The sequence below is a fragment of the Sulfitobacter sp. SBS6 genome (genome assembly GCF_048285585.1).
Taxonomy (GTDB): Bacteria; Pseudomonadota; Alphaproteobacteria; order Rhodobacterales; family Rhodobacteraceae; genus Sulfitobacter; species Sulfitobacter pontiacus.
The window spans coordinates 113048-225528 of record NZ_JBLWBA010000005.1; the positions used below are offsets into that span (position 1 = coordinate 113048).

Sequence of the window (112481 nt, forward strand, 5' to 3'; positions counted from 1 at the left end):
CTATTTCGACCCCATGATCCGCAAATGACGGATGTTTGGTGGAGTCGCCGGGTACCGCCCCCGGGTCCGAACCGCTTATTACATGCGCGTTTATACCCATAGTCCCGAAGGACACCCCAGATATAAGGGGCGTGATTAGCTTTGCAAGGGGAAAGCTTTGAAAACGAAAGGTGACCCGCGGGCTATCGGGCCGCGTCACTCTGTTTGCTGCGGCGGGCAAAGACGGTGCGGGCGAGGGCCTGGGTCTCTTCCTCAAGCAGGGTCAGCCCTTGGGCGGCGGCACCGGCGTCGCGGGCGGCGATCGCCGTGGCGATGTCACGATGGCGCGCGACGATGGCGTCGCGGGACCATGCGGTGAAGGTGATCATGTTCATCAGCGGCTGCATCGCTTCGACCGCACCGGCGAGTTGATAGGACAGCACCGGATTGCACGCGCCATCGACCAGCGCGCGGTGAAATGCGACATCAGCCGCGCAAAAGCCCGCGTCCGACAGATCGGGGGCAGATTGCGCGGCAAGCGCGTTTTGCATCGCGTCCAGATGATGATCCTGCCTGCGTGCCGCCGACAGGGGGGCGCAGGCGCGCTCTAGCGCGAAGCGGGCCTCGCAGGCGGTCTCGAAGCTCACGTCGTTCATCGACAAAAGCAGGGTAGAGGTGGTGATCTGCTGCGCTTGGGCGGCTTCAAAGCTGATGCGATTGACGAAAGCGCCGCCCGTTGCCCCCCGTTGGGTACGGATCAGTGATTGTGCCGCCAACCGCTTGAGCGCCTCGCGCACCGTCGCGCGCGAGACGTTGAATTGCGCCGACAGCTCCGCCTCGGAGGGGAGGCGTTCGTCTACAATCAGCACACCCTTGATGATGGCATCACGGATGTTCGCGGCAATATGGCTGGACAGATCAGAGGCGGTTTCTGGCGTGGAATTCATATGTCTTACATTTATGGTTTGGAAAAACTTTAATTGTCTGACATTAATTTTGCAAGATGTGAGTCGGCGGGCACCCCCACTGGCGCGCAGCTTGAACCCATGGAACCGAGGGGCCAGCCCCTCGGGCTCCCCGGAGTTTACTGGCAAAATGAAGCGGGCCCTGAACGGCGGTCCGAGACAGGAGAAATGATGTTTGATGCGTTGATGGTGAATAAGGATGAGGACACCGGCAAGACCCATGCCGAGGTTACCCAGATCGACCTTGACCGTTTGCCCGAGGGGGATGTGACCGTTGCTGTCGAATATTCGACCGTGAACTACAAGGACGGGCTGTGCATCGGACCGGGTGGCGGCTTGGTACGCAAGTATCCCCATATTCCGGGTATCGATTTCGCAGGCACCGTGGAGGCATCGGACGATGATCGCTACAAACCCGGCGATAAGGTCGTGCTGACCGGCTGGCGTGTGGGCGAGGCGCATTGGGGCGGCTATGCGCAAAAGGCGCGTGTGAAGGCCGACTGGCTGGTGCCGCTGCCCGAGGGGCTGGATACCCGCCAAGCCATGGCCGTGGGCACGGCGGGCTTTACCGCGATGCTGTCTGTCATGGCGCTGGAGGATCACGGGATGGTGCCAGGCAACGGGCCGGTGCTGGTGACGGGTGCCGCCGGTGGCGTGGGGTCCGTCGCGGTCGCCATCCTTGCTGCATTGGGTCACGAGGTCGCCGGTGTGACGGGCCGCCCGGATACGGCGGATTATCTGAAATCGCTCGGTGCCACGCAGATCGTCGCGCGGGAAGAGCTGAACGAAACCGTTAAACGTCCGCTGGAATCCGAAACCTGGGCCGGTTGTATTGATGCCGTCGGCGGCGAGATGCTGGCGCGGGTCCTGGGGCAGATGAAATACGGCGGTTCGGTCGCAGCTGTCGGGCTTGCGGGCGGGGCAGGGTTGCCGGCCACGGTGATCCCCTTCCTGCTGCGCGGTGTGAACCTGCTGGGGATCGATTCCGTCATGCAACCCTATGACAACCGTCTGCGCGCATGGCAGCGGATCGGGAAAGACCTGCCGCTGTCCAAGCTTGAGGATATGGTCGTGCCTGCAACGCTGAGCGATCTGCCCAAGCTGGGGGCAGACATCCTGAACGGTCAGGTGCGGGGTCGTGTTGTGGTTGATGTGAACGGCTAAACCACCGGCGCTACGGCTACGATTTGTCTGGCGGCGGCCCCTTGGGGTCGCCGTTTGGCGTATTTAGGGACTGGTACGGCCTTGACCTTGCGAGGGCAGCACTAGCTTTGCATCACCTTAACGCAAAGTGTGACATGTCCGACAAAAGCCCCATCCTTCTTTGGTATCGCCGCGATCTGCGGCTTAGCGATCATCCGGCCCTATCTGCCGCTGCAAACGCGGGGCGGCCCGTGATACCCGTCTTTATCAAGGACAAAAGTGTCGACGCCCTTGGCGCGGCACCGAAATGGCGTCTGGGGTTGGGGATCGGGGCGCTGGCGGACAGTCTTGAGGGGGTGTCGAGCAGGCTGATCTTGCGTGAAGGCGATGCACTTGAGGTATTACAGGCTCTGATCAAGGAGACGGGCGCGGGTGCCGTCTATTGGTCGCGGCTTTATGATCCGGACAGCGTGCAACGCGACAGCAAGATCAAAGAGACCCTGTGTAACGACGGGATAGAGCCGAAATCCTTTGGGGGGCACGTCATGTTCGAACCCTGGACGGTCAAGACCAAGGCGGGCGACTGCTATAAGGTCTACACGCCGTTCTGGAACAACGTCAAATCCCGCGATGTTGAGCCCCCGCTGGCCGCGCCTTCAGACCTGCCCGCGCCGGAAAGCTGGCCCGACAGTGATGCGCTGGACGGGTGGGGCTTGGGGGCTGCGATGGACCGTGGTGCCGATGTGGTGCGCCGGTTTGTCTGTCTGGGCGAAAAAGCCGCGCAGTCGCGGCTGGGGGCCTTCATGGCGCATGGGGTGGCCGACTATAAGCAGAGCCGTGACATTCCCGGCACCGATGGCACGTCGAACCTGTCCGAGAACCTGTCGCTGGGTGAGATCACCCCGCATCAATGCTGGCACGCCGCACAGCGCGCGCTGCACGACGGCAAACAGGGGGCGGAGACCTTTCTGAAAGAGCTGGTGTGGCGCGAGTTTGCCTATCACTTAATGCATCACACGCCACGGATGCTGACCGATAACTGGCGCGAGGAATGGGATGCCTTCCCCTGGAACGAGGATGAACGCCGTGCCGAGGTAAAAGCCTGGAAGCAGGGTCGCACGGGCGAACCCTTTGTCGATGCCGCTATGCGCGAGCTCTATGTCACCGGCCGCATGCATAACCGGGGCCGCATGATCGTCGCGAGCTATCTGACGAAACATCTGATGTGTCACTGGCGCATCGGGCAGAAGTGGTTTGAACATTGCCTGATCGACTGGGACCCCGCGAGCAATGCGATGGGGTGGCAATGGGCGGCGGGGTCGGGGCCGGATGCGTCTCCGTATTTCCGCGTGTTCAACCCCGAGACACAGCTGGATAAATTTGATAAGAATAGAGACTACGCCAGTCGCTGGATCGCCGAAGGGCGCGCCAATCCGCATAAGGACGCGCTTGCATTCTTTGATGTGATCCCGCGCAGTTGGCCCTTGTCGGCGGATGATGATTATCCCGAAAAGATCATCGCGCTGGACGAAGGGCGCGAACGGGCCCTTGAAACCTATAAGGGGCGAAACTTTTAACCTTTATGAAACGTGGATCTCCCACGTAACACCCATAAACCAATAAGATACGCGTCCAAGCGCATACAGGAGAGCGAATGATTTTGACCAGCACCGAGGGGCAGACTGCCCTTCCACGATATTTCTCGCGTGTTTTTGCGATGGCGCAGGAAATGCAAAACGGGCAGGTCGACTTTGTTTTGCCCGACGGGCGGTGCTTTCGCGCAACCGGAAAGAACCCGCTGCCCATTGCGGAAATCCGTATCCATAACAATGACTTGTTCGCGCGTCTTATCAGGGAGGGTGATCTTGGTTTCAGCGATGCCTACCTTGACGAATGGTGGAGCACACCGGACCTGCAGGCCTTTATGGACGTGGCCCATGCGAATGAGGATATCTACGATTCATTCCCCGGCATGGGGTTGATCCGCAAATTTGAATCCCTGCGCTTCTGGTTGCAGCGCAACAGCAAGAAGCAAGCGCGTAAGAACATCAGCTATCACTATGATTTGGGGAATGATTTCTACAAATTGTGGCTTGATGACACGATGACCTATTCAAGCGCGCTTTTCGAGGACGGCTTTCAACAATCGCTAGAGGCGGCGCAGACTGCGAAATATGCCTCTATGGTGGATCAGATGGGGGTCTCGGCTGGGGACCATGTGCTGGAAATCGGCTGCGGCTGGGGCGGTTTCGCTGAATATGCAGCGAAGGAACGCGGGCTCAAGGTGACGTGCCTCACGATCAGCAAAGAGCAGTTTAACTACGCCAAAGAACGTATTGAAAACGCGGGCTTGGCAGATGTTGTTGAATTCAAACTTCAAGATTACCGTGACGAGCGTGGCACCTACGATGGTATTGCCAGCATCGAGATGTTCGAAGCCGTTGGGGAACAGTATTGGCCGTCGTATTTCAATACGTTGCACGCCTGTCTTAAACCTGGATGTCAAGCGACCTTGCAAATCATCACCGTGCCGGATCGTCGCTGGAAGGTTTACAAGCGAGGCGTTGATTTCATTCAGAAATATATCTTTCCGGGGGGTATGCTGCCAAGCCCTACGGTGTTGAAGCAACAGGTTGAGAATGCCGGACTAGCCGTTGAAAAGTCTATCGAATTTGGAAAAAGTTATGACGTCACGCTGCGCCGCTGGCATACGACTTTCAATGAGAAGTGGGAAGAGATCGCGCGCATGGGCTTTGACGAACGCTTCAAGCGGATGTGGGATTTCTACCTCACCTCTTGCGCGTCTACCTTTGACAGCGGCAATTGCGATGTGACACAGATTACCGTGAAGCGTCCGGCCTGAGGGCGCATTGCTTGTAGTCTAAGGAAATCCCGATGCCGACCGCTGCCCGCCTGACAGCCGCTTTCTGCCTGGCGCTGATGGGCTTTGCCCTTTCGCGCATGATCATGCCCCTGATGCCTGAATCCACCCAGTTCGGGTATTTCATTCCCACCAATATTGCCCTCGGGCTCGCGGTCGGGTGGCGGGTCATGGGGGCACGTGCGGGCGGTGGCGTTTCCGAAGGGATCACCATCGGGCTGACCGGTGCCGTGGTTCTGGTGTTCTGGGGGCTGTTCATCCAGGCAGGCCGCGAGATGATCGAGAACGCGATGATGCACCGCTATGGCGGTGTCGGAGAGGCGCTGGTGGGCATGATTGGTATCGGTGCCGAATACTTCCTGATTATGGCAACGGTGCCGATCATCGCGGTCGTGTTGATTGGCGGTGCCGTCAGTGGCGTGATCACAAACCTTATCGACAGCAAGTTCCCTTAAGCCGATGACAGATCTTTTCCTCTATGGGTCGTTGCGGCATGTGCCGCTGCTTGAAATTGTGATGGCGCGCGCGGCGGACCGGCTTGACATCTCGCCGGACCGTTTGCCGGATCACATCGCTTTGTCCGTGGTCGAGGGGCCGTTCCCCTGCATCGTGCCGGCACCGGGCCAATCTGCCGAAGGGGTGTTGCTGCGCGGGCTGGGGCAGAACGATCTGGACCGCTTGAATTTCTACGAGGGCAGCTTTGCCTACGACCTGCAAGAAATCACGTTGGAAAGCGGCGAAAAGGCTTTGGGCTATTTCGCGCGGCCCGATCAATGGACGACACGTGACCCGTGGTCGCTGACGCAGTGGCAGGCAGACTGGGGTGCGCTCAGCTGCTTTGCCGCGCGCGAGGTGATGGATTATTTCGGCGTCTATACTGCCGACCGCGTGGCGCAGATGTTCCCGATGATCCGGTCACGGGCAGCGGCGCAGGTGAATGCGCTTCGGTCGAAACACGGGGCAGGGACGCTGGACGGCAAGGTCCGGATCGACCGGATTGACCGCGCCTATACCAATTATTTCGCGCTGAACGAATATCACCTCGCGCACGAGCGTTTCGACGGCACGATGACCGATGTGCTGGAGCGTGCGGTCTTCGTGGCGACCGATGCCGCGTTGGTGCTGCCCTATGATCCGGTGCGGGATCGGGTGATGCTGGTAGAGCAGCTGCGCATGGGGCCGGTGGCGCGGGGGGATCGCGCGCAGTGGCAGCTTGAACCCATCGCGGGCCGTGTTGATCCGGGCGAAAGCCCCGAAGACGCCGCGCACCGCGAAGCGCAGGAAGAAGCGGGTCTGACCCTGCGCAAGCTTGAAAAAATCGCGGAAGTCTATGCCTCTCCGGGGGATTCTACGGAATTTTTCTATATCTATCTGGGCCTTGCCGATTTGCCCGATGATAGCACCGGCGTGAACGGGCTTGAGGCCGAAAACGAGGATATCCGGTCCCATCTCATCGGCTTTGATGCGCTGATGACCATGGTGGACCAGCTTGAAGCTGCCAATGCGCCGCTGGTGATTGCCGCTTACTGGCTTGCGCGGCATCGGGAACGCTTGAGGTTGGAAGCGCCCGCCGCTACACCGGATGTAACTTGATTTAGGAGCATCCCATGCACGTCGCATCTGATCTGGCGCAGGCCATTGGCAACACCCCTCTTATTCGTCTGCGCAAGGCGAGCGAGGAAACCGGCTGCGAGATATACGGCAAGGCAGAATTCATGAACCCCGGCCAGTCGGTCAAGGACCGTGCCGCGCTGTTCATCATTCAGGATGCCATCGCCAAGGGCACGCTGAAACCCGGCGGCACGATTGTCGAAGGCACGGCAGGGAACACCGGTATCGGGCTGGCACTTGTCGGCGCATCGATGGGGTTCAAAACCGTGATCGTCATTCCTGAAACGCAAAGTCAGGAAAAGAAAGACATGCTGCGCCTTGCCGGGGCCGAACTGGTGCAGGTGCCCGCGGCACCCTACCGCAACCCCAACAACTTTGTGCGCTACTCGGAACGGCTCGCCAATGAACTGGCGCGCACCACGAACGAAGGTGTGATCTGGGCCAACCAGTTCGACAACGTCGCCAACCGTCAGGCGCATATCGAAACCACCGGCCCCGAGATCTGGGAGCAGACCGGCGGCAAGGTGGACGGATTCTGCTGTGCGGTGGGATCTGGCGGCACACTGGCCGGTATCGGCATGGCGTTGCAGCCCAAAGGCGTGAAAATCGCGATTGCCGACCCGGACGGGGCCGCGCTGCATAACTATTACACCAAGGGCGAACTGGTCGCCGAAGGCGGATCAATCGCTGAAGGTATCGGTCAGGTCCGCATTACCAAGAACCTCGAAGGGTTCACGCCCGATTTCAGTTACAACGTCTCGGACGCAGAGGCGCTGCCCTATGTCTTTGACCTGCTGCAACACGAAGGGCTTTGCCTTGGGGCGTCGTCGGGTGTGAACGTCGCCGGTGCGGTGCGTCTGGCCAAGGATATGGGGCCGGGGCATACAATCGTGACGATCCTGTGCGACTTTGGCACGCGCTATCAGTCGAAACTGTTCAACCCCGACTTCCTGCGCGAAAAGGATCTGCCCGTGCCCGCTTGGCTGGACCGCGCCCCACAATCCATTCCCGGCGTCTTCGAAGACCAATGATCGCGACGCTCAGGGGGCTTCTGGCCTGCGGTCTTCTGGCGCTTTGCCTGACGACCGCGGCTTTCGCGCAGACCGACGTCGAAGAAACGGCGGAGCAATGGGATAGTGTTGCGGTCAAGGCGGAACAATCGGTTGAAGAGGCCGACACACCGACTTCCGAACTCGACAGCCTGCGCGGGCGTATCGTCAACTACCGGTCCGAGTTCGAGGCCGCGCGCACGCTGAACGCTGAACGTATCGCTGCGCTGCGCGACCAGCTTGCCGCCTTGGGCACAGCGCCCGAGGGCGAAAATGCCGAACCCGAAGCGCCAGAGGTGGCCAAGACCCGCGCCGACATCAACCAGCAGCTGAACACCCTGCTGGCGCCCGTTCAGATCGCAGAGCGCGAGTTTCTGCGCGCAGACGGGCTGGTGCGCGAGATCGACAAGATCATTCGCGAACGCCAGACCGAACGGCTGTTACGCACCACGCCTTCGCCGCTGAACCCCGTCTATTGGGGGCCCGCGCTGGTCGAGATGCAGGATGCCTTTGCCGCTTTCTGGCAGGAAAGTGCTGAACAGGATACGGACAGCGCGCTGAATACGTTGGAAAACAACCTGCCGACCGTTTTCTTCGCAGGTATTGCCGGCTTGCTCTTGCTGTTCCGCGGCCGTGTCTGGGCGATGAAGATTGCGCATACCCTGCGCGTGCATCAGGCGCGCGGCATGGGGATCTGGCGCTTTGTCGTCTCCCTGTTGCGCATCCTGTTCCCGCTGGTGGGGCTTTACCTGCTGACCATCGCGGCACGGCAATCGGGTTTTCTGGGCACACGCGCGACACAGGTCGTTGAATTGCTGCCGCTGATTGGCCTGCTTATCTTCGGGTTCCGCTGGGTGTCCGAACGGGTCTTTGCCCGCGAAGAAGACGAAGCGCTTTTGCCGCTGTCTGCACAGCAACGTAAATCCGCACGGCTCTACGTGAACGCGATCACCTTCGTGATGATCCTGTCTATCGTGGCGCTGACGGTGCTTGAAATCGGCAACCCCAGCTTGGCGACACGCGCGGTGGTGCAATTCCCGCTGGCGGTGCTGACCAGCCTCGCGCTGTTCCAGATCGGTCGTATCCTGCGCAGCTACCGTGAACCCGAAGAGGATACGCCAGACGCGGATGGCATGACCAAAGCATCGTCCCATGCGCGGGTTGTACGCGGTGCCGGGCTGGGGGCTATTGCGGTCTCTGTGGTGGCACCGCTGCTGTATGCCTTTGGCTATCAAGATCTGTCGGATGCGATCCTGCGCCCCTATGTGACGACACTGGCTGTGCTGGGGCTAGTCATGGCGCTGCAACGCTTTTCTGCGGATGTCTATGGCGCGATCACGGGGCAGGGCATTGCCGCACGCGAAGCGCTGATGCCACTGTTCTTCGGTCTGATCTTGCTGTTACTGGCGATGCCCGTGCTTGCGCTGGTCTGGGGCGCACGGGTCGCTGACCTGACCGAGTTATGGGCCGCATTCTCGCGCGGGTTCACCATCGGGGAAAGCCAGATCTCGCCGTCGAACCTGCTGGCCTTCGCGGTTATCTTTGCGATCGGTTATCTGCTCACGCGGCTGCTGCAAGGGGCGCTGCGCAGCAATGTCCTGCCCAAGACCAAGATCGACATCGGCGGGCAGAACGCGCTGCTGTCGGGGCTGGGCTATGTCGGGATCTTTCTTGCGGCGCTGGCCGCGATCACGGGGGCAGGCATTGACCTTAGCTCTCTTGCCATCGTTGCCGGTGCGCTGTCGGTTGGTATCGGTTTCGGTCTGCAGAACATCGTGAGCAACTTCGTCTCGGGGATCATCCTGCTGATCGAACGCCCCATTTCCGAAGGCGACTGGATCGAGGTCGGTGGCAAGTCCGGCTATGTGCGCGATATTTCGGTACGGTCCACGCGGATCGAAACCTTTGACCGCACCGACGTCATTGTCCCGAACGCCGATCTTGTCAGCGGTACGGTAACCAACTTTACCCGTGGCAATACCGTGGGGCGGGTCATTATCTCGGTCGGGGTGGCCTATGGCACCGATACCCGCCGTGTCGAGGCGATCCTGCGCGAGATCGCGGAGGACCAGCCGCTGGTGCTTGCGAACCCCGCGCCGAATGTGCTGCTGGTGCGTTTCGGGGCCGACGCGCTGGAGTTCGAGATCCGTGCCTTCCTGCGGGACGTGAATTGGATGATGTCGGTCAAAAGCGATATCAACCACGCCATCGTCGAACGCTTTGCCGCCGAAAACATCGAGGTGCCCTTTCCCCAGCGGGACGTATGGCTGCGCACCCGCGCCGGCGAAAAACCCTCTAAGCAGGATGGAGAGGACAGTTGAACGAGCCGATCTACCTCACCGACGCCTATGCCCGCGACAGTGCCGCCAAAGTCATCGCCATCACCGACGAGGGCGGGATCGTGCTGGACCGGACGGTGTTCTATCCCACAGGCGGCGGGCAACCGGGGGACAGCGGTTGGCTGAACTGGGACAAGCAGCGCATGCCGATCGCGACAACGGTCAAGGGGCTGGACGGGTCCATCATTCTGGTTCCGGCCGAGCCCGAGGAAATCCCCCAGCCGGGCACCCATGTCACGCAGAAGCTGGATTGGGACCGCCGGCACCGGCATATGCGGGTGCACAGCCTGCTGCATCTGTTGTCCGTGGTCGTGCCGTTCCCCGTGGTGGGGGGGCAAATCTCGGCCACGCATGGGCGGCTCGACTTTGACCTTGCCGATGCGCCAGAGGATCGCGACGGCATCGAGGACGCGCTGGCGTCCTATATCGCGCAGGATTTGCCGATCACGGATCACTGGATTACCCAAGCGGAATTGCAAGCCGCGCCTGAGTTGGTCAAGACGTTATCCGTCGCACCACCGGTCACGGCGGCCAACGTACGTCTGGTGCAAATCGGAGAGAGTGACGCATGGATCGACCTGCAGCCTTGCGGTGGTACCCACGTTGCCCGCACCGGAGAGATTGGCGCGGTACGCCTTGGCAAGATTGAGAAAAAGGGGCGTGGCACCCGTCGGATCTACGTCCATCTCGACAGCTGAACGGCGCATTGAAATCTTGTTGAATTTCGCGCGTTTTACCCCTTGCACCCCGCCTGCAGGTCACGTTAAACACCCCCTCAATGGACAGGTGGCCGAGTGGTCGAAGGCGCACGCCTGGAAAGTGTGTAGGCGGGAGACCGTCTCCAGGGTTCGAATCCCTGTCTGTCCGCCATATCCCCCTTACGATATATTCCGCCTGTACGGTGATCGGTTCCGACGCCCCGAACGGGTCGCCAGATGCCCGTTGGTTCGGGCGGGTCGATGACGGGTTACCTGAGCCTTTTCGCGGTCGCCTTTCTTGCAGCGACGATTCTACCGATGCAATCCGAAGCGTTGCTGGTCGGGCTAATGATCCATGGTCAGCACGGGGTTCTGGGGTTGCTGGCGGTTGCCACGGTGGGCAATGTCTTGGGGTCGGTGGTGAATTGGGGGCTGGGGCATGCGGTGCTGCGGTTCCAGCACAAGCGCTGGTTTCCTGCGTCCCCGTCGCAAATGGCGCGGGCCGAGATGTGGTACGCGCGCTATGGTCGCTGGTCGCTGCTGGTCAGCTGGTTTCCGGTTGTCGGCGATGCGCTGACTGTCACCGCAGGGGTGCTAAGAGAGCCGCTGTGGTCCTTCGTCGCAATCGTCGGCATCGGCAAGGCATTGCGCTATGGCGTGCTGGCTTGGGTAACGCTCGTGTGGATCGGCTGAGCGAAAGAGATCGAATAGCGCGTCGTCTTAAAACGAAAAAAGCGCCCGAGGGCGCTTTGTTTCCGTGGTCGTGCTCTGGTGCTTAGCCGCCCCAGTTACGCACCTGACCGCAATCCATATGCACGAAGTTAGAGCCGGAATAGCGACCGACGCCGCCACCGTTACAGGCAATCGCCGCACGTGCCATCTGGTTCACCGAACGCGATGCCAGACGCAGATCAGCCGCCTGACCACGCATATGGAGGGAGTTCTTGGCCACACCGCGCGATCTGGAACGCAGCATCGCGTTGGTCTGCGGGCTGCGGTAGCCGGATAGAAGCATATAGGGCTCGGACACATCCAGAAGGTTATGCGACGCGGCCATGATGTCCACGGTGCGCAGGTCCATCGACTTGACGCCATCTGTACGCCAGTCACGCATGAAATAGTTCAGCTCGGATACGGCATCTTTGATGTAGTTGCCTTCGATCCAATAGATCATGTCGATGCGTTCGCCGGTCCGGCCGGAATACATCTTGATGCGACGAATATCGCCGGCCCCACGCAAAAATCCTGCTGCGTTTGCGAAGGTCGGTGCCGCTGCCACGGCCGTCGCTGCGAATGCGCCCAATACGGAGCGCCGGGTCATGCCCGAAGTGCTCTTACCAGTCATTGATTGTATGTCCCGTCTTCTGCCTTTGGTTCCATGATGTTACACGGAGTTTTCCATCGATCCCCAGATGCAACAATTTATGGCATAGCGCGATTCTTGAACCAAGTGCTGAATCGAAAAGGTTCCATCCATCAACAAATTTAGGCGAATTTTTGCGCAACCCTTAGTTGGTTGTTCATTTTTGCCACAGGGGCGATGCCGATAAGCATCAATTTATCCTTAGTTTTCAGTTCACGGGCATTGTTATTGGACAAGAGCATAGGGTTCCCTGCCTATCTAGGAAATCCAAAGCTCACCGATTTCGGGGGAATCAATGACTCGTATTTTAAGCATTCAATCGCGGAAATTTCGCCGCATGGCCGGTTTTCTGGGGGCTGCTGCCACAGCTCTGACACTCTTTACCGCGCCGCAACCCGCTTTTGCGCAGGTGACCGCGTTCAAACAGGCCGTTGCCGAAGCCGCCGCGCGGGATGAGGATATCGCCGCCTACTACCGGACCCACGGCTATGCACCGATCTGGACCGAAGCGACAGAGACACAGCGCGCCCGACGTGCCGCTCTTATGTCAGCGATCCGCGCGGCTGATTTGCACGGGCTGCCCGTCGCACGCTATGACCCTCAAGGGCTGATGGAAAAGCTCAAAAACGCGCAGACCCCGCGGGATCGCGGGCTGGCCGAGGTCGAGATGACGCGCGTTTTCCTGCAATACGCCCGTGATCTGCAAACCGGTGTGCTGGTGCCGTCGCGCATTGATCCGTCCATCGTGCGCGAAGTGCCATACCGCGACCGCCAGACCTATATCACCGATTTCATTTCTTCCGATCCCACGCCGTTCCTGCGTAATCTGCGCCCGCGGACGATGGAGTATAACGCCCTGATGCGTGAAAAGCTGCGGATGGAGCATTTGCTGACCCAAGGCGGTTGGGGCCCCGCGGTGCCTGCATCCTCGCTCAAGCCCGGGGCGCAAGGCACGCAAGTGGTCGCGCTGCGCAACCGGTTGATGTCGATGGGGTATCTGAAGCGGTCCAACGTGATGACCTATGACGCCACTTTGCAAGAGGCGGTGCGCAGCTTTCAAAAAGATCACGGGCTGAATGAGGACGGCGTCGCTGGCTCCGGCACCATGGCCGAGATCAACAAGAGCGTCGAGACGCGGCTGCAATCCGTCATCGTCGCAATGGAGCGTGAACGCTGGTTGAACAAGGAACGCGGCGCACGTCACGTGCTGGTCAATATCCCCGCCTTCACCGCGTCCGTTGTCGACAACGGGCAGGTCACCTTCGAGACACGCTCGGTCGTGGGGGCGAACCAATCGGACCGTCTGACGCCTGAATTCTCGGATGTGATGGAATATATCGTCATCAACCCGACGTGGACGGTGCCGCGGTCGATCGTGACCAAGGAATATCTGCCGTCGATGCAGCGCAACCCCAATGCAGCGGGTCATATTGATCTGATCGATAATCGTGGCCGGATCATCAGCCGTGGGTCGGTGAACTTTAGCCGCTATACAGCGCGTACCTTCCCATATGGCATGCGCCAAAAGCCGGGACGGACAAATGCGCTTGGGTTGGTGAAGTTCATTTTCCCCAACAAATACAACATTTACCTGCACGACACGCCCTCCAAGAGCCTGTTTGACCGCGACGTTCGTGCCTTTAGCCACGGCTGCGTGCGGCTCGCCGATCCGTTTGATTTCGCCTATACGCTGCTGGCCCCGCAAGCGGCTGATCCTGTCGCCTATTTCAAACGGCAACTGGCCACAGGCCGCGAGACTTTCGTCCATCTGGATACCGAAGTGCCGGTCCACATCATCTACCGCACCGCCTTCACCACACCGCGCGGCCATACGCAGTATCGCGCCGATATCTATGGTCGCGACGGCCGTATCTGGGATGCGCTGAGCAAGGCGGGGGTGGCATTGGGCGCGGTTCAGGGTTAACTCGTCCCTGATAAGGGGAGACCGCACATGACCTACACCATCCAACAGATCGCCGACGCGCTTGGCTTGCCAGCGGTCGGCGATACCTCCATTTCGATTGCCAAACTGGCAGAGCCGGCAGACGCGGGCCCCGACGATCTCGCGCTCGCCATGAGCCCCAAATACGCACAGTCGCTGTCTGACGGATCGGCCCGCGCGGCCATGCTCTGGCCCGATGCCGATTGGCAAGAGATGGGGTTGAAGGCCGCCATCCTGCCGGACCGTCCGCGCTTTGCCATGTCGGGACTGACCCGCATGATGGATCCGGGGCAGGGGTTCGGGACTGGCATCCACCCCTCCGCCGTTATTGATGAGACTGCCGAACTGGCCGAGGACGTCTCTGTCGGGCCACTGGCGATTGTGGCGGCGGGCGCGAAAATCGGCGCTGGTTCTGTCATCGGGCCGCAGTGCTACATTGGGACAGACGCGGTTCTGGGTAAGAACGCCTATCTGCGCGATCACGTCAGCATCGGCGCGCGGGTGCGCATCGGCGATGATTTCATCGCGCAGCCGGGCGCGCGGATCGGCGGCGACGGGTTTTCTTTCGTGACGGCTGAGCCCAGCACGGTGGAACAGACCCGCAAGACCCTTGGTGATCGCGGCGACACAAAAGCGCAACAATGGACCCGTATTCACACCCTTGGAAGTGTGACCATCGGGAACGACGTGGAATGCGGTATGAACTGCACGGTTGACAGCGGCACCATTCGCAACACCGCGATTGGCGACGGCAGCAAGCTCGATAACCTCGTGCATCTGGGGCATAACGTCGTGGTCGGCAAAAACTGTCTGCTGTGCGGGCAGGTCGGTATCGCCGGTTCCGTGACCATCGGCGACAACGTCGTGCTGGGGGGGCAGGTGGGCGTCAGCGACAATATCACCATCGGCGACGGGGTGATCGCGGGCGGCGGCACCAAGATCCTGTCCAACGCGCCCGCGGGCCGGTCGTTGCTGGGCTATCCCGCGACAGAGATGGGCAAGCAGATTGAAGGCTACAAAGCGCTGCGCCGTTTGCCGCGCTTGCTTCGCGATGTGGCGGCGTTAAAATCCCAGATGGGCACCTCCAAAGACAGTGAGACAAGCTAGGGCCGAGGCATGGCCCGCTCTGACGGAGACTTAGGATGAACATCAAAGATCAGGTCATCAGCATTATCGCCGATCAAGCGTTTCTGACGCCATCGGATGTCACCATGAACAGCACGCTCGAAAGCCTTGGCATCGACAGCATGGGCATCGTCGAAAGCATCTTCGCGATTGAAGAGACATTTGACGTATCGGTGCCGTTCAACGCGAACCAGCCGGACGCCACCGGGTTCGATATCTCTAGCGTGGCCAGCATTGTCGCAGGGGTGGAACGGCTGCGCGCCGAGCAGGCCTGACGCGTGAAACGTGTCGTGATTACGGGGGCGGGCACGGTCAATCCGCTGGGATTGAACGTGCCCGATACGCTTGCGGCCATGCGCAACGGGGTGTGTGGAATCGGGCCGCTTGATTTCCGCGACGTGGATCGGCTGTCGATCAAGATCGGCGGTCAGGTCCATGGGTTTGACGGCGAAAGCCAGTATAACCGCCAGAAGATCGCGCTTTATGACCGGTTCACCCAGTTCACCCTTGCCGCCGCGGCGGAGGCGATCCGCCAATCGGGGCTTGAGTTCAAGGGAGAGCTCTCGGCGAAATCCGGCGTGGTGCTTGGCACTGCGGGCGGCGGGGTCAGCACATGGGACGATAACTACCGTGCGGTCTATGCCGAAGGGAAGAACCGCGTGCATCCCTTTGTGGTGCCGCGCCTGATGAACAACGCCGCCGCCAGCCATGTGAGCATGGAGCATCACCTCAAGGGGCCATCCTTCACCGTTTCCACCGCCTGCGCGTCCTCGAACCACGCGATGGCGCAGGCGTTTTCGATGATCCGCAGCGGGATGGCACCGGCGATGGTCACGGGCGGCTCGGAATCCATGATGTGCTTTGGCGGGGTCAAGGCGTGGGAAGGGCTGCGCGTGATGTCTCGCGACGCCTGCCGCCCGTTCTCGGCCAATCGCAATGGGATGGTGCAGGGCGAAGGCGCAGGCATTTTCGTGTTCGAGGAATATGACCACGCCCGCGCCCGCGGGGCTGATATCCTGTGCGAAGTATCGGGCTTTGCCATGTCCTCTGACGCGTCGGACATTGTGATGCCGTCCAAGGCGGGTGCCGCCCGCGCGATCAAAGGCGCGTTGGGCGACGCCCGGATCAACCCGGAGGAGGTGGGTTATATCAATGCTCATGGCACGGGCACGGCAGCCAATGATAAAACCGAATGTGCGGCGGTGGCGGATGTGTTCGGCACCCATGCAGACAGGCTGATGATCAGCTCGACCAAATCGATGCATGGGCATCTGATCGGCGGCACCGGCGCGGTAGAGCTTTTGGCCTGCATCATGGCCCTGCGCGACGGGGTGATCGCCCCCACCATCGGCTACGAAGAGCCCGACCCCGACTGCGCCTTGGATGTGGTGCCCAATGTGGCCCGCGATGCGCGGGTCACGGTGGCGCTGTCCAACGCCTTTGCCTTTGGCGGCATGAACGCGGTACTGGCGCTGCGCGCGATCTGACGGCTGCGGTCACCGCCCATGAAAAAAGCCGCCCACGTCAAACGGGGCGGCTTTGTTGTCTCAACGGCCCGAGGGCCAAGCATCTGCTTACCGGTCTTCAACAACCGAGGATTTGTCGAAGCTTGCGGTGAACCCGTCCAGCGACAGCGACAGTTCGACCTTCTGGTCGGGCGCTAGCGCGGGCACGATGGTGATCACGGCCTCTTTCCCGCGTTTGAACGCGGCGACATCGGCTTCGGTCAGGCCCATGCGGACGTAGCAACCAACGGGGTTACAGAAAGCGAAAGGATAGCGGCGCGCTTTGCCACCATCGACGGTCAGCGTCAGCTGCGAGGGCAGGGCTGTTTCCAATGGCACAACCACAGTGGCACCGGCTGTCGCCTTGCCGCCCGCTGGCAGGCGGAACAGCGAGAATTCGGCGACAGGCGCGCCTTGGCCATCATCCATCAGCTGGTACATCTGACAGGGGTCGACCTCTTCTTCGGTCTTGATGCAGCGCATCTCCCAGGCACCGATCACCTCTTTGGTGTAGGGCTTGCCCAGGGTCGGCTCCCCGTCGGCATCTTCACCAAGGCTCAGCTGCGACTGTACGTCGGTGCTGCTGCCGGTGGTGGTGTTTTCTTCCGTCGCGGGTGCCGCTTCAGCGGTCGGCTCCGCCGTTTCCGGGGCGTCTGTTGCTGCGGGTGTTTCCGTGGCTGCAGTCTGTGCGTAACCGGAAACGGGCATAGTCAGAGCCATCGCCGCGCAGAGAGGGAGAAGTGTGATATACTTTTTCATGCTCGTTCCAAATCAGTTAAATTCGACGCCATCTACCATGCGCCAATGCCAATGTCAGGACGATAGCGCTGAAACCATCGTGATTTAAGGCAAAATTTTGCCTATTTCATCAGGTTTTCAGGGGGGGGAGAGGCCGGACGCGGGGGGCTGAAATAGAAAAAAGGACGCCATGCGTCCTTTTCCCTGTTCTTCGTTCTCCCCATCGGACTTGGCCGACTTATTGAAAGCACGTTACGAAAGCATTCGGGCACCGTCAACATAAAATATCACAGCGGTTTCAAGCGCGTAAAACGGACCTCAAACGTAAAAAGGGCCGCACCCGAAGGCGCGGCCAAGTCTGACAGGGAGGAAGTGCCGCCAGCACGAAAAGGACATCACGACCGGCGACAAAATCACTATGGTGTGAAAAGGTTAACTTTGTATGCTCGCTCTGCACTTTGGCTGCAGGTTATTGGCCCAAAAGGAATTAAATACGTGACAAATGATATCTTCATCGGCGGCGGTGGCGAAGACTACGCGACGAAGCAGTTTCTCAACATCGGCTATGCCAACCGCCATGGATTGGTTGCCGGGGCCACAGGCACAGGCAAAACCGTCACGCTGCAAATCCTGGCCGAAGGTTTTTCCGCCGCAGGGGTTCCGGTGTTTCTGTCCGACGTCAAAGGCGATCTGTCGGGGCTGGCGCAGGCAGGGTCTGCCAGCCACAAGCTGCACACCCCCTTTTCAGAGCGCGCCCAGACCATCGGCTTTGACGATTTCGACTACAGCGCCTTTCCGGTCACCTTCTGGGATATGTTCGGCAAACAGGGGCATCCGGTGCGGACGACAATCTCGGAAATGGGGCCCTTGCTGCTGGCGCAGCTTCTCGATCTGACGGAGGCCCAGGAAGGTATCCTCAACATCGCCTTCCGCGTTGCTGACGAAGACGGGCTTCCGCTGCTGGACCTCAAGGATCTGCAGGCGCTGCTGGTCTGGATCGGGGAAAACGCTTCGACCCTGGCACTGCGCTACGGCAATGTGTCGTCGGCCTCGGTCGGCGCGATCCAGCGGCGCTTGCTGGTGCTGGAAAACCAAGGCGCGGCTGATCTCTTTGGGGAACCCGCGCTGGCCCTGACCGACCTGATGCGCACAGACACGGACGGGCGCGGTTTTATCAATATCCTCGCGGCCGACCAGCTGATGCAGTCGCCCAAGCTCTACGCGACCTTCCTGCTGTGGTTGCTGTCAGAACTCTTCGAGGAACTACCAGAGGTCGGCGACCCCGATAAACCCAAACTGGTGTTCTTCTTCGACGAGGCGCATCTGCTGTTTGATGACGCCCCCAAAGCGTTGGTCGACAAGGTTGAACAGGTGGCGCGGCTGATCCGCTCCAAGGGCGTGGGCGTGTATTTCATCACACAGAACCCCGCAGACGTGCCCGAAGATATCCTTGGCCAATTGGGCAACCGCATCCAGCACGCCTTGCGCGCCTTCACCGCGCGTGATCGCAAGGCGCTGCGCCTTGCCGCCGAAACCTACCGCGAGAACCCGCGTTTTGAAACCGAAGACGCGATCCGCGATGTGGGCGTGGGCGAGGCGGTGACCTCCATGCTGCAGAAAAAAGGGATCCCCGGCATCGTGGAACGCACCCTGATCCGGCCACCATCCTCGCAGCTTGGTCCGATCGATCCGGCCACCCGCGCGGCCCTGATGGCGCAAAGCCCGATGGCGGGGAAATACGACACCCGCCTTGATCGCGCCTCCGCGTTCGAGATGCTGGCCAAACGCGCCGAAGACGCCGCGAAAGAGGCAGCACAGGCCGAGGAACAAGCCGAGGCCGAAGACACATCCCCCGCCTTGCGCGAATTCAACGCAGCGCGGCGCTATGCGGGCAAACGGGTCACGCGCTCGACCTCGAAACGCACGACCAAAAGCGACGACAGCTTTGGCGGTGCCATCGCGAGTGTGGTGATCAAGGAGTTGAAAGGCACAACCGGCCGGCGCATCGTGCGCGGAATCTTGGGCGGGTTGTTCAAAGGACGCTGAACGCGCTTCCAAATGGTCCTAAATCCTCGCCGAAGGCTGGCCTTATCCCGCGAGGGATAAGGCCTTTTCTTTTACTTCTCGGGGATCAACCCGCGCGGGCTGAACCGCAATACCAGCAGCAAGACCGCCCCCATCGTCATCAACCGCATATGCGCAGCGGACTCGATCAGGTGGTCTTTCAGCCAATAGCCGTCGGACATGCCCGCGGTGACCAATTGCATCAGCCACAGCCCCATGGGTTCAACCATCACCCAAAGGTACCACATCAGAAAGCCCCCCAGCACGGCCCCCAGATTGTTGCCGGACCCGCCAACGATCACCATGACCCAGATCAGGAAGGTGAAGCGCAGCGGCTGGTAGGATCCGGGCGTCAACTGGCTGTCCAGCGTGGTCATCATCGCGCCGGCAATCCCGCAGATGGCAGAGCCGAGGATGAACACCTGCAGGTGCCGTGCGGTCACGTCTTTGCCCATGGCTTCGGCCGCGACCTCATTGTCGCGGATCGCGCGCAGCATGCGGCCCCAGGGCGAATTCAGCGCCCGCTGGCTGAGCCACATCAGCACCAAGAGCACCACGGCGAACAGACACACATACAGGAATTTCACCCAAAGCGTCGATGCCTCTACCGGGTTCAGTCCGAAGCCGGCCGCCTGTTCGACAAATCCCGCGTTATTTTGCAGGTCGATCTCATAGGGGACGGGGCGCGGGATGCCGATGACGTTCTTGACGCCCCGCGACAGCCAGTCCTCGTTCTTGAGCACGGCGATGATGATCTCGGCGATGCCCAGGGTCGCGATCGCTAGGTAATCAGACCGCAGCCCAAGCGCGGTTTTCCCGATCAGCCAGGCCGCGCCGGCTGCAAACAGCCCGCCCACGGGCCAGGCGATGATCACCGGCAGGCCAAGCCCGCCAAGATAGCCGGTGGTCGCGGGGTTCACGGCCTCGACCGCGCTTACAGACGGGTCGAGCAGGGCGCGGAAGATAAAGAACCCCGCCACCAGCGCCACCAGAACAACCAGCGTGCGCAGCCATCCCTTGGCCATGCGTTTCATCACCTGAACCGCCAGAATGATCGTCGCGGCCCCCATCAGCAGGGCAGTGAGGATCCCCCAGCCCCCCGCGGACCATGCGCCTTGCGTGGGGGGCATGCCGATCAGCACAGCGGCCAGACCGCCAAGGGCGACAAACCCCATGATGCCCACGTTGAACAGCCCCGCAAAGCCCCATTGCAGGTTCACGCCAAGCGCCATGATGCTGGAGATCAGCCCCATCGCAATGATCAGCAGCGCCGCGTTCCAGCTTTGCGCAAACCCGGTCAGTACGATCAGCAGCGCGACAATGGCGAAAAGAGCGGTGTTTTTCAGTGTCTCGTTCATACCGATTGCCCCTTGAACAGACCTGTGGGTTTGAACAGCAGCACGATCAACAAGATCACGAAGCTGACGGCGAATTTATAGTCGGTGGACAAAAGCTGCACCAAGCCGTCGGGGGCCATCCCCTCGGGTGCGAGGTAGCCAAAGACCTTTTTCCACGCGTAGGTGATCGTCACCTCGGAGAAGGCGATAACAAAGCCCCCCGCGATGGCCCCGATCGGGCTGCCAAGACCGCCCACGATGGCGGCGGCAAAGATCGGCAGCAGCAGTTGGAAATAGGTGAAGGGTTTAAAGGACTTGTCCAAGCCGTATAGCACGCCTGCGGTGGTCGCCAGACAGGCCACAATGATCCAAGTGATCATGACCACGCGTTCAGGGTTGATACCCGACAGCAGCGCCAGATCCTCGTTGTCAGAGTAGGCGCGCATGGATTTGCCCGAGCGTGTCTTGTTCAGGAACCAGAACAATGCGGCAACCACGATGACAGCCGTCACCACGGTCAGCCCTTGGGTTGTTTTGATCGCCAGACCTTCCTCAAGCCCCGTCATCTCTTTGAAGTCACGGGCCGAGATGATGAAGCGTTCGCCATCCAGAAACCGTTGATCCTCTGCGCCGATGATAAAGCGGGTGATGCCGTTATAGACGAATGTCACCCCCAGCGAGACGATGACAAAGATCACCGGCTTGGCCTTCTTTTCGCGGTAGAAACTATAGACCAGCTTGTCCGTGCCAAGCAGCAGCCCGATGGTGATGATGATCGCGAATGGCAGCGCCAGCAAGGCAGTCGGCAGGACTCCCAGGCTCAGCCCCAGCGACTGGAAACCCCAGGTGATCAGCACGGCGGACATCGCGCCAAGCGCCATCGTGTCGCCATGGGCAAAGTTCGAGAACCGCAAGATGCCATAGACCAGCGTCACCCCAAGCGCACCAAGCGCCAGCTGCGACCCGTAGGCGATGCCCGGAACCAGCACATAGTTGGCCAAGGCGATGAAAGCGTTGAGTAAATCCATTATTTGCATGTCCCTAGATAGCTGATGACAATCGGCCCATCAGCGAAATGCACGGTATAACGGGAGGCCCCGTCGGCGGCGATGCTCAGCAGGTGGCGGGCATCAAACCCACCCCCCGTCAGGGACAGCGCCTTGACCTGTTTCGTGCCGGTCATGTCGACGGTTTCGGCGTCGCTGACCATTTGTGATTGAACCGTCAGCGCATCGGCAGAGGCGCCGCCTGCGTTGCCGGTGATGTCGGGGGTGAACTCTGTCTCGGTGCAGGGTTCGTTCTCCACACATTCCCACGTAAAGCGGCAGGCGATCGCAATCGTCTGCTGGAAGGGCTCTGTGGGGGCCGTAGCCGCTGCGGCGGTCGGGGCTGTTGCAGCGGTCGTGGCAACGCTGTCCTGCGCCAAGGCTGGCGCCGTGGTTGCCAATAGGGCCATCGGAAGGGTCCATCGCATCGCTTAACCCCCCAGAAAGGACTTGCGAACTTCAGGGTCTTCCAAAAGCTCTTTGCCCGTGCCGGTAAAGGCATTGGCCCCTTGCACCAGAACATAGCCCTTATCCGCAATCTCCAGCGCTTGGCGGGCGTTCTGTTCCACCATCAGGATCGGAATACCGGTCCGCGCGACCTCGATGATGCGGTCGAACAGTTCGTCCATCACGATGGGGGATACACCAGCGGTGGGTTCGTCCAGCATCAGCACCTTCGGCTGCGTCATCAGCGCGCGGCCCACAGCGACCTGCTGGCGTTGCCCGCCCGACAGTTCGCCCGCGGCCTGATAGCGCTTTTCCTTGAGGATCGGAAAAAGGTCATAGACCTGCGCCATCGTATCACGGAAATCATCGCGGCGGATGAACGCCCCCATCTCGAGGTTTTCTTCCACCGTCATCGAGGTAAAGATGTTCGAGGTCTGCGGCACGAACCCCATGCCCTTGGCCACACGGTCTTGCGGCGACAGCGCGGTGATGTCTTCGCCGTCCAGCCGGACATGGCCCTGGCGCACGTCGAGCATGCCAAAGACGGCCTTCATCGCCGTGGATTTGCCCGCGCCATTGGGGCCGACGATGACGGCGATCTCACCCTTTTCGACGGCGATGGTGCAGCCGTGCAGGATATCAGGGCCCTTGCCATAACCGCCCGTCATCGTGTCGCCGATCAGGAAGGGGCCCCCCGGCGCGGGGTGGCTTTTGCCGCCCCCTTTGACCGGCTGCGCGGTGCCTTGCCCTTTGGGGTTCGCGATCGACAGGTCCTTATTGCCCCGGTCGCCGTATGGGTTGCTCATGTCGTTCTCTTTCATTCGGTGTCCAGGGCTGCCGCAGGGATGGGCGCGGCGCAGGATATCTCATCCGCACATGTGTCGCGCAGCATCATGGCCACCTCAAAGGACATCTTGTCCATTTCATCCAAAGGCATTGTGTCGGTGGTATCGAGATACAGCATAATCCGCGCTGATCCGACATCCGACAACATGACCGCGCTCATGGTGCGGTCGCCTTCGATCTCGTCATATTGCAGGTGGCGCAGGGTCGTGCCCATCGGGGTATCGATCCGGTCGACCTTCAGCACCTCGGGGGCAGGGCCGCCATCCGCCGCGATCCAGGCGCTATAGGTCTCGTATTGCTCTTCCAGCGTCGAGGTGCCGTCGGCGATGTCGTACCCGGGCCATTCTTGGGTGAAGTTCAGGATCACCTCGCCCAGATAGCGGGTGGAGCCGTCGCCGACCGTGTCCCAGGTTGCTTCTTCCCACGGGGTGCCCCGATCGCACATCCAGACCTGCGCCGACAGCTGCGCACAGGCCGCAGCGGCCTGCGGCAGGGCAAATCCCGCGCAGAGCGTCAATGCGGTGGCCATCCGTCTCATGCAGACACGGCCTTGTTCTTGAGCCCGGTGCCCAGATAGGCCTCGATAACCTGTTCGTTGGCCTTGATCTCGGGCAGGGTGCCTTGAGCGAGAACTTTGCCCTCGGCCATACAGATCACCGGATCACACAGACGGCCGATGAAATCCATGTCGTGTTCGATCACGACAAAGGTATAGCCGCGTTCCTTGTTCAGACGGATGATCGCGTCACCGATGGTATTGAGCAGCGTGCGGTTCACACCGGCCCCGACCTCGTCAAGGAACACGATCTTGGCGTCGACCATCATGGTGCGCCCCAGTTCCAGCAGCTTTTTCTGACCGCCGGAGATCTGACCCGCTTTCTGCTCGGCCAGATGTTCCACCGTCAGAAACTCAAGCACTTCGTCGGCTTTGGCGCGCAAGGCGCGTTCCTGATCGGCGATGCGCTTGCGCCCGAACCACGTGTTCCATAGCGTCTCGCCCGCCTGATCGCCGGGCACCATCATCAGGTTCTCGCGGCAGGTCATCGACGAAAATTCATGCGCGATCTGAAAGGTCCGCAGCAGCCCTTTGTGAAACAGCGTATGGGGGGGCAGGCCGGTGATATCCTCGCCGTCCATCGTCACGCGCCCCGAGGTCGGTTTGAGCACCCCCGCGATCACGTTGAACAGCGTCGTTTTGCCAGCACCGTTCGGGCCGATCAAACCGGTGATCGTGCCTTTGCCAATGGTCAGATTGGCCCCGTCCACGGCGTGGAACCCGCCGAAATGTTTATGGATGTCGTCTACGACGATCATTTTGTAGTCTCCCCGTGCGGTGCCGAAGCCCCGTTGCAAAAACAGCCCGGTCGCAATGCACCGGGCTGTTTTCTGTCACGTCATGTGATGTTAGCGGTATTGAACCGTCGTGATCTTGCCATCTTCGATCTTGATCTGACGGTAGCTGCCAGCGGATTCACCGGGGCCGATCAGTTCAACCGCGGTTGCGCCTTCATAATCGACTTCGCCGCCGTCCTTGAGGATTTGCAGCGCTTTGGCCAGCTCACCCGGATAGATCTTTTCGCCGGGGGCGTTCGCAACCGACATGACCTGATCCTTATAGACCTGCGGATCGGAAGACCCTGCGGCCTGCATCGCTAGCATCAGCAGCGCCGCTGCGTCATAGCTTTCCGGTGCGAAGGGTGATGTGGTGTCGAAGGCACCGTCGACCAGCGCGGTGAACTTGTCAGCGCCGGGGCTATCGGTGCCGGGGTGCTGGCCGGTGGAGCCGTCCAGCTCGGAGCCGAAGTTGTTTTCAAGGTTCGCCGCGATCATCCCGTCGGGGAAGTGGAACGTGTCGAACGCGCCTGAATCAATCGCTGCACGCACAACGCCCGATCCACCCTGATCGACGTAACCCGCAACCACCAGACGGTCGCCACCGGCAGAGGCCAGCGCGCCAACCTCGGCAGAGTAATCGGCCTTGCCGTCTTCGTGTGCGGCAGAGATGGTGATCGTTCCGCCCGCGGCTTCATAGGCCTGCTGGAACGCGTCCGCCAAACCCTTGCCGTAGTCGTTGTTGGTATAGGTGACCGCGACTTCCTTGATGCCTTCTTCCATCAGCACCTCTGCCATGACCTCGCCCTGACGGGCGTCGGAGGGGGCAGTGCGGAAGAACAGACCGTCGTCTTCCATGGATGTCAGGCCGGGGGATGTGGAGGATGGCGAAATCATCACCATGCCGTTGGGCAGTGCCGCGTTTTGCAAGATCGCGCCGCTCACGCCAGAGCAGGCCGCGCCCACAATGCCGTTGATCCCTTCGGCGATCAGGCGTTCCGCACTGGATACCGCAAGCGCGTTATCGACGCAGCCCGTGTCCGCGCGCGAGGGGGTGACTGTCGCCCCGTCCATCAGCATGCCGCTGTCGGTGACTTCTTTCATGGCCAGCTCGGCGCTGGATGCCATGATGCCGGTCAGCGATTCAATCGGGCCGGTGTAGCCAAAGATCACGCCGAGCTTCACGTCCTTGCTGTGCGCGTCGGCATAGGCATTGGTGGCCAGCAATGCTGCAGCCGTTGTGGCCATAAGCATCTTTTTCATGTTTCTCTCCCTGTTGAACATGGTGTTCTGCGCCAGAGCCTATGCGGCGATTTTGAAAAAGAAAAGCGTTATCCCTAGGTAAAGTGGCGCAAGATGATGTGGATCGACGCTTTGTCTGCGCTAGGTTTGCAGGGATAGGTTGTATGAAGGGGGAAAGCCATGTTTCTCGGGGGGATGATGCATCTGGCCGCACGGGCCATCGGGGCGTTGGTCATAGCCGGATCGGTCATCGGCGCGTCGGGCGTTGGCGCGCAAGAGCTGCGGATCACCCAGCAGGTGTCAGGGCTGGAGACGCCTTGGGCGCTGGCAATTTTGCCGAATGGGGACGTGCTGGTCACCGAACGCGACGGCCGCTTGCTGCGGGTCCGCGAGGGGACCAACCACGAGGTCGCGGGTACCCCGCAGGTCGTTGACGCAGGGCAGGGCGGCTTGCTGGACATCACGCTGGCACGGGATTTCGACAGATCGCGCACCGTATTCCTGACCTATGCCAAGGCGCTTGAGGGCGGGGCCGGTACCGCGCTTGCCGCGGCAGAGCTGTCGCAGGATGGTGCGCGGCTCGAAAATCTACGCGATCTCTTTACCATGTCACGCGGGTCTGCCGCCGGTCAGCACTTTGGCAGCCGCGTGGTCGAGGCGCGCGATGGCACGCTTTTCGTCACCGTCGGAGAGCGCGGCGACCGCCCCGCGGCGCAGGATCTGGGTCAGCACAACGGCTCCGTCGTGCGGGTGAACCGTGACGGTACTGTGCCTGCCGATAACCCGTTTGTCGGGCGTGACGACGTGCTGCCGGAAATCTGGTCCTACGGGCATCGCAACCCGCAAGGGGCAGCGCTTGATCTGAAGGGCAACCTCTGGGTGTCAGAACATGGTGCCCGCGGCGGAGACGAGGTTAACGCGGTTCGCAAGGGCGCGAATTACGGATGGCCGGTGATATCCTACGGGCGTCACTACTCCGGTGCCAAGATCGGCGAAGGCACCGCGAAAGAGGGGATGGAGCAGCCCGCCTTCTACTGGGACCCGTCTATCGCGCCCTCGGGGTTGCTGGTCTATTCGGGCAAGATGTTTCCCGACTGGCGGGGCGATATCTTCATAGGCTCGCTCAAGTTCAATTATATCGCGCGGCTACAGGGCGACCCGCTGGCCGAGGTGGCGCAAATCTCTACCCCCGCCACGGCACGGGTGCGCGACCTCATAGAGGCACCGGACGGCGCGATCTGGTTTATCTCGGTCGGGAACGGTGCGGTGTACCGGATCAGTAACGATTAGGCGACAGGCTTGGCCGCATGCGACCCGCGTTCGCGGTAAGGTGTGGTGTTATAGTGCGCTCGGTAGCATTTGGAAAAATGCGACGGCGAGGCAAAGCCACAGGCCAGCGCCACGTTGATCACGCTCATATCCGTTTGCATCAGCAGGTTGCGCGCCTTTTGCAGGCGCAGTTCCATGTAATAGCGTTTGGGGCTGCGGTTGAGGTAGCGGCGGAACAGCCGTTCAAGCTGCCGCGTCGACATGCCGACATCGCGCGCCAATGAGGACGGGCTGATCGGCTCTTCGATATTGGCCTCCATCATCTGGATGACCTGACCCAGCTTGGGATGCCGCACGCCGATACGGGTGGGCACCGACAGACGCTGCGTGTCCTGGTCCGTGCGGATGGAGCTATAGATCAGCTGGTCGGCAACGGCATTTGCCAGATCCTCGCCCAGATCGTCGGCAATCAGCTTGAGCATCAGATCGATCGAGGATGTCCCGCCCGCTGTCGTCATCCGGTTACCGTCCACCACAAAGACCGATTTCGTCAGGGTGACGTCCTCGAAGTCTTCGCTGAAACTATCCTGATTTTCCCAGTGGATCGTGGCTTTCTTCCCGTCCAGCAATCCGGCCTTGGCCAGCGTAAAGGCGGCTGTGCACAGACCGCCGACCATCATGCCCTTGCGCGCCTCCCGGCGCAGCCATCCCAGCAGCTTCTTGGTCGTCGCCGCCTGCACGTCGATGCCGCTGCACACCACAAGCGTGTCGTCGCGGCCCAGATCGTCGAGATCGCCGTCCAGCGTAAATTCAGCCCCAGCCGAACAGCGCACGCGCCCGCCATCCTCGCCGATCAGACGCCAGTCATAGGCCGGACGACCCGCCATGCGGTTGGCGATGCGCAGACATTCCACCGCCGAGGCAAAGCTGAGCATGGTAAAGTTTTCCAGCAGCACAAAGACAAAGCGCCGTGTCTTTTCAGCGTCAGGAAGAATGCGGTTGGCCAGACGGGTGTCGCTCATCACGTCGCCTTTCAGGTTTGCGTTATACGTTGGGGCAAAGTGGGCGCTGCCCTCAAAAACCTGCCGAAAACCTTGCCCACGGGCGGGGGCGAAGGTCAATAGGGTGAATTTCGGTTCTGGTCACTTGGGTCAGACCTTTATATACCACAATTTCACAATGTTTGCGCCTGACACTTCGGGCGCTGCGGACTTCGGAGAAAAATGATGACCGATTGGACAAAATCAAGCTGGCGCGACAAACCGCGGATCCAGATGCCCGACTATCCTGATCAGGACGCGCTGCGCGCGGTCGAAGCTGAATTGTCCCGTTATCCATTGTTGGTCTTTGCGGGTGAAGCGCGGCGGCTGAGAAAGCATCTGGCGGCCGCGGGCCGTGGCGAGGCGTTCTTGCTTCAGGGCGGCGATTGTGCCGAAAGTTTTGAACAATTCAGCAGCGATATGATCCGCGACACCTTCAAGGTGATGTTGCAGATGGCCATCGTGCTGACCCACGGTGCCAAAGTGCCGGTGATCAAGCTGGGCCGCATGGCGGGTCAGTTTGCCAAGCCGCGTTCAGCGCCCACTGAAACCGTGGATGGGGTGGAACTGCCAAGCTACCGCGGTGACATCATCAACGAGCTGGCCTTTACCGCCGACGCCCGTATTCCCGACCCTAAAAAGATGTTGCGCGCCTACACACAGGCCGCCGCGACCCTGAACCTGATCCGGGCGTTCTCGACCGGCGGCTATGCCGATGTACATCAGGTGCACGGCTGGACTTTGGGCTTTACCGAAAGCGAAAAGGCGGAAAAATACCGCGAGATCGCGAACCGCATATCAGACACGCTTGATTTCATGGCGGCGGCGGGTGTCACGTCCGAGACGGCGCATACCCTGCAATCGGTGGAATATTATACAAGCCACGAATCGCTGCTGCTGGAATACGAAGAGGCACTGTGCCGTCAGGACAGCCAGACCGGCAAATGGCTGGCGGGCTCGGGTCACATGATCTGGATCGGCGACCGGACACGTCAGCCTGATGGCGCGCATGTGGAATTTGCCCGCGGCGTTCAGAACCCCATCGGCCTGAAGTGCGGCCCGACGATGACCAGCGATGACCTCAAGCTGTTGATGCACAAGCTGAACCCCGAAAACGAAGAGGGTCGCCTGACCCTGATCGCACGTTTCGGGGCCGGCAATGTCGGTGAACACCTGCCGCGTCTGATCAAGACTGTGCAGGAAGAGGGCGCGAATGTCGTCTGGACCTGTGACCCCATGCACGGCAACACGATCAAATCCTCAAGCGGCTATAAAACGCGGCCGTTCGATTCCGTGCTGCGCGAAGTGCGTGAATTCTTTGCGGTACATGGGGCTGAGGGCACCGTGCCCGGTGGTGTCCACTTTGAGATGACCGGTCAGGATGTGACAGAATGTACTGGTGGTGTCCGCGCCGTTCAGGACGAAGACCTGTCGGACCGCTACCACACGGCCTGCGACCCGCGTTTGAACGCCAGCCAGTCGCTGGAGCTTGCCTTCCTCGTGGCCGAGGAACTGTCGGCACGCCGGGCGAACCAACAGGTCAAAGCCGTCGGCTAACTGCCGCAGCTCATGCAATAAGAAAGGCCGCGCATATCGTCATGCGCGGCCTTTTTCTTTTGCGGCATCGGGGTGCGTCCCATCGGGGTTGCCCCGTTTACTTCACGACCCGTAGATAGGCTGGCCGGTTGCGATCTCGCCGCGCGGCAAAACGCGCGGCGGGATCGGCGAAACCTTCGGGGCAGGGCCCGCGCGTTTCCTCTGCCACATCGGTCCGTGGCGGGCGCGGGATCGGTGCGGTGGCAAGATTGCCGATCCGATACAAGCCCGGATGCTCGATGCCATTGGATGTGAGCTCCAGACAGCCAAGCATCCGGTCGATCTGCCCCATGTCACTGCGCAGCGGCAGCACCAGCATACGCGCCTGAACGGTCGCATCCCCCGCGGTGAGCGTCATCTCTCCGGTGGCGGGCTGTGACAGAATGTGATCCAGCCAATCACTGCAGCGGCGACGCTCGGACGGGTCGAACAGAGAGATCATCGGCATCCCGCGCAGGTCCATCCCCATGGCAGTGCACAGCTGCGATCCGGCAACGCGAAACCGCGCCAGTTCAGACCGCCTGCGTTCCAGAACAAAGGCGTGATCCAGCACGGACGTTATCTGTGCAGGGTCGATCTGCGACCGGAACGGGACCGGCTGACCACGGCACAGCCCCTGCCAATAGGCCCGCACGTCAACCATCGCGGGTGTCGGCGGCGGCATCACGCGGCGAGAGCCGGTCTGGGGCATGTCATCCAGAGGGGGAAGATGTTTCATCGGGCAGCCTTATTGCGGTCGGGACAAGAGCAGGACGGGGGGCGGCAGTGGGGCCGCGATGTATTGCCTGAGTTTAGTCAAATGAGCGGTAATTTGTAGATATAACAGCAAACTTGGTTAACAGACCGTTAAGGGGAGACCTCGCGCGGCAGAATGGCTTTTTACTTGCCCCATTTGCGAGTTTCCCTTTTAAGGCGCGCAACAATCGCAATCGACAAGGACCATGCCATGATACGTTCGATGACGGGTTTCGCCTCGGCCAGTGGTGCGTCCGGCCCGCACAGTTGGGGGTGGGAATTGCGATCGGTCAACGGCAAGGGGCTCGACCTGCGCCTGCGTGTGCCCGACTGGATCGACGGTCTGGAAGCCGGCCTGCGCAAAACGCTCGGCGCGGCCATCACCCGCGGCAATGTCACCTGCAACCTACGGATCACCCGCGAGGATGGCTCTGGCGCATTGACGGTGAACGCGGATCAGCTTGAGGTCGTGCTGGACGCGCTGCACCAGATCGAAGCGCGCGCGATGGACGCGGGTATCTCGCTTGCGCCCTCCAAGGCGACCGATATCGTCACCATGCGCAGCGTGCTTGAACAGGCGACGACGGTGGATGATGTGGCCGCCCTTTGCGCGACACTGCTGGCGGAATTCCCCGGAGTGCTTGCCGATTTCAACGACATGCGCGCCCGCGAAGGGGCTGCCTTGGCGCAGGTTCTCGAAGCGCAGTTGGCGCAGGTGGCAGAGCTGACGACACAGGCCGCCGCGCTGGCCGAGACGCGCAAGGACGAGATGGCACAGACGTTGCAACGCAATCTTTCGCGGGTGCTGGACAATGCCGAAGGCGTGGACGCTGACCGGCTGGCGCAGGAACTGGCGCTGATCGCCGTCAAATCCGACATCACGGAAGAGATCGACCGCCTGCACGCCCATGTGGATGCCGCCCGCGCCTTGCTGGCGCAGGACGGGGCCGTGGGGCGCAAGCTGGATTTCCTGATGCAGGAGTTCAACCGCGAGGCCAATACACTGTGCGCCAAGGCACAAAACACCGCGCTGACCCAGATCGGGCTGGCCTTGAAGGCGGTGATAGATCAGATGCGCGAACAAGTGCAAAATGTGGAGTAAGACATGAGCGACAGACGCGGCCTATTGATCATCCTCAGCTCGCCCTCGGGGGCGGGTAAATCGACGCTGGCCCGCAAGCTGCGCGATTGGGATACCTCGCTTGAATTCTCTGTCTCGGCCACCACCCGCGCACCGCGTGTCGGCGAGGAAGACGGAAAGGACTACTTTTTCACCGCCGAGGATGATTTCCGCGCCATGGTGAACGATGGCGATATGCTGGAGCACGCCCGCGTCTTCAACAACTATTACGGCTCGCCCAAGGGACCGGTGCAAAAGGCGATCGACAGTGGCCGCGATGTGCTGTTCGACGTGGATTGGCAGGGCGCGCAGCAGATCAGCAACTCGACGCTCAAGCAGCACGTGCTGTCGATCTTCATCCTGCCGCCCTCGATCAAAGAGCTGCGGCGGCGTCTGGAAACCCGTGGTCAGGACGCCCCCGATACCATCGCCCTGCGAATGGAGAAAAGCTGGGACGAGATCAGTCATTGGGACGGCTACGACTACGTGCTGGTCAATGACGACCTGACCGAAACAGAGGCCAAGCTGAAGTCGATCATCACCGCCGAAAGATTGCGCCTTTCGCAGCAGCCGAAACTGGTGGATCATGTGCGCGCGCTGCAATCAGAATTCGAGGACACGAAATGACGCTTTACGCTCTGGCCGATATCACCCCGCAGGTTCACGCGGATGCATGGGTTGCCCCCGATGCCAATGTCATTGGGAATGTGACGCTCGAGGCTGATGCCTCTGTCTGGTTCGGCTGTACGCTGCGCGGCGATAACGAACTGATCCTCGTGGGCAAGGGCAGTAACGTGCAGGAAAACTGCGTCTTTCACACGGACCCGGGCTGCCCGCTGACCGTGGGGGAAAACTGTACGATCGGTCACAAGGTCATGCTGCACGGCTGCACCATCGGGGATAATTCGCTGGTCGGGATGGGGGCGACGATCCTGAACGGGGCCAAGATCGGCAAGAATTGTCTGATCGGGGCAGGGGCGTTGATCACAGAAAACAAGGTGATCCCCGACGGGTCGCTTGTGATGGGCGCACCGGGCAAGGTCGTGCGCGAGCTGGACGCGGCGGCGATTGCCGGGCTGACCGCCAGCGCGAAACACTACCAAGACAACGCGCGGCGCTTTGCCAGCCAGCTTAAACCCGTCTGAGCATGGTGCTGCGCCCGCATCTGCCGGATCTGCTGGCAGCGCTGCCTTTGCCTACGCTTGCTGTTGATCGGGCCGAACGTATCGTCGCGATGAATGCGCCGGCCCAAGCCCTGCTGGGCCGTGGCGCGCTGGACCGCCATTACATCAACGTGTTGCGCCAGCCGGCGGTGGTCGATGCGGTCGAGCAATGCCAACAGGATGATACCCCGCGCGAGGCGCAATATCTGGCCAGCGACAATGGCAATGACACGACCTTTCGGGTGCACGTCCGGAAGGTGACCGGCATGGATTACGTCTTGCTGAGCTTTCAAGACATCACACAGGTCACCAACGCCAGCCAGATGCGCCGCGATTTCGTCGCCAACGTCAGCCACGAGTTGCGCACCCCGCTGACGGCGATGATGGGGTTCATTGAAACCTTACGCGGCCCTGCGCGTGACGACGCCCCCGCACGGGACCGGTTTCTGGGGATCATGACCGGAGAGGCCGAGCGCATGAACCGGCTGGTGGGCGATCTGTTGTCGCTGTCCCGCGTCGAATCGGACGAACGTGTGCGCCCGACGGATAAGGTCGATCTGCGCTATGTGCTGCAATCGACCATGCGCAACCTCAACCCCTTGGCCGTAGAGGCGAATGTGACGCTGGTCGCGACTATGGGGGACGATCCGCTGCCCCTGATGGGGGATACGGACCAGCTGTTGCAGGTGTTCACGAACCTTATTGAAAACGGCATCAAATATGGTGGCGTGGGTAAAGACGTCGAAATCTCGGTCGAGACGACCTTGCGTGACCCTTCCTTGCGCGGGCCTGCGGTGCGGGTCACAATCCGCGACCACGGTCCGGGGATCGACCCTGTGCATCTGCCACGCCTGACCGAACGGTTCTACCGCGCCGACAGCCACCGCAGCCGCGCGCTTGGCGGGACGGGGCTGGGGCTGGCGATTGTAAAACATATCCTGAACCGGCACCGCGGACGGCTGAAAATCACCTCTGATCTGGGAGATGGGGCGCGATTCACGGTGATCTTGCCTATGGATGTGGCGTGATCGGGCGCATTTTGGTCAAAAAGAAATTACAATTTCCGTCCGTGTCATAAAACTGTAACATGACTGTCACAAAAGCTCAGTGTCGCCCGCCTATTGGTGCGGCAAGATCACCATGGGGGTGGTCAGACAAATCTAAGCTGACAGGAGACATCATGTCGCTCGTTAAACTCACCACTTCCGCGCTGGCCATTGCCGCCGTATCCGCAACCGCCGCTGCCGCGCGTGATCAGGTACAGGTTGCCGGTTCCTCCACTGTTTTGCCCTATGCGTCCATCGTTGCCGAAGCCTTTGGCGAAAACTTCGATTTCCCGACACCTGTTGTTGAATCCGGTGGCTCCTCGGCGGGTCTGAAGCGTTTTTGTGAAGGTGTTGGCGAGAACACAATCGACGTGGCAAACGCCTCGCGCAAGATCAAGAGCTCCGAAGTCGAAGCCTGCGCCGCGAACGGTGTGACCGACATCATCGAAGTCCAGATCGGCTATGACGGCATCGTGTTTGCCTCCGACATCAATGGCAACACATTCGAGTTCACCCCCGAAGACTGGTACAAAGCTCTGTCCGCCGAAGTCGTTGTCGACGGCGAGATAGTGGCGAACCCCAACAAAATGTGGTCCGATGTGAACGCCAGCTTCCCCGAGCAGCCAATCCAGGCCTACATCCCCGGTACCAAGCACGGCACACGCGAAGTTTTCGAAGAAAAAGTGATCCTGGCAGGCTGTGAAGCCACCGGCGATTTCGAAGCTTTCAAGGCCGCCAATGGCGACGACAAGAAAGCCGCTGAAAAAGCATGTATCGCGCTGCGCACCGATGGTGTGTCCGTGGACATCGACGGTGACTACACCGAAACGCTGGCGCGCATCGAAAGCAACAAAGACGGCATCGGCGTCTTCGGTCTGGCCTTCTATGAGAACAACACCGACAAGCTGACCGTCGCCAACATGAGCGGCGTTGAGCCCACCGTTGAAACCATCTCGAGCGGCGACTACCCCGTATCCCGCCCGCTGTTCTTCTACGTCAAGAAAGCGCACATCGGCGTGATCCCCGGCCTGAAAGAATATGCCGAGTTCTTCGTGGCAGACGAGATTGCCGGTCCCGACGGTCCTTTGGCTGAATACGGTCTGGTCTCCGACCCGGAACTGGCGAAAACACAGTCGGTTGTTGCTGAAGAAACTGTAATGGGCAGCGGTTCCTAAACCCTGTCTGACGATCCGGAGGCGCTGCGAGGTGCCTCCGGATTTTTGCTGCCGACTGATACTTTCCAAACAATGATAGCCTGAAACAGGCTGCGACCGGGGGCCACCATGCGCGATACTTTCAATGTGGGATCTACCACGCTCTTAGTTGCCGTTGTTTTGATATTAACAGTCCTTGCCTATGGTCTGGTGCGCAGCCGGGCCATGTCGTCCGTCTCGGGCGATGCGCGCAAGCTGCACTCCCTTCCGAATTACTACGGCTATAATGCCGCCATGCTCACCGCCATTCCGGCGCTGTTTGTGCTGGCGATCTGGATGCTGGTCCAGCCGATGCTGATCCAGAACGCGGTCATCGACATGATCCCGCAAAGCGCTGTGAACGAAGGCTCTTCGGTCAATCTGGTGATGAGCGACGTGCGCCGCGTGGCCAACGGGCTGGACGCGGCCGTGCAATCGGGCGCGCTGGATGCGCAAAGCGCCCGTGATCTTGACGTGACCGGCACCGATGTGCGCGCGCTGCTGGCGGGCACCGGCGTGGCGCTTGGGTCTGACGTGACGCCAGAGGTGCTGGCCGCCGCGCAGCGCTACCGGTCAATGGAATACACCGGCCGCTGGCTGATGATCGCGGTGATCTCTGTTTTGGCGCTGGCCGGTCTGTTCATCGCGATGCGCACCGCACGGGCCGATTTTCGCGCGCGCAATACGGTGGAACGTTTTCTGCTGGGGTTGCTGGTGCTCGCTGCGTCGCTGGCGATCCTGACCACCGTGGGTATCGTCCTGTCGATGTTGTTCGAGACGCTGAATTTCTTCCGCCTGCACCCGTGGCAGGATTTCTTTCTGGGCACCACATGGGCCCCGAACTTCCGCGGGGACAGTGATCTGTCGATCCTGCCGCTGCTCTGGGGGACGCTCTATATCTCGATCATCGCGCTGCTGGTAGCCGTGCCCATCGGCCTCTTTGCCGCGATTTACCTGTCGGAATACGCCAACAACAAAGTACGCTCTTTCGCCAAGCCTTTGCTGGAGATCCTCGCCGGTATCCCGACCATTGTGTACGGTCTGTTTGCCTTGCTGACAGTGGGGCCGTTTCTTGTGAACATCTTTGGCCGCGGCGAGAATGGTCTGCTGGGCGTCGACTGGATGAGCGGGGCGACTTCGGTCCTGACGGCGGGGCTGGTCATGGGCATCATGCTGATCCCCTTCGTTTCTTCGCTGAGCGACGATATCATCAACGCTGTGCCGCAATCGATGCGCGACGGGTCGTTTGGCCTGGGCGCGACCCATTCCGAAACCATCCGCCAGGTCGTGCTGCCTGCTGCTTTGCCGGGGATCGTGGGGGCTGTGCTTCTCGCCGCGAGCCGGGCCATCGGCGAGACGATGATCGTTGTTCTGGGGGCAGGGGCTATCGCCCGCATCTCGGGCAACCCGCTGGAAGCGATGACCACCATCACCACCCGTATCGTCAGCCAGCTGACCGGGGATACCGACTTTGCCAGCCCTGAAACGCTGGTCGCCTTTGCCCTTGGTCTGACGCTGTTCGTGCTGACCCTGGGGCTGAACGTTCTGGCGCTTTATATCGTGCGCAAATACCGGGAGCAGTACGAATGACCGACATGCCCAACACCGCAACGCCGCGCCATTCGCTACTGAAGCCCGACGCGCGCACCGTCAAACGCAACCGCGCCGAGGCCCGTTTCAAATCCTACGGTATCGCGGCCATCGCCGTGGGCCTGCTGATGCTGGCGATCTTGCTGACCACAATCATTGGTCGCGGCGTAGGGGCCTTTCAGCAGACGTTCCTGACGCTGAACGTGCAACTGCTTGAGGAAAAGCTGGACAAGAACGGCAACCGGAATCTGGACGAGATCAAGAAGGTATCGACCTTCGGCTACGCGCCGCTGATGGCCGCCGCGCTTGAGGCCAAGGTGGCCGAGACCGGGATTACCACGGACCTAAAGCCCAAGGATATGGCGGGCATCCTGTCCAAGGATGCGGCGGCACAGCTGCGTGACTTTGTGCTGGATAACCCCGAGCTCATCGGCACCGCGGTTGAATTCGAATTCCTGACCAACAGCCGCGTCGATGGCTATATGAAGGGCCGCGTCACGCGCGACAGCATCGCCAACGACAAGAGCATCAGCGCGGAGCAGCTTGATCTGGTGGACGCCCTTGCCGCAGATGGGGCGCTGGAAAAACGCTTTAACATCGATTTCATCACAGGTGCCGATGCGTCTGACGCACGACCCGAGGCGGCGGGCATGGGGGTCTCGATGCTTGGCTCGCTCTTTATGATGCTGGTGGTGCTGGCGCTGGCGCTGCCCATCGGGGTCGCCGCGTCGATCTACCTTGAAGAATTCGCCCCCAAGAACCTGCTCACCGATATCATCGAGGTGAATATTTCTAACCTCGCCGCGGTGCCGTCGATTGTCTTTGGTATTCTGGGTCTGGCGGTTTTCATCAATTATATGCATCTGCCAAACTCGGCCCCGCTGGTGGGCGGGCTGGTGCTGACGCTGATGACGCTGCCGACGATCATTATATCGACCCGCGCCTCACTGAAATCTGTCCCGCCCAGCATCCGTGACGCGGCACTGGGGGTAGGGGCGTCGAAGATGCAATCGGTGTTCCACCACGTGCTGCCTTTGGCTGCTCCGGGTATCCTCACCGGCACAATCATCGGTCTGGCGCAGGCGCTTGGTGAAACGGCCCCGCTGCTGCTGATCGGCATGGTGGGGTTCATCGCCTCGAACCCGCCCGACGGCATCGCATCGGGGCTGATGGACCCGAACTCCGCCATGCCGGCGCAGATCTACGAATGGGCCAAACGCGCTGATCCCGCGTTCTATGAGCGCGCCTGGGGCGGTATCATCATCTTGCTGGTCTTTTTGATCACCATGAATGCCATCGCCGTAATGCTGCGGCGCCGGTTCGAGCGGCGCTGGTAAGAATGAAAGGCAAGGCTATGAAAGACAATGTAATTTCGGAGACGGACGTGACAACGAACCAAACAAAAATCGCCGCCCGCAACGTGCAGGTTTTCTACGGGGACACCCACGCGATCAAGGATGTCTCTGTCGATATCCAAGACAAAACCGTCACCGCCTTTATCGGACCATCGGGCTGTGGGAAATCGACTTTCCTGCGGTGTATCAACCGGATGAACGACACGATTGATATCTGCACCGTCAAAGGCGATATCCTGATCGACGGCGAAGACATCTATGACAGCGCGGTCGATCCGGTGCAGCTGCGCGCCAAGGTCGGCATGGTGTTCCAGAAGCCGAACCCGTTCCCCAAATCGATCTATGACAACGTGGCCTACGGCCCCCGCATCCACGGTCTGGCCCGTAACAAGTCCGAGCTTGACGATATCGTTGAACGCGCCCTGAAACGCGGTGCCATCTGGAACGAGGTCAAGGACCGTCTGCACGCGCCCGGCACCGGCCTTTCAGGCGGGCAACAGCAGCGTCTGTGCATCGCCCGTGCCGTTGCGACCGAACCCGAAGTTCTGCTGATGGACGAACCCTGTTCCGCGCTTGACCCGATCGCCACCGCGCAGGTCGAAGAGCTGATCGACGAGCTGCGTCAGGACTATTCGGTCGTGATCGTCACACACTCCATGCAGCAGGCCGCACGGGTGAGCCAGAAGACGGCGTTCTTCCACCTTGGCAATCTGGTGGAGTTCGGCGAGACCGACAAGATTTTCACGTCGCCCGAAGACCCTCGGACGGAAAGCTACATCACTGGCCGGATTGGATAAGTATCATGCAAGATCAACACATTGTCTCTGCCTTTGACCGTGACCTCGAAAGCGTTCAGGCACAGATCATGAAAATGGGTGGCATGGTCGAAGATGCCATTCGCCTTGCCGCACAATCGCTTGAAACCCGCGACGAAGAGCTGGCCGATCAGGTCCGCGGCGGGGACAAGGCGATTGACGCGCTCGAAGAGCTGATCAACGAACGCGCCGCTCGCATCATCGCCCTGCGCGCACCCACAGCCGTGGACCTGCGTCTGATCCTGAGCGTGATCAAGATCAGCGCCAGCCTGGAACGTATTGGCGACTATGCGAAAAACATGGCCAAGCGTAATTCAGTGCTCGCGCAGCTTCCTGCAGTTGCCGATAGCGCCGGTGCCATCCGCCGCATGTGTAAAACGGTTGAATCCATGCTCAAGGACGCGCTGGATTCCTATGTGCAGCGCGACGCAGAACTGGCGATGGACGTGATCGCACGCGATGAAGACGTCGATCAGATGTATAACGCGCTGTTCCGTGAATTCCTCACCTTCATGATGGAAGACCCGCGCAACATCACATCGTGTATGCACCTGCATTTCATCGCGAAAAACGTGGAACGCATGGGCGATCTGGTGACATCGATCGCGGAACAGGTCGTCTATCTGGTGACCGGCACCCATCCGGACGAGGACCGCCCAAAGGCGGATAACACCTCCACCAAGCTGAAGGGGTAGAACCATGTCGGCGGCGCAGCCCCAGATCCTGTTGGTGGAAGACGAACCCGCACAGCGCGAAATTCTGGCGTATAACCTTGAATCCGAAGGGTTTGACGTAAGGCGGGCCGAGAATGGCGAAGAAGCGATCCTGCTGGTGGCAGAGGCGCTGCCGGACCTAATTATTCTGGATTGGATGATGCCGCTGCTGAGCGGTATCGAGGTGTGCCGGCAGCTTAAGACCCGCGAAGATACGCGTAATATCCCCGTGATCATGCTCTCGGCACGGTCAGAAGAGGTGGACACTGTGCGCGGGCTAGAGACGGGGGCGGATGATTACGTCGTCAAACCCTATTCCATGCGCGAGCTCATGGCCCGTGTGCGCACCCAATTGCGCCGTGTGCGCCCGGCATCGTCGGGCGCGGCGCTTAGCTATGCCGATATCACGCTGGACACGGAACGCCACCGCGTGAACCGCGCCGCGAACGAGCTGAAACTGGGCCCGACAGAATACCGGCTGCTGGTCACCCTGTTAGAGCGTCCGGGCCGTGTGTTCAGCCGCGATCAGCTGCTGGATCACGTCTGGGGCCGCGATATATATGTCGACACGCGCACCGTGGATGTGCACATCGCGCGGCTGCGCAAGGCGCTGACATCTCACGGTGGCGATGACCCGATCCGCACGGTGCGCGGTGCAGGTTATGCATTAGGGTAGGGCGCTTACCCGTTGAATTTAATGACTTCTTGGCGTTGATTCCCCAAGCCTTCGATGCCCAGTTCAACGACATCGCCCGGTTGCAGGTACACCGGCGGCTTAAAGCCCATGCCAACGCCGGGCGGTGTGCCGGTGGCGATCACGTCTCCGGGCAGTAAGGTCATGAAACGGCTGAGAAAAGAGATAATCTCGGCCACCGAGAAGACCATCGTGCGGGTATTGCCCGTCTGGCGACGGATGCCGTTCACATCAAGCCATAGATCAAGGTTCTGCGGGTCCGGCACCTCGTCTGCGGTCACCAGATACGGGCCGATCGGGGCAAAGCTGTCGCAGGACTTGCCCTTGACCCACTGACCGCCGAATTCGATCTGAAAAGCGCGCTCTGACACGTCGTTGAAAGTCGCATAACCCGCCACATGGGACAGCGCGTCGGCCTCGGACACATGCTGTGCCTTGGTGCCGATTACGACCGCAAGTTCAACTTCCCAATCGGTTTTCTCGGAATCCTTGGGGATGATGATCGGGTCGTTGGCACCGGTGGCCGCGCAGAGTTTGCTAAACAGGATCGGGTGATCGGGCACGTCCATGCCAGCTTCTGCCGCGTGGTCAGAGTAATTCAGCCCGATACACAGAATACGACGTATGTCATTGATCACAGGCGCAAAACGGCCCGTGATGACAGGCAAGGCCGTAACGTCCACATCGCGCAGCTGGTCCAGCGCTGCGGGTGCCATTGTGGCAAGCTCGATATCCGTCAGATGCTGCGTCAGATCGCGCGCGGCACCATCTGCGTCAATCATCGCAGGTTTTATCCCGTCAGGAGTTTCGATACGGCAGAGTTTCATTAGCTAATCCTGTGTTTGTGAGGGGTGCGTATGGGCCTAACCCGAATCTCATAATCATTATTATGTAAATAATTGGTGTGCGTTGGGTGATGTTTTACTGTTAAAACGCGACATAAAGCACTGAAAGTATGCATAAAAATGCGCTTCTTCATCTAGATTCTTCATCCTCCCATCCGCGTGGCTTCTTGCTTTACCCCGTTGTTCTGCATGCCATAATCCACATGCGCCAAGCCGATGCAACTGTAAGCGATCGGCGCTTTGGCGGCTGCTGAACGAAAGGAAGAATATGACGCTCAAGATGTCTTCGGCGGATATGGTTGCCGCTGCCCGTGCGCGTATCCGCGAGATCGAAACGCCTGATCTGATGGCCATGCTGAAGGACCCGGATGTTGTTGTCGTTGACTTGCGCGATATCCGTGAACGCCAGCGCAGCGGCTATATCCCCGGCAGCTTTCACGCACCGCGCGGCATGATCGAATTCTGGGTCGACCCTGACAGCCCGTACTTTAAAGAGATCTTCGGACAGGACAAGACCTTTGTCTTTCACTGTGCCTCTGGCTGGCGCTCGGCGATCACCACGGCGACGCTGCAAGACATGGGCTTTGACGCGGCGCATCTGCGCGAAGGTTTTTCGACATGGGAAAAGCACGGTGGTCCGGTCGAATACCCTGAAAAGAAAGACTAACGACGCCGTGGTGCCTGTGCTACGTCTGCGCCACCACATCGTAACAACAAGGTCCTCGCTATGACATCCATTCTGATCCTGAACGGTCCGAACCTGAACCTGCTGGGCACGCGCCAACCCGAGGTCTATGGCAAGACGACTTTGGCCGATGTCGAGGCGCTGTGCCGCGAGAAAGCGAAGACGCTTGGGTTTGATGTGGCGTTTGAGCAGTCCAACCACGAAGGTGTGCTGATCGATCTAATCCACGCGGCCAAAGGCAAACATGCCGGGATCGTGCTGAATGCCGGTGCCTATACCCATACGTCGATTGCGCTGATGGATGCGATCGCCTCGGTCGAGCTGCCGGTTGTCGAGGTACACCTGAGCAACATACACGCGCGCGAGGAATTCCGGCACCGGTCTTACATCGCGCCTGTGGCTCTGGGTCAGATCTGTGGGTTTGGTGCGCAAGGTTATCTGATGGCATTGGATGCGCTGAAAGCTCACCTAAAGGATTAGGTTTCACCGCTTAGTAGCTGATTTACAATAAAAAAGGGCGAAGGTGCTTATGCGCCCTCGCCCTTTTCCTCATCTGCTGTGTGACAGCTTAGCCTTTGGCGGCTTTTGCAACTTCTGCTGCGAAGTCTTCTTTGACGACTTCGATGCCTTCGCCAACTTCAAGACGGACGAAACCAGTGATGGTCGCGCCGGCTTCTTCCGCGGCTTTGCCGACGGTCAGGTCAGGGTTCACAACGAATGCCTGGTTCAGCAGTGTCACTTCGGACATGTATTTCTGCATGCGGCCGGTGATCATTTTCTCGATCACGGCTTCCGGCTTGCCGGACTCGCGTGCGATGTCCATTTGAACCTGCTTTTCTTTTTCAACAACAGCCGGGTCCAGATCCGCTTCGGACAAGGACGCAGGGTTCACAGCGGCGATGTGCATCGCGATCTGTTTGCCCAGTTCTTCGTTGCCGCCGGTCATTGCGACCAGAACACCGATTTTGCCCATGCCGGGTGCTACAGCGTTGTGCACATAGGACACGACCTGGTCACCATCGATGGACTGCATGCGGCGCACCGACATGTTCTCGCCGATTTTCGCAATGGCGTCGGTGATGACGGTGGAAACGGGCTTGCCGCCCATGTCAGCCGCGTTCAGCGCGTCAACGTCGGACACACCGGTTGCAACATCTGCGATGCCGGAAACCATTTTCTGGAAGTCAGCGTTTTTGCCAACGAAGTCGGTTTCGGAGTTCACTTCGACAGCAACACCGTGGCCGCCTTCGACTTTAACGGCAACAAGGCCCTCGGCTGCGGTACGGCCGGATTTCTTGGCTGCTTTCGCCAGACCCTTGGTGCGCAGCCAGTCAACGGCTGCTTCCATGTCGCCATCTGTTTCAGTCAACGCTTTTTTCGCGTCCATCATGCCGGCACCGGTTGTGTCGCGCAGTTCTTTGACCATGGATGCTGTGATTGCCATCGCTTTGGTTCTCCTTGAATTGGGATAAATTGAGGGGCAGAGCGTCCTGCACCACTGTCTCAATCATGTAATGGTTTTGTGACAGGCAGAGGGAAACATGCCCCCTGCCCGTCTCTTTCGCGTCGCTTACGACTTGGCGTCGGCCAGCGTTTCCTTCTTGGATTCGATATCCAGAGGTGCGTCTTTTGCCATTGCGTCGTTCGAAACGGTTTCTTCCGAAGCGTTGCCAACTTCGACACCACCGTCGATCAGGGCTTCTTCTTCGGGCGCTTCTTCCATCGCACCGATATCAACACCTGCGGCACCCAGCTGCGCGGACATACCGTCAAGTGCGGCACGTGCGGCCAGATCGCAATACATGTGGATCGCGCGGGCGGCGTCGTCGTTGCCCGGGATGATGTAGTCGATCCCGTCGGGGGAGCAGTTGGTGTCGACAACAGCGATAACCGGGATGCCCAGTTTGTTCGCTTCGGCCACGGCCAGTGCTTCTTTTTTCACGTCGATGACGAAGATCAGGTCAGGGCGACCGCCCATTTCACGGATACCACCCAGCGATGCTTCCAGCTTCGCTTGGTCACGTTCCATGCCAAGACGCTCTTTCTTGGTCAGACCGGAAAAGCCACGCTCGGACTGTTCGTCGATGGACTTCAGGCGTTGGATGGATTTGGAAACGGTCTGCCAGTTTGTCAGCGTGCCGCCCAACCAACGGTGGTTCATGTAGTACTGTGCGCATTTCTCTGCGGCTTCGGCGATCGGCTGTGCAGCCTGACGCTTGGTGCCAACGAAAAGAATGCTGCCGCCTTTGGCGACGGTGTCACGGATGACTTGCAGCGCCTGGTCCAGCATTGGAACAGTCTGTGTCAGGTCCATGATGTGGATGCCGTTACGCGCGCCGTAGATGAACGGACCCATGCGTGGGTTCCAGCGCTGTGTTTGGTGACCAAAGTGTACGCCTGCTTCAAGCAGTTGGCGCATGGAGAACTCAGGAAGAGCCATGTCTTTATACCTTTCCGGTTTTGCCTCGTCGGGGGTCTCGATCCCGGAATGGGACCAACCGGCGGACGTTCAAGGATTTCTCCCTCAAAGGCCCAACCCCGACTGCGGGTTTAAGTGACGCGCGTATAGTCCGGATTTTCACGCTTCGCAAGGTCCAAGGCGCATGTTTTAGCCATTGGGGCCTTATATCAGCGCAATTCAGCGGGGTTTGGCGCTGCAATCCCGGCCGAGGGATGGGCCGCGCGCACCTGCGCTTCACAGGCTTGGGCCAAGGCTTTGCGGTTCTCGAAATCGGCGACGGCCAGCGGCGTGTGATAGATCGTTGTCACCTGCCCCTGCCGCAGGGACGCCAAGGTCCGCAGCAGATGGCCGCCAAAGCTCATATCGCCCCACCAGCCATAGAACCGTGGGTCGGTCCCATTGGGCGCGGTATAGAGCACGGTCACAGGCTGAACCCAGATCACGTCGCGCAGTTCGGGCGCGAAGAAGGACTGGAAGAGCGTGGTTTTGAACGGCAAGACCTGCAGGCCATCGGTGCTGGTGCCTTCGGGGAAGAACAACAGCCGGTGGTTGTCGAGCAAGCGACGTTGGAACACCTCGGTCTGTTTGCGCGCGTGTTTCGGGTTGCGTTCAATAAACAACGTGCCGGTCGCCTTGGCGAGCCAGCCAATGCCGGGCCAGCTGGCGACTTCGGACTTGGACACAAAGTATATCCGCTGCGCCGCGTTCAAACTGAAGATATCAAGCCAACTGGTGTGATTGGCGACGACAGCGCCCCTGTGGCGCATCGGGGTGCCGATAACCGCGCGGCGTAAGCCCATGATCCAGAATGCGATTTTGCAGACGATCTGGGTGATATGCGGGGTCACGGGGCGACCCTGCCCATACAGCGGGCGCTCTATCAGGCGGATCGCGAGCAGGATCACCAGCCCCACAAGAACCACCGTCGCCAGCGTCATGCCACGCAGCAGCATCAGCACCCAGCCAAGCGGCCCGACGGATACCGGTGTCGGGTGGTCGGCGCTGTCCCAGGCCGCGCTCATCCTTGCTGTCCGCTGTAGATCTTGGCCTGCCGCTCGCTAAGCCGGGCGGTGTCGAGCATCAAAAGCACATCCGTCGTGTTGAAGTCATGGTCGATAAAGGCCCCCTCGCCCACACATCCGCCAAGCCGCAGATAGGCTTTGATCAGGCTGGGCATCTGCACCATCGCCTGACGCCGGTTCAGGATGTCGGCGGGGATCAGGTTCATCTCTTGGCGCGCCTTTGGCAAGGCGGTGACCCGCAGATCAGGCGGCGCGAGGTAGGTGTGGTGCAGCAGCGACAAGGGCTGCGCCAATGCCTCGGTCTGGGTGCCATGAAAGCTCGCGACGCCAAAAAGGATCTCTATCCCGTGTTCCGCCACATAAGAGGCAAGCCCCGCCCAAAGCTGGTGCATCGCGATGCCGCCGCGATAAGACGGATGCAGACAGGACCGCCCCAGCTCGAGTATCTCGCGGCCAGAGGATTTGAGCGCGGTCAGATCATATTCGTTTTCCGAATAGAACCCGCCTGCCCGATCCGCCATATCGCGGCGGATCAGCCGGTACACGCCAACGGTTTGCTGGGTTTTGCGATCAATAAGCAGCAGATGGTCAACGAAATCGTCGTATTGGTCGACCTCTAGCCGGTTGTCATGATCCACCAAAGGCCCGCCCGCCCCCAGTTCGGTGACAAACACGTCATACCGCAGCCGCTGCGCCGCATGAAGATCCGCTTGGGTGCGCGCCAGACGGACTTCGAACTCTGCCGCTTTTGCAATGATCATGGGCTGGTTTCGTCTCCGGTCGCAATCACGCGGATAAATAGGCAGTTGCCGCCCGTTGCGCAATGCTTGCCCCACGTCGCGGTGGTTTTCGGCAGAAAATTAACGATTTGCTAACGAAGAGCCTTCATCAAAGACGGGGGTGAGCATCACCCGATGACTATCGACCACGATCTTGCCCTCGCTGCGGAAGTTTACCGTGACCTTGCCGCTAATATTGCTTTGCACCTGCCCCACGCCCCAATCGGGATGTGCGGGGTGGCGTACAAGCATCCCGGGTGTCAGTATCGCATTCAGGTCTTCCAAGTGTACGTCCTTTCTGCGGCGCGGTGTGGGGGGCAGCTATTTAGGGCCAGCTATTTAGGGGGTGTCCCATGGTAGAAACCGACACTGATCTTGCCGCCTTGATCGGCAGCCGCATCTGCCATGACTTGATATCGCCGGTGGGCGCAATCAACAATGGGCTTGAGCTGCTTTTGATGTCGGGCATGAATATGAGCCCCGAAGTCGCGCTGATCGATGAAAGCGTGCGCAACGCCAGTGCGCGGCTGCGGTTCTTTCGCGTGGCTTTCGGCGCGGGCGACGCGCAGCCTGTCCCTGCCCTAGAAACAAGCGGTATCCTGCGTGATCTATATGGTCAGTCCAAATGGCAGGTATCCTGGCCCGACGGCGTTGCCGCGCCGCGCAACGCGCTGCGGATGGTATTCCTGAGCCTGCTGTGTCTGGAAACGGGAATGCCCTACGGTGGGCAGATCACCATAGATCACCGCGATGCGGGATGGGACATCACCGGCACGGCCGACCGGCTAAGCATCAACGCTGCGCTTTGGGGCGTGCTGGCGGGGCAGTCTCGGGCAGAGCGGCTAACTGCTTCGCAGGTCCAGTTCGGGCTGTTGCCCGCCATCGTGAAAGACAGCGGGCAACAGTTAACATCCATCGTGACAGAAACGACCATCACCCTTGGGATCACGGCTTAGCTGCGCACAGCCCCATCGCCACGCACCAGATATTTGAAGCTGGTCAGCTGCTCGGCACCGACAGGCCCGCGCGCGTGCATTTTGCCGGTGGCGATCCCGATTTCGGCACCCATCCCAAACTCTCCACCATCGGCGAATTGGGTGGAAGCATTGTGCATCAGGATCGCAGAATCCAGCCGCGTCATGAATTTGGTCGCCGCCGCATCGTCTTCGGTGATGATGCAATCGGTGTGGTTCGAGCCGTAGGTGCGGATATGGGTGATCGCATCGTCGATGCTGCCCACGGTTTTCGCCGCGATGATCATATCAAGGTATTCGTGACCCCAATCATCCGCCGTGGCCGCCACGGTGCCTTCGATCTCGGTCAACTCGCCATCGGCGCGCACTTCGACGCCAGCGTCCAGCAGCGCCTTGATCACGCCCTTGCCAATCGTCCGCGCCACTTTTTCATGGATCAGCAGACATTCAGCCGAGCCGCAAATGCCGGTGCGGCGGGTCTTGGCGTTCAGCACGACTTTCAAAACCTTGTCGGGGTCGGCGTTTTCATCGATATAGATGTGCACGATGCCTTCGAGGTGGGCAAAGACCGGCACCCGCGCTTCGCGTTGCACCAGCCCGACCAACCCCTTGCCGCCGCGCGGGACGATCACATCAATCGTGTCGGTCATGGTCAGCATCTCGCTCACCGCGGCGCGGTCGCGCGTGGGCACCAGCTGGATTGAATCCGCAGGCAGATCAGCGGCTTCGAGCCCCTGTTGCAAGGCGGCATGGATCGCGCGCGAGGAATGGAAGCTTTCGGATCCGCCCCGCAGGATCACGGCATTACCCGCCTTGAGGCAAAGCGCGCCGGCATCCGCGGTCACATTCGGGCGCGATTCATAGATCACACCGATGACACCCAAAGGCGTGCGCACGCGCTGGATGTTCAGACCCGTCGGCTGATCCCATTCGGTCAGCACCTGCCCCACGGGATCATCCTGTGCGGCGATGCTACGTAGGCTGTCGGCGATGGCACTGATGCGCGCATCATCCAGCAACAGCCGGTCCATCATCGCGTCAGAGAGACCCTTGTCGCGGCCAAACGCCAGATCTTTGGCGTTCGCGTCCAGAATATCGGCGCTGCTGGCCATCAGCGCGTCGGCGGCTTTTTCAAGCGCGGTCTGCTTTTGGTCGGCACTGGCAAAGCCCAATGTCGCGGCGGCGGCTTTGGCGCGCGCGCCAATATCCGCCATCAACGCGGGAATGTCGTCTGTCTGTGTCATATCCAAGGTCATAACCTAATTACTGCTTTTTTGTCATTTCGGGTTGTCCTCTACCTAAAGCCTTCGGCGAGGATTTTAAACCATTTGGATGTCAGGAAAGCGCAAGATCGTCCCGATGGATCAAAGCAGCACGCCCCGGCGCGCCCAGAATGGCCTCGATCTCAGAGGATTGACGACCTTTGATCAGCTCTGCCTCTGCCGAGGTATAGCGTGTCAGCCCGTGCCCGATGGGGCGCCCATCTGGGGCAAGCAGCGCGACGGAGTCGCCGCGCCCGAAGGGACCGGAAACAGCGGTGACACCGGCGGGCAAAAGCGACTTGCCCTTGGACATGGCAGCCACCGCACCGGCATCCAATGTGACGCTGCCACGTGGTTTGAGTGCCGTAATCCATTGTTTGCGCGCGGTTTGGGGGTCGGATTGCGCGGTGAACCAAGTGGCGTTGGCCCCGTTTTCAAGGGTCAGCAAAGGCCGCAACGGTGATCCTTCGGAGATGGCCATGGCGCAGCCCGCGGCGGTCGCGGTTTTCGCGGCCATCAGCTTTGTCTTCATGCCGCCCTTGGACAGGCCAGAGCCCGCATCGCCCGCCTGCGCCTCGATCTCTGGGGTGATCGTGTCGATCACATCATAGCGGATGGCATCGGGGTCGTCATTGGGATTGGCGGAATAGAAACCATCCACATCCGACAGCAGGATCAACCGGTCTGCCGCCACGGTCACGGCGATCTGCGCCGCGAGCCGGTCATTGTCGCCAAAGCGAATCTCGTCCGTGGCGACGGTGTCATTCTCGTTGACGATGGGTACCGCCCCCATGGACAACAGCTGTTCCATCGTGGCGCGGCTGTTGAGATACCGCCGACGATCCGCGCTGTCTTCCAGGGTGACCAGCACCTGCGCAGCGGTGATCCCGTAGGGTTCCAGCGCCTCTTCATAGGCGCGGGCGAGACGGATTTGCCCCACCGCCGCCGCGGCTTGGGATTGTTCCAGCGCAAGCGTGGTTGGCGGCAGCCCAAGCACACCCCGCCCCAAAGCGATGGAGCCCGAAGACACCAGCACCACATCCTTGCCCTGCCTCTTGAGCCACGCCACATCCTGCGCGAGACTTTGCAGCCAATCGCGGCGCAGCTGGCCGGTGGCCCGATCGACGAGCAGCGCCGAGCCGATTTTTACAACGATACGGGTGCCGTCGCTTAGGGTTGCCAAGGTGCCTCTTCTTCATCTTCGGACCGGAAACGCAGCCGGTCGTCGTCAATCTGGCCACGCAAAGCCCGCAGCACCTCGGTGACGCCTTCGCGGGCGACGCCAGACATCATCATGACCTCTGCGCCGCAGGCTTTTTCCAATTCTTCGCGGGCAGTTACGCGATCATCTTCATCCAGTGCATCAATTTTATTCAGCACGGTGATCCGCGGTTTATCCGCCAGCTCGCCGCCATAGGCTTCGAGTTCGTTGATGATGGTCTGGTAATCTTCGGCAATGGTGTTCGACGTGCCATCAATCAGGTGGAGCAGTACCGCGCAGCGTTCGACATGGCCCAAAAACAGATCGCCCAGACCGCGCCCTTCGGAGGCACCTTCGATCAGGCCGGGGATATCGGCGACGACGAATTCGGTATTATCCACCCCCACAACGCCCAGATTGGGGTGCAGTGTGGTGAACGGGTAATCCGCAATCTTCGGCCGCGCGTTCGATGTCGCAGCGAGGAAGGTCGATTTACCCGCGTTCGGCAGGCCGAGCAGACCCACATCCGCGATCAGCTTGAGACGCAGCCACAGCGTGCGGTCCACGCCTTCCTGTCCGGGATTGGCGCGGCGTGGTGCCTGGTTCGTCGCGGATTTAAAATGCAGGTTCCCCCAGCCGCCGTTGCCCCCACGCGCCAGTTCGACCCGCTGGCCAAGCTCTGTCATATCCGCCAGCACGGTTTCCTGATCCTCATCAAGGATCTCTGTGCCCACGGGGACGCGCAGGATGATGTCATCGCCGTCCTTGCCGGTGCGCTGCTTGCCCATGCCGGGCTGGCCGTTCTTGGCAAAGAAGTGCTGCTGGTAGCGGAAGTCGATCAGCGTGTTCAGCCCGTCGACGGCTTCGGCCCAGACCGATCCGCCCGAGCCGCCGTCCCCGCCATCGGGACCACCGTATTCAATGTATTTTTCGCGCCGGAAAGACACGCAACCGCCCCCGCCTGCGCCAGAGCGGATATAGACTTTGCACAGGTCAAGAAACTTCATCAAAAGGGCCTTTCGGGGCACGTGTGGTCATAGTTTATGGCTATACGTCCAGGTTGGTACGCAGGTCTCGCGCGCCAGACAATAGGTTTCCGCATTGCCAAGATAGCGGAAGCCCGCATTTGTCAACACTTTGGCAGAGGCAGGGTTGTCGCGAAACACCGAGGCGAACATATTTTTGTTGCGCAGCGGATTGGCCTGCACCAGCGCCTGTACCGCCTCGGACGCGAGATGCGTGTTCCAGAACGCAGGGGCGACCCAATAGCCGACTTCGGATTGATCGCGGTCCATCCGGATCAGGGAAATCACGCCCATCACCTCGGAGCCGCCGGTTTTCAGCCCATCCATGACCCAGACATCTTCTGTCCGGGGGGTGCTGGTGGCGCGGGTGATGAAGCTTTCGATCACGCCGGGCGGTAGCGGGTGCGGGATGGATGCGGTGCGCATCGCAACCCGTGGATCGCTGGCATAATGTTCGATCATCCCACGATCCGACATGCGCACAGGGCGCAGATCAAACCGTTCTGTTTCAATCACTTGCTGTTGCGACACTGTTAAATCTTCCATCGTTATGTCCCTCCTCCGAACAGCACGAACAAGACAGAGGCCACCGTCAAAGCGGCCAAGGTCCACATCAAATATTTCTCCCAAACGGTGCCTGCGACCGTCTTTGCGATCCCCGCACCGGCCAGCGTCCACAAGGGGTGCAGCACGATCTGGCATCCCAGCAGCACGGCGGCCACCGTGGCCGTCGCCGTCAGCGCAGGCGTCCCAGGCGCGATGAAGGCCGTGAAACTGCCCACGATCATCGCCCAGGCCTTGGGGTTCAGCGGGTGGACGATCAGCCCGGCCAGAAAGCCCGGCGCGGCCTCGGTTCGTGCGCCCTGCCCCAACCGCAGGTTCGCAACCTTCCACGCCAGCCAGATGATATAGGCGGCTGAGGCGAATTTCAGCGCGACGAAAACCCCCGGCGCGCGGTCGGCCAGTTGCATCAACCCGAAACCCACTGGCCAGATCACCAGCTGTTTGCCAAGGGCCACGCCCGCGACAAAAGGCACTGCCGCGCGAAAGCCGAAGCGCGCGCCAGTGGCCATCAGCGCCATATTCGCCGGTCCGGGTGTGCCGATCTGGCTTGCAGCGAAGACGATAAAGGATGTCAGGGCGACGCTCATGACTGGCTCTTCTTCTTGCGCTTTTGCCGCGGCTTGGCGTCATAGACGGGCGGAACATAATCAGGTTTGATTAGCCCGAACAACAGGGTGTCGTGCCATTCACCCCCCAGAAAAGACGACTGCCGCGCACGCCCTTCGGCGGCAAAGCCGACTTTGGTGAAACAGGCCGCAGCGCGTTCGTTGATGTCGAGCACACGGGCAGAGAGGCGGTGCAGCGACAGCGGGCCAAAGGCGTGGGCCGCAAGCAGATGCAGCGCGCGTGTCCCCAACCCCTTGCCCAGTTTCTTGGGGGCGAGAATGCCGATCGCGACATCGGCGCTGGCGTCCCACGGACGAAGACTGTGCAGGCGCAGCGCACCGATCATCTTGCCGCGATGTTCGATGACCCAGGCCAGCGGTTCAACCAGCTGCGTTTCATACCAACGTTCGGCCAGCGCCTTGGTCATCACCGGCACGGCGTTCAGCTCTGCCCCGAACATGTGGTGGATCTCGGGCGTGTTTCCAAGCTTGAACCGGGCGTCGATGTCACGGTGTTCGGGCGCGCGCAGACAGATGATACCATCGCTCAGCTCGGGGCGGTTTGATCGTGACATAACGGCCCCTCCCTTCCTGGGTGAACACTGGGCGATAAAATGGAAAAGGGACCGGCGTTTCCGCCGATCCCTAAATTTTCAAACCTCTCGGGTGCGGCTTATTCTGCGGCTTCTGCCGCTGGCAGGACCGAGATAAACGTACGGTTCTTCAGCCCCTTGTGGAACTGGACCTTGCCGTCAACGGTTGCGAAGATCGTGTGATCCTTGCCCATGCCAACGCCTTCAGCGGGCCAGTACTTTGTACCGCGCTGACGCACCAGAATGTTGCCGGGAATGACAGCTTCACCGCCATATTTTTTCACGCCAAGACGACGACCTGCTGAGTCGCGGCCGTTACGGGATGAGCCGCCTGCTTTTTTATGTGCCATTGGTGTCTCTCCTTAGCCTTTTGCGAGTTCTTTGGCCTGTGCGATCCAGTCTTCACGACCGACGCGACCTTTGAACGACAGTTTCTCTTCGATAGCTTCGACGTCAGCGTCTGTCCAAGCAGCGATCTGTGCGAAGGTTGTGATGCCTTCACCGTTCAGCTTGCCAACGATGACGGGGCCAACACCGGAGATCTTGCTCAGATCGTCGGCACCTTCGGCTGCTGGTGCAGCTTTGGCCTTCTTCGCCTTGGCAGGCTTGGCCGATTTCTCTTCGGCCTGGTTGTTCTTCACGCGCTTGGCCATTTCGGCCTGATCGGTTTTGTTCAGCGCATAACGCTCTTCCATGGCTGTCACGGCAGCAGCGCTGACGGAACCGGTGCCGATTGCCGCTTTGACGTCGGATTTATCCGCGCCGGAGGACAGGATCTCGCCGATCTTGACCAGTGTCAGCTTTTGACGGTGGCCTTTGGTGCGCTTGGAAGAGTGCTTCCGGCGGCGCTTGACGAAGTGAATGACTTTCTCGCCCTTGATCTGATCGACGACCTCGGCTTGAACGCCGGCCCCTGCGACCAAAGGAGCACCCAGCTTGGGGGAATCGCCGCCCAGCATGAGAACTTCGTTGAATTGGACTGTTTCGCCCGCGTCAGCAGCCAAACGTTCTACCCGCAGCATATCGCCGGATTGAACTTTGTACTGCTTGCCGCCTGTCTTGATGACCGCAAACATGCGTCTTCCTTTACTGTTTCCGCATCCTGTGGTCCCCGTTCGGGAGTTTGTCGGGCCTTGGCCCACCTCGGACAGCGCATCCCGTTTCGGGATGTTCATGAAATAACAAAGGCACCCGAAACGGGCACCCTTAGGTTGAGGCTTGCCGTATGATGCACCGCCCCCCTGATGTCAAGGGCCAGCACGGGCCTCGCAGGACTTATCGCAAAGGCGGTGCGGCTGGCTATAATTCCTCGGCCACCATGTTCAACGCAACTGCGCGACCAAGGGCATAGGACACGTCTTCGTATGCGGTGCCAAAGCCTTCGAACAGCGCTGTGTTCAGGCTGCGCCCCGCATCGCTTTGCGCAAAGGCGATATAGCGGTCGAGCTCTGCATCCTCCAGCGGAGAATACGCCAGCAGCAGATAGCCATAAAGCCAGCCGCGCGTGTCTTGCGCGATCTCTTCTTGCTGCTGCGCCACGTCGGCCAGCATCTCGGCCTCTGTCATCTGCAGCGCGTTGCCATCTGCCATCCCGCGCATGAATTGAAAGTTGGAATTCATCGCGGCGGTAACATTGCGATCGATCATATCGCCACTGTCGATCAATGTGGTGATCTGCGCCAGACGTGGGTCGTCGCTGCCCTCAAGGTCATGGAACCCTGCGCGGGCGGCGTCTTCCACCTCGGGGTCGGTGATAGCGGCGCGGGCTTCGTTCTCGAGCGTGATGATCCTTGCGCCCGTTTCTTGCGCGAAAAAGGCAATGACATCCTCGCGGGCCTGCCCTTGCAAGCCCGCATCCAATGCCCCGCGCAGAGTTTCGACGATCCGTTCGGGGTTGTAGATGGCGCGCACCTGCAGCGCCCACCCCGCGCCGCCCTGCCCGCCCAGCATATCGCGATCAAGCGTTTCCGCGTTCTCCAACCCCTCGCGCTGCAAAATCTCGGCCAGCTCGCCAAGACGCAGGACATCCACCAGCACGGTTGACCGCGCGTCGGCCCAAAGCGGCAGCGCCAGCATCCACAGGCCAGCAGCAAGAACAAAGGCGCGCATGGTTACAGGTCCTGACTGGGTTGCATGGTGCCAAGCCGCTGTGCGACCTCTTCAAACCGGTTCGCCATGATCTCGAACTGCACGGCATTCATCAGCGCGTAGACCTCCTGCATCTGCGGATCTTCCAGCGCCTTGGCATAGACCAGCACCTCTTCATCCGAAAACGCCTGATAGGTATAGGCCGCCCCCGCCAGCGCGTTCTCTTTGATAGAGGCGCGCATCTCGGGCTCTTGCGCGCGCATCGCTTCGCGCAGGTCGGGCTCTTCCATCTGTAATTCTATCACACCCGCGCCCGCCGCTGCCATCAGGAACCGGATCTGCACCTCTTGCAGAGCCTTGATCGAGCTCTCCTCGACATCGCTTGCCCCGTTCAGACGCGCCAACAGATCCACACGCGGAGAATCGATCCCGCGCAGCCCGTCCAGGATCGCATCGCCCGCCTCTGCCTTCGCGGCATCGTCTTCCTCCATATGCGACGCGTTTTCGGCGGCCACCAGGCGTTGGCCCAGATCACTGGCATAGAAATCCGACGCATGTTCCAGCGCATCATCGCTGAGCGCCTGCGCCAGAATACCGGCCCCCATGTCCAGCATCAAATCCGTCTCGAATACCTCGCGCACCAGACGCGACCATTCAGAGCCGAAGGCATCCGCATCAATCCCCAGCATTTCCGGCGCGGAATCAGCAGACAGCCGGATGCTTTCAAGGGCGACATCAAACCCTGTGACTTCCAGAAATGCATCGACCCTTTCCCTGTCGGTGGCCCGTGCCATCGGTGCAATCAGCGATACCATGACCGCCAATCCAAAACATAAAGTTAACGGCAAACGGGACAGTCGGCGCATCAGGGCATTCCTTTCAAGTTGATCCACCCCAAGAGCTTAGGCGAAATCCATCTGTCAGCAATGAAATTCCCCGTGTCCGCGAAAACTGGCCTAGCCCCCCTTGCCACCCCGCAAAATCCATCCTAAACGGACGCACCACACCGATGCGGAGAGGTGCCGGAGTGGTCGAACGGGGCGGTCTCGAAAACCGTTGAGCCTTCACGGGTTCCCAGGGTTCGAATCCCTGTCTCTCCGCCATTATTCTTCAGCTGATACAGACCGCCCACAGACATCAAAAATCCGCGTTGGGGCAAGAAATTCTCTGATCGGGGCGTCGCACAATGGTAAAGGTTCCCTATGACCGCATCTGCCATGCCGTTCCAACCCTATATCGTAAGCGCGTCTTAAAACTTACCTCGGTTCGTTAACCTTCTCTCCGTTTTCGCCGAACATCAACAGTGCAGGTGTCAGGATGAGGGTCAGAAGTGTCGCGACAACCAGCCCCCCTACAATCGCGCTCGACAGTTCGGTCCAGTATTGAGTCGATGGCGCGCCAAAGACGATTTCGCGCGTGAAGAAATTCAGGTTGGCCCCCAGCACCATCGGCATCAGGCCAAGCGCCGTGGTAATCGATGTCAAAAAGACAGGCCGCAAACGTTGTGCGCCTGTGCGCAAGGCGGCCTCGCGCGGGTGCATGCCAGAGGATCGTAGATCATTGTAGGTATCAATCAGAACAATGTTGTTGTTCACCACGATGCCCGCCAACGCGATAATCCCGATGCCCCCCATCACAACGCCAAAGGGGCGCCCCGTGACGATCAAGCCAAGCAAAACACCCGCGACCGAGAAGATGATCGCGCTCATCACGACGAAGGCTTGGTAGAAGCTGTTGAACTGAAGAACCAGGATCACCAGCATCAAGACAATCGCGGACACGAAGGCACCAACAAGGAACACCATCGCTTCGGTCTGGTCCTGCGCCTCGCCGGCGAAGCTATAGCTGACCCCGTCGGGCAAATCTGCGGCGTCCAGGGCTTGTTGCAAAGCCGTCACCTGATCGTTGACCAACAAACCGGGTGCGACATTTGCCTCTATCGTCACGACGCGCTTTTCATCGACACGTGTGATCGTGCCCGTCCGTTCAACCGGCTCGAAGGTGACAAAGTTGGAGATCGGCACCAATCCGGCAGAGGTGGGAACGCGCAGGTTTCCAAGCTCTGACAAGGACCGTTCCTCGGCCGGGAAACGAACCCGGATATCCAGCTCTCCGTCCGCGTCCTCGGGCCGGTAATCCGCGACGGCGATGCCTTGGGTCAGCAGCTGAACGGCCTGCCCCAAAAGACTGACATCTGCGCCGTATCGCGCGGCTTCCGCCCGGTTCACGCGGATGGACACCTCTACCCCCGGAAGCGGCAGCGTGTCGGTCACATCCGTGAAGCCGCCGATCTGCTCCATGATGGACAAAACCTGCGCGACAGCGTCGCCCTGTACCGCCGGATTGCGCGCCGCGATCTGAAGGTTGATCGGCTTGCCAGCGGTGGGACCGCCGCTTTCGGTCTGGACCTGAACATCAATGCCCGCTATGTCCGCGACATCACGCCGGATATCGGTGCCGATGGCTTCTGCCGCGCGCCGACTGTCCCATTCGGTGAGCTCAAGCTGTATCGTACCGATGGTTTCTTCGCTGCCTTGCCCTGCGCTCATCGTGGATCGGGCATAGACGGTGGCCACCTCATCGTAGGCCATCAAACGCTGCTCGACTCTGCGCACCAACGCGTCACGTTCGTAGATAGAGAAGTTGTCACGGGCAAGCACCTGCACCTGCATGAACTCAGGCTCTACCGAGGGGAAGAACGACAGGCCGGTGCCGAACTGCCCGTATAGACCAAAGCTGCCAAGCAGCATGGCAAGCGCCAGCAACGCCGTCGCACCGGGCCTGAGGATTGCCCATTCCAACAGACGCACATAGGCTCCCGTCAGTCCGCCAATGCGCCGTGGGTCACCGTTTTCAGCTTCGCTTAGCGCACGTTTGGCCGCCGCATTTTGCGGCTGGCGTTTCCCGATGAGGCCACCCAGTACCGGGATGAAGATGAGCGCCATGAAAAGGGATGCGAAAAGGGTCAGGATCACGGTAATCGGCAGGAACTTCATGAACTCGCCGACCATGCCGGTCCAGAACAGAAGCGGAAAGAACACGCTTAAGGTCGTGGCGGTTGAGGCGATGATCGGCCAAGCCATGCGCTTTGCGGCATAGGCATAGGCTGTTTGCGCATCATCCCCGTCTTGCAGACGACGGTCCGCCAGCTCGACCGTTACGATGGCCCCATCGACCAGCATCCCGACAACCAAAATCAGCGAAAAGAGAACCACGATATTCATCGTGAACCCCATCGCCCAAAGGGCCGTTACCCCCACCAGAAACGCCCCCGGAATGGCAAGACCGACAAGGATAGCCGACCGAAGGCCAAGGGCAGCCACGATGACGATCATCACAAGCAAAACCGCTGCAATGACGTTTGCCTCCAGGTCGCTCAGCAACGTCTCTACCTGCTCGGACTGATCTTGCAGGTAGGTTACCTCGATGCTTTCGGGCCAATCCTTGCGCAGCTCTTCCAGCGCCGCACGCGTCGCCGCGACTGTTTCGATGATATTCGCCCCGGACCGCTTTTTCACCTCAAGCGCAAGTGCCGGTTGCCCGTCGATGCGTGCGTAGCCCGTCGGATCTTGGAAGGTGCGGCGGACGGTTGCGACGTCTTCGAATGTCACCACCGTATTTCCGCGCACCTTTACCGGAATTTCCATGACGTCTTGCAGGTCTTCGATCAGGCCCGGCACCTTGAGCACGATGCGCCCGCCCCCCGTCTCGATGGCACCCGCCGCAATCAAACGGTTGTTCCGCTGAAGCTGGCCGATCAGCTCATCAAAGCTCAGGTTGTAGGTTTGGAAAACCGTCGGGTCGATCAGTACCTCAAGGAATTCGTCCCGCGCGCCGCCAATCTCGACCTCCAGAACGCCGGAGAGCCCTTCGATAGCTTCTTGCGCGTCATCGGCAATTGCGTTCAGCGTGCGCTCTGGCACCGGCCCCGAAATGAGCGCGGTGATAATCGGGAAGAGCGCCGTGTTGATCTCTGTCACCGTGAGGTCATAGGCGTCTTCGGGCAAATCTCCCTCGACCCTGTCTGCGGCTTCCCGAACCTTGCGCAGCGCTTCGTCGATGTCTCCGCCGGGGGTGAATTCAAGCTGGACGTTCGCATAGCCTTCGGATGCATTGCTTTGGATCTTCTCAAGCCCGGCAATCGCGGCGAATTCGGATTCCATCGGCTCGATCAGCAGGCGTTCGGCATCAGACGGGCTGATCCCTTCAAGGCCCGTGGAGACGTAAACAAGCGGTAAAGGTACCTCGGGGTTGGCTTCTTTGGGGATGGCGACATAGGCGACCGCGCCTACGCCCAAGAGCATAAGAAGCACCATCAGAACGACCCGGCCACGCGAGAATGCGGCGTCAATAATCGTATTCATTCCCGCTGCCCTTCGTCGCTTGTCGCGTCACTATCGGGAATGGGAAGCGCGGGCTGCCCATCTTGAGGGGTGCTGTTTTCCTCACCGTCATCCGCCTTGGCTTGCAACGACGGTGCCACCTTTTCGCCTTCGTTCACGAAACCCTGACCGACAGTGATGATCCGCACTGCGTCCGACAGGCCGCTTACATACAGGCCATCGATCTCTGCCCGCACGATGCGAATGGGGGTGAACACAACCATATCATTCTCATCAACGGTTTTGACGCCCAAGCGCCCCTCTGGGCTCAGCGATATCGTCGAGGGCTGCACGAAATGCGCGCTTGTCGAACCGGTCGGGATCCGAATTTCGGCGGAAATACCGGCGGGAATGGCACCGTCTTCGTTCGGCACGGTGATCTTGGTGAGAAACGTGCGGGTTTCGGCATTTGCAGCCGTGCTGACAAAGCTCACCGTGCCTTCACGCTCTTCTCCGGTGATGAAATTCACCGTCGCCGTCTGGCCGCTTTTGATCTGACCAAGCGCCTGTTGTGGCACTTGCAACGCAACTGTCAGCGGCCGATTGTCAACGATGCGCCCGACTTCGGCACCCGCCTGAATAAACTCACCCGCATCAAGTGACAGCTCTTCGACACGTCCGGTGAACGGGGCCGTGATAACAAGTGCCTCTATCGCCTCTTGCGCTGCGGTCACGGATGCCTCGGCGGCGGCAAGCGTGGCGCGTGCTTGGCTGACCCGATCGGCAGTCGCCACCCCTCTGTTCAATAGTTCAGTTGCGTTCTTGAACTCTCGGTCCGCACGGGCGAATTCTTCGCGGGCCCGCGCAAGATCTGCCTGAGCTCCCGTCGCTGAGAGCCGAGCAATCACCGCGCCGCCCTCGACCTCTTCCCCCTCCATCACCAAGACATCCACGACGTCGCCTGACGCCTCGGCGCGGATCGACGTATCGCGGTCAGGTTGCGCCTGCCCTTCCGCCTGAAAGGATATCGTGACCTGTTGAGGCGTCGACTTTTCAACCGCTACGGCAACCGGCTTGGCGGGGGCAGTTTCAGCTTGCCCTGCGTCTTCGTCACCCGAGGGCAGGATATACCCGCTGCCCATCCAGCCGACGATGGCGACAACCAAAGCCGCGGCAATCCACGCCGACCGCGACGCGCCTTTATCGTCCTCGAAAGACAATTGCTCTTTGTTTTCGCTGTCGCTCATTTCCAGTTGGCCTTCACTCTCACACACAGGGTTCCTTTTCAGACATGCACACCATGTAGGCCGCCGTTCAAAGAGGTCGCATCATATGACGCTTATTAGAAACAGACCAGCAGTCTGTAAGCGAGAAATAGACGGTGCGCATGAAACGTCAATGTGACGTCGAGGCATCCAAGTATTACCATGCTAGATGAACCAGCCTGACAACCTGACACCTTTCCTAGACGCCTTTCGCCAGTCACAGCACGATCTATCGCAATCAGGCGGTGCCCGTCATTGACCTGCGATCCGCAGAAACCTAAGTAACCACCGACCCATGATCAGTATGGCGACCATTAGGGCGACGGAGTCATAGCATTGGTAAAACACACACCCAAAGCCGAGAGCCGCGTGCGCATGGCCCCCGAAGCACGGCGGGATCTGATCCTTGATGCAGCCCAATCGCTATTTATGGAACAGGGATGGGACAGCGTCACCGTCGCGGATGTTCAGGACACAGCAGGCATTTCCCGCGGCGGCTTTTACCACCACTTTGCTGCAAAAGAAGACCTCTTGACCGGCCTTATTGCGCGTATGACGGAACAGGCAATCCAGACCACGGAAGCCGCGGTGAACCACACTGTCGGGGATGCGCTGACCAAGTTGAACGGTTTGCTGAACGGTGCAGCACAATGGTCGGCCGATAACGTTGACGCGCTTCGTGGGTTCGTTAGTATTTTCTCTCGTCCAGGAAACGAAATTCCCTATCGCCGGATATGCGATGCCGAGGCCGATGTCGTGATGCCCGTTCTTGAGGCGATCATCAAAGCGGGTATTGACGAAGGGACATTCGATCCCGTTGACGCAAGACTGACCGCTGAACTGATGTTAAGCCTTTCACAGGGACGGGGTGAGGTTCTGATCAAGGTGTTCGCATTGGCGAGCCAGCGCGACCTCGATGCCGCAGTAGATACGCTTGACGCACGACTTCGGTCCGAAGGTGGCATCTGCGACAGGTTGCTTGGCCTGCCGGTCGGCAGCGTCGCACTGTCAAATCCCACCGAATACCGCCGAATGCTGGCAGGCTTGGTCCCGTAGCGACGAAACAGGCGGGGCTTGGGAACCCGCGACACCGTCGCCGTCTCCGTCAAGGGGCATTAAACGTGGCTAAGCGCTCGGTTACATGGGTCCGCTATTTCGGCCTGATGGGCCTCCCGAGGCCACCGGATGAACAGCATGGCCTCGCCTGCGATCTTATTGGCGCTCAGCGTCGCTTCCAGATCTTGAAGGGAGCACCGCAAAATCTTCTGATCCTTGCGCTGCGCTTTCACGGCGATTTGCAGGTCGAACTGAACCCCCGGATGCGCTGTCTGTAGGTGATCCACAATCTGTGGCGCGGCCCCCACGGCCATGTAAAGCGCCACACATGTGCCGGGTCTGATATCCTTGATCGGTTCGGGCACCGTATATCCATCTTGGCGATGGCCGGTCGTCAGTACCACGGTATCAATCTTGCCCCGATCCGTCAGGCTTTCACCGATGCTCGCGGCCGCGGCGCAGGCCGCGGTGACGCCGGGGATGATCTCGAAAGCGATACCGCTGGCTTTCAGCGCATCGACTTCTTCTGTGCTGCGCCCGAACACCCCCGGATCACCACATTTCAGGCGCACGACGCGTTGGCCGCGTTTGGCAGCCATCACCAGGGTCTGTGTGATTTTCTCTTGCGGCCAGCTGTGACAGCCCGGAGCCTTGCCGACGTAAATGCGCTCGGCGTCACGACGGGCCAATTCAAGGATTTCAGGGTCAAGCAACCGGTCATAATAGATCACATCCGCCTCTTGCAGGCGCTGCACGCCGCGCAGGGTGATCAGATCCTTCGCCCCCGGTCCTGCGCCCACAAGGCTGACGCTGCCGCCCGCAGCGGTGCCGAAGTCGCCCGTTTCGATGGCCGCCTTGATACGCTTGGCCGCCGCGCGTTCGGCACCGGCGGCAAACATCCAGCGCGGGCTGTCGTTGAAGACCCAACGCCACAGATCGCGACGCGCGCGCGGATCAAGGCGCGCAGATGCTTTCCCCCGCAACCGGCCCGCAAGAGCAGCAAGATCCCCCAGCCGCGGCTCCAGCATTTCCTCTACTTTTGTCTTGATCTGGCGGGCCAGCACCGGGGCTGTCCCCTCGGTACCGATGGCCACGACCACCGGATCACGGTCCACGATCGAAGGCGTGATCGCGTCGCAAAGCTGTGGCTGGTCGACCACGTTCACAACCGCCCCGGCCTCTTTGGCCAAAACATGCAGCGCCATGTCAGCACCAGGGCAGCCAGTGGCGATAAAGGCCAGCGCGGTGTCTGAAAAGCTGTTCGGGGTGATTGGACCGTCGTGAAGTGTGACACGGCCCGATGCAGCAAGGTCCGACAGTTCGGCATCGAATGTGGTCGCCCAGATCTCGACCGTCGCTTCGGTTTTCAGGATCAGTCGCGCCTTCTGGGCGGCCTGTTCGCCCCCGCCCATGATCACGACGCGGCGGCCCGCCATTTGCAGGAACATTGGAAATGTCTTCATGCGGATTGCTCCTTTGGCTGGTGTCGCTGGTCCCAAAGGCTGCGCGCCATTTGATCGGCTTGGGAAAGTGTCCGAGACGCCTTCAGCGTCCACAGCGCAAGTGCCGCAGTGCCGGTCACCGTGGCGATTGCGAAAGGGTCGTCCACGCGCCCCTGCCACAGGCCCTGCAGGTCGATGACATCGCCTGTTTCATGCAAACGTCGGGTGTCATGCAGGATTGGCGCGGCGGTCTGCTGGATATGCGCCCCGTCGCGCAGGCCGAACAGGGTGATGTCCTTGGCGGGATGACGCTCGAATTCGCCGCTGCCCCCTTTGATGACGCTCAGATCCTGCTGGCCCAACAGCTGCGCGGCTTGGGCCTGCAGGCTGCGGTAGGACGGGTGGAACACACCTTGCACCGTCGCCGGGGCCTCGGACGGGTTCCACATCCGCAATACCGTATTGAAGCACGATCTGAGGCCGAGCGTATCGCGCAGGTTCAAGATGCTGAAAGCCGCAGGGCTTAGGGTTTCAAGCGGGGTATAGGTCACCTGCGGTCCGGCAAGATCGATCACTTCGCGCACCGATGCATTGGCCGATTGATGCGAATTCCACCCGTGCATCGAAATGCTGTAACCGGCCTGCCCCACCAGCCGCGCAGCAAGCAGGAACAGCGGCACCCCCCGGCTGCGGCCTGCGGCATAGGACGGCCAGTCCAGATCCGCTTTGGGCAGTTTGCCCACCACATGTGCGCGCAATGCTGCGGTGAAACCGGCAATCTCTTCGGGGGTTTCGCCGCGCAGACGCATGACCATCAACAGCGCGCCGACCGCTTCGGGGGCAGCATCACCGCGTAAGATCAGCGCCATGGCGTCCTGAGCTTCGGCCAAGGTCAAAGCGCGGGCACGCCCCTTGCCGCGCGCGACGATCCGGACATAGGGGGCAAGGCTCATTCTGCGGCCATCCGTTGCAAGGTCTGATCCAGCAGGGCGGCGAGTTCGGGTTTGCACGACCCACAGTTTGTCCCCGCGCAGGTGGCGTCGCCCAAGGCCGCGACGGTAGAGGCCCCGCCGGCGATCGCGGCCAGCAAGGTGTTGCGCCCCACATCAAAACAGGCACAGACCGTAGCACCCGGGTCCGGCCGGTCAGCGGCATTGCGCCCGGCGAGCGCTGCCAACGCGGATGTGTCCGTCCCGATCAGCGCGATAATCGCACTGCGCGAGACGACCACCGGATTGGGGGATACGAAAAGCAGCCCGGTGATCCGCCCGCCTTGGGTTATCGCAATCCGAACGCCACCGGTCGCCGCGTCGGATTGGAGCGAAAGATCACCCTCCGCCTGCCCCGTCAGAAGGCGGGCCTCTGCCTCCCAATCCTCGGGGTTTTTGCTGCCCGCCAGCTCTGCCTGCCAGCCGGTATTGGTGTGGGCCACGGCGGCATAGGTGGTGCGCGGGTCGGGTTCCAAGATGCTTGCCAGAAAGCCGTACCATTTCGCCTTGAAAACCTCGGCAGTGACAGCGCTGGCCTTCAAGGCGGGTTGACCTGAAATCGGATCGGTCAGCGGCGTCATGATGCTATTGACCGTGCCCGCGGTGCTGCGCTGACGTGTCCAGTGCATTGGCGCGAACAGCGCGCCTTGCGCCACGCGCGGGGTGATCAGCGCCCGCATCAAAACGCGACCACGGCTATTTTGCAGCGCGATCAACGCACCGGGGAGCGCCCCCAACGCGGCGGCATCAACCGGGTTCATCTCTACATAAGGTTCGGCCAGATGTGCCCCAAGCCGCGCCGATTTGCCCGTGCGCGTCATCGTGTGCCACTGGTCGCGGTTCCGTCCGGTATTGAGCGTAAAGCGTGAATTCAGCGACACAGGGGATGTCACGGCAACCATCTGCGCCTTGCCGTCAGGATGATAATATTGCCCGTCCGCAAAGAAACGCGCCCCATTGCGCGGCCATTGGGTCGGCACCATTTTCGCGTAATCCGCATCGGCAAAAATGCTCAGATCAAGATCACGCGGGAAGGCCGAAACAGCCTGATCAAGCGCGACATATTCGGCAAAGACATCCGCGGATGAGCCATAGGAAAAGGCATCTGAAAATCCCATACGCTTGGCCACGTCGCTGATGATCTTCCAGTCGGGCCGCGCATCACCGGGGGCGGGCAGAAAGGCGCGTTGGCGCGAAATGCGCCGTTCGGAATTGGTCACGGTCCCGTCTTTTTCACCCCAACCGGTGGCGGGCAGCAGGACGTCAGCCAAAGCGTTGGTATCCGTCTTCTCCATGATGTCAGACGTAACAACAAAGGGCACATTTGCAATTGCCGCCGCCACGCCATCGGCATCAGGCAACGACACCGCAGGGTTGGTCGAGATCACCCACAGTGCCTTGATCCGCCCGTTGGCACAGGCCTCGAACAGATCGACAGCCTTCAGTCCCGGTTTGGTGCAGATCGTCGGGCTTTGCCAGAATCCCTGCACCGCGCTGCGATGCGCTTCATTCCCGATCTCTAGGTGGTTTGCCAGCATATTGGCCAGACCGCCCACTTCGCGGCCCCCCATGGCATTGGGCTGGCCGGTCAATGAGAACGGGCCCATCCCCGGATTGCCGATGCGCCCTGTGGCAAGATGGCAATTCAGGATCGCGTTCACCTTATCCGTGCCGCAGACCGATTGGTTGACGCCTTGGGAGTACGCGGTGACGACTTTGGGCGTGTTTGCCCAAAGCGCATAGAAATCGGCCAATTCCCGAGCGTTCAACCCGCTGTCCGCCGGATCACTGGCCTGTGCCGCCGCCAGCGCCGCGTCCAGCCCGTTCACATGGTTTTCGGTATAGGCCGTGTCGAGTTTTCCGGTCTCTGCCAGATACGCCAGCAACCCATTGAACAAGGCAACATCCCCGTCCGGGGCTATCCTCAGATGCACATCCGCCAGATCGGTGGTCGCCGTCCGGCGCGGATCGACATTGACGATCCGCATATGGGGGCGCGCCTGCTTTGCGGCGGCAATACGCTGGTGCAGGACCGGATGGCACCACGCCAGATTGGACCCGACAAGCACAACCAGATCGGCTTGCTCCAGATCTTCATAGGTGCCGGGAACGGTATCGGTGCCGAAGGCACGCTTGTGACCCGCGACAGAGGACGCCATGCACAGACGTGAATTTGTGTCGATATTGGCCGCCCCGATGAACCCTTTCATCAGCTTGTTGGCGACATAATAGTCTTCGATCAGCATCTGGCCCGAGGCGTAGAAGGCGACGCTTTCCGGCCCATGCTGCGCGATGGAATCGCTGAACCTCTGCGCCACCATATCCAGCGCCGCATCCCAGTCTGCCCGCACCCCGTTGATCTGCGGATGCAAAAGCCGCCCGTCCAGATCAATGGTTTCCCCCAAGGCAGCACCTTTGGAGCAGAGCCGCCCGAAGTTGGCCGGATGATCCGGATCCCCCTTGATTGTACCATCGGCGGCCGCCAGCACACCGCAACCTACACCGCAATAAGGGCAAGTGGTGCGCGTGAGGGTCATGCGGCGCTCCGCGCTTGCAGGAACGCCCGGTCCAGCAGGATGCGCCCGCCTTCCACCCGCGCCGGATAGGTCGCGACGCGGCCCGCGTCCGCGCCCTGCGCCTCTCCGGTCTCTAGCGAGAATACCCAGTTGTGCAGCGGGCAAGTTACGGATTTGCCATGCACGATGCCTTCGGCCAGCGGCCCCGCCTTGTGCGGACAGGCATTATCAAGCGCAAAGACCTCATCCTCGGCGGTGCGGAACACCGCGACACAGCCAAGCGTGGTCTTGATCATACGCGCACCGCGTTGTGGCACCTCCTCAAGGGCTGCGATATCGATCCAGCTGGTCATTCCGCAGCCTCCAGTGACAGGGTTGCAAGGGGTTTGTAGCGCTCGGCCTGCTGGGTCACGTGTTCGGCCCACGGGTCTTTGCGGTAAATCGTCTGGCTCAGCTCGAAGCGATCAACCAAAGCGTCGCCTTCGGCAGCAACCCGTTCCTTGATCCAGTCCAGACCGACCTTGGCCATCCATTTGTAAATGCGATCAAGGTATTTGGCATTCTCGCGATACAGCTGGGTCACCGCCTTGATCACATTGATCGCCTCTTGCTCGGTCGGCACCTGGACCAGCAATTCGGTTTCCCTGACGTCCATACCGGCCGCCCCGCCGATGCTGATCTGGTATCCGCTGTCGACACAGATGACCCCGATGTCCTTGCAGGTCGCTTCGGCGCAGTTGCGCGGGCAGCCCGACACCCCGAGTTTCAGCTTATGCGGCGTCCAGGCGCCCCAGAGCTCTTTCTCAAGCTGGATACCCAGTCCGGTGCTGTCCTGGGTGCCAAAGCGGCAATGATCCGTACCGACACAGGTTTTGACCGTGCGCAGCCCTTTGGAATAGGCATGTCCCGACACCATGCCGGCCGCGTTCAGATCGGCCCAGATGTCGGGCAGATCCTCGCTTTTTACGCCCAATAGGTCGATCCGCTGCCCGCCGGTGACCTTGACCGTCGGCACCATGTATTTATCCGCCGCATCGGCAATGGCACGCAGTTCGTCCGGCGTGGTGATCCCACCCCACATGCGCGGCACAACGCTGTAGGTGCCGTCCTTCTGGATGTTGGCGTGTTTGCGTTCGTTGATGAAACGCGATTGCGGATCGTCGCGGTATTCCAGCGGCCAATCAGCAAGCAGATAGAAGTTCAACGCGGGGCGGCAGACATGGCAACCGTCGGGCGTCTTCCACCCGCACTCCTGCCAGACCGCCGGCATCGAGGTCAGTCGCTGCGACTTGATCATCCGCCGCACGTCTTCGTGGGTCATATCGGTGCAGCCGCAGATCGACGCCGCGGCAGGCAAGACGAAATCATCCCCCAGCGTGACCGCCAATACCTGTTCGACCAGCCCGGTGCACGTCCCGCAGGATGCGCTGGCCTTGGTCGTCGCTTTGATCGCGCCCAGATCAGAGGCACCCGCCGCGATGGCGTCTTCAATTTGTCCTTTGCAGATACCGTTGCAGCCACAGATCTCCGCGTCACGCGGTAAGGCTGCAACAGCTGCTAAAGGGTCCAGGGGGGTCCCCCCTTGGTAGGCCGGGCCGAAAATCAGCGTATCGCGCATGTCCGCGATGTCGGTCTTGTCGCGTATCAGGCCAAAGAACCAGTTGCTGTCGGCGGTGTCGCCATACATCACCGCCCCGATCACCACGTTGTTCTTGATCACCAGACGGCGATAGACACCCCGCGCCGGATCGCGAAAGACGATATCCTCGCGCCCCTCGCCATCGGCAAAATCGCCCGCACTGAACAGATCACAGCCCGTCACCTTGAGCTTGGTCGACAGCTCTTTCGGGACAAAGGTCGATGACTGCCCCAGCAGGGTCTGCGCCGCCACTTTTGCCTGATCGTACAGCGGTGCCACCAGACCGAACAGCGCGCCATTATGTTCCACGCATTCCCCGACAGCCAGCACATCGACGTCGGAGGTCACCATCTGGTCATCTACATGGATGCCCTTTCCAACGGCCAAGCCTGCGCCCTGCCCGAGTGCCACGTTGGGGCGGATGCCCACGGCCATGACCAGCAAATCGCAGGGCAGTTCCGTCCCGTCATCCAGCAGCAGGGCACGGACCTTTCCGTTCTCGCCCAGGATCTCCTTGGAGTTTGCGGCGCATTTGACGGTGATGCCCTTATCCGTCAGGGCGCGGCGCAGCAGATATCCTGCGGCCTCGTCCAATTGCCGCTCCATCAAATGCCCCATGATGTGCACAACGGTCACGTCGACGCCGCGGGCCGCCATGCCTGCCGCCGCCTCCAACCCCAGCAGCCCGCCGCCGATCACGACGCATTTGTTGCCTTCGCCCAGCCCCATCATCCGTTCGGTGTCTTCCAGATCGCGGTAGGCGATGACGCCTTCCAGATCGTGACCCGGCAAAGGGATCATAAAGGGGTTCGATCCGGTGCCCAGAACCAGCTTGTCATAGGACACCGTGCCATTCTCGCCCGTGACCGTCTTAGCCGCACGGTCTATTTCCAGCACCTTTTCGCCAAAACGGCAGGTGATGTCATTTTCGGCGTACCATCCAGCATCATGGGTCACGATGTCGGCATAGGTCTTCTCTCCCGATAGGACCGGGGACAGCATGATGCGGTTGTAGTTGCCCCGTGCCTCTGCGTTGAAAAGGGTGATGTCATAGGCTTCGCGGTCCTGTTCCAGAAGGTGCTCCAGCACCCGACCGGAGGCCATACCGGCACCGATTACGACAAGTTTCTGTTTCATGGTCTCACTCCGCCGCGATTGCTTTGGGTTTCGGTGTCCCGCCGGAGGCAGGTGATTTCGGCGCATTGCCGTGTTCGTATTCCTCGAGGAAATCGAGCACTTCTTGCCGGTAGCTGTAATAGTCGGGGTGTTCGAGCAGCGCCTTGCGGGTGCGTGGACGCGGCAGGTTTACGTCGGTGATCTTGCCGATGGTGGCTTGGGGTCCGTTGGTCATCATCACCACGCGGTCGGCCAGCAGGATCGCCTCGTCCACATCATGGGTCACGCAGATTGCCGTCACTTTGGTGCGCGACCAGACTTCCATCAGCACTTCCTGCAATTCCCAGCGGGTCAGACTGTCGAGCATGCCGAAAGGTTCATCCAGAAGCAGCAGTTTGGGCGATAGGGCAAAGGCACGGGCAATGCCGACGCGCTGTTTCATGCCGTTCGACAGGCTGGCGGCATTCTTGTCCATACTGTCTGCCAGCCCGACACGTTCAAGGTAGTATTCCACCACATCCTGACGTTCCGCCTGCGACGCGCGGGGATAGACCTTGTCGACACCAATGGCGACGTTCTCCTTGGCCGAGAGCCACGGGAACAGATTGGGCGACTGGAACACGACGGCGCGTTCGGGGTCTGCACCTTGGACGTTCCACCCGTCCAGACGGATCGCACCTTTCGAGATCGGGTTCAGCCCCGCAGCCATCGTCAGCACAGTGGATTTACCGCAGCCCGAATGCCCGATCAGCGAGATAAATTCGCCCCTGTTGATCTTGAGATCAAAGTTCTCGACCACGGTCAGCGGTCCTTTCGGCGTCGGATACACCTTGTCGAGCTGCGAGAAATTCAGGAATTTTTCCTGGATGGCACCTTCCTGCGCCTTGGAGACTGCCGCGGGCACTGAATGGATCGGCGTGACATTGGGCAACATACGCGTTTCTTCGACTTTCGCGGCGATACCGATGTCCATCAGATAGGTCGTGACCTGCCCGCGCAGCGCCTTGAATGCCGCGTCATTGTTCATCGCAATCCGGTCGCGGGGGCGGGGAATGTCGACTTTGAATGCCTCCCCAAGCGTGCCGTCCGGATTAAGGGCGATGATCCGGTCCGCCAGAATGATCGCTTCATCCACATCATTGGTGATCAGGACGCAAGTTTTCTTGTCTTCGTCCCAGATCGCCTCGATCTCATCCGCGAGATTGGCGCGGGTCAGGGCGTCGAGCGCCGACAGCGGCTCGTCCAGCAGCAGCATTTCGGGGTCCATCGCCAGGGCGCGTGCCACATTGACCCGCTGGCGCATCCCTCCGGACAATTCAGCAGGGCGGCGCGTGGCCGCATGGGACAGGCCCACCATGTTGACATAGTGATCGACCTTGGCCGCCCGTTCGAGTTTGGAGAGATCAGGGAACATCGTATCGACAGCAAGCCTGACATTGCCCTGCACGGTCAGCCACGGCATCAGAGAATAGTTCTGAAAGATCACACCGCGTTCGCGGCCCGGTTCGGTGATGGGTTTTCCCTTGTAGGTCACGCTGCCCGAGGTCGGCTGCTCCAGCCCCGCCATCAGATTGATCAACGTGGTCTTGCCGGTGCCCGAAAACCCGAGGATGACGACGAATTCACCTTCGGCAACGTCAAGGGAGATGTCCTTGAGAACGGGTTGGGTGCCATAGGTTTTGGTGACATTTTTGAAGTTCAAGATACCCATATCGATCACCGGTTATTCGAGAAGGTGAACATGGACTGGAGCGCATACATCACACGGTCCAGAAGGAAGCCGATGATACCGATGGTCAGCACCGCGACCATGATCCGCGCCAGACTTTGCGAGCTGCCGTTCTGGAATTCATCCCAGACGAATTTTCCAAGCCCGGGGTTCTGCGCCAGCATTTCCGCCGCGATCAAAACCATCCAGCCTACACCAAGCGACAGCCGCAGCCCGGTAAAGATCAATGGCAGCGCCGAGGGCAGCACCAGTTTGGTGATCTTGGTATAGGTATTCATTTTCAGCACGCGACTGACGCTGACAAGATCCTTGTCGATGCTGGCGACGCCAAGGGATGTGTTGATCAGCGTGGGCCAGAGCGAGCAGAGGGTCACAGTGATCGCCGAGATGAGGAACGACTTGGAGAACATACCGTCATTGGTGCTATAGACGGCTGATACGATCATGGTCACGATGGGCAGCCATGCCAGTGGCGAGACCGGTTTGAAGATCTGTATCAGCGGATTCAGCGCCGCATTCGCCGTTACGGACAGGCCCGCCGCGATGCCCAATGGGATCGCAACGATCGACGCAATGAGAAAACCGAAAAGCACCGTTTTGATCGAGGTCCAGATCTGGTCGTAGTAGGTTGGCTTGCCTGTATAGGCGCGATCACGCACACGATCTGGGTTGCCACTTGCGATATGTTTGGCGTTGCGCGCCTCTTGCCGCTCGTAGAAGGCAGCTTCGCGTTCGCCCTCACGGATGGCGTCCTGATGCAACTCGCCCACCTGCTCCCAGACTTGGGCAGGGCCCGGCACAGCCCCGAGCGAGGTTTGAACCTTGGGGGCCAGGCTTGCCCAGAGGGTCAGGAAGATCGCAATCGCCAAGAGCGGCACGCCCAGAAGCCGCCAGATCTCGCCCGCCTGCGCGCGCGGATTATCCCCCGCGGCGGCCTTCAGGATCGGTGTCAACCAAGAGAGGCCAAAGACGCTAAACCATGCGTCGGCCTTGTTGATCCGGGCAAAGCGCCGCGCGCGGCGGGCTTCGATATCGAGTGTGTTTGTGTCAATCGCGGTCATATCGGCTGTCCAATTGCTGCTTTTGATGAAAGTGGCTCCCTCCCCCCTTCCGCTTTGCGGTGTGGCAAAGCGCGCGGGGGCGGGGTTTAGCCTTCGACCTTGCTGTCGACGACCGTTTGGCCGGACTTCAGACCGATGGGCAGGCTGTCGATATAGGCGTTCGGCGCGCGCCCGTCGTAGCTGATCCCGTCGATGATATCGGCAGCCGGTGTCGGTGCTTTGAAGCCGTCGCTATCCCAAGGAAACGCCGCTTCGTCGGCCATACCCTCGTCCACCAGCAGCCTTGCGGCCTGTAGGTAGATGTCCGGGCGATACACGTCTGCAGCCGTCTGGAAATACCATTCATCCGGCTTTGTCTCGTCGATCTGGCCCCAGCGACGCATCTGGGTCAGATACCAGATGGCGTCTGAATAGAACGGATAGGTCGCATTGTAGCGGAAGAAGACGTTGAAGTCGGGGGCGGGGCGCACATCCCCTTTCTCGAACTCGAAAAAGCCGGTCATGGAGTTGGCGATCACATCCGCATCCGCGCCCACATATTCAGAGCGCGACAACATCTCCACCGCTTCCTCGCGGTTGGCGTTGTCGTTGGCATCAAGCCACATTGCCGCGCGGATCAGTGCCTTGGTCAATGCAAGCGTGGTGTTGGGGTTGTCCTCGGCAAATTCGGCGGTAATGCCAAAGACCTTCTCGGGGTTGTTTTTCCACATGTCGTAGTCGGTGATCACCGGCACGCCGATCCCTTTGAAAACCGCCTGCTGGTTCCAAGGCTCCCCCACGGCGTAGCCCGATATCGTCCCCGCTTCCATCGTCGCAGGCATCTGCGGTGGCGGCGTCACGGACAGCAGCACATCCGCATCAATCTGACCGGAAATATCTTGCGCGCTATAGTAGCCGGGTTTCAGTCCGCCCGCCGCAAGCCAGTACCGGATCTCGTAGTTGTGGGTCGAAACGGGAAAGACCATGCCCATATTGAACGGCTCGCCGCGGTCCTTATAGCCTTCGACCACCGGAGCCAAAGCACTGGCGCTGATGGGATGCTGCGGCCGACCATCGTCCATCGTGGGCACGTTCGGCTTCATCTCGTCCCAGATGTCATTTGAAACAGTGATCGCATTGCCGTTCAGGTCCATCGAGAAGGGCGTGATGATATGCGCTTTGGTGCCATAGCCGATCGTTGCCGCCAGCGGTTGGCCCGCCAGCATATGCGCGCCGTCCAGTTGGCCGTCGATCACGCCGTCCAGCAGCACTTTCCAGTTGGCCTGCGCCTCAAGCCTGACAAAAAGCCCCTCGTCCTCAAAATATCCCAGCTCGTAAGCCACGGCCAAAGGTGCCATATCGGTCAGCTTGATAAAGCCAAAGGTCAGCTCTTCTTTCTCGAGCGCCAGCATTTCGGCCGACGCCGCGGTCGCCAGCAGACTTGTCGAGGCGAGCAGGAGTGCGAATGTATTTTTCATGGGTCATGTCCTTTCATGGCCCCGAAGGGCAGAAACGAAAAAAGCCGCACGTATGGTTCACGGGGAAGAAATCCGTGCTCCGTACGAGCGGCATTGCTCTGAGTGATGTGCGACCAGCATTGGTCAGCGGCATAGGTCGGACAACGTTGTCCCTTGGCATCAAGCGTGGCTCATAGACGCGGCTTCACGCAACGAATTTTCTGCGTTGCGGCAGTTTTTCAGAGGCCCATGCAGAAGCCGCTTAAGAATTCATCGCACAGCTGCGGTGAAATCAAACGTTCTGCCGTCAAAAAAGGCGTCGGGCGAAAGAATCATCTCTCCCCGCGCAGATGCTACAGATGTTGGCAACATCATCGCCCCTTCGGTTTTCTCGGAGGCTTGGGGCATATCAGCGCCGATATCAGACAGATTCTGGCGGAAAAGATCGGCGCGAAAACAGGTTTTGGCTTTCTCGATTCCCGCGGCGTCGGCACCTAGGTGATGCGCGATCCACGCCGCCTGACTGCGCCACGGGAAAGAGGCGGCATGGCTGTGGAACTGCAAGAAACGATCCACCGTGATCGGAGAGGCCCCCGTTCGGGGGACGATATGCCCGGTCAGGGCCGGATCGATCAAATCGGGCGACATGCTCAGGTGTTCACTGCGGCCCAAAATCTCGACCGCAAGCGGCTTGTTTCCCGGCGCATCAAGCCAGGCCGACGCTTGGTATACCGCCCGCATCAGGCGACGCACGCTGTCCTCGTTCTGCGAGGCCCACTCATGGCGCGCGGCAAGCACCTTCTCCGGCGCGAACTGCCAGACATCGCGGCCCGCCATCATCAGCTTGGCCACATTATTCTGCACGGCCACGCCGCCCCAGGGCTCGCCCACCCAAAAGGCATCGACAAACCCGTCCGAGACCGCATCCGCCATACGCATCGGCGGCACGGTGACCTCCTCGATCTGCAGGTCGGGCGCTTGCGCGGCCCAATAGGACAGCAGCAGCCGGTGCATGGAATAGTGGAAGGGGATACCCACACGCAGCGGTTTGGCACCGCGCGCGCTGAGCCCCGACAGCAATGCAGTCGTGTCCCCAAAGCGCACATCCTCCAATGCGGAAGCAACAGCGTTAGAGACGCCGAACACCGTGCCGTTCACGGACAAGACCATCAGCGCATCTACCCGCGCGGGCAATCCACCCATCCCGATGGACATGGCCACCGGCATTGGCGACAGCATATGCGCGGCATCCAGATGCCCCAGTGCCAGCATATCGCGCAGCGCGGACCACGAAGGCTGACGCAAAAGATTAAGCGCGAGACCCTGCTCGGCAGCAAATCCCAGCTCTTTCGCGATGACCAGCGGGGCGCAATCAACCAACGGGACATAGCCACAGTTCAGAACAACCTCGCTCATGACAACAGATCCGCTGCCGTCACCAATGCTTGCGCCACATCGATGACCTTGCGATTCTGGCGCATCGCGGTGGTGCGCAGCAGCTTATAGGCGTCATCCTCGGACATGCCGCGTTGGCGCATCAGGATCCCCTTTGCGCGGTCGATCGTCTTGCGATCCTCCAGCGCTTGCTTGGCAGCATTCAGTTCAAAGTGGAATTGACGCATCATTTTGAAGCGCGCGATGGCCGTTTGCAGCACGGGTTTGATCCGGTCCATCTGAAGACCATCCACCACATAGGCGCTGACCCCGGCATTCAGCGCCGCCTGCGTCAGGTTCTCATCCGTCTGGTCCACAAACAGCGCGACCGCCCGCTTGGTCGTCTCGGTCGCATGAGAGATATGTTCAAGCGTATCGCGGTCCGGATTTGTCAGGTCGATAAGAACGATATCCGGTGAAAATTCCCGCACCGTCTGGTTCAGCTCCGACATCTGCAGCAAAGCCTTGACGTCAGACCAACCCGCTTCGCGCAGTGCATCCACGATGTCACGCACGCGTTCGGGGTTTGGCTCTACAACCAGGATGCTGAGGTTTTCGTTCATGCACCTTGATTGAAGACCACCTGCAGAACGTCAACAGGCAGTCGTTTAACAGCGATAAAGCTAGCCTGAGGTGGTTAAAAAACAAGCAAGCACGCTGGGGTCGCCCACCCGTTGTGCATATTTATGCCCCCTCCGTCAGACGGCTAATGGCGGGGTCATATTAGGCGGTTGCCCCCTACCCCGTGGCAACTATTCGGGACCCCGCGCCACCTTGTCAAAAATCCCCCGGCGCGCATTGCAGGCAGGCAAGCCCCTCGGCCCGCCATGCGTCAACGACCGAACTGCGATCATCGATGACCAGCCAGGGGGCCAGCCCGTCCGCTTGCATTTGCGCCAGCGCTTGGCGTTTGACCTCCGGATCGCTTGCGGCGTCCTGATCCTTGGCGCGCAGGTAAACGCCGTCGAAGGGCAGATCGTGCTTATGCAGCCATGCGATCGTGTGTTCCGCCCAACCGTCAGGGCGGCCCGAGCAGATGACGATCGTCTCGCCGCTTTGCTTCAGGCGGCGCATCAGTTTGGCGATGGGGGCAATCAGCGGGGCGTCGGCCATCGCCATGTGGAAGGCATCCCATCGCTTCTCGACGCCATGCACCAGATGACCCAGCTTTGCCGCGTCGAACTCGGCCAGAGTGCCGTCGACGTCGAATACCACGCAAGGTGTCAGGGGGGCGGATGTCATAGCTCTTTCTCCTCAAAAAATGTGCCCGACCGCTGAAACAGGATCGGGATGGCGTTTGGCGGGCGTGTGCCCGCGTCATGGGGTGTCCACAGCACGCGCGCGGCGCGGATGATACCGGAATGGCAGACCAGCACCGGCAGGTGGCCGGCGGGCGTGGCGGCACAGGCCTCGTGGATCGCGCCTGCGACACGATCAAGCATGGCGGGCCAGCTTTCGCCGCCTTCGGGGGTGTCTTCGCGTATGGGTTGCTGCGACAGCGGCTGCCCCTCGAACGCCCCCCAATCGCGTTCGCGCAACGCGGAAATCACGGTAAAACCGCGCTGCGCAAAGGCAAGCTTGCAGGTGTCTCGCGCCCGTGCGGCGGGGCTGGCGAAAAGTGTGACCGGCTGCGGCCAGCGACGACGGGCCAGCGCGCGCGCCTGATCGCGGCCGCGGGCGGTCAGCGCTACATCGGTCACCCCTGCGATGATGCTTTGCGCATTGGCGGTCGTCTCCCCGTGGCGGATCAGGCAAAAGTCCGAGGGCGGAAGCGCGGCCCCCCTCACAGGCGCACCGGATCATGCATGAAAACCTCGACGCCCAGATCCTCGATCAGGTAATCCTCGGGCTGGGTGCAGAAGGCTGGCGCAAAGCGTTTCGCGCCAAGCCGTTCCAGCATACGCACCTGATCACGCAGCGGCGGGTGTACGTTCCAGCGTTGGAAATATCCCCCCGGCACGCTGCAGATCCCGCGGGCATGGGCGGTCATATGGCCGGTAAAAACCACATGCGCGTCGCGCCCCAAACGGCCGCTTTCATGCCAGGCGCGCACATAGCCCCAGGCGGCACCGCCATCGGCATTGGGGGTGTCGCAGATCAGAAAACGAGCCTCGTCCAGCGGGCCGCGCGCCAGCAGCGGGGCGATCTTGGCCGCATCCACGCCAAGCGTGCCGCTGCGCAGACCCGTCGCCAGCACCGCCTGACATTCCGGGTCCAGCATGACGCTGGCGTGACCATAGCGCCGGATCAGGTGCAGGGCCATTTCGCCCGCCCTGCCCGATGGCGGCACTGGCAAAAGCACCTGCCCCTCAAGCCTGTCCAGCAAGGCGTCAAGTGCTGCAAATCTTTCGGTCTGGGGCACATCGTCAAGCTGGTAGGAACAGTCCAGGATCGCCGTCGCCGCGGGTGGTGGAAGGTCCAGCGGGAACCAGTCGGATTCCTCGGACCAGTCGCCCGAGTAGAACAGCCCCTCGCCCAAGGCGAAATGCATCCAGACACCGCCCATGGCGTGCCCGTTGCGCCCCGTGGTCAGCTGCACGCCGTCGATCACAGATACCCCCCGTTCGGGCAGCAGGTTGACCTTGGCGGCAGGGGGCAGCGCCTTGGCGGTTTGCGCGGTGGCATAGATCGGCAGCCCCGCCTCTACCGCATAGATCGCCCCGCCGATGTGGTCGATATGGTCGTGGGTGATAAAGACCGCATCCGCGCCCTTCAGCCAGCGCGGGTCAAAATGGGCGTGGGCCTCGGGGCCAAAGCCGCAGTCCAGCAGCCAGCGCCGATTGCCCGTGTTCAATTGCATGCATGCGGGGCCCTTGTCCCCGATGCCGGAAAGTACTCTTACGCTTTGCATTTATTCCTCGGAGAATGCCCATGGGGTGGTGATCGTCAGGCCAAGCTGCATGCCGACATCAAACCGTGCCCGTGTTTCAGCCAGCAGACGCGTGCCGCAGTCCGCGACGGTTTCCAGAAGGTATTTGCCGCCCAGATAGGTCACCCGCGCCACTTTGGCGCGCAGGTCGCCGGTTTCGCTGATGGTCAGGTTTTCGGGGCGCAGGCAGACATGGCTTGGCAGGTCATCCCCGCTTTGCACCGCGATCCGCGTCCCCAGAACATGGCCGTGTAGGGCGCTATCGCTCTTTTCGACCCCGCGCATGGGCACCACCGTGCCGCGCCCGACGAATTCGGCGACAAAGCGGTTTCTGGGGCGTTCATACAGCGTTTGGGGCGTGTCGAACTGCTGGATGCGGCCCTTGTCCATCACGGCGATCCGGTCGGCCATGGCCATCGCCTCTGACTGATCGTGGGTGACATAGACCATCGTCGCGCCGGTGCGCTTGTGGAAATCGGTGAACACTGTTTGCATCGACGCCCGCAGCGCCACATCAAGGTTGGCCAGCGGTTCGTCCAGCAGCACCGCATCGGGGTGCGACACCAGACAGCGCGCCAAAGCGACCCGCTGACGCTGCCCGCCCGACAGTTCGGACGGCATCCGGTCGGCATAGTCCGTCAGCCCCGTCGCCTGTAACGCCTGATCGGTCTGCGCGGTGATCTCGGCCTTGGAAAAACGCCGGATCTCCAGCGGATAGGACACATTGCGCCGCACGTTCATATGGGGCCAAAGCGCGTAGGACTGGAACACGAAACCGATGTTGCGATCCTCGGGCGGGACCATGCGGTTGCCAGCCACATGCGCGACCTCGCGCGGGCCGATGGAAATCTGCCCCGTCGTCGGCATTTCGAACCCCGCAAGCAGGCGCAGCAGCGTGGTCTTGCCGCAGCCCGACGGCCCCAGCAGGGCGACGAATTCGCCATCCTTGAACGTGGTGGTGATGTCATGCAGCGCGGGGGCGCCGGCGAATGATTTGCCAAGCGCGGACAGGCTTATGTCTGCCATGGGACTACTCCTTTCGGGAAACGTCGGGACATCAGCTGCACCAGCACCATCAGCGCCATAACCACCAGTACGATGGTCATCGCCAGCGCGCTGGCCATTGCGGTCTCGCCGCTGTCGTCCAGATTGAAAATGACCACGCCCAAAGTCTCGGTCCCCGAGGACCAGAGCAGCGCGGAAACCGTGAGCTCGTTAAACGCGGTGAGAAACACAAGGATCGCCCCTGCCGCCGCCGCCGGTGCCGAGAGCGGCACGATCACATCGCGCAGCCGCTGGAACAGCGATGCTCCCACCGATTGCGCGGCTTCGCCCATGGCAGGATCCAACTGCTTGAGGCTCGCTTGCACGGGGCGGAACATCACCGCAAAGAACCGCGCCAGATAGGCCAGGAAGATGATCCAGATCGTGCCATACAGCGTCGCATCGGTGAACGGCAGCTTGATCAGCAGCAGGATCATCGCAATCGACAACACCACTCCGGGCAAGGCATAGGGCAGATCCAGCAGGCTATCAAACAGCCGCGACAGCCGCGTCGGGTTCCGCTCCATCAGCCACGCCAGCGGCAGGCAGAGCAGCATGAGAACAACCGCCGCGCCGATCGCCAGACCAAAGGAGTTCGCAAAGGCCCGCGTCGTGACCGGCTGGCGCAGCAGGACCTCGGTCCACGCCTGAAGGGTTACAGTGTCAAGCCGCAGTGGCACGCCATAGGCAGGCACCAGCGACGTCGCCAGCAGGCCGAACATGGGCAGCACAAGGATCGTGCAGACCACGGCCCATAGCAACACCTCGACCGGCAGACGCGCCGCCCCGAGCGGGATCGCCAAGGGGCGCGACGTGGCCCCCACCAGATAGACCCGTTGGCGCGATTGAAAGAATCGTTGCGTCAGGATGCCCGTGACAGCCACCGCACCGATCAGCATGGCGAGGATCGATACCTCGGCCAGCACGCTGGTGCCCATGCCCGCCAGCTTTTGGTAAACCAGCGTCGGCAGGGTCGCATAGCCCGCCGGAATACCCAGCATCGCGGGGATGCCAAAGTTGCCAAGGGCGGTGACAAAGGTGATCGCCGTTCCCGCGGCCAAACTGGGCAGGGTCAGGGGCATGACCACCTGCCACCACGTGCGCAGCCCCCGCGCGCCACTGATGCGCGCCGCTTCGACCACCTCTTGCGGGATGGCGCGCAGACCTGCACGCAGGGTCAGGAAAATGATCGACATATGCTGGATGCCCAGCAACAAAATGATACCTTGCGCCGAATAAAGCGGCTGCGGCGACCCCAGTGGCGGTGCCAGCCCCAAGGTCTTGAGCAACACCGACGACGGCCCCATGATCTGGGTCCAGGACAGCGCGGTGATCTGGGGCGGGATCATCATCGGGATCATCAGGCAGAACACCAGCGCCGCCTTGGCGCGCAGATCGGTCAGCGCCACCAGAAACGCAAAGGCAGACCCCAGAACCACCGAGACCAGGGTGCCGAACCCTGCGGTCACCAGCGAATGTTTCAGCGCGCTCAGCGTCGATGGCTGGCGCAGCACCTCGCCCGCGAGCGACAGGCCAACCGCGCCCTGATCCGTCACGCCTTCGACAAACAGGCGCAGCACCGGCGCAAGGGTCAGGCTGATCGCCACAATCAAAATGGTAGAGAGCAGCCACCCCTCGGACCGGCTGCCCCCGTTTTTTGTCAGAACGCCCATTACTCGGCGCCAAACAGCTCTGTGAATTTGGCCTTGTTGGCTTCGGCGTCCTTCAACGCGGTCGCGGGATCGAAGTCCATCAGTTTGATGTCTTCGCGCGCAGGGAAACCGGCGGGCACGCTCATGCCGTCGCGTGCGGGGATATAGCCCATCTCAAGCACCACATCCTGACCTTCCGCGCTGAGCAGGAAATCGACGAACTTCTGTGCGCCTTCGACGTTCTTGGCGGTCGACATGATCGCCACAGGCTCGGTCACATAGGATACGCCTTCGGTCGGGAAGACGAATTCGACAGGCGACCCTTCGGCCTTGTTGCGGATCGCGAGGAAGTCGACGACCATGCCATAAGGTTTCTCGCCCGAGGCCACGGCCTTGAACGTGCCGCCGTTGCCGCCTTGGGCGCGGGCGTCGTTTTCCGCCAGTTGTTCGTAATAGCCCCAGCCAAGGCTGTCATCGCCGGTCAGGGTTGCCAGATGGATCAGCGCCGCACCGGAATACAGCGGGGACGGCATGGCCACCTGCCCTTTCAGGGCCGCATCGCTCAGGTCTTTCCACGAGGTCGGAGCCGTCTCGACGCCGGTGTTATAGACGATACCTGTCGTGATCAGCTTGGTCGAGTGATAGAAGCCGTCGGCAGAATAAAGCGCGCTGTCATAATTGGCAGCCTCGGGGGATTGGTAGGCGGTCAGCAGACCGTCTTGGGCCATGCCCTCCAGCGTCACGGTGTCGGCGATGAGCAGCACGTCGGGCTGCGGGTTACCTGCCTCGATCTCGGCGCGCAGACGGGCCATCAGTTTGGTCGTGCCGTCGCGGACCCATTCGACATCGGTATCGGGGTTGGCGGCTTTGAAGGCGTCCACAGTCTGCTGCGCATCTGCATTGGGCTGCGAGGTGTAAAGTGTGATTGTATCTGCAAGGGCCGTGCTGGCCATCAGGGCAAAAGCGGTGGTGGTGAGGATGGTTTTCATGGGGCTCTCCTGAAAAGGTAGCTTTCGTACGAAAGCATTTCGCGCTCGCCTTATTTCCATCTTACGCTACAGATTTATGACATTTGCGTAACAGATTTAATTATATTGCGCCGTGGACGGGGTCGCTCTAGGGTCCGGCTAACCTTGAGTTGTTTTCGAAGGAAAATAGATGGCGCGACCTACTCTGACCGACCGGCGCGACAGGATCATTGCGCTGCTGTCGCAGAACGACGCTTTGTCCCCTGCCGAACTCTCGCAGCATCTGGACGTTTCGGTGCAGACCATCCGCGCCGACCTGCGCGACCTTGATGATGCGGCACTGGTGCAGCGCCGCAAGGGAAAGGTGCAGCTGCGCCAGCAAAGCGAGAATATCGGCTACCTGCCCCGTGAAACCATCGCGCGACAGGAAAAGCAGCGCATCGCCTTGGCGGTCAAGAACCTGATCCCCGATGGCGCACGGGTGGCGCTTGGGACGGGGACCACGGTTGAGCATTGCGCGCGGTTTCTGTCGTCGCACAAAGACCTTTTCGTCGCGACCAATAGCATCCACGCGGTTTGCGCCCTGCAAAATGCCGCGGGCGTGATGGTGGAGCTGGCGGGCGGCAATGTACGGATGCGCGATCTGGATCTGATCGGCGCTGCAGCGCTGGCGTTTTTTGCGGGTTACCGCATGGATTACGCCGTGTTCAGCTGTGGCGGGCTGTCGGGGTCGGGCGCGGTGATGGACTATAACTCGGACGAGGTGCTGGCGCGCAAGGCGATTGCGGGCTGCGCCAAGACAACGATCCTGGTGGCCGATCAGGGCAAGGCGGATTTGGACCTTGCCTGCCAGCACGGGGAGATCTGGGCCTATGACTACCTTGTCACAGGGGCCGCGCTGTCACCCGATCTGCTGTCCCGCGCCGCCGCCCATGGGTGTACGGTGATCAAGGTCTAGTCCCTAGCCCGTGACACGCCGTAGAAAGGATTGGGTGCGCGGGTCTTTGGGCGCATCAAGCAGTTCTGCCGGTGGGCCCTGTTCGACAATCCGTCCCTCGTCCATAAAGACGATCCGATCCGCAATCTCGCGCGCGAACTGGATCTCGTGGGTCACGATCAGCATGGTCTGCTGTTTCTCGGCCACGCGCCGCATGAGGTCGAGCACCTCTCCCACCCATTCGGGGTCCAGCGCCGAGGTCGGTTCGTCAAACAGCATCAGATCCGCATCCAGCGCCATCGCGCGGCCGATGCCCACCCTTTGCTGCTGGCCGCCCGACAGTGCTGCGGGGTAGCTGTCGGCTTTCTCGAACAGACCGGTTTCGCGCAGCGTCGCATCGGCACGGGCGTTGGCCTCGGCCTTGCTATAGCCCTGAACGGTAATCAGCGCCTGAGTGATATTCTCGCGCGCGGTTTTGTTGGCAAACAGTGCGTAGTTCTGGAACACGAAGGACGTGCGCCGCCGCAGCGCCAGAATATCGGCGCGTTTCGCCGTAGATGCATCGACAGACATATCGCCAATGTGGATGATGCCCGCGTCAGGCGCGTCAAGAAAGTTCAGGCAGCGCAGCAAGGTGGACTTCCCCGTACCCGACGGCCCGATGATCACCACCCGTTCGCCTTGGGCGATATCAAGCGAGATGTCTTTCAGCACGGCGGTGCTGCCAAAGGATTTGGTCAGGCCGGATATGGTGATCCCGTCCCCCATCGCCCTGCCCGTCTCTGGAATGCTTTGTGTATTGGTCATCGCGCATGTGCCTTGTTCAGATAGACCTCTAGGTGACGCTGTGCGAAGGCCAATGTCTCTACCATGACCCAATAAATCGCGGCGACGACGAGAAAGGCTTCGAAGTAGAGGAAGCTGCCCGCCGCCTCTTTCTGGGTCGCCCCCATCAGTTCGGTCACGCCAAGGGTAAAGGCCAGCGAGGTGCCTTTGATCATATCGATAAAGTAGTTCACCAAAGTCGGTGCCGCGACCCGCGAGGCCTGAGGCAGGATGATCTGGCGCATCATCTGGCCTTGGGTCATGCCAACGGCCTGCGCGGCCTCCCACTGGCTGCGGTCCACACCCAGAATGGCGGCGCGGATGCTTTCCGCCATATAGGCCGAGAAATGCAGCGTCAGCCCCATGATGGTCGCGGTGACGCCGTCGATCTTGCCCAGAAAGCTCAGGACTTGCGGCAGGCCGTAGTAGAACAGGAACAACTGCACCAACAACGGCGTGCCGCGAAAGAAGCTGATGAACAGCCGCACAAAAACGTCGAGGACCGGAACCCGAAACACCCGTTCAACCGCGAGCACAGAGGCCAGCACCAATGCGCAGACCATGCCCACAAACGCCATGAACAGCGTCAGCGGGACATAGCCCAGCAACACGGGCAGCAAGCCCCACATATATTCGAAATCCAGTCCCCGCATCTTGTGTTACTCGGCTGTTGTGATGTCAGAGCCGAACCATTTTTCCGAAATCTCGGTCAGGGTGCCGTCTTCTTTCAGCTTGGTGATCGCGGCGTCAAACCGGTCACGCAGGGCCTGACCTTCGTCATCGTTTCGGAAGGGCAGCGCGTTGCGGATCTCGCTAAAGGGTTTGCCCGCAAGCGCCAGCGGCAGCGGGCTTTCCGCGATCAGCTGGGCCGAGGACACGCGGTCCATCACAAAAGCATCCACGCGACCAAGGGCCGTGTCTTGGGCAATGTTGCTTTCATAGGTGCGAATGTCGATCTCGCCCGCGTTCGGCAACTCGTTCAGCAGTTCCTCGAAGTTGGAGCCGAGGTTGACCGCAACGGTCTTCCCGCTCAGATCCTCGACACTGCCGATGGTGTCTTCGTTGCCCTCTTTCACCACGACCTGCGCCCCGTCAAAGACATAGGGCTGCGAAAAGGCGAATTTCGCCTCGCGTTCGGGGGTGATGGTGATCTGGTTGGCGATCGTGTCGATGCGGCCAGATTCCAGCGCGCCGATCAGGCCGGAAAAGGACATGGTGACAAAGTTCACCTCGTCGCCGGTTTCCTTGGCGACGGCGTTGATGAAATCGACCTCGAACCCTTGCAGCTCGTCAAGCTTTACGAAGGTAAAGGGAAAGTACCCGCCCGACATGCCGACATTCAGCGTCTCTGCCTGAGCAGCACTGACGCCGGTAGCAAGGGCGATTGCGGTAAGTGTGGCGTGTTTGATCATGATATTCTCCGTTACGTCTAAGGGGGAGGTAACATGACGCAGCCGCGCTTCAATGGCGCAGCGTCAAGCAAGTCCGCGGTGGTGTCATTCATCCTTCGTCAGGAATATAATTCTGGCAAGGGCTTTGATCGCGAAACGCTGTTTCGGGGGCCGCAGCGGCGGAAGGGGCATTGGGGGAAGATATCAAGCGAATTAGCGCGCATTTGGGGGAATCACCAGCGCCGGATTGCACCGCATAAGCATCTGATCAGACAAAATAAAACCGCCGCAAAGTGGGAGGACTTTGCGGCGGGGAAATTCTTGTGGCTTTCGGCGTCGTGGTTAGCGCAGGGCAACCGCTTGCGAGGCAATATGGCGGATCTCGCCACGTGCAACACCGATATCTGCCAGATCCCGGTCATTCATCGCCGACAGCTCGCGGAAGGTCTGGCGTTTGGCGCGTTGGTCAGCGCTGTAGGCACGGAATGCATCAAGCGACTGGCGCAGCTTGGGCATCAGACCCGCAACAGGTGCGGCGGTATATGTGGATGTATAGCTCATTTCTTATTCTCTCTTTCACGTCTATGCGGCGGCCTATCCACCGCATTCGGTTTGGTATGTTCCGTCAGCGAAGCGCTGGCGGTTTAGGCTGCTGCCGTGCCGCGGGGTGCGGTGCGGAACAGGCCGGTAAACTTGCGCGATGCTTTGGCAACAGCGGCAGAGATATAGGCACTGCGCAGCGCGTTGGCTTCGGCAAGAAGACGGTCGACTTCGACCGGAGTGGCGGTTTTGTATGTAGCTTCGGTTTTCATTTTCCAGCTTTCCATTTCAGGGCTTCAATGCCCGTGACCGTCATATGTGCGCGGTGCAGCAAAGGTGCAAACCATAGTGGATATGCGGAAAACGCATGGCTTAAATGGCACAGTTTCGCCCCAAAACCGCCCATATCCGGCCCTTAAACTGGCAGTTTTCGACTTCACCGTGAACGAAAGGGCCGCCCGAACGTTGGTAGCCCCTGAAACGGAGAGACCAACACAAGCCGGAGAAGACCCATGACCAAGCAATCGCCGCAGCCGCAACAATCCGCCCCACCCAAACCCGCGCCGGAAAAACCCCAGCCGGTGATATTTACGGATTATGCCAGCATCTGAAAGTGACAGGCGGCTAGCTGCGGTATAAACAGCCCGGTATGACTGACCCTGTTTCTTCCATCCGCAATCTTGGCCCCGCGTTCGAGGAAAGCTGCGCCCGTGCCGGCATCCACTCTGCGCAAGAGCTGCGCGATCTTGGTGCCGATGCAGCCTATGAGAGGTTGCTGCAAAATGGTCAGCGCCCCCACTTCATCGGGTACTATGTTCTGGTGATGGGGCTTCAGGGGCGCCCGTGGAACGACTGCAAGGGGGAAGAAAAGAAAGCCCTGCGGGTCAAGTTCGACGCGATCAAGGCCCGTGCCCATGATACCGGCCGCTCTGAATTCGAACGCATTATGAACCTGATCGGTGTGCGCGAGGCGTAACGCGTCCCTGCGAAACCTTAAGGCGGCAGCGGAACGGCACTGCGCCCATAGGCGTTGGGTCGCTAACCTAGCCCCAACAGGATACCCTGCCCCATGCCACATTCCCCCGATGTTCAACACGACCTTGACCGGCTGCGTGGCCTTGCCCGTACGATGGATAGCGCCCTACGGGTGCCTGTTCTGGGCGTTCGGCTGGGCTGGGACAGCATCCTTGGCCTGATACCGGGCGTTGGCGACGTTCTGGCTTTGGCACCGGCGGGCTATATCTTGAAGGAAGCGCATCGCATGGGCGCAAGCCGGTCGGTTCTGGCGCGTATGGGGGCGAATGTGGGCATCGACCTTGCGATCGGTGCGATCCCCCTGATCGGTGACATCTTTGACGTGGGCTGGAAGGCAAACATCCGCAACGTCGATCTGTTGCACCGTCATCTTGAGCAAACGGCACCGATGAAAACCGTGAGCCCTGTGGACGGTGAACTGTCATCACATCATCCGACCCTCAAAGGGTGAACAGATCCGCCGCCGTTATATGATCCCCGTTGCATGAAAAAAGGGCCGCAGTTGCCTGCGGCCCTTTTCATCTGTCCAAACCTGAGAAGGCTTAGCCAACCAGTTCCAGACCGGAGAAGAAATACGCGATTTCGACTGCGGCTGTTTCAGGCGCGTCGGACCCGTGAACGGAGTTTTCGCCAACGGATTCGGCGAATTCTGCGCGGATGGTGCCTTCGGCTGCGTCTGCTGGGTTGGTTGCGCCCATCACTTCGCGGTTTTTCGCGATGGCACCTTCGCCTTCGAGAACCTGAACAACAACAGGCTCGGACGCCATGAATTCGCACAGTTCGTCATAGAAAGGACGCTCGGCGTGCACGGCATAGAAAACGCCGGCTTGTGCCTTTGTCATGTGAATACGCTTTTGTGCGACGATGCGCAGGCCGGCTTCTTCGAATTTGGCGTTGATTTTGCCGGTCAGGTTGCGGCGTGTTGCGTCTGGTTTGATGATCGAGAATGTGCGCTCAAGGGCCATGATAGCTCTCCTAGGTGGGGTTGATTTGGCCGCTCCCTAGCATGGGTCATGCCCCGTGAAAAGCCGCGATTGACGCGGGGCCAGACATGGTTCACACCGCGTCCATGTTAAGCATTTCAGAAATCAACTATTCCGTCGAAGGCCGTCCCTTGTTCGAGGAAGCCAGCGCGGTCATCCCCGAAGGCCACAAAGTGGGTCTGGTCGGGCAAAACGGTGCGGGTAAAACCACGCTGTTCAAAATCATTCGCGGAGAGCTGTCGCTGGACGCGGGCGACATCAGCCTGCCCTCGCGCGCCAAGATCGGGGGCATCGCCCAAGAGGTCCCGTCCTCTGACGTGTCGCTGATCGATACGGTGCTGGCCGCCGATGTCGAACGCGCCGCCTTGATGCACGAGGCAGAGACAACGGATGATCCCGCGCGCATCGCCGAGGTGCAGACCCGCCTTGCCGATATCGATGCCTGGTCCGCCGAAGGCCGTGCCGCCGCGATCCTCAAGGGGCTTGGATTTGACGACCATGATCAGCAGCAGCCCTGTTCGGCCTATTCGGGCGGGTGGCGGATGCGCGTGGCGCTGGCGGGCGTTCTGTTCGCGCAGCCGGATTTGCTACTGTTGGACGAACCGACCAACTACCTTGATCTTGAAGGCGCGTTGTGGCTGGAAAACTACCTGTCGAAATACCCGCATACGGTGATCATCATCAGCCACGACCGTGGTCTGTTGAACCGTGCCGTCGGTGGTATCCTGCACCTCGAAGACCGTAAGCTTACGTATTATCAGGGTAATTACGACCAGTTCGCGAAAATGCGGGCCGAAAAGCGCGCGCAGTTGACAGCGCAGGCGAAAAAGCAGCAAGCGCATAAGGCGCATATGCAGGCCTTTGTGGACCGCTTTAAGGCCAAGGCGTCCAAGGCGAAACAGGCGCAATCGCGAATGAAGGCCATCGAGAAGATGGTGACAATCACGCCGCCGGAAGAAGCCGCGCGCAAGGTCTTTACCTTCCCGCAACCTGACGAGCTTTCGCCGCCCATCATCAGTATCGAAGGCGGATCGACCGGTTATACCGAAGGCCAGCCCGTCCTGTCGCGCCTGAACCTGCGGATCGACCAAGACGACCGCATCGCGCTGTTGGGCAAAAACGGTCAGGGTAAATCTACCCTGTCAAAGCTGCTCTCCAACCGTTTGGTGTTGTTCGAGGGCAAGGCGATCAACTCCAGCAAGCTGCGCATCGGGTTCTTTGCACAGCATCAGGTGGACGAATTGATCGTCCATGAAACGCCGCTGCAGCATATGATCAGCGCGCGCCCCGGTGTGATGCAATCCAAGCTGCGCGCACAGCTGGCGGGGTTCGGTCTGGGGCCGGATCAGGCCGATACCGAAGTGGGGCGTTTGTCGGGGGGACAAAAGGCGCGTCTGTCGCTGCTGCTCGCCACATTGGACGCACCGCATCTGCTGATCCTCGATGAGCCGACCAACCACCTTGATATCGAATCGCGCGAAGCGCTGGTCGAGGCGCTGACGCGCTATTCGGGTGCTGTGATCCTTGTCAGCCACGATATGCACCTTTTGTCGATGGTCGCGGACCGTCTGTGGCTGGTGTCGAACGGCACGGTCAAACCCTATGAGGATGACCTCGAAGCCTATCGCAAGATGCTGTTGACCGTGGAAAAGCCCGTCAGCAAGAACCCCAAACCGGTCAAGGAAGCGCCAAAACCCAAACGCGCCAACCGCGAAGACATCCTTGCCCTGCGCGCCGAAGTGCGCACGGCCGAGGCGCGGGTGACCAAGATCAACGACATGCGCGACAAGCTTGCGAAAAAGCTCGCGGACCCTGCCCTTTACGAAAAGGACAAAGTCGGCGAACTTGAGGTCTGGAACAAGAAATACGCCGAAGTCATGGCCGCGCTTGAACGGGCGGAAGCGATCTGGATGGGCGCGTTGGAAAAACTGGAAACCGCGTCGGCGTAATGCCAGCGCGGCGCAAGGGATAAGGACGGGGCTGGCCCCGGTGACGGTTTATGATGGCACTTGATCTGGCATTCATGATCACCGCGTTCGCGACGATGATCGTGATCATTGACCCCTTTGCGATTGGCCCGATGTTTCTGGCCTTGACCCCCGGTATGACCCCGCGCCAGCGCCGGTTGATTGCGTGGCGGTCGGTGGTCATCGCGGGGCTGCTGCTGCTGGTCTTTGCTGCCTTTGGCGAGGCTGTGCTTGGCTTTATCGGTATCTCGATGCCCGCCTTCCGTGTCGCGGGGGGCGTGCTGCTATTCCTGACCGCGCTTGATATGTTGTTCGACCGCCGCACGAAACGCCGCGAGGGCCATGCCGAGGCGGATGACGATCACGACGACCCATCGGTATTTCCGCTGGCCATTCCCTTGATCTCGGGCCCCGGCTCTATCGCGTCGGTGATCCTGCTGACGGGCGAGAAACCGGGCCTTGAAGGGCTGGTGACCGTCGTCGCGATCACTTTCGCCGTCCTGATCATCATGGGCATCACGATGCAGGCCAGCGGCTATCTTGAAAACGCTTTGGGCAAGGTCGGGATCAACGTGATCACGCGGCTTTTGGGTATGCTGCTTGCCGCGCTGTCGGTGCAATTCGTGCTCGACGGGCTTAGCGCTTTCGGTTTCGGGCCGGGTCCGGGCTGACTTTTCCGCACCCTGCCCCCATATCTTTGGAAGATTGCCAAAGGATATACGATGCCGGACATTGAAACAGGACGTTTGATCTATCTGATCGTGCTCATGGCGATGGTCGCGGGCTGGTTCTTCATGCAAAGCCGTCAGGGCTGGAACAAGACGCTGCAACAGGTCGCGGTCTGGGCCATGATCTTTACCGGTGTCGCCGCGGGCTACGGCCTGTGGGAGGATATCAACCGGCAAGGCGACATCCCGCGCCAAGCCTATGAGGCCAGCACCGGCAGCGTCACCCTGCCACGCGCCCGCGACGGGCATTATTATCTGACGGCGACGATCAATGGCACGCCGCTCCGCTTTGTGGTGGACACCGGCGCGACGGATATGGTGCTGACCCGCGCCGATGCCGAAGCCGCAGGGCTTTCGCCCGATAGCCTGAACTATCTTGGCCGTGCCAGCACCGCCAACGGTGAAGTGCGCACCGCCTATGTGCGGCTGGACGAGGTTGAACTGGGCGGGGTGCGCGATACCGATGTGCCCGCGGTCGTGAACGAAGGCGAGATGCGGCAATCCTTGCTGGGGATGGGCTATCTGCAACGTTGGGGCCGGATCGAGATCACCAACGGAGAGTTGATCCTCACCCGTTGAAACACGGCGTAACGCCCTCAGGTCTCTGCCTTTTTCTCCCACCGACCCGATTCCTCGGACCAGTATTGCGCAGAGGCTCCTGCGGCTTTCAGCGATTTCCACTGGTCCCGCGCGACATTCAAGGCGTGGTCGTCCAGCCCGTCGAACAGGATGCACACCCGATCCAAGGCCGCGACTTCCTGTGCCGACACAGCCGCGCCATGGATCGAGAACACGCAGCTTGCGTTATTCGGCGCGTGGGTGTCCGTGGTCAGCAACACCGGCTGCTCGGCATCATGCGGCCCGCCGGCCAGACCATGAGGCAGAAAGCCATCCTCGGGCCCGCGCCACAGGGCGACGTCAAGCTGTTCCAGCAAGGATTGATCGGTGCCGCGTACCGCCACACGCCAGCCCGCGCCTTGGGCTTTGCCCAAAAGCATCGTCAGCGTTTCGACCAGCGGTCGCTGGGTCAGATGGTAGAAATACGCGGCACCCATCAGGTTTACTCTGTCTCGTAAAGGTTTGAAATCAATCGGTTCAACGCGGCAACGCCCCAGCCCGTGGCCCCGACGGGTGCCAGCGCCGTCTCGGATTTGACGGAGGCCACACCGGCGATATCAAGGTGAATCCACGGCGTGCCGTCCTTGATGAACCGTTGCAGGAATTGCGCCGCCGTGATCGACCCGGCAGGCCGCCCACCGATGTTTTTCATGTCGGCGATGCGGCTTTTCAGCAGCTTGTCATACCCCGCGCCCAAGGGCATCCGCCACGCGCCTTCACCCTCGGTTTGCGCTGCCTTGAGGAAGGCGTTGCACAGCGTATCGTCGTTCGAGAAAACCCCCGCATTGTCATGACCCAAGCCGATGATAATCGCGCCGGTCAGCGTCGCCAAATCGATCACGCCCGCGGGGTTGAACCGTTCTTGCGCGTACCAAAGCACATCACAAAGCACCAAACGGCCTTCGGCGTCGGTATTGATCACCTCGACCGTGTCGCCCTTCATCGTCTTGATTACGTCACCGGGGCGGGTTGCCGTGCTGGATGGCATGTTCTCTACGATACCGACCAGCCCGACGACATTGGCCTTGGCTTTACGCAGGGCAAGGCTGCGCATCACGCCCGAGACAACGCCCGCGCCGCCCATATCCATGGTCATGTCTTCCATGCCCGCGCCCGGTTTCAGGCTGATGCCGCCGGTGTCGAACACCACGCCCTTGCCGACCAACGCCAGCGGGGCCGCGTCTTTTTCGCCGCCGTTCCATTTCATCACCACGACGTAAGACGGGCTGGCCGACCCCTGCCCGACGCTGAGCAAGGTGCGCATCCCCAGCTCTTCCAGCTTGGCTTCGTCCAGCACTTCGACCTCAAGGCCGATTGACTCCATCTCGGCCAGACGGTCGGCGAATTCGGTGGTGGTCAGGATATTCGCGGGCTCGTTCGTCAGGTCGCGGGTCATAAAGGCACCGTCGGCGATCGCCAGCAGGGGCGCGGCAGCGGCTTCGACCTCTTCGGGTTTGGAATTCATGATCACGACCTGCCCCTTGCGTGGCTTGCCGTTGCTTTTGCGATCCTCGAACGTGTAGTCGCGCATGGCCAGTCCAAAGCAAAGCTCGGCCGCTTTGCGCAAACCGCCCGTCAACACCAGCAGATCCGCATCGCCGCGCCGTTTCGCAAGCGCCGCACCGGCTGCGCGCAGGGCTTCCTGATCGGCGTTATTCGCCAATTGCACCACATCCACGGCCTCGGCCGCCATGCCGGTGGGAAACCCAAGGCTGACCGCATCGCCCGCTGACAATTTCGTGAAGCTGTCGCTGGCCACCAGACGTTCCAGCGCGCCCTTGGTCAGCTTGTTGATGCGCCGCGCGGAGGGGTTGAGCTTGCCATCCGCGCCCACAGTCACAGCCACACGGCCTGTGTGGCCTGCGATCTGGTCAATATCGGTTTCGGTAAATGTCATTGGCGTCAATGCGGTCATCAGGTGAACCCCTTTTGTCTGAATTTCGCTTAGACGTATCCTGCGTGCGCCGTTAAGGCCAGATAGCAGTTTTCGTGGGCGGAAATTTACTTTATCGTCGGGCGAAAGTTCACCCGTGTTGATACCCAAGGGATGCAGATTGGCCAAGTTCGACCGCTATATGTTGTCCCAGTTCCTGATTTTGTTCAGTTTCTTCGCGTTGATCCTGGTGGCGATTTTCTGGATCAACCGCGCCGTGGTGCTGTTTGACCGGCTGATTGGCGACGGCCAGACGGCGCTGGTGTTTCTTGAATTTACCGTGCTGGGGCTGCCCAAGCTGATCACCACGGTCCTGCCGATCGCGACCTTTGCGGGGTCGGTCTATGTGATCAACCGGATGACCAGCGAATCCGAGCTGACGGTGCTGCAGGCGACGGGCACCAGCCCTTGGCGTCTGGCGCGGCCCGTGTTCGTCTATGGCCTATGCGTCGCGATCATGATGTCGGTGCTGACCCATCTGCTGTTGCCCCTGTCCAACGGACAGCTGTCTGAACGCGAGGCCGAGATTTCGCAGAATGTCACCGCACGGCTGCTGACCGAAGGCACATTCCTGCATCCGACCTCTAAGGTCACGTTCTATACCCGCGTGATCGACGCCGACGGGGTGTTGCGCGATGTGTTCCTGTCGGACCGGCGCAACCCCGACGAGGGCGTGATCTATACCGCGTCCGAAGCCTATCTGATCCGCAATGGCGATGGCACGACGCTGATCATGGTCGATGGCATGGCGCAACGGCTTGAGATGGCCGGCAAACGCCTGTCGACCGCCAAGTTCCGCGATTTCTCGTTCGATATCTCGGCATTGGTGAGCAGCGACAAACCCCGCACCCAATCCATCGACGCCATGACCACGGCAGAGATGTTTGCCCAGTGGGATCAGCTTGAGACGATCACCAAATCCAGCGCGGGCGACATCGCAGAAGAGCTGACGGCGCGCTTTGCCTCGGCGGCGTTTTGCATGATCGCCGCGATGATCGGCTATGCGACACTGGTGCTCGGAGGGTTTTCACGCTTCGGGGTCTGGCGCGAGATCGTGATTGCCTTTGGTCTGCTCATTGCGATTGACGGGTTGCGCGGCACTTTGGTTGAAACGGTGCGCGACGACGCCAGCCGGTGGCCACTGCTGTTCCTGCCCAGCCTGATTGGCGCTATGATTGTGATCGGGATGATCTGGCAAACGGCCCATCCGGGCTGGACCAAACGGATGGGCAAGCAAAGGGGCGTCGCATGATCCTGCATCTCTATTTCGCGCGCCGCTTTATTATGGGGTTTATCCTCATTTCCGCTGTGCTGTTCTCGCTGCTCGTGTTGGTGGATATGGTCGATCAGGCGCGCCGGTTCAGCAGCTACGATATTGGCTGGCTGCGGCTCTTCGGGATGACGTTGTTAAACACGCCTGAAACCATGAACCTGATCCTGCCGCTGATCATGATCCTTGCGACCGTGGTGTTGTTTTTGTCGCTGGCACGCTCGTCAGAACTGGTGGTGACCCGTGCCGCCGGCCGGTCAGCGCTCAGCGCGTTGCAGGCCCCGATCTGGGTGGCGTTCATCATTGGCGTGATGGCTGTGGGCATGTTGAACCCCATCGTTGCGGCGACCGCCAAGCGTTACATCCAGCTCAGCGACAGCATTCGCGCGGGCGGGACCTCTGTCCTGTCGGTCAGCGACGAAGGGCTGTGGCTGCGCCAGGGCAGTGACGAGGGGCAGACCGTGATCCGCGCATGGCGGTCAAACAAGGACGCCTCGGTGCTTTATGATGTCACATTCCTCAGCTACGCGCCCGAGGGCGGGCCCGCACGGCGGATCGAAGCGGACAGCGCCGCGCTGGAAGATGGTATCTGGACGTTGACCGATGCGAAGTCATGGCCGCTTGAAGTGGGGGTGAACGCCGAAGGCGCGGCCGAGACATTTGACACGCTCACCCTGCCCTCGACCCTGACGCTCGACCGTATCCGCGACAGCATCACCGATCCCGGTGCCGTCTCGATCTATGATCTGCCCGATTACATCAAGCAGCTTGAACTGGCAGGCTTCAGCCCGCGCCGCCACAAGGTCTGGCTGCAGACCGAACTGGCGCGCCCGTTCTTTCTGGTTGCGATGGTTCTGGTTGCGAGCGCGTTTACCATGCGCCATACGAGGTTCGGAGGCACGGGCGTCGCGGTGCTGGCCTCTGTTCTGATGGGGTTCGGCTTGTATTTTATTCGCAGTTTTGCGCAAATTCTGGGGGAGAACGGGCAGATTCCGGTTCTTCTTGCGGCTTGGGCACCGCCTGTCGCATCCATTCTTCTGGCGCTTGGTCTTCTACTTCATTCAGAGGATGGCTGACATGCGCCGTTTGCTCCTGACATTTCTTGTCGCCCTTGGTCTGCCCGCTGCCGCGCAAGACAGCGAGCGTCCTGCCGTTCTGGTGGCCGATGACCTGTTCATCACCCGTGACCGGGAACTGGTCGCCCAAGGCAATGTAGAGGCGTTTCAGGGCACGACCCGCATCCGTGCCTCTGCGATCCGCTATAATGATGAAACCGGTGCCTTGGTGATTGAAGGACCGATTGTGCTGAACGATGGTGATGGCACCGTCATTCTCGCGGATGCGGCAGAGCTGGATCAGGGGTTGCAGAACGGTCTGCTGCGCGGCGCACGTATGGTGCTGAACCAGCAGGTGCAGATGGCCGCCGTCCAGATCGACCGTGTCGAGGGGCGCTATAGCCAGCTGTACAAGACCGCCGTGACCTCATGCAAAACCTGCAATGACGGCGAGCTGCCCCTCTGGCAGATCCGCGCGCGCCGCGTGGTGCATGATACCGAGGCGCAGCAACTGTATTTCGATGATGCGACTTTTCATATCCGGTCGGTGCCGGTGTTCTACCTGCCCCGTTTGCGGCTGCCCGACCCGACGCTGGACCGCGCGGACGGTTTTTTGGCCCCATCCATTCGCACCACGTCGCTGTTGGGCACGGGGCTGAAGCTGCCTTATTTCATCACCTTGGGCGAAAGCCGCGACCTGACCCTGACGCCCTATCTGTCGTCCTCGACCCGCACGCTTGAATTCCGCTATCGGCAGGCGTTCACCAACGGTGATATCGAGTTTGACGGGGCCTATACCCGCGATGACCAGCTGCCAGATGAGACCCGCGGCTATCTGTTCGGTGAAGGCAGCTTCGAGCTTGAGCGCGGCTACAAGCTGAGCTTCACGATCGAGGCCGTCAGCGACAGCTCTTACTTTACCGAATACGGCTATTCGGACGAGGACCGTTTGCGCAGTGATCTCACACTTTCACGCGCGCGGCGAGACAGCTTTGTGCGCACCAGCCTTTACAACTTTGAAACCCTGCGCCCCGGAGAGTTGAACAGCACCCTGCCCACAGTCGTGATCGACGGCGAATTCGAACGGCGCTTTTTCCCCAAGGCATGGGGGGGCGAGCTGCGGTTCGGGCTGGAGGCGCATAGCCATTGGCGATCTTCCGATGTGGATGTGATTGGACGCGATGTATCGCGGATCAACGGGTCGCTGAAATATCTGCGTCGCTTCACCCACCGCTCCGGCTTGGTCACCGATGCGCAGGTCGGCACGACGTTCAATTTCTTCGACATCACCCAAGACGATACCTTTGCGCAGAACCATAGCGACATCGCGCCTTTCGCAGCCGTCGGTCTAAGCTACCCGATGGCACGCCGCGAGGCTGGTGGTGCGTCGCAAGTGCTGACGCCCGTAGTGCAACTGGGGTGGACCGATGGCAGCAGGCTCGACATTCCGAACGAGGAAAGCACCCGCGTGGAATTCGACCAGGGCAATATCCTGTCGCTCTCGCGCTTTCCGCGCCCCGACCGGCGCGAACGCGGCACAACCGCGGCAGTGGCGGTGAACTGGTCGCGCTTTGACCCCAATGGCTGGGACACCTATGTCGCGGTTGGTCAGGTGTTCCGCAGCATCAGCGACCCTGCCTTTACCGATACGTCCGGCCTGTCGGGCGTGCGCTCTGACGTGCTGCTGGCGGGGCAGATCAAGAATAACGCCGGTCTTTCGCTGACCGCGCGGACCTTGGTCGACTCCGATTTCGACATCTCCAAGGCGGAACTGCGCGGCGGGTGGAGCATTGGCAAAACTACCGTCGAAGGCACCTATGTCTGGCTCGAGGCGGATACTGCCGAAGATCGGACCGAAGCGATTTCCGAGGTGTCGCTTGACGGCAGCTACGACATCAACAAGCAATGGTCCGCCAGCGCCGACGTGCGCTATGACGTGCAAAACAGTACAGCGGCGACGGCGGGGCTTGGCCTGACCTACAATAATGAATGTGTGAGCGTCGACCTTTCGGTGCGCCGCCGCTATACCTCCTCAACAAGTGTTGAGCCCTCTACCGATATCGGGTTTAACATCGGCCTGCGGGGCTTCTCGGCCTCCAACGGAACAGAAAGATATGAGCGATCATGTGGGAAATAAGTAAGATGAACCTGAACCGTCTGACACGAAGCATCGCCGTCCTTGGGCTTGGTCTGATGACCGCCGCCCCCGTTTCGGCGCAGAACCTCTTTGCGCCCGTCGCCAAGGTGAATGAATCCGTTGTAACCGAATTCGAAGTCCAGCAACGCCAGCGCTTTCTTGAGGTGTTGAACGCACCGGGGGCGACCCGCGAAGGGGCGCTGACCTCGCTGATCGACGAACGCCTGCGCAACGAGGCCGTGGCCGAAGCGGGCATCGAACTGACGCCGCAGGGCATCGAAGACAGCCTTGCCGAATTTGCCTCGCGCGCGGATCTGAGCACCGAAGAATTCACCCAGGCCCTTGGTCAATCCGGCGTCTCGCGCGAAACGTTTCGCGATTTCGTTGTAAACTCGGTCGGGTGGCGTGAACTGGTGCGTGCCCGCTATGCCAGCCGCGTGCAGATCACCGACGCTGAAATCAACCGCGCTTTGGGCGAGACACAAGGTAGCGGTGTGCGCGTGCTCGTGTCCGAGATCATCATTCCCGCTCCGCCCCAGCAAGCTGCACGGGTGAACGCGCTGGCCGAACAAATATCGCAATCCAAATCAACGGCAGAGTTTTCGAACTACGCCAGCCGCTATTCCGCGACCGCCTCGCGCGGGCGTGGCGGGCGGCTGCCGTGGCAGAACCTGACCGACCTGCCGCCAAGCCTGCAGCCGCTGATCCTGAACCTCGCCCCGGGCGAAGTTACCGACCCGTTGCCGATCCCCAACGCCGTGGCGCTGTTCCAGCTGCGCGACATCGAGGAAACCAGCGTCGCCGCGCCGACCTATTCCGAGATTGAATACGCAGCCTATTACATCCCCGGTGGCCGCACAGAACCCGCGCTGGCACAGGCGGCGCAGATCCGTGGCCGCATCGATACCTGCGATGACCTTTACGGCATCGCCAAAGGCCAGCCCGCCGAAGTGTTGGAGCGTGTGAAAAAAGCCCCTTCGGACATCCCGCAGGACGTGGCGATTGAACTGTCCAAGCTCGACACGGGCGAGGTTTCGACCACGCTGACCCGTGCCAATGGTCAGACGCTGATGCTGCTGATGATGTGTGGGCGTACCGCCGCCGCCAATGCCTCCGCCTCGCGCGAGGATGTGACCAATGCGCTGCGTCAGGAACGGCTGACCGGCTATGCCGAACAGCTGCTGGAGCAATTGCGGGCCGACGCGCGCATCGTTCGCAAATGACCCAAGCCAAGACGGGCTTGGCCGACAAGCCGGTTGTGATCTCTTGCGGCGAACCCTCTGGCATCGGGCCAGAGGTCGCCGCACGGGCCTGGGCGATGCTGGCAGGCGAAGTGCCGCTCGCCTGGATCGGGGATCCGCGCCACCTGCCCCAAGACATTCCCCATTGCATTATCGACAGCCCGTCGGACGCGCTTGCCGCGGGCAGCGACGCCTTGCCCGTGCTGCGCCACGACTTTGCCGCCAGTGCCGTCGCGGGCAAGCCTGACCCCGCCAATGCGCAGGGGGTGATCGACGTGATCGCACGCGGTGTTGACCTGGTGCGCAGCGGCGCCGCATCTGCGCTGACCACCGCGCCCATTCACAAAAAGGCGCTGAAGGACGGGGCCGGTTTCGCCTATCCGGGCCACACCGAATATCTTGCCGCGCTGGCGGGGGGAAGCGATGTGGTGATGATGCTTGCCTCTGACCAACTGCGGGTGGTGCCGGCCACGATCCATATCGCGCTGGATCAGGTCCCCAATGTGCTGACCCCCGCCCATCTGCGCCGCGTGATAGAGATTACGGCGGCGGGGCTTCGCTCTCAATTCGGGATCAAGGCACCTAGAATAGCCATCGCAGGTCTGAACCCCCATGCGGGCGAAGGCGGCACAATGGGCCGTCAGGAAGCAGATTGGATGACGGCGCTGGTCACCCGGATGCAGGACGAAGGCTATGACCTGAGCGGCCCGCACCCTGCCGATACGATGTTCCACGCCGCCGCACGGTCGCGCTATGACGCGGCGATTGCCATGTATCACGATCAGGCGCTGATCCCGATCAAGACGCTGGATTTCGACCGCGGCGTCAATGTGACGCTCGGTCTGCCGTTCATCCGCACCTCGCCCGATCACGGCACCGCCTTTGACATCGCGGGTCAGGGCATCGCCAACCCCACCAGCATGGTCGAGGCGCTGCGCATGGCCTATCGCATGGCGCAATCATGACCCCGCGCCCCCAGAACCCTTCTGTTTCACAGGTCCAAGAATGAGCACAATCGACAACCTGCCGCCCCTGCGCGAGGTGATCAATACCCATGACCTGAAGGCGCGCAAATCGCTGGGCCAGAACTTTCTGCTCGACCTGAACCTTACCGCCAAGATCGCGCGACAAGCGGGCGATATGACCGAATGTGATGTGCTTGAAATCGGGCCGGGCCCCGGGGGGTTGACGCGCGGGTTGCTGTCCGAAGGCGCGCGTCGAGTGCTGGCGATCGAGAAAGACAAACGCTGCCTGCCCGCTTTGGCCGAGATCGCCGAGGCCTATCCCGACCGTCTGACGGTGATCGAAGGCGACGCCCTTGAAATCGACCCGCTGGCCCATCTGACCCCACCGATCCGTATCGCGGCGAACCTGCCCTATAACGTGGGGACAGAGCTCCTGGTGCGTTGGTTGACCCCGCAGGAATGGCCACCCTTCTGGCAAAGCCTGACGTTGATGTTCCAGCGCGAGGTGGCCGAGCGGATCGTGGCCAAGCCCGGCTCAAAGGCCTATGGCCGTCTGGCGCTGCTTGCACAGTGGCGGGCCGATGCGCGTATCGTGCTGAACCTGCCACCCGAGGCGTTTACCCCGCCGCCCAAAGTCTCCTCCGCTGTGGTGCATCTGACGGCCCTGCCCGAACCCCGCTTTCCTGCGGACCCTGATGTGTTGAACCGCGTTGTGGCGGCCGCCTTTAATCAGCGGCGCAAAATGCTACGCTCTGCCCTCAAAGGAACCGCACCGGATATAGAGGATCGTTTGCGTGCGGCCGGATTGAAACCGACGGAGCGCGCCGAACAGGTGCCGCTGGAAGGCTTCTGCGCGCTGGCCCGCGAAATCGCCAAGGGCTAAGGCCACCACAACACGCTTACCGTCCGAAACGCAAAAGGCCCCGCAATCGCGGGGCCTTTGTTACGATGTCAAAGCGTTTATTCGGCCGCTTCGGGCTGATCGCCACTGTTGTCCTTGGCCGGTTCGCTCGTCTCTGCTTTGGGGGCAGGTTTGCGGCGCGGCGCGCGTCGGGGCTTGGGCTTGTTCTCGGGCGTGTCGACCAGATTGTCCTCTGCCGCATTGCCATCTTGCGCGTCATCGCCATCCGACTTGGGCGCGCTGTCCGACTTGGGGGCGTTGTCATTCTGGTTGTTGTTGCTGCGGCTGCGGCGGCGCTTGGGGGCATCGCCCTTGGCGTTGTCCTGCTGGGACGCGTCGGATTTGTCGCCCGTATCTGCTTCCGTGGCAGGTTGATCCGCAGTGTTCTGACCGGCTTGAGCGGCTTCGCGTTCCTGACGCTCTACCCGCTCGCGGTCTCGCTCTGCCTGACGTTCGCGGTTCTCGCGTTCTTGCTGATCGCGACGCTGGTCAATCTCGCGTTGTGCTTCGGACAGCATACGCAGGTAATGTTCGGCGTGCTGCTGGAAGTTCTCTGCCGCCACGCGGTCGTTGCTCAGCTGGGCGTCACGCGCCAACTGGTTGTATTTCTCGATAATCTGCTGCGGCGTGCCGCGGACCTTGCCTTCGGGGCCAGAACTGTCGAAAACGCGGTTAACGACGTTGCCACCTTGCGGCTGACGGTTGCGATTATTCTTGGACCGGGACCGTGATCTGGAAGATTTCATGTAATCAGTTCAGCCTTGTTATGCTGGGCTTCGGAATAAGCTGCCGGACGCAGTCGCGTCCCTGAAAAGCTAGCTTTACGCTCTGTTGGGCTTAACGCCGCGCGGGACCGCCCAAAAGGCATCCACCGCTGCAACATCCTTGAATAAGCACGGCAAATGATTTGGAGCAAGTAGAAATTGGCGAAAAACACCCCCAAATGACAAGTTTTGGCGTGTTTATGCTGGCGTATCGGCCCAAAGGACACGGTCGCGCCCGCCCAGATCGGGCAAGATGCGCACCCGGCCCCAACCGGCCGCCTCAAAGATCGCTTTCACATCGGCACCCTGTTGCCAGCCAATCTCTGCCAGAACGCGGCCTGTGGGCGTCAGATATCCCTGTGCCTGCGCCGCGATGATACGGTACACACTCAACCCGTCCTGCCCGTCGGTCAATGCCATCTCGGGTTCATGCAAGCGCAGTTCGGGCGAGACATCCGCCATCTCGCTTTGTGCCAGATATGGCGGGTTGGAGACGATCAGATCGAACCGTCCCTCGGCCGCGCTGAACCAGTCCGATTGCGTGATCTCCGCGCGTGCCTGCACCCCGTGCAACACCGCATTGGCGCTGGCCTGCAGGCAGGCAGCTTCGGATAGATCAAGGCCCACGCCGCGTGCGTCTTGCTGTTCGGCCAGAAGCGTCACCAGAATACAGCCCGATCCCGTGCCCAGATCAAGCACCCGTTCAAAGGGCTCGGACAGCGCCAGTTCAATAAGGGATTCGGTCTCGGGCCGCGGGTCCAGCACATCGCGGCTGACCTTGAAGTCGCGCCCGTAAAACGCCCGCTGCCCCACCAGATGCGAGACCGGCACGCGCACCGCCCGCAAGGCGATCAGCTTTTCGTAGCGTTCGGCAATATCCGGCGCGATTTCCTCGGGCGCGATCAACGTCACCCGCGCCGCATCGACTGACGCCGCATGTGCCAGCAAGATCCGCGCATCCCGTGCAGGGTCAGGCACGCCCGCCGCGCGCAATCGCGCTGTGGCGGCGACCATTGCTTGCGCGGCGGTTGGCGCGCTCACTGCCCCATCTCGGCCAGAAGCTGCGCCTGCGCATCCGCGGTCAGCGCATCGACAATCTCGTCCAGATCGCCCTGCATCACGGCTTCAAGCCGGTAGAGGGTGAGGTTGATCCGGTGGTCGGTAAGGCGCCCTTGCGGGAAGTTATAGGTCCGGATCCGTTCAGACCGGTCCCCCGACCCCACCTGCGCCGCACGGCTGGCCGATCGTTCACTGTCCACCCGCTGACGCTCCATATCATAAAGCCGCGCTTTCAGCACCTGCATCGCGATCTCGCGGTTGCGGTGCTGCGACTTCTCGGAAGACGTCACCACCAGCCCCGTCGGCAGGTGAGTGATGCGCACGGCAGAATCGGTGGTGTTGACGTGTTGCCCGCCCGCCCCTGAACTGCGCATCGTATCGATCCGCAGATCGTTGGCGTCAATGTGAATATCCACATCCTCTGCCTCTGGCAGAACAGCGACAGTCGCGGCAGAAGTATGGATACGCCCGCCGCTTTCGGTAGAGGGCACACGCTGCACGCGGTGCACACCGGATTCGTATTTCAAACGGGCAAAGACATTCTCGCCCTTAATATGGGCCACGACCTCTTTGACGCCGCCAAGCTCGGTGAACTGTTGTTCGATCAGCTCGACCTTCCAGCCCCGCGCCTCGGCATAGCGTTGATACATGCGCAGCAGATCAGCGGCGAAAAGCGCTGCCTCATCCCCGCCGGTGCCGGGGCGGATCTCCAGCATTGCAGGTTTCTTATCGGCCTCGTCCCGCGGCAGCAGCGCCAACTGCAAATCAGCCTCCGCTTGCGGCAAGGCGGCCTTCAGGCGCGGCAGCTCTTCCTCGGCCAGCTCCGCCATCTCGGGGTCTTTCAACATGGCGCGGGCATCGTCCATGTCTTGCAACAACTGGCGATAGGCGTCGATCTGTTCGACCACGGGGCGCAGATCTGCGTATTCCTTGGCCAGCTTGGCAAAATCCGCCCCATCAGAGCCAGCAGACATCGACGCCTCCAGAAACTGGAAACGTTGGGTGATTTGGGCAAGGCGGTCCATGGGGATCATACCGCTGGATGTCGCTGATGAAGCGGCTATGGTCAAGACCCAGCCTGTGCTATGATGCCCCTATGAAACGCATTTCGCTGGTTTTCAGTCTGATCTGCCTTGCCCCGTCGCTTGCGGCGGACCCTGCGCCCTCGGGGCGCAAAACGGTTGAGTGCTATTGCACCGACCGCGACGGCCAGCGGGTCGAGCTGGGGCAAACGATCTGCCTCGATGTCAACGGTCGTCGCTTTGCCGCGCAATGCCAGATGTCGCTGAATGTGCCCATGTGGCGCGATATCGGCGAGGCCTGCCCCGGCCTCGCACAGCGCCTAGACCCCGGCTTGGGCCAGAACCCGCTTCAGACGCTTGCCGTTCACACCCATATCTGACCGACCAAAGCGCAGCCGCCCATAGACCACCGCGCGGCTCTGATCCGCCCCGTCAACGGGGGTGACCGCGACGCTGGTGTAATCGGGAAAGCCCCAGAAGCCCGAGCGTGTGACATAAAGAGCCTGACCTGCGGTGCTGTCGATCCGCTGGGTTCGGGGCAACGACAGCATCGCGTCGTCAAACCGGTTCAAGAACGCCGTGCCATCGCCTTCAACCTCGCGCACGGCCATAAGGCCCCCCTCCGACGGGTAATCACCGGGGGCCTTGTCGACCGCGCCCAATTCCCAGCGGGCCGCGGGGGCGGGTGCAAGACGGATGTACGCCTGCAAGGCGACGAAAATCGCCAGTGCAATCCAGAAAAATGCCATCATTATCTTTACCTTCATTTTGCCAAATAAACTCCCCGCGGAGCGTCCTGCCGTCGCAATCTGCACCGCCGGTGGTTATGCGCGGGCTTTGGTCTGCCGCATATTCCACCCCAGCAGGCACAGGATTTCGGTCGCTACATGGGCACCGGCGATCGCTGTCGCACCGGTCGTGTCAAAAGGCGGAGAGACTTCAACGATGTCGCCGCCCACGATGTTGATCCCCGCCAGATCCCGCATCATGATCGCCGCCTGCGCCGACGTGAGCCCGCCCCATACCGGCGTGCCTGTGCCCGGTGCAAAGGCCGGATCAAGCGCATCGATATCGAATGTAAGATAGCAAGGACGGTCGCCAAGTACCTGTTTTATTTTGGCAACGGCTGCCTGCGGCCCCTTCTCGTGAACCTCGCGCGCGTCGATGGTTGTCACGCCAAGCGTATCGGGGTTGGTCGTGCGGATGCCCACCTGAACCGAGGTTTTCGGATCAACGATGCCCGATTTCACCGCCTTGTAGAACATGGTGCCGTGGTCGATCCGGTCCATATCATCGTCGGGCCATGTATCCGAATGCGCATCGAACTGTAACAGACTGATAGGACCGTATTTTTCGGCATAGGCCTTGAGGATCGGGAAACTGATGTAGTGATCTCCGCCCAGGGTCACGCTTGCTGCACCTGCGTCCAGTATCCCTTTGATATGGCTTGTTAAAGCGGCAGGAAACTGGCTTGTGTGACCATAGTCGAATGCCAGATCGCCATAGTCGGCGATGGCAAACTCGCTGAGCACGTCGAAATCCCAGCCATAGGGCGGATCGTAGGGCTGCAAGGAAGACGCTTCGCGGATCGCACGTGGGCCCAGACGGGTTCCGGTACGGTTGGTCACAGCCTGATCAAAGGGCACGCCGGTCACGGCGATGTCCACGCCGCGCAGGTCTTTGGTATAGCGCCGCCGCAGAAAGGACGTGGCCCCGCCAAAGGCGTTCTCGAAGCTCGGCCCTTTTAGATCATCACGGGTAAAGGCTTGATCAACCTGATTTTTCGCGTCTTCCAAACCCATGTTACTTGGCTCCTAATGGTTGGGCCCGCTCGACGATGCGGGCAAAAAAGGATGCACCCACGGGCGCGATCTCATCGTCGAAGTTATAGGCGGCGTGGTGCAGCCCTGCGGTATCACCCTGCCCGATGAACAAATAGGCACCGGGGCGTTTTTCCAGCATATAACTGAAATCCTCGGCCCCCATCTCGCGGCCATTATCGGCAATAACGCGGTCCGCGCCCGCAATCTCGGTGGCAACGGCGGCGGCAAATCCGGCCTCCTCTGGGGTGTTCACCGTGGCGGGATAGCCCTTTTCATATTCCAGTGTCGCGCTGACATCATAGCTGGCGGCCTGTCCGGCGACGATCTGCTCCATCCGGCGGATAACCATGGCCTGCACCTCTTTGTCGAAGCTGCGTACCGTGCCGTTGATATAGGCCGTTTCGGGGATCACGTTGTCGGTCGTGCCCGTGTGGATCTGCGTGACCGAAACGACAAGATCATCCTGCGCATAGTGGTTGCGGCTGACGATGGTTTGCAATGCTGTCGCAATGCCACAGGCGGCAACGACCGGATCGCGGGTCAGATGCGGTGTGGCACCATGACCTCCCAAGCCCTTGATGTGGATGTGAAACTCATCGACCGCCGCCATCATCGCGCCGGGGGATGTGTAAAAGCCCCCTTTCTCGAAGCCGGGCGCATTGTGCAGCGCATAGACCTGACCGATGTCGAAGCGATCAAGGATCCCTTCCTCGACCATCACTTCGGCCCCGCCGCCGGTTTCTTCGGCAGGTTGGAAGATCAGCGCCACGCGGCCCGCGAAATTGCGCGTCTCCGCCAGATATTTCGCCGCCCCCAGCAGCATCGTTGTGTGCCCGTCGTGCCCGCAGGCGTGCATCTTGCCTGCGTGGGTGCTGGCATAGTCCAGCCCGGTTTCCTCGGGGATCGGCAGCGCATCCATATCGGCGCGCAACCCGATGGTCGGCCCCTCGGCCTGACCGTTGATAATGGCGACGATGCCCGTGGTGGCAAAGCCTTCGTGCAGTTCATCCACGCCGAAGTCCCGCAGGCGTTCCGCCACGAAAGCCGCGGTCTTGAAGCAGTCATTCCCCAGTTCCGGGATCGTGTGCAGATATCTGCGCCATTCTGTCATCTGGGGGGCATAATCCGCGATACGGTTCACGACGGGCATTACTGGACTCCTGTGGGGATGTTGGTCAGGTTGCATCTGACATCAGACACATGGGGGCTGCAATGGCCGAGACAAGAAATGATGCGTTGATCCACGATCGCGACGCCGGGATCGAACGCTTGTTGGAAATCATGCGCCGCCTGCGTGACCCGCAAACCGGATGCCCTTGGGATATCGAACAGGATTTCGACAGCATTGCCCCCTATACCATTGAAGAAGCGTATGAAGTCGCCGATGCGATCGAGCGTCGCGACTGGCCCGAGCTCGAGGGAGAGTTGGGCGATCTGCTGCTCCAGACCGTGTATCACACGGCCATGGGCGAAGAGGACGGGCGGTTCAGCTTTCAGACGGTGGTGCGCAATATCTCGGACAAGATGGTCGCGCGGCACCCGCATGTTTTCGGCGATGAAAGCCGCGATAAATCGGCCGAGCAGCAGACCGCGGATTGGGAAAAGATCAAGGCGGCAGAACGCGCGGGCAAGGCCCAGGGGGGAACGCTTGACGGCGTGGCCGTTGGCCTGCCCGCGCTGCTGCGCGCCTACAAGCTGCAAAAACGGGCGGCCCGTGTCGGGTTTGACTGGCCGCAGGTCGATGATGTGATCGCCAAGATCACCGAGGAAGCGACCGAACTGGTCGAGGCGCGTGATACGCTGACCCAGGCCGAGGTGACCGAGGAATACGGTGACCTGATGTTCGTCATGGCCAATCTGGGACGGCATCTTGGGGTCGAACCCGAAGCCGCCCTGCGCGCCGCCAACGCCAAATTCATCCGCCGCTTCAACGGCGTAGAGGCACGGTTGGCCGCACGAGGTAAATCGCCCTCGGACAGTGATCTCGCCGAGATGGATGCCCTGTGGGAGGATGTAAAACGGGCGGAACGCAGCTAGGACCGCCCGTGCCTGCTGGACAAGTCGCGGCACTTGCGGCAAGGCTCTGGCACAGCCAAGACAGGAGAGCCCATGACACCGCGCAAGATCATTATCGACACGGACCCCGGTCAGGATGACGCCGTAGCGATCCTTGTCGCTTTGGCCAGCCCCGAAGAGCTTGATGTTCTGGGGATCACCTGCGTCGCGGGCAATGTGCCGCTGGACCTCACCTCGCGCAACGCCCGGATCGTGTGCGAATTGGCAGGCAAACGGGATGTCAAAGTCTTTGCCGGATGCGACCGCCCCTTGGGCCGCGCGCTGGTCACGGCAGAGCATGTGCACGGCAAGACCGGGCTGGACGGCCCCGATCTGCCCGAACCTACCATGCCGATGGCCGAAGGCCATGCTGTTGATTTTATCATCGACACGCTGCGCGATAACGCTCCGGGCACCGTCACGCTATGCCCGCTGGGACCGCTGACCAATATCGCCACCGCGTTGCAAAAAGCACCCGATATCGCCGATCGCATCGCCAAGATCGTGCTCATGGGCGGCGGCTATTTCGAAGGGGGTAACATCACCCCAACGGCAGAGTTCAACATCTACGTTGACCCGCAAGCGGCTGATATCGTGTTTAAATCCGGCGCTCCTATCGTTGTCATGCCGCTGGACGTTACCCATAAGGCGCTGGTGACCAAAGCGCGCAACGATGCTTTCCGCGCCCTTGGCACGCCCGTGGGCATCGCCGTGGCTGAAATGACCGATTTCTTCGAACGGTTCGACAAAGAGAAATACGGCTCTGACGGCGCGCCGCTGCATGACCCTTGCGTCACCGCCTATCTGATCAACCCCGATCTGTTCAAAGGCCGCCACATCAACGTCGAGATCGAGACAGAGTCAGAGCTGACCATGGGCATGACCGTCGCCGATTGGTGGGGCGTGACCGACCGCGCCCCCAATGCGACCTTTATGGGCGATCTGGATTCTGACGGCTTCTTTGCCCTGCTGACCGAACGGTTGGCCCGTCTATGAGCGCGGCCTTCACCCTTGCCAAGCCAGAGCATCTGGACCGTCTCGTTGCCCTCGTGGGCAGCTTTCACGCCGAGACGGGGATCGAGCAGACGGATGACGACCGCCGCAACGGGCTGGCACCTCTGCTCGAAGGCACGCCCTATGGGGTGGCCTATCTGATCGGCCCTGCCCGTGCGCCCATCGGCTATATCATCATCACCTTCGGCTGGTCGGTTGAGTTCGGCGGTCTGGACGCGATCATCGATGAAATCTACGTGCGCCCCGGCGTGCGTGGCCGTGGCATCGCGACAGAGGCATTGCTGGCCGTCCCGAATGCGCTGGCGGGCGGCGGTCTGCGCGCGATCCATCTTGAGGTAGAGCGTAGCAACGAGATCGCGCAGAAGCTTTACCACCGTGCAGGCTTTCGCCCTCGCGAAAACTACATGTTCATGTCGCGCAAATTCTGACGCGGACTGGCAAGCTGGGGCCGCGGCCCCTATATCTGCCCTATGACAGTATCAGCCCCCTTCGATAACAGCTACGCGGCCTTGCCCGATGGCTTTTTCACCCGCACCACGCCTACGCCGGTGGCCGATCCCAAACTTCTGGCTTTCAACGCGCCGCTGGCCAAGACGCTGGGGATCACCCACGGATCGACCGAGGATCTGGCCTTTATCTTCAGCGGGAACGAACTGCCCGCCGGTGCCGATCCGCTGGCGCAGCTTTATGCGGGGCATCAGTTCGGCAATTACAACCCGCAGCTTGGCGATGGCCGCGCGATCCTCTTGGGCGAGGTGCTGGATGCAAAGGGCCAGCGCCGCGATATCCAGTTGAAAGGATCAGGGCGCACGCCCTATTCCCGTGGTGGCGACGGGCGCGCCTGGCTTGGGCCGGTCTTGCGTGAATATGTGGTGTCCGAGGCGATGCACGCCCTTGGCATCCCCACCACCCGCGCCTTGGCCGCTGTGCAAAGTGGCGAGGATGTCTTTCGCGAAACCGCCCTGCCCGGTGCCGTGCTGTCCCGTGTCGCCGCAAGCCATCTGCGTGTGGGGACGTTTCAGGTCTTTGCCCATCGGGGCGAGGTCGAAAACCTGCGCCGCCTCACCGACTATGCGATCCAGCGGCACTACCCGCAGGCGGACGGGCCCTTGGGCCTGCTGCGCGCGGTCTGCGCAGCACAGGCGGATCTGGTCGCGGCGTGGATGTCGGTCGGGTTTATTCACGGGGTGATGAACACCGATAACTGCGCCATCTCGGGCGAGACGATTGATTACGGCCCCTGCGCCTTCATGGATGCGTTCCACCCCAACCGTGTGTTCAGCTCTATCGACCGTCAGGGGCGCTATGCCTATGCCAATCAGCCGCAGATCGTCGTGTGGAATATGGCGCAGCTTGCAACCTCATTGTTGCAGCAGCTTGATGATCCCGAAAGCGGCGTGGCCGAGGCGACAGAGATCGTGCACGCCATGCCCGCGTTGATCGAGCAAGCCTGGCTGAGACGCTTTGCTGCCAAGATCGGGATCACGACGCCCAAGGCTGAAGATACTGCACTGATCGACGCCCTGTTGTCGCTGATGCAAACGGATGGCGCGGATTTTACCAATGCTTTCCGCGCGCTGTCAGGCGATGACGCCGCCGGCCAATTCACCGACCGCGCGGCCTTTGCCAACTGGCGCGACGCGTGGCAGCAGCGCATCGCGGCCGAGCCTGACCCTAAATCGGTCATGAATGCTGCCAACCCCGCCGTGATCCCGCGCAACCACCGGATAGAGGCGATGATCAACGCCGCCGTTGCCGGTGATATGGACCCGTTCCACCGGCTGATGACAGCGCTTGCCCACCCGTACCGCGAAACCGACGCCGATCTGCACCGCGCGCCGACGACGCAGGAGATCGTGCCGGCCACCTTCTGCGGCACCTGAACGACGGCCAGCGGGTGGCAGGTGCCACCCGTTGTCCCACCGTCAAGCACGTCGACAAGCGGGAACCCCCGCGATCTTTTGGTTGTTTTGCACAGTAAACTGCAACAGACTTGCAGGCGATTTGACCCAAAAGGATTATCGATAATGAGCTTGATGAAAACATTGGCCAAAGTGGCGATTGGCGTGGCTGTGGCCAAAGGGGCCAGCGCCATGATGAACAAGAATAAATCCACGACCGGCAGCGCCAGCAGCGGCGGCGGACTGGGCGGATTGCTGGGCGGTTTGACCGGCGGCAGCACAGGCGGCTCGGGCGGTAACCTGCAGGATATGCTGGGCGGTTTGATGGGGGGATCGTCCGGGGCCAGCAGCGGCGGCTTGGGCGGTTTGCTGAACCAGCTTGGCGGCGGCACAGGCACCAGCACGTCTGGCAGCTCGGGCGGCCTTGGCGGGCTGCTGGGTGGGCTTGCAGGTGCCGCAGGTGCGGGTGGCTTGCTGTCCAGCCTGGGCGGTGCGAGCCAAAAAGCCCCCGAACGGCCAGAGGCAGACTTTGGCGCGGTGCTGAACTCGCAATTCGATAGCAACCCTGCCCCCGAAATCACCCCCTCGCGCGATCAGGAGGCCACCGCCGCGCTGATGATCGCCGCAATGATCCAGGCCGCGAAATCCGACGGCACATTTGATGAGTCCGAGCGTGAAAAGCTGCTGAACCATCTGGGCGACGTGGACGCTGACGAGGCCGCATTCGTGCAAGGCCAGATGGAAGCCCCTGTGGATGTCGACGCGCTGGTCGCCCAGACCCCCGACGGCATGGGCCCGCAAATCTATGCGATGTCGCTGCTGGCGATCGATCTGGATACGCAGGAAGAGGCGCAATATCTGCACAAGCTGGCCAGCGCCTATGGGATGCAACCCGCCGCGGTGAACGAGATCCACGCGCAGATGGGGGTGCCGTCGCTCTACACCTAAAGCGGCGCGGCCTTACGACAGACGGTTGTGAAAGCCTGATCCGGCAACGGGTCAGGCTTTTGCTTTCTTGGCCTTCTTTTCCTTGGCGATTACATGCTCTGCCAGATCACGGGCGATGGCAAAGGCCCCTTTGATCTTGTCGGCATCGGTTTTCCAGTCGCGCTTGACGACGATCTTGTTCTCTTTGACCTTTGCCAGCCCGCGTTGGTCCTGAATGAAGGTGACCAACCCCTCGGGCGAGGCGAATTTGTCGTTGTGGAACTGGATCGTGACGCCCTTGGGCCCGCCATCCAGCTTGGCAATACCGGCGCGTTTGCACATCGCCTTGATCCGCACGACCAGCATCAGCGTGTTCACCTCTTTCGGCAGCTTGCCGAAACGGTCGATCAGCTCGGCGGCAAAGCCTTCCAGCTCGACCTTGGTGGTCAGTTCGGACAGGCGACGGTAGAGCCCAAGGCGCACATCCAGATCAGGGACGTAATCCTCGGGGATCAGCACCGGCACGCCCAGATTGATCTGCGGTGCCCACTGCCCATCGTCGTCGATCACGCCTTCCAGCTCGCCCGACTTGATCTTGGCAATCGCGTCTTCCAGCATGGATTGATAAAGCTCGAACCCCACGTCGCGCATCTGGCCGGATTGTTCCTCGCCCAGCAGGTTGCCCGCACCCCGAATATCCAGATCCTGCGACGCCAGCGTAAAGCCTGCCCCAAGCGTGTCGAGGCTGCCCAACACCCGCAAACGCTTCTCTGCGGTGGCCGTCAGCTTGGCACGGGGTTTGGTTGTCAGATAGGCATAGGCGCGGGTTTTTGATCGGCCCACCCTACCCCTGATCTGGTAGAGCTGTGCCAGACCAAACATATCGGCACGGTGCACGATCATCGTGTTAGCGGTCGGGATATCCAGACCGGATTCCACAATCGTCGTGGCCAGCAGGATGTCATATTTCCCGTCGTAAAAGGCGTTCATCCGGTCGTCGAGCTCTCCGGCGGCCATCTGCCCATGGGCAACAAGATAGGTCAGCTCGGGCAGTTGCTCTTTCAGGAACGCTTCGATTTCGGGCAGATCGGTGATGCGGGGCACCACATAGAAGGACTGCCCGCCGCGATAATGTTCGCGCAACAGCGCCTCGCGCAGGGTGACGGCATCAAATTCGCTGACATAGGTGCGGATCGCCAGACGGTCGACAGGGGGCGTGCCGATGATCGACAGGTCGCGCACGCCGGTTAGGCTAAGCTGCAGGGTGCGCGGGATCGGCGTGGCGGTCAGGGTCAGCACGTGAATATCCGTGCGCATCGCCTTCAGACGTTCTTTGTGACCCACGCCAAAGTGTTGTTCTTCATCAATAATCAGCAGGCCGAGGTTCTTGAACTTGACCGTCTTTGCCAGCAGCGCATGGGTGCCGACCACCACATCGACGGTGCCGCGATTGATGCCGTCGCGGGTGGCTGTGGCCTCTTTCGCGGTGACAAAACGCGACAGTTGACGCACTTCAAGCGGGAAGCCACGGAAGCGTTCGGCGAAGGATTTATAGTGTTGACGTGCCAGCAGGGTTGTTGGCGCAACAATCGCCACCTGCAGCCCTGACATCGCCGCGACAAAGGCGGCGCGCATGGCGACCTCTGTCTTGCCAAAGCCCACGTCGCCGCAGATCAGCCGGTCCATCGGGTTGCCGCTGGTCAGATCGTCCAGCACATCCGAGATGGCATTCAACTGGTCGTCGGTCTCGGTATAGGGGAAGCGCGCGGAAAACGCGTCCCACATGCCGGGGGGCGGATCCATGACAGGCGCTTTGCGCAGCGCACGTTCGGCGGCGATGCGGATCAGCTTGTCCGCCATCTCGCGAATGCGTTCCTTGAGCTTGGCTTTCTTGGACTGCCACGCGCCACCGCCCAGTTTGTCAAGCAGCCCCTCGTCATGGCCATAGCGTGACAGCAGTTCAATATTCTCGACCGGCAGATAGAGCTTCGAGCTTTCGGCGTATTCCAGCAGCAGACATTCATGGGCGGCACCGGCGGCGGTCACCACCTCCATCCCCAGATAGCGGCCGACACCGTGATCCACATGCACGACCAGATCGCCGGGGCTCAGCGATTGTGTCTCGGTCAGGAAATTCTCGGCCCGCCGTTTACGTTTCGGCGCGCGGATCAAGCGGTCGCCAAGGATGTCTTGTTCAGAGATGACAGTCAGTTTCGAGGCGCTGCTGCCGCCTTCCCAAGGGGCTTCGAACCCGTGTTCCAACGCCCAAACCGCCAGATGCAGCCCGCGTTTGCCGATGCGGGTGCCGTTCTTGATGGCGATGGTCTCGCCCATGCCTTCGTCTTCGATCAGGCCGGTCAACCGTTCGCGCGCACCGTCGGAATAGCTGGCGATGACCACCGGACCTTCTTGAAGTTTTGCTTTAATATGCGCCGCCAAAGCACCGAAAAGGCTGACGGTTTCCTGTTGACGTTCGGGCGCGAAGTTGCGCCCCAAGCGTCCACCCGCATCCAGCACATTCGGACCCGTCGGCTGTGGGAGCGGTTTGAAACTGATCACGCGTTTGCCGATCAGCGCGGTTTCCCACGCGGTGTCGGTCAGGTACAGTCCTTCGGGCGGTGCGGGCTTATAGACGCTGTCCATCTTCGACCGGTTCGCCATCGCCAGCCTGCGGGTTTCGTATTGATCTGCGATACTCTCCCACCGCGACAGACGTTGCGCGGTCAGTTGGTCGTCCAGCGTGATCGTCGCCCGCGGCACATAGTCG

109 protein-coding genes, 2 tRNA genes and 1 other RNA gene (2 of these 112 running past the window's edge) are annotated in these 112481 nt (G+C 60.7%); 50 read left to right on the plus strand and 62 right to left on the minus strand.

The features are described 5' to 3' along the window. Positions 1 to 151: a transfer-messenger RNA gene (gene ssrA, locus ACNQ62_RS03930) on the minus strand (it extends 196 nt beyond the left edge of the window). Between the two features lie 31 nt (positions 152 to 182). Then, entirely contained in the window at positions 183 to 926 is a 744-nt protein-coding gene (locus tag ACNQ62_RS03935; RefSeq protein WP_132996559.1) for a FadR/GntR family transcriptional regulator, read from the minus strand. A gap of 189 nt (positions 927 to 1115) precedes the next feature. Between ACNQ62_RS03935 and acuI the strand changes: the two genes are divergently transcribed. From acuI to ACNQ62_RS03985, 10 genes are all read left to right on the plus strand, one after another. After that, entirely contained in the window at positions 1116 to 2108 is a 993-nt protein-coding gene (gene acuI, locus ACNQ62_RS03940) for an acryloyl-CoA reductase (protein ID WP_418094257.1), read from the plus strand. A gap of 134 nt (positions 2109 to 2242) precedes the next feature. Next, positions 2243 to 3664, plus strand: coding sequence for a cryptochrome/photolyase family protein (locus ACNQ62_RS03945; protein WP_418094258.1), 1422 nt, complete (start codon positions 2243 to 2245; stop codon positions 3662 to 3664). A gap of 77 nt (positions 3665 to 3741) precedes the next feature. Further along, complete coding sequence (locus ACNQ62_RS03950; protein ID WP_407473660.1) at positions 3742 to 4950, plus strand: class I SAM-dependent methyltransferase; 1209 nt, start codon at positions 3742 to 3744, stop codon at positions 4948 to 4950. A 32-nt stretch (positions 4951 to 4982) separates the two neighbouring features. Further along, a complete protein-coding gene (locus ACNQ62_RS03955; RefSeq protein WP_005853664.1) occupies positions 4983 to 5423 on the plus strand; it encodes a TrgA family protein in 441 nt (146 codons plus the stop codon). Between the two features lie 4 nt (positions 5424 to 5427). Continuing rightward, positions 5428 to 6561: an NUDIX domain-containing protein gene (locus ACNQ62_RS03960; RefSeq protein ID WP_418094259.1), complete on the plus strand. Its 1134-nt coding sequence runs from the start codon at positions 5428 to 5430 to the stop codon at positions 6559 to 6561. 14 nt (positions 6562 to 6575) lie between these two features. Next, on the plus strand, positions 6576 to 7610 hold the full coding sequence (locus ACNQ62_RS03965) for a cysteine synthase A (RefSeq protein ID WP_005853660.1): 1035 nt from the start codon (positions 6576 to 6578) through the stop codon (positions 7608 to 7610). Beyond that, positions 7607 to 9949 (plus strand): DUF3772 domain-containing protein, encoded by a 2343-nt coding sequence (locus ACNQ62_RS03970; RefSeq protein WP_418094260.1) that lies wholly within the window; start codon positions 7607 to 7609, stop codon positions 9947 to 9949. Before ACNQ62_RS03965 ends, ACNQ62_RS03970 begins: the two co-directional genes overlap by 4 nt. Then, positions 9946 to 10665 (plus strand): alanine--tRNA ligase-related protein, encoded by a 720-nt coding sequence (locus tag ACNQ62_RS03975; protein WP_168592051.1) that lies wholly within the window; start codon positions 9946 to 9948, stop codon positions 10663 to 10665. Before ACNQ62_RS03970 ends, ACNQ62_RS03975 begins: the two co-directional genes overlap by 4 nt. 82 nt (positions 10666 to 10747) lie before the next feature. Next, positions 10748 to 10837: transfer RNA gene (locus ACNQ62_RS03980), tRNA-Ser, on the plus strand. Between the two features lie 65 nt (positions 10838 to 10902). Continuing rightward, complete coding sequence (locus tag ACNQ62_RS03985) at positions 10903 to 11358, plus strand: YqaA family protein (protein WP_235208527.1); 456 nt, start codon at positions 10903 to 10905, stop codon at positions 11356 to 11358. Between the two features lie 82 nt (positions 11359 to 11440). Here the strand turns inward: ACNQ62_RS03985 and ACNQ62_RS03990 are convergent, their stop codons facing one another. Further along, complete coding sequence (locus ACNQ62_RS03990) at positions 11441 to 11986, minus strand: YcbK family protein (protein ID WP_005853653.1); 546 nt, start codon at positions 11984 to 11986, stop codon at positions 11441 to 11443. Positions 11987 to 12365: 379 nt separating this feature from the next. On the opposite strand from ACNQ62_RS03990, the gene ACNQ62_RS03995 reads away from it, so the two are divergent. From ACNQ62_RS03995 to ACNQ62_RS04010, 4 genes are read left to right on the plus strand one after another with little or no spacing between them, the layout of a single operon-like run. After that, positions 12366 to 13952: a L,D-transpeptidase family protein gene (locus ACNQ62_RS03995; RefSeq protein ID WP_005853649.1), complete on the plus strand. Its 1587-nt coding sequence runs from the start codon at positions 12366 to 12368 to the stop codon at positions 13950 to 13952. A 27-nt stretch (positions 13953 to 13979) separates the two neighbouring features. Beyond that, on the plus strand, positions 13980 to 15077 hold the full coding sequence (gene lpxD / locus ACNQ62_RS04000) for a UDP-3-O-(3-hydroxymyristoyl)glucosamine N-acyltransferase (protein WP_418094261.1): 1098 nt from the start codon (positions 13980 to 13982) through the stop codon (positions 15075 to 15077). Between the two features lie 35 nt (positions 15078 to 15112). Further along, a complete protein-coding gene (locus ACNQ62_RS04005; RefSeq protein WP_009824672.1) occupies positions 15113 to 15370 on the plus strand; it encodes an acyl carrier protein in 258 nt (85 codons plus the stop codon). Positions 15371 to 15373: 3 nt separating this feature from the next. Next, complete coding sequence (locus ACNQ62_RS04010) at positions 15374 to 16582, plus strand: beta-ketoacyl-[acyl-carrier-protein] synthase family protein (protein ID WP_418094262.1); 1209 nt, start codon at positions 15374 to 15376, stop codon at positions 16580 to 16582. 87 nt (positions 16583 to 16669) lie between these two features. Here ACNQ62_RS04010 and ACNQ62_RS04015 read toward each other — a convergent pair whose 3' ends face one another. Then, positions 16670 to 17308 carry an invasion associated locus B family protein gene (locus ACNQ62_RS04015; RefSeq protein WP_235208529.1) on the minus strand — a complete coding sequence of 213 codons (639 nt, stop codon included), beginning with the start codon at positions 17306 to 17308 and terminating at the stop codon, positions 16670 to 16672. Positions 17309 to 17833: 525 nt separating this feature from the next. Here ACNQ62_RS04015 and ACNQ62_RS04020 point away from each other — a divergent pair. After that, on the plus strand, positions 17834 to 19384 hold the full coding sequence (locus tag ACNQ62_RS04020; RefSeq protein ID WP_278374722.1) for a helicase HerA-like domain-containing protein: 1551 nt from the start codon (positions 17834 to 17836) through the stop codon (positions 19382 to 19384). 71 nt (positions 19385 to 19455) lie between these two features. On the opposite strand, the gene ACNQ62_RS04025 is transcribed toward ACNQ62_RS04020, so the two are convergent. The 7 genes from ACNQ62_RS04025 to ACNQ62_RS04055 form a co-directional block, all read right to left on the minus strand. Then, a complete protein-coding gene (locus ACNQ62_RS04025; protein ID WP_418094263.1) occupies positions 19456 to 20760 on the minus strand; it encodes a branched-chain amino acid ABC transporter permease in 1305 nt (434 codons plus the stop codon). Next, complete coding sequence (locus ACNQ62_RS04030; RefSeq protein ID WP_005853635.1) at positions 20757 to 21767, minus strand: branched-chain amino acid ABC transporter permease; 1011 nt, start codon at positions 21765 to 21767, stop codon at positions 20757 to 20759. Before ACNQ62_RS04030 ends, ACNQ62_RS04025 begins: the two co-directional genes overlap by 4 nt. Further along, a complete protein-coding gene (locus ACNQ62_RS04035; RefSeq protein WP_418094264.1) occupies positions 21767 to 22195 on the minus strand; it encodes a hypothetical protein in 429 nt (142 codons plus the stop codon). Before ACNQ62_RS04035 ends, ACNQ62_RS04030 begins: the two co-directional genes overlap by 1 nt. Before the next feature lie 21 nt (positions 22196 to 22216). Continuing rightward, positions 22217 to 23038, minus strand: coding sequence for an ABC transporter ATP-binding protein (locus tag ACNQ62_RS04040; protein ID WP_342579730.1), 822 nt, complete (start codon positions 23036 to 23038; stop codon positions 22217 to 22219). 11 nt (positions 23039 to 23049) lie between these two features. Continuing rightward, positions 23050 to 23616: a hypothetical protein gene (locus tag ACNQ62_RS04045; protein WP_051577590.1), complete on the minus strand. Its 567-nt coding sequence runs from the start codon at positions 23614 to 23616 to the stop codon at positions 23050 to 23052. After that, complete coding sequence (locus ACNQ62_RS04050) at positions 23613 to 24392, minus strand: ABC transporter ATP-binding protein (protein ID WP_005853630.1); 780 nt, start codon at positions 24390 to 24392, stop codon at positions 23613 to 23615. The genes ACNQ62_RS04045 and ACNQ62_RS04050 overlap by 4 nt, the downstream gene beginning before the upstream one ends. A gap of 90 nt (positions 24393 to 24482) precedes the next feature. Then, complete coding sequence (locus ACNQ62_RS04055; RefSeq protein WP_064216484.1) at positions 24483 to 25673, minus strand: ABC transporter substrate-binding protein; 1191 nt, start codon at positions 25671 to 25673, stop codon at positions 24483 to 24485. A 159-nt stretch (positions 25674 to 25832) separates the two neighbouring features. Here ACNQ62_RS04055 and ACNQ62_RS04060 point away from each other — a divergent pair, with 159 nt between their 5' ends. Next, the gene (locus ACNQ62_RS04060) at positions 25833 to 26942 is read left to right on the plus strand and encodes a PQQ-dependent sugar dehydrogenase (protein WP_418094265.1); all 1110 of its coding nucleotides are present in this window, start codon (positions 25833 to 25835) and stop codon (positions 26940 to 26942) included. On the opposite strand, the gene ACNQ62_RS04065 is transcribed toward ACNQ62_RS04060, so the two are convergent. Then, positions 26939 to 27943: a GlxA family transcriptional regulator gene (locus tag ACNQ62_RS04065; RefSeq protein ID WP_180827738.1), complete on the minus strand. Its 1005-nt coding sequence runs from the start codon at positions 27941 to 27943 to the stop codon at positions 26939 to 26941. The two genes, ACNQ62_RS04060 and ACNQ62_RS04065, sit on opposite strands and share 4 nt — an antisense overlap. Before the next feature lie 204 nt (positions 27944 to 28147). Here ACNQ62_RS04065 and ACNQ62_RS04070 point away from each other — a divergent pair, with 204 nt between their 5' ends. After that, the gene (locus ACNQ62_RS04070; RefSeq protein ID WP_304951189.1) at positions 28148 to 29518 is read left to right on the plus strand and encodes a class II 3-deoxy-7-phosphoheptulonate synthase; all 1371 of its coding nucleotides are present in this window, start codon (positions 28148 to 28150) and stop codon (positions 29516 to 29518) included. Between the two features lie 97 nt (positions 29519 to 29615). On the opposite strand, the gene ACNQ62_RS04075 is transcribed toward ACNQ62_RS04070, so the two are convergent. Beyond that, positions 29616 to 30275 carry a PAS domain-containing protein gene (locus ACNQ62_RS04075; protein ID WP_418094266.1) on the minus strand — a complete coding sequence of 220 codons (660 nt, stop codon included), beginning with the start codon at positions 30273 to 30275 and terminating at the stop codon, positions 29616 to 29618. Positions 30276 to 30503: 228 nt separating this feature from the next. Here ACNQ62_RS04075 and ACNQ62_RS04080 point away from each other — a divergent pair, with 228 nt between their 5' ends. From ACNQ62_RS04080 to phoB, 10 genes are all read left to right on the plus strand, one after another. Continuing rightward, on the plus strand, positions 30504 to 31394 hold the full coding sequence (locus ACNQ62_RS04080) for a YicC/YloC family endoribonuclease (RefSeq protein WP_418094267.1): 891 nt from the start codon (positions 30504 to 30506) through the stop codon (positions 31392 to 31394). Between the two features lie 3 nt (positions 31395 to 31397). After that, positions 31398 to 32039 (plus strand): guanylate kinase, encoded by a 642-nt coding sequence (gene gmk, locus ACNQ62_RS04085; protein ID WP_005853615.1) that lies wholly within the window; start codon positions 31398 to 31400, stop codon positions 32037 to 32039. Beyond that, complete coding sequence (locus ACNQ62_RS04090; RefSeq protein ID WP_009824655.1) at positions 32036 to 32557, plus strand: gamma carbonic anhydrase family protein; 522 nt, start codon at positions 32036 to 32038, stop codon at positions 32555 to 32557. Before gmk ends, ACNQ62_RS04090 begins: the two co-directional genes overlap by 4 nt. A gap of 2 nt (positions 32558 to 32559) precedes the next feature. After that, on the plus strand, positions 32560 to 33603 hold the full coding sequence (locus tag ACNQ62_RS04095; protein ID WP_009824654.1) for a sensor histidine kinase: 1044 nt from the start codon (positions 32560 to 32562) through the stop codon (positions 33601 to 33603). Between the two features lie 152 nt (positions 33604 to 33755). Further along, positions 33756 to 34796, plus strand: coding sequence for a substrate-binding domain-containing protein (locus ACNQ62_RS04100; protein ID WP_132996574.1), 1041 nt, complete (start codon positions 33756 to 33758; stop codon positions 34794 to 34796). A 108-nt stretch (positions 34797 to 34904) separates the two neighbouring features. Further along, the gene (pstC, locus tag ACNQ62_RS04105; RefSeq protein WP_418094268.1) at positions 34905 to 36404 is read left to right on the plus strand and encodes a phosphate ABC transporter permease subunit PstC; all 1500 of its coding nucleotides are present in this window, start codon (positions 34905 to 34907) and stop codon (positions 36402 to 36404) included. Then, positions 36401 to 37741 carry a phosphate ABC transporter permease PstA gene (pstA, locus tag ACNQ62_RS04110; RefSeq protein ID WP_418094269.1) on the plus strand — a complete coding sequence of 447 codons (1341 nt, stop codon included), beginning with the start codon at positions 36401 to 36403 and terminating at the stop codon, positions 37739 to 37741. The genes pstC and pstA overlap by 4 nt, the downstream gene beginning before the upstream one ends. Positions 37742 to 37758: 17 nt before the next feature. Continuing rightward, on the plus strand, positions 37759 to 38556 hold the full coding sequence (gene pstB, locus ACNQ62_RS04115) for a phosphate ABC transporter ATP-binding protein PstB (RefSeq protein WP_005853603.1): 798 nt from the start codon (positions 37759 to 37761) through the stop codon (positions 38554 to 38556). Between the two features lie 5 nt (positions 38557 to 38561). Beyond that, positions 38562 to 39269 carry a phosphate signaling complex protein PhoU gene (gene phoU, locus ACNQ62_RS04120; protein ID WP_009824650.1) on the plus strand — a complete coding sequence of 236 codons (708 nt, stop codon included), beginning with the start codon at positions 38562 to 38564 and terminating at the stop codon, positions 39267 to 39269. A gap of 4 nt (positions 39270 to 39273) precedes the next feature. Beyond that, positions 39274 to 39963 carry a phosphate regulon transcriptional regulator PhoB gene (gene phoB, locus ACNQ62_RS04125; protein WP_005853599.1) on the plus strand — a complete coding sequence of 230 codons (690 nt, stop codon included), beginning with the start codon at positions 39274 to 39276 and terminating at the stop codon, positions 39961 to 39963. Positions 39964 to 39968: 5 nt separating this feature from the next. Here the strand turns inward: phoB and ACNQ62_RS04130 are convergent, their stop codons facing one another. Then, positions 39969 to 40808 carry a fumarylacetoacetate hydrolase family protein gene (locus tag ACNQ62_RS04130; protein ID WP_418094270.1) on the minus strand — a complete coding sequence of 280 codons (840 nt, stop codon included), beginning with the start codon at positions 40806 to 40808 and terminating at the stop codon, positions 39969 to 39971. Positions 40809 to 41094: 286 nt separating this feature from the next. On the opposite strand from ACNQ62_RS04130, the gene ACNQ62_RS04135 reads away from it, so the two are divergent. Continuing rightward, positions 41095 to 41493, plus strand: a complete 399-nt coding sequence (locus ACNQ62_RS04135) for a rhodanese-like domain-containing protein (RefSeq protein ID WP_005853596.1) — start codon at positions 41095 to 41097, stop codon at positions 41491 to 41493. Between the two features lie 60 nt (positions 41494 to 41553). Further along, positions 41554 to 41991: a type II 3-dehydroquinate dehydratase gene (gene aroQ / locus ACNQ62_RS04140; protein ID WP_418094271.1), complete on the plus strand. Its 438-nt coding sequence runs from the start codon at positions 41554 to 41556 to the stop codon at positions 41989 to 41991. A gap of 88 nt (positions 41992 to 42079) precedes the next feature. Here aroQ and tsf read toward each other — a convergent pair whose 3' ends face one another. The 5 genes from tsf to ACNQ62_RS04165 form a co-directional block, all read right to left on the minus strand. Continuing rightward, the gene (tsf, locus tag ACNQ62_RS04145) at positions 42080 to 42955 is read right to left on the minus strand and encodes a translation elongation factor Ts (RefSeq protein ID WP_005853593.1); all 876 of its coding nucleotides are present in this window, start codon (positions 42953 to 42955) and stop codon (positions 42080 to 42082) included. Between the two features lie 126 nt (positions 42956 to 43081). Next, a complete protein-coding gene (rpsB, locus tag ACNQ62_RS04150) occupies positions 43082 to 43951 on the minus strand; it encodes a 30S ribosomal protein S2 (protein ID WP_005853591.1) in 870 nt (289 codons plus the stop codon). A 188-nt stretch (positions 43952 to 44139) separates the two neighbouring features. Further along, positions 44140 to 44994 (minus strand): lysophospholipid acyltransferase family protein, encoded by an 855-nt coding sequence (locus tag ACNQ62_RS04155; RefSeq protein ID WP_418094272.1) that lies wholly within the window; start codon positions 44992 to 44994, stop codon positions 44140 to 44142. Next, positions 44991 to 45755 carry a GNAT family N-acetyltransferase gene (locus ACNQ62_RS04160; protein ID WP_418094273.1) on the minus strand — a complete coding sequence of 255 codons (765 nt, stop codon included), beginning with the start codon at positions 45753 to 45755 and terminating at the stop codon, positions 44991 to 44993. Before ACNQ62_RS04160 ends, ACNQ62_RS04155 begins: the two co-directional genes overlap by 4 nt. Positions 45756 to 45854: 99 nt before the next feature. Beyond that, positions 45855 to 46058 (minus strand): DUF3553 domain-containing protein, encoded by a 204-nt coding sequence (locus tag ACNQ62_RS04165; RefSeq protein ID WP_005853586.1) that lies wholly within the window; start codon positions 46056 to 46058, stop codon positions 45855 to 45857. Positions 46059 to 46126: 68 nt separating this feature from the next. Between ACNQ62_RS04165 and ACNQ62_RS04170 the strand changes: the two genes are divergently transcribed. Next, positions 46127 to 46729, plus strand: a complete 603-nt coding sequence (locus tag ACNQ62_RS04170; protein ID WP_418094274.1) for a histidine phosphotransferase family protein — start codon at positions 46127 to 46129, stop codon at positions 46727 to 46729. On the opposite strand, the gene ACNQ62_RS04175 is transcribed toward ACNQ62_RS04170, so the two are convergent. From ACNQ62_RS04175 to ACNQ62_RS04220, 10 genes are all read right to left on the minus strand, one after another. After that, positions 46726 to 48003 (minus strand): glutamate-5-semialdehyde dehydrogenase, encoded by a 1278-nt coding sequence (locus tag ACNQ62_RS04175; RefSeq protein WP_418094275.1) that lies wholly within the window; start codon positions 48001 to 48003, stop codon positions 46726 to 46728. The two genes, ACNQ62_RS04170 and ACNQ62_RS04175, sit on opposite strands and share 4 nt — an antisense overlap. A 79-nt stretch (positions 48004 to 48082) precedes the next feature. Continuing rightward, the gene (proB, locus tag ACNQ62_RS04180) at positions 48083 to 49192 is read right to left on the minus strand and encodes a glutamate 5-kinase (protein WP_418094276.1); all 1110 of its coding nucleotides are present in this window, start codon (positions 49190 to 49192) and stop codon (positions 48083 to 48085) included. Further along, positions 49180 to 50217 carry a GTPase ObgE gene (gene obgE, locus ACNQ62_RS04185; RefSeq protein ID WP_005853579.1) on the minus strand — a complete coding sequence of 346 codons (1038 nt, stop codon included), beginning with the start codon at positions 50215 to 50217 and terminating at the stop codon, positions 49180 to 49182. The genes proB and obgE overlap by 13 nt, the downstream gene beginning before the upstream one ends. A gap of 27 nt (positions 50218 to 50244) precedes the next feature. Then, the gene (locus tag ACNQ62_RS04190) at positions 50245 to 50781 is read right to left on the minus strand and encodes a GNAT family N-acetyltransferase (RefSeq protein WP_005853576.1); all 537 of its coding nucleotides are present in this window, start codon (positions 50779 to 50781) and stop codon (positions 50245 to 50247) included. A 2-nt stretch (positions 50782 to 50783) separates the two neighbouring features. Continuing rightward, positions 50784 to 51386 carry a LysE family translocator gene (locus ACNQ62_RS04195; protein ID WP_064216498.1) on the minus strand — a complete coding sequence of 201 codons (603 nt, stop codon included), beginning with the start codon at positions 51384 to 51386 and terminating at the stop codon, positions 50784 to 50786. Then, positions 51383 to 51979 carry a GNAT family N-acetyltransferase gene (locus tag ACNQ62_RS04200; protein ID WP_418094277.1) on the minus strand — a complete coding sequence of 199 codons (597 nt, stop codon included), beginning with the start codon at positions 51977 to 51979 and terminating at the stop codon, positions 51383 to 51385. The genes ACNQ62_RS04195 and ACNQ62_RS04200 overlap by 4 nt, the downstream gene beginning before the upstream one ends. Before the next feature lie 98 nt (positions 51980 to 52077). Then, the gene (rpmA, locus tag ACNQ62_RS04205) at positions 52078 to 52347 is read right to left on the minus strand and encodes a 50S ribosomal protein L27 (protein WP_005853571.1); all 270 of its coding nucleotides are present in this window, start codon (positions 52345 to 52347) and stop codon (positions 52078 to 52080) included. A 12-nt stretch (positions 52348 to 52359) separates the two neighbouring features. Beyond that, positions 52360 to 53073, minus strand: a complete 714-nt coding sequence (locus ACNQ62_RS04210) for a 50S ribosomal protein L21 (protein WP_005853569.1) — start codon at positions 53071 to 53073, stop codon at positions 52360 to 52362. A gap of 223 nt (positions 53074 to 53296) precedes the next feature. Continuing rightward, the gene (locus ACNQ62_RS04215; protein ID WP_418094278.1) at positions 53297 to 54106 is read right to left on the minus strand and encodes a hypothetical protein; all 810 of its coding nucleotides are present in this window, start codon (positions 54104 to 54106) and stop codon (positions 53297 to 53299) included. A gap of 2 nt (positions 54107 to 54108) precedes the next feature. After that, the gene (locus ACNQ62_RS04220; protein ID WP_418094279.1) at positions 54109 to 54951 is read right to left on the minus strand and encodes a DUF2059 domain-containing protein; all 843 of its coding nucleotides are present in this window, start codon (positions 54949 to 54951) and stop codon (positions 54109 to 54111) included. Between the two features lie 147 nt (positions 54952 to 55098). On the opposite strand from ACNQ62_RS04220, the gene ACNQ62_RS04225 reads away from it, so the two are divergent. After that, positions 55099 to 55188: transfer RNA gene (locus ACNQ62_RS04225), tRNA-Ser, on the plus strand. Between the two features lie 153 nt (positions 55189 to 55341). Here ACNQ62_RS04225 and ACNQ62_RS04230 read toward each other — a convergent pair. Both ACNQ62_RS04230 and ACNQ62_RS04235 read right to left on the minus strand, forming a co-directional pair. Next, the gene (locus ACNQ62_RS04230; protein ID WP_418094280.1) at positions 55342 to 58449 is read right to left on the minus strand and encodes an efflux RND transporter permease subunit; all 3108 of its coding nucleotides are present in this window, start codon (positions 58447 to 58449) and stop codon (positions 55342 to 55344) included. Further along, entirely contained in the window at positions 58446 to 59654 is a 1209-nt protein-coding gene (locus ACNQ62_RS04235; protein ID WP_418094281.1) for an efflux RND transporter periplasmic adaptor subunit, read from the minus strand. Before ACNQ62_RS04235 ends, ACNQ62_RS04230 begins: the two co-directional genes overlap by 4 nt. A gap of 354 nt (positions 59655 to 60008) precedes the next feature. Between ACNQ62_RS04235 and ACNQ62_RS04240 the strand changes: the two genes are divergently transcribed. Next, the gene (locus tag ACNQ62_RS04240; RefSeq protein WP_235602519.1) at positions 60009 to 60728 is read left to right on the plus strand and encodes a TetR/AcrR family transcriptional regulator; all 720 of its coding nucleotides are present in this window, start codon (positions 60009 to 60011) and stop codon (positions 60726 to 60728) included. A 59-nt stretch (positions 60729 to 60787) separates the two neighbouring features. Here the strand turns inward: ACNQ62_RS04240 and cysG are convergent, their stop codons facing one another. From cysG to ACNQ62_RS04320, 16 genes are all read right to left on the minus strand, one after another. Continuing rightward, the gene (gene cysG / locus ACNQ62_RS04245; RefSeq protein ID WP_418094282.1) at positions 60788 to 62191 is read right to left on the minus strand and encodes a siroheme synthase CysG; all 1404 of its coding nucleotides are present in this window, start codon (positions 62189 to 62191) and stop codon (positions 60788 to 60790) included. Next, complete coding sequence (locus ACNQ62_RS04250) at positions 62188 to 63123, minus strand: glycosyl transferase family protein (protein WP_418094283.1); 936 nt, start codon at positions 63121 to 63123, stop codon at positions 62188 to 62190. The genes cysG and ACNQ62_RS04250 overlap by 4 nt, the downstream gene beginning before the upstream one ends. After that, positions 63120 to 65696 (minus strand): molybdopterin-dependent oxidoreductase, encoded by a 2577-nt coding sequence (locus tag ACNQ62_RS04255; protein WP_418094284.1) that lies wholly within the window; start codon positions 65694 to 65696, stop codon positions 63120 to 63122. The genes ACNQ62_RS04250 and ACNQ62_RS04255 overlap by 4 nt, the downstream gene beginning before the upstream one ends. Further along, complete coding sequence (gene nirD, locus ACNQ62_RS04260; RefSeq protein WP_260004571.1) at positions 65693 to 66028, minus strand: nitrite reductase small subunit NirD; 336 nt, start codon at positions 66026 to 66028, stop codon at positions 65693 to 65695. Before nirD ends, ACNQ62_RS04255 begins: the two co-directional genes overlap by 4 nt. After that, complete coding sequence (gene nirB / locus ACNQ62_RS04265) at positions 66025 to 68451, minus strand: nitrite reductase large subunit NirB (protein ID WP_418094285.1); 2427 nt, start codon at positions 68449 to 68451, stop codon at positions 66025 to 66027. Before nirB ends, nirD begins: the two co-directional genes overlap by 4 nt. Before the next feature lie 4 nt (positions 68452 to 68455). After that, a complete protein-coding gene (locus ACNQ62_RS04270; RefSeq protein ID WP_418094286.1) occupies positions 68456 to 70141 on the minus strand; it encodes an ABC transporter ATP-binding protein in 1686 nt (561 codons plus the stop codon). Between the two features lie 5 nt (positions 70142 to 70146). Continuing rightward, complete coding sequence (locus tag ACNQ62_RS04275; protein ID WP_348001936.1) at positions 70147 to 71220, minus strand: ABC transporter permease; 1074 nt, start codon at positions 71218 to 71220, stop codon at positions 70147 to 70149. 86 nt (positions 71221 to 71306) lie between these two features. After that, positions 71307 to 72677 carry a CmpA/NrtA family ABC transporter substrate-binding protein gene (locus ACNQ62_RS04280; RefSeq protein WP_418094287.1) on the minus strand — a complete coding sequence of 457 codons (1371 nt, stop codon included), beginning with the start codon at positions 72675 to 72677 and terminating at the stop codon, positions 71307 to 71309. A gap of 249 nt (positions 72678 to 72926) precedes the next feature. Then, on the minus strand, positions 72927 to 74072 hold the full coding sequence (locus ACNQ62_RS04285) for an ABC transporter substrate-binding protein (protein ID WP_418094288.1): 1146 nt from the start codon (positions 74070 to 74072) through the stop codon (positions 72927 to 72929). Beyond that, on the minus strand, positions 74069 to 74653 hold the full coding sequence (locus tag ACNQ62_RS04290) for an ANTAR domain-containing response regulator (protein WP_064216512.1): 585 nt from the start codon (positions 74651 to 74653) through the stop codon (positions 74069 to 74071). Before ACNQ62_RS04290 ends, ACNQ62_RS04285 begins: the two co-directional genes overlap by 4 nt. 214 nt (positions 74654 to 74867) lie before the next feature. Beyond that, a complete protein-coding gene (locus ACNQ62_RS04295; protein ID WP_418094289.1) occupies positions 74868 to 75332 on the minus strand; it encodes an HAD family acid phosphatase in 465 nt (154 codons plus the stop codon). Next, the gene (locus ACNQ62_RS04300; RefSeq protein WP_304950523.1) at positions 75329 to 75877 is read right to left on the minus strand and encodes a histidine phosphatase family protein; all 549 of its coding nucleotides are present in this window, start codon (positions 75875 to 75877) and stop codon (positions 75329 to 75331) included. Before ACNQ62_RS04300 ends, ACNQ62_RS04295 begins: the two co-directional genes overlap by 4 nt. Continuing rightward, positions 75874 to 76890, minus strand: a complete 1017-nt coding sequence (locus ACNQ62_RS04305) for an MBL fold metallo-hydrolase (RefSeq protein ID WP_304950522.1) — start codon at positions 76888 to 76890, stop codon at positions 75874 to 75876. Before ACNQ62_RS04305 ends, ACNQ62_RS04300 begins: the two co-directional genes overlap by 4 nt. Before the next feature lie 51 nt (positions 76891 to 76941). Further along, positions 76942 to 77985, minus strand: coding sequence for an ABC transporter ATP-binding protein (locus tag ACNQ62_RS04310; RefSeq protein WP_005853560.1), 1044 nt, complete (start codon positions 77983 to 77985; stop codon positions 76942 to 76944). Beyond that, entirely contained in the window at positions 77973 to 79676 is a 1704-nt protein-coding gene (locus ACNQ62_RS04315; RefSeq protein ID WP_184582073.1) for an ABC transporter permease, read from the minus strand. Before ACNQ62_RS04315 ends, ACNQ62_RS04310 begins: the two co-directional genes overlap by 13 nt. After that, positions 79676 to 80644, minus strand: a complete 969-nt coding sequence (locus ACNQ62_RS04320) for an ABC transporter substrate-binding protein (protein WP_418094290.1) — start codon at positions 80642 to 80644, stop codon at positions 79676 to 79678. Before ACNQ62_RS04320 ends, ACNQ62_RS04315 begins: the two co-directional genes overlap by 1 nt. 169 nt (positions 80645 to 80813) lie before the next feature. Here ACNQ62_RS04320 and ACNQ62_RS04325 point away from each other — a divergent pair, with 169 nt between their 5' ends. Continuing rightward, positions 80814 to 81581, plus strand: coding sequence for a DeoR/GlpR family DNA-binding transcription regulator (locus ACNQ62_RS04325; protein ID WP_340243702.1), 768 nt, complete (start codon positions 80814 to 80816; stop codon positions 81579 to 81581). A 3-nt stretch (positions 81582 to 81584) separates the two neighbouring features. Here ACNQ62_RS04325 and ACNQ62_RS04330 read toward each other — a convergent pair whose 3' ends face one another. From ACNQ62_RS04330 to ACNQ62_RS04350, 5 genes are all read right to left on the minus strand, one after another. Next, the gene (locus tag ACNQ62_RS04330; protein WP_418094291.1) at positions 81585 to 82367 is read right to left on the minus strand and encodes an amino acid ABC transporter ATP-binding protein; all 783 of its coding nucleotides are present in this window, start codon (positions 82365 to 82367) and stop codon (positions 81585 to 81587) included. Then, positions 82364 to 83038 carry an amino acid ABC transporter permease gene (locus ACNQ62_RS04335; RefSeq protein ID WP_005853555.1) on the minus strand — a complete coding sequence of 225 codons (675 nt, stop codon included), beginning with the start codon at positions 83036 to 83038 and terminating at the stop codon, positions 82364 to 82366. The genes ACNQ62_RS04330 and ACNQ62_RS04335 overlap by 4 nt, the downstream gene beginning before the upstream one ends. A gap of 6 nt (positions 83039 to 83044) precedes the next feature. Further along, positions 83045 to 83797: an amino acid ABC transporter substrate-binding protein gene (locus ACNQ62_RS04340; protein WP_005853554.1), complete on the minus strand. Its 753-nt coding sequence runs from the start codon at positions 83795 to 83797 to the stop codon at positions 83045 to 83047. Between the two features lie 321 nt (positions 83798 to 84118). Next, positions 84119 to 84337, minus strand: a complete 219-nt coding sequence (locus tag ACNQ62_RS04345) for a DUF1127 domain-containing protein (protein WP_009824624.1) — start codon at positions 84335 to 84337, stop codon at positions 84119 to 84121. 83 nt (positions 84338 to 84420) lie between these two features. Next, the gene (locus ACNQ62_RS04350; RefSeq protein ID WP_235183784.1) at positions 84421 to 84588 is read right to left on the minus strand and encodes an RSP_7527 family protein; all 168 of its coding nucleotides are present in this window, start codon (positions 84586 to 84588) and stop codon (positions 84421 to 84423) included. A gap of 377 nt (positions 84589 to 84965) precedes the next feature. On the opposite strand from ACNQ62_RS04350, the gene ACNQ62_RS04355 reads away from it, so the two are divergent. Together ACNQ62_RS04355 and ACNQ62_RS04360 are read left to right on the plus strand one after the other, a co-directional pair. Then, on the plus strand, positions 84966 to 85292 hold the full coding sequence (locus tag ACNQ62_RS04355; protein ID WP_418094292.1) for a TfoX/Sxy family DNA transformation protein: 327 nt from the start codon (positions 84966 to 84968) through the stop codon (positions 85290 to 85292). A gap of 93 nt (positions 85293 to 85385) precedes the next feature. Beyond that, positions 85386 to 85802 (plus strand): DUF4112 domain-containing protein, encoded by a 417-nt coding sequence (locus ACNQ62_RS04360; RefSeq protein ID WP_005853550.1) that lies wholly within the window; start codon positions 85386 to 85388, stop codon positions 85800 to 85802. Between the two features lie 91 nt (positions 85803 to 85893). Here the strand turns inward: ACNQ62_RS04360 and ndk are convergent, their stop codons facing one another. Continuing rightward, on the minus strand, positions 85894 to 86316 hold the full coding sequence (gene ndk / locus ACNQ62_RS04365) for a nucleoside-diphosphate kinase (RefSeq protein ID WP_005853549.1): 423 nt from the start codon (positions 86314 to 86316) through the stop codon (positions 85894 to 85896). A 104-nt stretch (positions 86317 to 86420) separates the two neighbouring features. On the opposite strand from ndk, the gene ACNQ62_RS04370 reads away from it, so the two are divergent. From ACNQ62_RS04370 to ACNQ62_RS04380, 3 genes are read left to right on the plus strand one after another with little or no spacing between them, the layout of a single operon-like run. Beyond that, the gene (locus ACNQ62_RS04370; protein ID WP_037945024.1) at positions 86421 to 88283 is read left to right on the plus strand and encodes an ABC-F family ATP-binding cassette domain-containing protein; all 1863 of its coding nucleotides are present in this window, start codon (positions 86421 to 86423) and stop codon (positions 88281 to 88283) included. 53 nt (positions 88284 to 88336) lie between these two features. Then, a complete protein-coding gene (locus tag ACNQ62_RS04375; RefSeq protein WP_418094691.1) occupies positions 88337 to 88972 on the plus strand; it encodes a MarC family protein in 636 nt (211 codons plus the stop codon). A gap of 51 nt (positions 88973 to 89023) precedes the next feature. Continuing rightward, a complete protein-coding gene (locus ACNQ62_RS04380; RefSeq protein WP_037944283.1) occupies positions 89024 to 89608 on the plus strand; it encodes a retropepsin-like aspartic protease family protein in 585 nt (194 codons plus the stop codon). Between the two features lie 17 nt (positions 89609 to 89625). Here ACNQ62_RS04380 and ACNQ62_RS04385 read toward each other — a convergent pair whose 3' ends face one another. Next, positions 89626 to 90084 carry a DNA polymerase III subunit chi gene (locus tag ACNQ62_RS04385; protein WP_009824619.1) on the minus strand — a complete coding sequence of 153 codons (459 nt, stop codon included), beginning with the start codon at positions 90082 to 90084 and terminating at the stop codon, positions 89626 to 89628. 5 nt (positions 90085 to 90089) lie between these two features. Next, entirely contained in the window at positions 90090 to 91562 is a 1473-nt protein-coding gene (locus tag ACNQ62_RS04390; protein WP_037966295.1) for a leucyl aminopeptidase, read from the minus strand. A gap of 139 nt (positions 91563 to 91701) precedes the next feature. Between ACNQ62_RS04390 and lptF the strand changes: the two genes are divergently transcribed. Genes lptF through rsmA form a run of 6 tightly spaced genes read left to right on the plus strand, consistent with a single transcriptional unit; the run spans position 91702 to position 99131 of the window. Then, on the plus strand, positions 91702 to 92832 hold the full coding sequence (gene lptF / locus ACNQ62_RS04395; RefSeq protein WP_418094293.1) for an LPS export ABC transporter permease LptF: 1131 nt from the start codon (positions 91702 to 91704) through the stop codon (positions 92830 to 92832). Beyond that, positions 92829 to 93926 carry an LPS export ABC transporter permease LptG gene (gene lptG / locus ACNQ62_RS04400; RefSeq protein WP_037944279.1) on the plus strand — a complete coding sequence of 366 codons (1098 nt, stop codon included), beginning with the start codon at positions 92829 to 92831 and terminating at the stop codon, positions 93924 to 93926. Before lptF ends, lptG begins: the two co-directional genes overlap by 4 nt. Before the next feature lies 1 nt (position 93927). Next, positions 93928 to 96042, plus strand: a complete 2115-nt coding sequence (locus ACNQ62_RS04405; RefSeq protein WP_418094294.1) for an LPS-assembly protein LptD — start codon at positions 93928 to 93930, stop codon at positions 96040 to 96042. 5 nt (positions 96043 to 96047) lie between these two features. Continuing rightward, complete coding sequence (locus tag ACNQ62_RS04410) at positions 96048 to 97265, plus strand: peptidylprolyl isomerase (RefSeq protein ID WP_005853540.1); 1218 nt, start codon at positions 96048 to 96050, stop codon at positions 97263 to 97265. Next, positions 97262 to 98248 carry a 4-hydroxythreonine-4-phosphate dehydrogenase PdxA gene (gene pdxA / locus ACNQ62_RS04415; RefSeq protein ID WP_340236789.1) on the plus strand — a complete coding sequence of 329 codons (987 nt, stop codon included), beginning with the start codon at positions 97262 to 97264 and terminating at the stop codon, positions 98246 to 98248. The genes ACNQ62_RS04410 and pdxA overlap by 4 nt, the downstream gene beginning before the upstream one ends. 40 nt (positions 98249 to 98288) lie before the next feature. After that, on the plus strand, positions 98289 to 99131 hold the full coding sequence (gene rsmA / locus ACNQ62_RS04420) for a 16S rRNA (adenine(1518)-N(6)/adenine(1519)-N(6))-dimethyltransferase RsmA (RefSeq protein ID WP_009824612.1): 843 nt from the start codon (positions 98289 to 98291) through the stop codon (positions 99129 to 99131). A 77-nt stretch (positions 99132 to 99208) separates the two neighbouring features. On the opposite strand, the gene ACNQ62_RS04425 is transcribed toward rsmA, so the two are convergent. The 3 genes from ACNQ62_RS04425 to prfA all read right to left on the minus strand — a co-directional run bounded on the left by ACNQ62_RS04425 (position 99209) and on the right by prfA (position 102006). Next, complete coding sequence (locus ACNQ62_RS04425) at positions 99209 to 99895, minus strand: DUF4167 domain-containing protein (RefSeq protein WP_348000832.1); 687 nt, start codon at positions 99893 to 99895, stop codon at positions 99209 to 99211. 216 nt (positions 99896 to 100111) lie between these two features. Then, positions 100112 to 100954, minus strand: a complete 843-nt coding sequence (gene prmC / locus ACNQ62_RS04430) for a peptide chain release factor N(5)-glutamine methyltransferase (RefSeq protein WP_064216527.1) — start codon at positions 100952 to 100954, stop codon at positions 100112 to 100114. Further along, on the minus strand, positions 100951 to 102006 hold the full coding sequence (gene prfA, locus ACNQ62_RS04435) for a peptide chain release factor 1 (protein WP_005853534.1): 1056 nt from the start codon (positions 102004 to 102006) through the stop codon (positions 100951 to 100953). The genes prmC and prfA overlap by 4 nt, the downstream gene beginning before the upstream one ends. A gap of 62 nt (positions 102007 to 102068) precedes the next feature. Here prfA and ACNQ62_RS04440 point away from each other — a divergent pair, with 62 nt between their 5' ends. Further along, complete coding sequence (locus ACNQ62_RS04440) at positions 102069 to 102374, plus strand: hypothetical protein (RefSeq protein ID WP_074634921.1); 306 nt, start codon at positions 102069 to 102071, stop codon at positions 102372 to 102374. On the opposite strand, the gene ACNQ62_RS04445 is transcribed toward ACNQ62_RS04440, so the two are convergent. The 3 genes from ACNQ62_RS04445 to ACNQ62_RS04455 form a co-directional block, all read right to left on the minus strand. Next, complete coding sequence (locus tag ACNQ62_RS04445) at positions 102315 to 102746, minus strand: DUF1499 domain-containing protein (RefSeq protein ID WP_418094295.1); 432 nt, start codon at positions 102744 to 102746, stop codon at positions 102315 to 102317. The two genes, ACNQ62_RS04440 and ACNQ62_RS04445, sit on opposite strands and share 60 nt — an antisense overlap. A gap of 72 nt (positions 102747 to 102818) precedes the next feature. Continuing rightward, positions 102819 to 103796, minus strand: coding sequence for an agmatinase (gene speB / locus ACNQ62_RS04450; protein ID WP_037944271.1), 978 nt, complete (start codon positions 103794 to 103796; stop codon positions 102819 to 102821). Between the two features lies 1 nt (position 103797). After that, on the minus strand, positions 103798 to 104967 hold the full coding sequence (locus ACNQ62_RS04455) for a M20 aminoacylase family protein (protein WP_418094296.1): 1170 nt from the start codon (positions 104965 to 104967) through the stop codon (positions 103798 to 103800). 62 nt (positions 104968 to 105029) lie between these two features. On the opposite strand from ACNQ62_RS04455, the gene mazG reads away from it, so the two are divergent. The 5 genes from mazG (at position 105030) to ACNQ62_RS04480 (ending at position 109735) form a co-directional block, all read left to right on the plus strand. Beyond that, complete coding sequence (gene mazG, locus ACNQ62_RS04460; RefSeq protein ID WP_037966320.1) at positions 105030 to 105854, plus strand: nucleoside triphosphate pyrophosphohydrolase; 825 nt, start codon at positions 105030 to 105032, stop codon at positions 105852 to 105854. Between the two features lie 72 nt (positions 105855 to 105926). Beyond that, a complete protein-coding gene (locus tag ACNQ62_RS04465; RefSeq protein ID WP_009824603.1) occupies positions 105927 to 106868 on the plus strand; it encodes a nucleoside hydrolase in 942 nt (313 codons plus the stop codon). Next, a complete protein-coding gene (locus tag ACNQ62_RS04470; RefSeq protein WP_005853523.1) occupies positions 106865 to 107314 on the plus strand; it encodes a GNAT family N-acetyltransferase in 450 nt (149 codons plus the stop codon). Before ACNQ62_RS04465 ends, ACNQ62_RS04470 begins: the two co-directional genes overlap by 4 nt. A gap of 42 nt (positions 107315 to 107356) precedes the next feature. Then, entirely contained in the window at positions 107357 to 108769 is a 1413-nt protein-coding gene (locus ACNQ62_RS04475) for a protein adenylyltransferase SelO (protein WP_418094297.1), read from the plus strand. 144 nt (positions 108770 to 108913) lie between these two features. Next, positions 108914 to 109735: a DUF533 domain-containing protein gene (locus ACNQ62_RS04480; protein WP_005853518.1), complete on the plus strand. Its 822-nt coding sequence runs from the start codon at positions 108914 to 108916 to the stop codon at positions 109733 to 109735. Positions 109736 to 109786: 51 nt separating this feature from the next. Here ACNQ62_RS04480 and mfd read toward each other — a convergent pair whose 3' ends face one another. Next, a protein-coding gene (gene mfd / locus ACNQ62_RS04485; protein ID WP_418094298.1) for a transcription-repair coupling factor crosses the window boundary here: on the minus strand, positions 109787 to 112481 show its 3' portion. It continues 794 nt past the right edge of the window; only the last 2695 of its 3489 coding nucleotides appear in the window; its start codon lies beyond the right edge, outside the window; it ends in the stop codon at positions 109787 to 109789.

Coding starts and splice junctions, on each gene's coding strand:
- ACNQ62_RS03935 (WP_132996559.1), bottom strand. CDS start 926: ATGAATTCCACGCCAGAAACCGCCTCTGATCTGTCCAGCCATATTGCC.
- acuI (WP_418094257.1), top strand. CDS start 1,116: ATGTTTGATGCGTTGATGGTGAATAAGGATGAGGACACCGGCAAGACC.
- ACNQ62_RS03945 (WP_418094258.1), top strand. CDS start 2,243: ATGTCCGACAAAAGCCCCATCCTTCTTTGGTATCGCCGCGATCTGCGG.
- ACNQ62_RS03950 (WP_407473660.1), top strand. CDS start 3,742: ATGATTTTGACCAGCACCGAGGGGCAGACTGCCCTTCCACGATATTTC.
- ACNQ62_RS03955 (WP_005853664.1), top strand. CDS start 4,983: ATGCCGACCGCTGCCCGCCTGACAGCCGCTTTCTGCCTGGCGCTGATG.
- ACNQ62_RS03960 (WP_418094259.1), top strand. CDS start 5,428: ATGACAGATCTTTTCCTCTATGGGTCGTTGCGGCATGTGCCGCTGCTT.
- ACNQ62_RS03965 (WP_005853660.1), top strand. CDS start 6,576: ATGCACGTCGCATCTGATCTGGCGCAGGCCATTGGCAACACCCCTCTT.
- ACNQ62_RS03970 (WP_418094260.1), top strand. CDS start 7,607: ATGATCGCGACGCTCAGGGGGCTTCTGGCCTGCGGTCTTCTGGCGCTT.
- ACNQ62_RS03985 (WP_235208527.1), top strand. CDS start 10,903: ATGCCCGTTGGTTCGGGCGGGTCGATGACGGGTTACCTGAGCCTTTTC.
- ACNQ62_RS03990 (WP_005853653.1), bottom strand. CDS start 11,986: ATGACCCGGCGCTCCGTATTGGGCGCATTCGCAGCGACGGCCGTGGCA.
- ACNQ62_RS03995 (WP_005853649.1), top strand. CDS start 12,366: ATGGCCGGTTTTCTGGGGGCTGCTGCCACAGCTCTGACACTCTTTACC.
- lpxD (WP_418094261.1), top strand. CDS start 13,980: ATGACCTACACCATCCAACAGATCGCCGACGCGCTTGGCTTGCCAGCG.
- ACNQ62_RS04005 (WP_009824672.1), top strand. CDS start 15,113: ATGAACATCAAAGATCAGGTCATCAGCATTATCGCCGATCAAGCGTTT.
- ACNQ62_RS04015 (WP_235208529.1), bottom strand. CDS start 17,308: ATGCCCGTTTCCGGTTACGCACAGACTGCAGCCACGGAAACACCCGCA.
- ACNQ62_RS04025 (WP_418094263.1), bottom strand. CDS start 20,760: ATGAACGAGACACTGAAAAACACCGCTCTTTTCGCCATTGTCGCGCTG.
- ACNQ62_RS04030 (WP_005853635.1), bottom strand. CDS start 21,767: ATGGATTTACTCAACGCTTTCATCGCCTTGGCCAACTATGTGCTGGTT.
- ACNQ62_RS04035 (WP_418094264.1), bottom strand. CDS start 22,195: ATGGCCCTATTGGCAACCACGGCGCCAGCCTTGGCGCAGGACAGCGTT.
- ACNQ62_RS04040 (WP_342579730.1), bottom strand. CDS start 23,038: ATGAGCAACCCATACGGCGACCGGGGCAATAAGGACCTGTCGATCGCG.
- ACNQ62_RS04045 (WP_051577590.1), bottom strand. CDS start 23,616: ATGAGACGGATGGCCACCGCATTGACGCTCTGCGCGGGATTTGCCCTG.
- ACNQ62_RS04050 (WP_005853630.1), bottom strand. CDS start 24,392: ATGATCGTCGTAGACGACATCCATAAACATTTCGGCGGGTTCCACGCC.
- ACNQ62_RS04055 (WP_064216484.1), bottom strand. CDS start 25,673: ATGAAAAAGATGCTTATGGCCACAACGGCTGCAGCATTGCTGGCCACC.
- ACNQ62_RS04060 (WP_418094265.1), top strand. CDS start 25,833: ATGTTTCTCGGGGGGATGATGCATCTGGCCGCACGGGCCATCGGGGCG.
- ACNQ62_RS04065 (WP_180827738.1), bottom strand. CDS start 27,943: ATGAGCGACACCCGTCTGGCCAACCGCATTCTTCCTGACGCTGAAAAG.
- ACNQ62_RS04070 (WP_304951189.1), top strand. CDS start 28,148: ATGACCGATTGGACAAAATCAAGCTGGCGCGACAAACCGCGGATCCAG.
- ACNQ62_RS04075 (WP_418094266.1), bottom strand. CDS start 30,275: ATGAAACATCTTCCCCCTCTGGATGACATGCCCCAGACCGGCTCTCGC.
- ACNQ62_RS04080 (WP_418094267.1), top strand. CDS start 30,504: ATGATACGTTCGATGACGGGTTTCGCCTCGGCCAGTGGTGCGTCCGGC.
- gmk (WP_005853615.1), top strand. CDS start 31,398: ATGAGCGACAGACGCGGCCTATTGATCATCCTCAGCTCGCCCTCGGGG.
- ACNQ62_RS04090 (WP_009824655.1), top strand. CDS start 32,036: ATGACGCTTTACGCTCTGGCCGATATCACCCCGCAGGTTCACGCGGAT.
- ACNQ62_RS04095 (WP_009824654.1), top strand. CDS start 32,560: ATGGTGCTGCGCCCGCATCTGCCGGATCTGCTGGCAGCGCTGCCTTTG.
- ACNQ62_RS04100 (WP_132996574.1), top strand. CDS start 33,756: ATGTCGCTCGTTAAACTCACCACTTCCGCGCTGGCCATTGCCGCCGTA.
- pstC (WP_418094268.1), top strand. CDS start 34,905: ATGCGCGATACTTTCAATGTGGGATCTACCACGCTCTTAGTTGCCGTT.
- pstA (WP_418094269.1), top strand. CDS start 36,401: ATGACCGACATGCCCAACACCGCAACGCCGCGCCATTCGCTACTGAAG.
- pstB (WP_005853603.1), top strand. CDS start 37,759: ATGAAAGACAATGTAATTTCGGAGACGGACGTGACAACGAACCAAACA.
- phoU (WP_009824650.1), top strand. CDS start 38,562: ATGCAAGATCAACACATTGTCTCTGCCTTTGACCGTGACCTCGAAAGC.
- phoB (WP_005853599.1), top strand. CDS start 39,274: ATGTCGGCGGCGCAGCCCCAGATCCTGTTGGTGGAAGACGAACCCGCA.
- ACNQ62_RS04130 (WP_418094270.1), bottom strand. CDS start 40,808: ATGAAACTCTGCCGTATCGAAACTCCTGACGGGATAAAACCTGCGATG.
- ACNQ62_RS04135 (WP_005853596.1), top strand. CDS start 41,095: ATGACGCTCAAGATGTCTTCGGCGGATATGGTTGCCGCTGCCCGTGCG.
- aroQ (WP_418094271.1), top strand. CDS start 41,554: ATGACATCCATTCTGATCCTGAACGGTCCGAACCTGAACCTGCTGGGC.
- tsf (WP_005853593.1), bottom strand. CDS start 42,955: ATGGCAATCACAGCATCCATGGTCAAAGAACTGCGCGACACAACCGGT.
- rpsB (WP_005853591.1), bottom strand. CDS start 43,951: ATGGCTCTTCCTGAGTTCTCCATGCGCCAACTGCTTGAAGCAGGCGTA.
- ACNQ62_RS04155 (WP_418094272.1), bottom strand. CDS start 44,994: ATGAGCGCGGCCTGGGACAGCGCCGACCACCCGACACCGGTATCCGTC.
- ACNQ62_RS04160 (WP_418094273.1), bottom strand. CDS start 45,755: ATGATCATTGCAAAAGCGGCAGAGTTCGAAGTCCGTCTGGCGCGCACC.
- ACNQ62_RS04170 (WP_418094274.1), top strand. CDS start 46,127: ATGGTAGAAACCGACACTGATCTTGCCGCCTTGATCGGCAGCCGCATC.
- ACNQ62_RS04175 (WP_418094275.1), bottom strand. CDS start 48,003: ATGACCTTGGATATGACACAGACAGACGACATTCCCGCGTTGATGGCG.
- obgE (WP_005853579.1), bottom strand. CDS start 50,217: ATGAAGTTTCTTGACCTGTGCAAAGTCTATATCCGCTCTGGCGCAGGC.
- ACNQ62_RS04190 (WP_005853576.1), bottom strand. CDS start 50,781: ATGGAAGATTTAACAGTGTCGCAACAGCAAGTGATTGAAACAGAACGG.
- ACNQ62_RS04195 (WP_064216498.1), bottom strand. CDS start 51,386: ATGAGCGTCGCCCTGACATCCTTTATCGTCTTCGCTGCAAGCCAGATC.
- ACNQ62_RS04200 (WP_418094277.1), bottom strand. CDS start 51,979: ATGTCACGATCAAACCGCCCCGAGCTGAGCGATGGTATCATCTGTCTG.
- rpmA (WP_005853571.1), bottom strand. CDS start 52,347: ATGGCACATAAAAAAGCAGGCGGCTCATCCCGTAACGGCCGCGACTCA.
- ACNQ62_RS04210 (WP_005853569.1), bottom strand. CDS start 53,073: ATGTTTGCGGTCATCAAGACAGGCGGCAAGCAGTACAAAGTTCAATCC.
- ACNQ62_RS04215 (WP_418094278.1), bottom strand. CDS start 54,106: ATGCGCGCCTTTGTTCTTGCTGCTGGCCTGTGGATGCTGGCGCTGCCG.
- ACNQ62_RS04220 (WP_418094279.1), bottom strand. CDS start 54,951: ATGCGCCGACTGTCCCGTTTGCCGTTAACTTTATGTTTTGGATTGGCG.
- ACNQ62_RS04230 (WP_418094280.1), bottom strand. CDS start 58,449: ATGAATACGATTATTGACGCCGCATTCTCGCGTGGCCGGGTCGTTCTG.
- ACNQ62_RS04235 (WP_418094281.1), bottom strand. CDS start 59,654: ATGAGCGACAGCGAAAACAAAGAGCAATTGTCTTTCGAGGACGATAAA.
- cysG (WP_418094282.1), bottom strand. CDS start 62,191: ATGAAGACATTTCCAATGTTCCTGCAAATGGCGGGCCGCCGCGTCGTG.
- ACNQ62_RS04250 (WP_418094283.1), bottom strand. CDS start 63,123: ATGAGCCTTGCCCCCTATGTCCGGATCGTCGCGCGCGGCAAGGGGCGT.
- ACNQ62_RS04255 (WP_418094284.1), bottom strand. CDS start 65,696: ATGACCCTCACGCGCACCACTTGCCCTTATTGCGGTGTAGGTTGCGGT.
- nirD (WP_260004571.1), bottom strand. CDS start 66,028: ATGACCAGCTGGATCGATATCGCAGCCCTTGAGGAGGTGCCACAACGC.
- nirB (WP_418094285.1), bottom strand. CDS start 68,451: ATGAAACAGAAACTTGTCGTAATCGGTGCCGGTATGGCCTCCGGTCGG.
- ACNQ62_RS04270 (WP_418094286.1), bottom strand. CDS start 70,141: ATGGGTATCTTGAACTTCAAAAATGTCACCAAAACCTATGGCACCCAA.
- ACNQ62_RS04275 (WP_348001936.1), bottom strand. CDS start 71,220: ATGACCGCGATTGACACAAACACACTCGATATCGAAGCCCGCCGCGCG.
- ACNQ62_RS04280 (WP_418094287.1), bottom strand. CDS start 72,677: ATGAAAAATACATTCGCACTCCTGCTCGCCTCGACAAGTCTGCTGGCG.
- ACNQ62_RS04285 (WP_418094288.1), bottom strand. CDS start 74,072: ATGAGCGAGGTTGTTCTGAACTGTGGCTATGTCCCGTTGGTTGATTGC.
- ACNQ62_RS04290 (WP_064216512.1), bottom strand. CDS start 74,653: ATGAACGAAAACCTCAGCATCCTGGTTGTAGAGCCAAACCCCGAACGC.
- ACNQ62_RS04295 (WP_418094289.1), bottom strand. CDS start 75,332: ATGACATCCGCCCCCCTGACACCTTGCGTGGTATTCGACGTCGACGGC.
- ACNQ62_RS04305 (WP_304950522.1), bottom strand. CDS start 76,890: ATGCAATTGAACACGGGCAATCGGCGCTGGCTGCTGGACTGCGGCTTT.
- ACNQ62_RS04310 (WP_005853560.1), bottom strand. CDS start 77,985: ATGGCAGACATAAGCCTGTCCGCGCTTGGCAAATCATTCGCCGGCGCC.
- ACNQ62_RS04315 (WP_184582073.1), bottom strand. CDS start 79,676: ATGGGCGTTCTGACAAAAAACGGGGGCAGCCGGTCCGAGGGGTGGCTG.
- ACNQ62_RS04320 (WP_418094290.1), bottom strand. CDS start 80,644: ATGAAAACCATCCTCACCACCACCGCTTTTGCCCTGATGGCCAGCACG.
- ACNQ62_RS04325 (WP_340243702.1), top strand. CDS start 80,814: ATGGCGCGACCTACTCTGACCGACCGGCGCGACAGGATCATTGCGCTG.
- ACNQ62_RS04330 (WP_418094291.1), bottom strand. CDS start 82,367: ATGACCAATACACAAAGCATTCCAGAGACGGGCAGGGCGATGGGGGAC.
- ACNQ62_RS04335 (WP_005853555.1), bottom strand. CDS start 83,038: ATGCGGGGACTGGATTTCGAATATATGTGGGGCTTGCTGCCCGTGTTG.
- ACNQ62_RS04340 (WP_005853554.1), bottom strand. CDS start 83,797: ATGATCAAACACGCCACACTTACCGCAATCGCCCTTGCTACCGGCGTC.
- ACNQ62_RS04345 (WP_009824624.1), bottom strand. CDS start 84,337: ATGAGCTATACATCCACATATACCGCCGCACCTGTTGCGGGTCTGATG.
- ACNQ62_RS04350 (WP_235183784.1), bottom strand. CDS start 84,588: ATGAAAACCGAAGCTACATACAAAACCGCCACTCCGGTCGAAGTCGAC.
- ACNQ62_RS04355 (WP_418094292.1), top strand. CDS start 84,966: ATGACTGACCCTGTTTCTTCCATCCGCAATCTTGGCCCCGCGTTCGAG.
- ACNQ62_RS04360 (WP_005853550.1), top strand. CDS start 85,386: ATGCCACATTCCCCCGATGTTCAACACGACCTTGACCGGCTGCGTGGC.
- ndk (WP_005853549.1), bottom strand. CDS start 86,316: ATGGCCCTTGAGCGCACATTCTCGATCATCAAACCAGACGCAACACGC.
- ACNQ62_RS04370 (WP_037945024.1), top strand. CDS start 86,421: ATGTTAAGCATTTCAGAAATCAACTATTCCGTCGAAGGCCGTCCCTTG.
- ACNQ62_RS04375 (WP_418094691.1), top strand. CDS start 88,337: ATGGCACTTGATCTGGCATTCATGATCACCGCGTTCGCGACGATGATC.
- ACNQ62_RS04380 (WP_037944283.1), top strand. CDS start 89,024: ATGCCGGACATTGAAACAGGACGTTTGATCTATCTGATCGTGCTCATG.
- ACNQ62_RS04385 (WP_009824619.1), bottom strand. CDS start 90,084: ATGGGTGCCGCGTATTTCTACCATCTGACCCAGCGACCGCTGGTCGAA.
- ACNQ62_RS04390 (WP_037966295.1), bottom strand. CDS start 91,562: ATGACCGCATTGACGCCAATGACATTTACCGAAACCGATATTGACCAG.
- lptG (WP_037944279.1), top strand. CDS start 92,829: ATGATCCTGCATCTCTATTTCGCGCGCCGCTTTATTATGGGGTTTATC.
- ACNQ62_RS04405 (WP_418094294.1), top strand. CDS start 93,928: ATGCGCCGTTTGCTCCTGACATTTCTTGTCGCCCTTGGTCTGCCCGCT.
- ACNQ62_RS04410 (WP_005853540.1), top strand. CDS start 96,048: ATGAACCTGAACCGTCTGACACGAAGCATCGCCGTCCTTGGGCTTGGT.
- pdxA (WP_340236789.1), top strand. CDS start 97,262: ATGACCCAAGCCAAGACGGGCTTGGCCGACAAGCCGGTTGTGATCTCT.
- rsmA (WP_009824612.1), top strand. CDS start 98,289: ATGAGCACAATCGACAACCTGCCGCCCCTGCGCGAGGTGATCAATACC.
- ACNQ62_RS04425 (WP_348000832.1), bottom strand. CDS start 99,895: ATGAAATCTTCCAGATCACGGTCCCGGTCCAAGAATAATCGCAACCGT.
- prfA (WP_005853534.1), bottom strand. CDS start 102,006: ATGATCCCCATGGACCGCCTTGCCCAAATCACCCAACGTTTCCAGTTT.
- ACNQ62_RS04440 (WP_074634921.1), top strand. CDS start 102,069: ATGAAACGCATTTCGCTGGTTTTCAGTCTGATCTGCCTTGCCCCGTCG.
- ACNQ62_RS04445 (WP_418094295.1), bottom strand. CDS start 102,746: ATGATGGCATTTTTCTGGATTGCACTGGCGATTTTCGTCGCCTTGCAG.
- speB (WP_037944271.1), bottom strand. CDS start 103,796: ATGGGTTTGGAAGACGCGAAAAATCAGGTTGATCAAGCCTTTACCCGT.
- ACNQ62_RS04455 (WP_418094296.1), bottom strand. CDS start 104,967: ATGCCCGTCGTGAACCGTATCGCGGATTATGCCCCCCAGATGACAGAA.
- mazG (WP_037966320.1), top strand. CDS start 105,030: ATGGCCGAGACAAGAAATGATGCGTTGATCCACGATCGCGACGCCGGG.
- ACNQ62_RS04465 (WP_009824603.1), top strand. CDS start 105,927: ATGACACCGCGCAAGATCATTATCGACACGGACCCCGGTCAGGATGAC.
- ACNQ62_RS04470 (WP_005853523.1), top strand. CDS start 106,865: ATGAGCGCGGCCTTCACCCTTGCCAAGCCAGAGCATCTGGACCGTCTC.
- ACNQ62_RS04475 (WP_418094297.1), top strand. CDS start 107,357: ATGACAGTATCAGCCCCCTTCGATAACAGCTACGCGGCCTTGCCCGAT.
- ACNQ62_RS04480 (WP_005853518.1), top strand. CDS start 108,914: ATGAGCTTGATGAAAACATTGGCCAAAGTGGCGATTGGCGTGGCTGTG.